The organism is Cyclobacterium plantarum, from assembly GCF_011290685.1.
Taxonomy (GTDB): Bacteria; Bacteroidota; Bacteroidia; order Cytophagales; family Cyclobacteriaceae; genus Cyclobacterium; species Cyclobacterium plantarum.
This window is the reverse complement of the sequence record NZ_JAANYN010000004.1, coordinates 57,672-173,014: the sequence shown is the minus strand read 5'-3', so window position 1 is coordinate 173,014 and position 115,343 is coordinate 57,672. Positions and strand designations below refer to the sequence as shown.

General features: G+C 43.3%; 75 protein-coding genes (2 of these 75 cut by a window edge). 21 read left to right on the top strand and 54 right to left on the bottom strand.

What is annotated here, in order from left to right:
• The 13 genes from G9Q97_RS10915 to G9Q97_RS10855 form a co-directional block, all read right to left on the bottom strand.
• Positions 1-712, bottom strand: partial view of a 7TM diverse intracellular signaling domain-containing protein gene (locus G9Q97_RS10915; protein ID WP_246255604.1) — the 5' portion only. It extends 1,175 nt beyond the left edge of the window; only the first 712 of its 1,887 coding nucleotides appear in the window; its start codon is at positions 710-712; the stop codon falls past the left edge of the window.
• Positions 713-828: 116 nt separating this feature from the next.
• Entirely contained in the window at positions 829-2,256 is a 1,428-nt protein-coding gene (locus G9Q97_RS10910) for a BNR-4 repeat-containing protein (RefSeq protein WP_166146764.1), read from the bottom strand.
• 86 nt (positions 2,257-2,342) lie between these two features.
• A complete protein-coding gene (locus G9Q97_RS10905; RefSeq protein WP_166146762.1) occupies positions 2,343-2,723 on the bottom strand; it encodes a response regulator in 381 nt (126 codons plus the stop codon).
• A gap of 307 nt (positions 2,724-3,030) precedes the next feature.
• A complete protein-coding gene (locus G9Q97_RS10900; RefSeq protein ID WP_166146760.1) occupies positions 3,031-4,446 on the bottom strand; it encodes a mandelate racemase/muconate lactonizing enzyme family protein in 1,416 nt (471 codons plus the stop codon).
• On the bottom strand, positions 4,443-6,785 hold the full coding sequence (locus G9Q97_RS10895; protein WP_166146758.1) for a cytochrome C: 2,343 nt from the start codon (positions 6,783-6,785) through the stop codon (positions 4,443-4,445). The genes G9Q97_RS10900 and G9Q97_RS10895 overlap by 4 nt, the downstream gene beginning before the upstream one ends.
• 34 nt (positions 6,786-6,819) lie before the next feature.
• Positions 6,820-8,268 carry a sulfatase family protein gene (locus G9Q97_RS10890; protein ID WP_166146756.1) on the bottom strand — a complete coding sequence of 483 codons (1,449 nt, stop codon included), beginning with the start codon at positions 8,266-8,268 and terminating at the stop codon, positions 6,820-6,822.
• The gene (locus tag G9Q97_RS10885; protein WP_166146754.1) at positions 8,265-9,851 is read right to left on the bottom strand and encodes a sulfatase family protein; all 1,587 of its coding nucleotides are present in this window, start codon (positions 9,849-9,851) and stop codon (positions 8,265-8,267) included. Before G9Q97_RS10885 ends, G9Q97_RS10890 begins: the two co-directional genes overlap by 4 nt.
• 16 nt (positions 9,852-9,867) lie before the next feature.
• Entirely contained in the window at positions 9,868-11,013 is a 1,146-nt protein-coding gene (locus tag G9Q97_RS10880) for a formylglycine-generating enzyme family protein (RefSeq protein WP_166146752.1), read from the bottom strand.
• A 94-nt stretch (positions 11,014-11,107) separates the two neighbouring features.
• Positions 11,108-13,000: a sulfatase family protein gene (locus G9Q97_RS10875; protein ID WP_166146750.1), complete on the bottom strand. Its 1,893-nt coding sequence runs from the start codon at positions 12,998-13,000 to the stop codon at positions 11,108-11,110.
• A 1-nt stretch (position 13,001) separates the two neighbouring features.
• Positions 13,002-14,717: a hypothetical protein gene (locus G9Q97_RS10870; protein WP_166146748.1), complete on the bottom strand. Its 1,716-nt coding sequence runs from the start codon at positions 14,715-14,717 to the stop codon at positions 13,002-13,004.
• Between the two features lie 112 nt (positions 14,718-14,829).
• Positions 14,830-17,022, bottom strand: a complete 2,193-nt coding sequence (locus G9Q97_RS10865) for a B12-binding domain-containing radical SAM protein (protein ID WP_166146746.1) — start codon at positions 17,020-17,022, stop codon at positions 14,830-14,832.
• Between the two features lie 207 nt (positions 17,023-17,229).
• The gene (locus G9Q97_RS10860) at positions 17,230-19,068 is read right to left on the bottom strand and encodes a CocE/NonD family hydrolase (RefSeq protein WP_166146744.1); all 1,839 of its coding nucleotides are present in this window, start codon (positions 19,066-19,068) and stop codon (positions 17,230-17,232) included.
• Between the two features lie 310 nt (positions 19,069-19,378).
• Entirely contained in the window at positions 19,379-20,920 is a 1,542-nt protein-coding gene (locus G9Q97_RS10855; RefSeq protein WP_166146743.1) for a sulfatase family protein, read from the bottom strand.
• A gap of 159 nt (positions 20,921-21,079) precedes the next feature.
• On the opposite strand from G9Q97_RS10855, the gene G9Q97_RS10850 reads away from it, so the two are divergent.
• The gene (locus G9Q97_RS10850) at positions 21,080-21,499 is read left to right on the top strand and encodes a hypothetical protein (protein ID WP_166146742.1); all 420 of its coding nucleotides are present in this window, start codon (positions 21,080-21,082) and stop codon (positions 21,497-21,499) included.
• Positions 21,500-22,125: 626 nt separating this feature from the next.
• A complete protein-coding gene (locus G9Q97_RS10845; protein WP_166146741.1) occupies positions 22,126-23,358 on the top strand; it encodes an endo-1,4-beta-xylanase in 1,233 nt (410 codons plus the stop codon).
• A 4-nt stretch (positions 23,359-23,362) separates the two neighbouring features.
• Here the strand turns inward: G9Q97_RS10845 and G9Q97_RS10840 are convergent, their stop codons facing one another.
• From G9Q97_RS10840 to G9Q97_RS10780, 13 genes are all read right to left on the bottom strand, one after another.
• Positions 23,363-24,892 carry a sulfatase family protein gene (locus tag G9Q97_RS10840; protein ID WP_166146740.1) on the bottom strand — a complete coding sequence of 510 codons (1,530 nt, stop codon included), beginning with the start codon at positions 24,890-24,892 and terminating at the stop codon, positions 23,363-23,365.
• 7 nt (positions 24,893-24,899) lie between these two features.
• On the bottom strand, positions 24,900-26,408 hold the full coding sequence (locus G9Q97_RS10835) for a sulfatase-like hydrolase/transferase (RefSeq protein ID WP_166146739.1): 1,509 nt from the start codon (positions 26,406-26,408) through the stop codon (positions 24,900-24,902).
• A 96-nt stretch (positions 26,409-26,504) separates the two neighbouring features.
• Positions 26,505-27,950, bottom strand: coding sequence for a sulfatase (locus tag G9Q97_RS10830; RefSeq protein WP_166146737.1), 1,446 nt, complete (start codon positions 27,948-27,950; stop codon positions 26,505-26,507).
• Positions 27,951-28,026: 76 nt separating this feature from the next.
• Positions 28,027-29,613 (bottom strand): RagB/SusD family nutrient uptake outer membrane protein, encoded by a 1,587-nt coding sequence (locus G9Q97_RS10825; RefSeq protein ID WP_166146735.1) that lies wholly within the window; start codon positions 29,611-29,613, stop codon positions 28,027-28,029.
• A 13-nt stretch (positions 29,614-29,626) separates the two neighbouring features.
• Positions 29,627-32,989 (bottom strand): SusC/RagA family TonB-linked outer membrane protein, encoded by a 3,363-nt coding sequence (locus G9Q97_RS10820; RefSeq protein ID WP_166146733.1) that lies wholly within the window; start codon positions 32,987-32,989, stop codon positions 29,627-29,629.
• 99 nt (positions 32,990-33,088) lie between these two features.
• Positions 33,089-34,093 carry a FecR family protein gene (locus G9Q97_RS10815; RefSeq protein ID WP_166146731.1) on the bottom strand — a complete coding sequence of 335 codons (1,005 nt, stop codon included), beginning with the start codon at positions 34,091-34,093 and terminating at the stop codon, positions 33,089-33,091.
• A 105-nt stretch (positions 34,094-34,198) separates the two neighbouring features.
• The gene (locus G9Q97_RS10810) at positions 34,199-34,783 is read right to left on the bottom strand and encodes an RNA polymerase sigma-70 factor (RefSeq protein WP_166146729.1); all 585 of its coding nucleotides are present in this window, start codon (positions 34,781-34,783) and stop codon (positions 34,199-34,201) included.
• Between the two features lie 100 nt (positions 34,784-34,883).
• Positions 34,884-36,356, bottom strand: a complete 1,473-nt coding sequence (locus tag G9Q97_RS10805) for an alkaline phosphatase D family protein (protein ID WP_166146727.1) — start codon at positions 36,354-36,356, stop codon at positions 34,884-34,886.
• 813 nt (positions 36,357-37,169) lie between these two features.
• Entirely contained in the window at positions 37,170-37,613 is a 444-nt protein-coding gene (locus tag G9Q97_RS10800) for a sulfatase/phosphatase domain-containing protein (protein WP_166146725.1), read from the bottom strand.
• A 131-nt stretch (positions 37,614-37,744) separates the two neighbouring features.
• Entirely contained in the window at positions 37,745-39,382 is a 1,638-nt protein-coding gene (locus G9Q97_RS10795) for a RagB/SusD family nutrient uptake outer membrane protein (RefSeq protein WP_166146723.1), read from the bottom strand.
• A gap of 12 nt (positions 39,383-39,394) precedes the next feature.
• Positions 39,395-42,430, bottom strand: coding sequence for a SusC/RagA family TonB-linked outer membrane protein (locus tag G9Q97_RS10790; RefSeq protein ID WP_166146721.1), 3,036 nt, complete (start codon positions 42,428-42,430; stop codon positions 39,395-39,397).
• A 535-nt stretch (positions 42,431-42,965) separates the two neighbouring features.
• Entirely contained in the window at positions 42,966-43,364 is a 399-nt protein-coding gene (locus tag G9Q97_RS10785; protein WP_166146719.1) for a GlcG/HbpS family heme-binding protein, read from the bottom strand.
• Positions 43,365-43,509: 145 nt separating this feature from the next.
• Positions 43,510-46,239 carry an outer membrane beta-barrel protein gene (locus G9Q97_RS10780; protein WP_317168748.1) on the bottom strand — a complete coding sequence of 910 codons (2,730 nt, stop codon included), beginning with the start codon at positions 46,237-46,239 and terminating at the stop codon, positions 43,510-43,512.
• Between the two features lie 557 nt (positions 46,240-46,796).
• Here G9Q97_RS10780 and G9Q97_RS10775 point away from each other — a divergent pair.
• A complete protein-coding gene (locus G9Q97_RS10775) occupies positions 46,797-47,465 on the top strand; it encodes a hypothetical protein (protein WP_166146715.1) in 669 nt (222 codons plus the stop codon).
• A 69-nt stretch (positions 47,466-47,534) separates the two neighbouring features.
• On the opposite strand, the gene G9Q97_RS10770 is transcribed toward G9Q97_RS10775, so the two are convergent.
• The 19 genes from G9Q97_RS10770 to G9Q97_RS10680 form a co-directional block, all read right to left on the bottom strand.
• On the bottom strand, positions 47,535-47,756 hold the full coding sequence (locus tag G9Q97_RS10770) for a hypothetical protein (protein WP_166146713.1): 222 nt from the start codon (positions 47,754-47,756) through the stop codon (positions 47,535-47,537).
• A 112-nt stretch (positions 47,757-47,868) separates the two neighbouring features.
• Positions 47,869-49,221: a sulfatase family protein gene (locus tag G9Q97_RS10765; protein ID WP_166146711.1), complete on the bottom strand. Its 1,353-nt coding sequence runs from the start codon at positions 49,219-49,221 to the stop codon at positions 47,869-47,871.
• A 64-nt stretch (positions 49,222-49,285) separates the two neighbouring features.
• Positions 49,286-51,331: a sulfatase-like hydrolase/transferase gene (locus G9Q97_RS10760; protein ID WP_166146709.1), complete on the bottom strand. Its 2,046-nt coding sequence runs from the start codon at positions 51,329-51,331 to the stop codon at positions 49,286-49,288.
• Positions 51,321-52,712, bottom strand: a complete 1,392-nt coding sequence (locus G9Q97_RS10755) for a sulfatase (protein ID WP_246255603.1) — start codon at positions 52,710-52,712, stop codon at positions 51,321-51,323. The genes G9Q97_RS10760 and G9Q97_RS10755 overlap by 11 nt, the downstream gene beginning before the upstream one ends.
• A 61-nt stretch (positions 52,713-52,773) precedes the next feature.
• Positions 52,774-54,297 carry a RagB/SusD family nutrient uptake outer membrane protein gene (locus G9Q97_RS10750; RefSeq protein ID WP_166146705.1) on the bottom strand — a complete coding sequence of 508 codons (1,524 nt, stop codon included), beginning with the start codon at positions 54,295-54,297 and terminating at the stop codon, positions 52,774-52,776.
• 13 nt (positions 54,298-54,310) lie between these two features.
• Complete coding sequence (locus G9Q97_RS10745) at positions 54,311-57,676, bottom strand: SusC/RagA family TonB-linked outer membrane protein (protein WP_166146703.1); 3,366 nt, start codon at positions 57,674-57,676, stop codon at positions 54,311-54,313.
• Between the two features lie 157 nt (positions 57,677-57,833).
• The gene (locus tag G9Q97_RS10740) at positions 57,834-58,940 is read right to left on the bottom strand and encodes a FecR family protein (protein ID WP_166146701.1); all 1,107 of its coding nucleotides are present in this window, start codon (positions 58,938-58,940) and stop codon (positions 57,834-57,836) included.
• 284 nt (positions 58,941-59,224) lie between these two features.
• Positions 59,225-59,839 carry an RNA polymerase sigma factor gene (locus G9Q97_RS10735; RefSeq protein WP_166146699.1) on the bottom strand — a complete coding sequence of 205 codons (615 nt, stop codon included), beginning with the start codon at positions 59,837-59,839 and terminating at the stop codon, positions 59,225-59,227.
• 93 nt (positions 59,840-59,932) lie between these two features.
• Positions 59,933-61,462 carry an alkaline phosphatase D family protein gene (locus tag G9Q97_RS10730; protein WP_166146697.1) on the bottom strand — a complete coding sequence of 510 codons (1,530 nt, stop codon included), beginning with the start codon at positions 61,460-61,462 and terminating at the stop codon, positions 59,933-59,935.
• Between the two features lie 156 nt (positions 61,463-61,618).
• Positions 61,619-63,076: an alkaline phosphatase D family protein gene (locus G9Q97_RS10725; protein WP_166146695.1), complete on the bottom strand. Its 1,458-nt coding sequence runs from the start codon at positions 63,074-63,076 to the stop codon at positions 61,619-61,621.
• A 684-nt stretch (positions 63,077-63,760) separates the two neighbouring features.
• Positions 63,761-65,452, bottom strand: coding sequence for a RagB/SusD family nutrient uptake outer membrane protein (locus G9Q97_RS10720; protein ID WP_166146693.1), 1,692 nt, complete (start codon positions 65,450-65,452; stop codon positions 63,761-63,763).
• A 22-nt stretch (positions 65,453-65,474) separates the two neighbouring features.
• The gene (locus G9Q97_RS10715) at positions 65,475-68,762 is read right to left on the bottom strand and encodes a SusC/RagA family TonB-linked outer membrane protein (RefSeq protein ID WP_166146691.1); all 3,288 of its coding nucleotides are present in this window, start codon (positions 68,760-68,762) and stop codon (positions 65,475-65,477) included.
• A 119-nt stretch (positions 68,763-68,881) separates the two neighbouring features.
• Positions 68,882-69,853 (bottom strand): FecR family protein, encoded by a 972-nt coding sequence (locus G9Q97_RS10710; RefSeq protein WP_166146689.1) that lies wholly within the window; start codon positions 69,851-69,853, stop codon positions 68,882-68,884.
• A gap of 147 nt (positions 69,854-70,000) precedes the next feature.
• Positions 70,001-70,588 (bottom strand): RNA polymerase sigma-70 factor, encoded by a 588-nt coding sequence (locus G9Q97_RS10705; protein WP_166146687.1) that lies wholly within the window; start codon positions 70,586-70,588, stop codon positions 70,001-70,003.
• Between the two features lie 206 nt (positions 70,589-70,794).
• Positions 70,795-72,048 (bottom strand): porin, encoded by a 1,254-nt coding sequence (locus G9Q97_RS10700; RefSeq protein ID WP_166146685.1) that lies wholly within the window; start codon positions 72,046-72,048, stop codon positions 70,795-70,797.
• 244 nt (positions 72,049-72,292) lie between these two features.
• Entirely contained in the window at positions 72,293-73,117 is an 825-nt protein-coding gene (locus tag G9Q97_RS10695; RefSeq protein WP_166146683.1) for a glycerophosphodiester phosphodiesterase, read from the bottom strand.
• A 31-nt stretch (positions 73,118-73,148) separates the two neighbouring features.
• Entirely contained in the window at positions 73,149-74,309 is a 1,161-nt protein-coding gene (gene uxuA / locus G9Q97_RS10690; RefSeq protein ID WP_166146681.1) for a mannonate dehydratase, read from the bottom strand.
• Between the two features lie 32 nt (positions 74,310-74,341).
• Positions 74,342-75,763, bottom strand: a complete 1,422-nt coding sequence (locus G9Q97_RS10685; protein ID WP_166146679.1) for a Gfo/Idh/MocA family protein — start codon at positions 75,761-75,763, stop codon at positions 74,342-74,344.
• Between the two features lie 108 nt (positions 75,764-75,871).
• Positions 75,872-77,122 (bottom strand): DUF6807 domain-containing protein, encoded by a 1,251-nt coding sequence (locus G9Q97_RS10680; RefSeq protein WP_166146677.1) that lies wholly within the window; start codon positions 77,120-77,122, stop codon positions 75,872-75,874.
• A 359-nt stretch (positions 77,123-77,481) separates the two neighbouring features.
• On the opposite strand from G9Q97_RS10680, the gene G9Q97_RS10675 reads away from it, so the two are divergent.
• Positions 77,482-78,510, top strand: coding sequence for a LacI family DNA-binding transcriptional regulator (locus tag G9Q97_RS10675; RefSeq protein ID WP_166146675.1), 1,029 nt, complete (start codon positions 77,482-77,484; stop codon positions 78,508-78,510).
• A gap of 171 nt (positions 78,511-78,681) precedes the next feature.
• Here G9Q97_RS10675 and G9Q97_RS10670 read toward each other — a convergent pair whose 3' ends face one another.
• Positions 78,682-81,432: a S9 family peptidase gene (locus G9Q97_RS10670; RefSeq protein ID WP_246255602.1), complete on the bottom strand. Its 2,751-nt coding sequence runs from the start codon at positions 81,430-81,432 to the stop codon at positions 78,682-78,684.
• A gap of 376 nt (positions 81,433-81,808) precedes the next feature.
• Here G9Q97_RS10670 and G9Q97_RS10665 point away from each other — a divergent pair, with 376 nt between their 5' ends.
• The 10 genes from G9Q97_RS10665 to G9Q97_RS10620 all read left to right on the top strand — a co-directional run bounded on the left by G9Q97_RS10665 (position 81,809) and on the right by G9Q97_RS10620 (position 92,071).
• Positions 81,809-82,282 carry an Lrp/AsnC ligand binding domain-containing protein gene (locus G9Q97_RS10665; RefSeq protein WP_166146671.1) on the top strand — a complete coding sequence of 158 codons (474 nt, stop codon included), beginning with the start codon at positions 81,809-81,811 and terminating at the stop codon, positions 82,280-82,282.
• A gap of 253 nt (positions 82,283-82,535) precedes the next feature.
• Positions 82,536-83,981, top strand: a complete 1,446-nt coding sequence (sufB, locus tag G9Q97_RS10660; protein ID WP_166146669.1) for a Fe-S cluster assembly protein SufB — start codon at positions 82,536-82,538, stop codon at positions 83,979-83,981.
• Between the two features lie 15 nt (positions 83,982-83,996).
• Complete coding sequence (gene sufC / locus G9Q97_RS10655) at positions 83,997-84,758, top strand: Fe-S cluster assembly ATPase SufC (RefSeq protein ID WP_166146667.1); 762 nt, start codon at positions 83,997-83,999, stop codon at positions 84,756-84,758.
• A gap of 26 nt (positions 84,759-84,784) precedes the next feature.
• Positions 84,785-86,092: a Fe-S cluster assembly protein SufD gene (gene sufD / locus G9Q97_RS10650; RefSeq protein WP_166146665.1), complete on the top strand. Its 1,308-nt coding sequence runs from the start codon at positions 84,785-84,787 to the stop codon at positions 86,090-86,092.
• Positions 86,067-87,320: an aminotransferase class V-fold PLP-dependent enzyme gene (locus G9Q97_RS10645; protein ID WP_166146663.1), complete on the top strand. Its 1,254-nt coding sequence runs from the start codon at positions 86,067-86,069 to the stop codon at positions 87,318-87,320. The genes sufD and G9Q97_RS10645 overlap by 26 nt, the downstream gene beginning before the upstream one ends.
• A complete protein-coding gene (locus G9Q97_RS10640) occupies positions 87,320-87,751 on the top strand; it encodes a SufE family protein (RefSeq protein ID WP_166146661.1) in 432 nt (143 codons plus the stop codon). The genes G9Q97_RS10645 and G9Q97_RS10640 overlap by 1 nt, the downstream gene beginning before the upstream one ends.
• Positions 87,744-88,094: a DUF59 domain-containing protein gene (locus G9Q97_RS10635; RefSeq protein WP_246255601.1), complete on the top strand. Its 351-nt coding sequence runs from the start codon at positions 87,744-87,746 to the stop codon at positions 88,092-88,094. Before G9Q97_RS10640 ends, G9Q97_RS10635 begins: the two co-directional genes overlap by 8 nt.
• A gap of 19 nt (positions 88,095-88,113) precedes the next feature.
• Positions 88,114-88,530: a BrxA/BrxB family bacilliredoxin gene (locus tag G9Q97_RS10630; protein WP_166146659.1), complete on the top strand. Its 417-nt coding sequence runs from the start codon at positions 88,114-88,116 to the stop codon at positions 88,528-88,530.
• A 296-nt stretch (positions 88,531-88,826) separates the two neighbouring features.
• The gene (locus G9Q97_RS10625; RefSeq protein WP_166146657.1) at positions 88,827-90,113 is read left to right on the top strand and encodes a citrate synthase; all 1,287 of its coding nucleotides are present in this window, start codon (positions 88,827-88,829) and stop codon (positions 90,111-90,113) included.
• A gap of 260 nt (positions 90,114-90,373) precedes the next feature.
• Positions 90,374-92,071: a DEAD/DEAH box helicase gene (locus G9Q97_RS10620; RefSeq protein WP_166146655.1), complete on the top strand. Its 1,698-nt coding sequence runs from the start codon at positions 90,374-90,376 to the stop codon at positions 92,069-92,071.
• Positions 92,072-92,424: 353 nt separating this feature from the next.
• Here the strand turns inward: G9Q97_RS10620 and G9Q97_RS10615 are convergent, their stop codons facing one another.
• Together G9Q97_RS10615 and G9Q97_RS10610 are read right to left on the bottom strand one after the other, a co-directional pair.
• Positions 92,425-93,048 (bottom strand): Crp/Fnr family transcriptional regulator, encoded by a 624-nt coding sequence (locus G9Q97_RS10615; protein ID WP_166146653.1) that lies wholly within the window; start codon positions 93,046-93,048, stop codon positions 92,425-92,427.
• 536 nt (positions 93,049-93,584) lie between these two features.
• Complete coding sequence (locus tag G9Q97_RS10610) at positions 93,585-94,514, bottom strand: ketopantoate reductase family protein (RefSeq protein ID WP_166146651.1); 930 nt, start codon at positions 94,512-94,514, stop codon at positions 93,585-93,587.
• A gap of 553 nt (positions 94,515-95,067) precedes the next feature.
• On the opposite strand from G9Q97_RS10610, the gene G9Q97_RS10605 reads away from it, so the two are divergent.
• The 5 genes from G9Q97_RS10605 to G9Q97_RS10585 all read left to right on the top strand — a co-directional run bounded on the left by G9Q97_RS10605 (position 95,068) and on the right by G9Q97_RS10585 (position 99,467).
• Entirely contained in the window at positions 95,068-95,769 is a 702-nt protein-coding gene (locus G9Q97_RS10605; RefSeq protein WP_222851970.1) for a class I SAM-dependent methyltransferase, read from the top strand.
• A gap of 459 nt (positions 95,770-96,228) precedes the next feature.
• Positions 96,229-97,059, top strand: coding sequence for a hypothetical protein (locus G9Q97_RS10600; RefSeq protein ID WP_166146649.1), 831 nt, complete (start codon positions 96,229-96,231; stop codon positions 97,057-97,059).
• A complete protein-coding gene (locus G9Q97_RS10595; RefSeq protein ID WP_166146647.1) occupies positions 97,056-97,466 on the top strand; it encodes a hypothetical protein in 411 nt (136 codons plus the stop codon). Before G9Q97_RS10600 ends, G9Q97_RS10595 begins: the two co-directional genes overlap by 4 nt.
• A gap of 2 nt (positions 97,467-97,468) precedes the next feature.
• Entirely contained in the window at positions 97,469-97,627 is a 159-nt protein-coding gene (locus G9Q97_RS10590; protein WP_166146645.1) for a hypothetical protein, read from the top strand.
• Between the two features lie 370 nt (positions 97,628-97,997).
• Complete coding sequence (locus G9Q97_RS10585; protein ID WP_166146643.1) at positions 97,998-99,467, top strand: Gfo/Idh/MocA family protein; 1,470 nt, start codon at positions 97,998-98,000, stop codon at positions 99,465-99,467.
• Positions 99,468-99,520: 53 nt separating this feature from the next.
• Here G9Q97_RS10585 and G9Q97_RS10580 read toward each other — a convergent pair whose 3' ends face one another.
• The 6 genes from G9Q97_RS10580 to G9Q97_RS10555 form a co-directional block, all read right to left on the bottom strand.
• Entirely contained in the window at positions 99,521-101,113 is a 1,593-nt protein-coding gene (locus G9Q97_RS10580; protein ID WP_166146641.1) for a sensor histidine kinase, read from the bottom strand.
• Complete coding sequence (locus G9Q97_RS10575) at positions 101,097-107,537, bottom strand: PAS domain S-box protein (protein WP_166146640.1); 6,441 nt, start codon at positions 107,535-107,537, stop codon at positions 101,097-101,099. The genes G9Q97_RS10580 and G9Q97_RS10575 overlap by 17 nt, the downstream gene beginning before the upstream one ends.
• Before the next feature lie 464 nt (positions 107,538-108,001).
• A complete protein-coding gene (locus G9Q97_RS10570; protein WP_166146638.1) occupies positions 108,002-109,036 on the bottom strand; it encodes a Gfo/Idh/MocA family protein in 1,035 nt (344 codons plus the stop codon).
• 1 nt (position 109,037) lies between these two features.
• On the bottom strand, positions 109,038-110,057 hold the full coding sequence (locus G9Q97_RS10565) for a Gfo/Idh/MocA family protein (RefSeq protein WP_166146636.1): 1,020 nt from the start codon (positions 110,055-110,057) through the stop codon (positions 109,038-109,040).
• 94 nt (positions 110,058-110,151) lie between these two features.
• A complete protein-coding gene (locus tag G9Q97_RS10560) occupies positions 110,152-111,300 on the bottom strand; it encodes a PKD domain-containing protein (RefSeq protein ID WP_246255597.1) in 1,149 nt (382 codons plus the stop codon).
• Positions 111,300-113,207, bottom strand: coding sequence for a hypothetical protein (locus G9Q97_RS10555; RefSeq protein WP_166146635.1), 1,908 nt, complete (start codon positions 113,205-113,207; stop codon positions 111,300-111,302). The genes G9Q97_RS10560 and G9Q97_RS10555 overlap by 1 nt, the downstream gene beginning before the upstream one ends.
• A 186-nt stretch (positions 113,208-113,393) precedes the next feature.
• Here G9Q97_RS10555 and G9Q97_RS10550 point away from each other — a divergent pair, with 186 nt between their 5' ends.
• Both G9Q97_RS10550 and G9Q97_RS10545 read left to right on the top strand, forming a co-directional pair.
• A complete protein-coding gene (locus G9Q97_RS10550; protein ID WP_166146633.1) occupies positions 113,394-114,419 on the top strand; it encodes a nucleoside hydrolase in 1,026 nt (341 codons plus the stop codon).
• 427 nt (positions 114,420-114,846) lie between these two features.
• A protein-coding gene (locus G9Q97_RS10545) for a heparinase II/III family protein (protein WP_166146631.1) crosses the window boundary here: on the top strand, positions 114,847-115,343 show its 5' end (the start). 3,445 nt of this gene lie beyond the right edge of the window; 497 of the gene's 3,942 nt are visible here — the first part of the coding sequence; it begins with the start codon at positions 114,847-114,849; its stop codon lies off the right edge, out of view.

Below are 115,343 nucleotides of genomic sequence, written 5' to 3'. Positions count from 1 at the left end.
CATAAAATCCCACGCTCAGCAAGTATAAAATATAATAGATATATTTCATTTCCCTTACGGCCAGAAAAATAAGGAAATTGTAAAAGGCAATAATGAGAATCATGCCATAAAACAAACCATAGAGAAAATATTCACTAAGGGCATAATGAATAAACCGGTGAAGTGAGCGAACCGCAATGCGGATATCGGCCTTCTGTGTGGAATTGATCTTAAAGTAAAAATTCTCAATTCTATCCAACTGGTTAGGGATTTCGTGCTGAAAATTTTTATGGTAGAAAAGTCGGTTGTTAAAGGGGAGGTCGTCCCCCATTAATCGCCGTTGATACATTCCGTTTTCATCCGGAAAATAAGCTTCTATCTTATCTATACTTTGATCGTAAAATTCCAGCAACCACTTTTTGTCGCTATCTGGGTTATTGGCTATAGAAAGTTTTACCCAATAAGTATGACTGGTATTGAAATCATTTTTACTGAAATTTGCATCGATTTTAAAATATTGCTGGAACTCCTTTTTGATGATGTCTCCAAATACCAGGGTATCGGATGTATCTTCAAAAAATTCAAGCTGGTCTATGGCATATATTCTCTCATTCCAGTTGTCATCTATGGCTAATGTTGCTTCTCCTGAAATGCGCTGCCCAAATCCAGACTCAGACAGCAGCAAAAAAGCCATCACATGAAACAATTTGATCAGGAAAGGTACTCTACTCAAACGAAACAGGATATACATGTCACATTACCTTTCTAAATTAACCCCATAAGGTCAAAAATCAGTTCCCAGTTTCAACTAATCCTGAAAGGTAAAGTTCAAAATTGTTTTTTCCTTGCTTAAAACCAACTGCTGAACCAACCTGAGCGCCATCTCCTGGGTTTTACCTGCTCTTTTTCCATTTCGTAAGGAAGTACCCAGACCTGGCCTGCACTGTTGCCAAAATAAAGTTGGCTTTTACTGAATTCATTTGGATTTCCATCCGCCCAGAAATAATAAAAAGGATCCTGACCATCAACTACTTTTCTGATGTAGTTATGGTTTCTTTGGCTCCCTCTGGTTAAAGTTTTTGCCTTATCCCAATTGGCTCCTCCATCATTGCTTTTCCACATTTCTACCTCTCCACCGGCTCCCCAATCCTGCGGGCTGTCAGTCGTTGGACCAATTACCATCCAGTCATCTCCTGCCACCCAAAGACTTCCCATATCATAGTTTTGATCCGATTCGGTAATGACATGGTCTTCCCATGAATTGCCGTTCCAATGAACCACATGCCACTTCCTGCTTCCATTTTCAGGACCGGGTTGATGCCCTATTCCTTCCACATACAAAGCAATAGGATTACCTTCAGAATCAAAATTCACATCCTTTAAATACACATTCCTTTTTTGGCTGAAATACTCCTTTACCAGCCCGGAGGAAGTCAAATTCACTACCGGAATTGATACTTTGTTTCCTTGCACATCAGTCCATGTTTCTCCAAAATCAGTGGTTTGAAAGTAATATAGATTGGTTCTGAGGTCTACATTTCCATTGGGATGCCAATTGCAGAAAAAACCAATTTTATTACCGCTTTGACCACTAATCTGATAATGCCCGCTATTGTCGTCCCCATTTCTTTTAATGGCTACCAACTTTTGATCAGTAGACCAATTCATTCCATAGGCACTTGTTTCAAAATACAGCTCCCTTATGCCCGTATATTTGGTGAATAAATTGAGAAACCCCATTTCTGGAATATATTTGGGTTGAGGATAGGTCATTTCTTCCTCGGAAATCAGATCAAAAGCATCAATTTTGTAGGGTTCCTTGCTTTTGTATTTAAAACCCATCCTTTTTCTCCCTCTACCGCTTACAAAAACCCATATATGACCCTCACTATCTAGTGACAGGCTGGGGTTGTCATGGGGATCATCCACCCCCATTTTATCATGAACGATCACAGGTTTGCTCACCATTCCTGTTTCATGATCAAACATGCCTATCATACACAAAAGGTGTTTCTCACTTTCAGACCTGGTGCCCCCGTATACAAAAAAAGTCCGGTTGACCTCCGGCGCATGGATGGCCAGGGGAATATGCTTTGCAGTGTAAGTACCCAGGCCGCCTGAGTATTTGTCTCCATATGTGGAAAATTGACCCAGAGTAAACCAAATACCTTTGTACCCATCAACAGTGGGGAATTTCTCCTGAGCAACCGATGGTTGCCCAAAAGAAAACAAAATAAAAAATAAGTTGGAAAGGATAAATTGGGTATGTCGCTTCATGAGATATTTTTTCAGTGAAGCACAAAAATAAATAAATTGTTGGATAATAATATCAGTTCAGTTGAACCATAAATTGCCGGCCAAACCTATAATTTGAATTTTTCTTTAAATTGACTAAAATCCTGAATACTGAATGGTTTTACCCAAAAATCAACCACTCGTTTATATTTATTAGCTTTGCGCTTGTCTGCAGCCTCAATGGAAGAAGTAATGATGATCACCTCTATTCTTTGAGAAAGGTTCATGGCATCTAAAGTGTCCAAAACATCCCATCCTGATAAACCAGGCATATTGATGTCTAGAAACATAAGATAATCTTCATCAGGTAATGCATTCTCCGCAAGAAAACCTACAAGATCCTCTCCATTGTTGAAAGAGGTCACCTCATGGCTTATCCCGGCCTTTTCCATCAGTTTCTTCTGCAACAAGATAACAATGGGATCATCATCTACCAATAATATTTTCACTTTAAACCATTTAGCTTTAATATCTTTAACTTAAAAAGAGCAATAAATACAATTTAACATGCTGAAAGGGCAATTGAAAGAAAGTAATTATTTGACATGCATATTTATATATTTAAAATACATTTTTTCAAATGTAAAACAAGTAAAAGGATTTAAAAATTAATTGCGCTAATATTTTCCGGAAATTTCTCCAAATCCATTTTATGTTATAAAAAATATTTATATGTTAATAAAAAAAGCCATTAACCGGAAGTTAATGGCTTTGCTAAATACTTTCATAACCTTAAAAGTGGGTAAAGAACTAAAATCAAATCTCAAACATTTTTTGATAATGGGGACTACTCGCCAGAATTCCACCACTTTTTTGGTAAAATTCGGGACCTGTAGGGTACACACCATCTTTGGTTTGTACCCAGGATGCATTTGACATCGGATGATAGCCAAGCATTTGATCCCAGTTTTTATAGTATTGATGTCCGTTTGTTTCCTGAAGACCCAGGTTCATGTCAGGAAAAGGAGCCAGACGGGCAGCCACGTTTTTGTTCCAATCTACCAAAATGGGATTAACAGTAAGGTCGGCACAGAAACAAGGAACCTGCTTCTCATAGGCTGCCTGCACAATTTTCATCGTCATGCTCATTGTTTTGGCAATGGCCTTAACCGCAATGGCCGAATACCCCTGTTCAATCCTTTGCAGGGCATCCTCCACCGTATGAGCACTTTCATCGGCAGCAATGCGTACACCAAGATCCCCTACATAAGTAGGATTATCCTCTCCAAAAGGCTCTTCGATAACCGCTATTTGTTCAAATGCATCAATTTTTTTAGCATGGTCCAAGAACCTTTCCAGGGTTTCCTTCTTTTCGTAGCGCTCATTCACATCAAAATAATAGGGTATTTTTCCGTTTTTGGTATAGGGTGTTTTAAGATGGCCCAGGGTTTTATGTACGGCCGACAAAAATTCAATATCCTTGGCAAGCATTTCCTTCTGGGTTCCTGCCGCTCCTGTCTTCAGTTTCATGATAAAGTGGCCCCGATCCGCTGCTGCCTGTATGTCTTTGATAGATGCACCCACACTAAAAGAAGGAATACTGGCCACCTTGTCATGTTTGTGGGATAATCCTGGCTTATAGGCATCAGGAATCATCTCATCAAAGGTTTTTAATCCATTTTCGGCGCCAAAAAGTAGCCAGGCAGCATTGTCCACAGGTACCAATGCATTTAATGCAAAGGTTTTTTTCAGATCGGGATTATTTGTTATTTTTTTCCCATATGCATATACTTCGGGAAATATATCATCCAATAAGGTCACAGGGTCCACAAAACTATTTCCTTTAATAATCTGCAAGGCTCTTTCAGTCATGGCGTACATCAGGGCATTCCCTCCCGTAGTGGAATGGGACTGAAATACAGCCTTGTCAGACCACAAAGTCCCCTGAGTACCTATACCAATCTTCTCCATCCCGCTCTCAGACCGCATCAGTGCCACGGTCTGCCATGCCTCTGTGATGGCACTACCTTTAAATCGATAAGGGTATAAAGGTTCTCTTTCAAAGTTAGAATCAGTATGGGTAACTTTAATCGCTTTCTTCATTTTAAAATTTTTATCAGGTTTTCCCAGACTTATGAAGGGAGAAATGCCCAGACTTCCGGCGGCCAGGGCTAAACCGGACCGGCTTAAAAATGTACGTCTGCTCCATTCTTGATTGTTGTTCAATTTCATGGGTTTTTGGGGATTTGGTTAAGCGTATACCAGGATTCTGAGGACCATAATGACTCACCTTCACTGCTTTTCAATGCTTCAGCAAGCTTGAAATAAATGACATGTTGCGGCTTTAGACCTGGAATACTCAGATAAAGTTTCTTTCTATCGGAAGACCATTCCATTTTATCGGGGATCAATTCTACCTGATCAAGCTTTGGCCCTCCATAGGATGCTGTAGGTTCATACCTCCACTGCTCCAAATGTATCATCTCTCTATTGAAGTTGTTCAGGGCTACGGGACTTGTGAATTCAATCTCAAAACCATCGGGCTTGGCCCTTATTGCCAACATTTCAAAAGTACTTTTACCATTAAATTTGATTTTTTCCAGCCCGAACTGGTTTTCTTTCCAACTCCAGCCTCCTACCATACCTACTTCTCCTACATACAATGCACCGTCTGGTCCCCATACCAATCGGTTCACCCCTGCAGTGAATCCCTGGGAAAACCTGAATACGGCTCCCTGGTATTGTCCGTTTATTTTCTCCAGAAAATCCCGCTTGATTCCTCCGTGTGTCACATCCCCATGCAGCATCTGGCCTTTATAAGGTCCATCTTTCATCAAAATAGGCTCCGAAGGGGAATTTCCGATTTCCTTATCGGGCAGCCAAATCGCAGGAGGCGCCATGGTAGGCGGATCTTTTTCGGCTGCTGCCGAAAGTCCCCAGGCCATGCCGTTATAGGCTCCTTTTTGAACATGCAACAGCTTGTTGGCAGGCAGCCACTGACCCTGATTGTCCGTTACAAAAAGTTCCGCATCCATTCCAAGACCTATCCCATTTGGCGTTCTCAAGCCATAATCCACCTGTTCGTAGCTGCCATCCCTGCTAATTTTCAATGTCCTGCCCCTGTCGGGTAACTGCCTTTCGTTGGCCATCAGGCGCATGGCCATGGACAAGGTGATGTAAAAGTGATTATCCTTATGCACCAACCCGAATGCAAATTCATGGAAGTCATCTGTCACCCCCCAGGAATCACAAATCACCCGGTATTCATCAATGATGGCATCGCCGTTATGATCAATCAATTGGGTCAATTCATGCTTTTGCAGGACAAATATCTCTCCATCAACTACTTCCAAACCAAGTGGCTCCGCCAGACCCTCGGCTATCCGTTTGACGGATACCGCAGCTGGATCATCCTCCAAAACCCCATCAATCAGGTAAAGTCCTCCTATCGAATCCCAGGTGCTTACCAATAAGCCGCCATCCGGTAAAAAAGCCAAGCCCCCAACTCTGGGTTGAAAGTTTTCACCATGTAGTGTAGTTAAATCATAGCTTGGATGTACCCCCTCCAAAGGCGCACCATGCCCCGGGTTAAGCCTCTCTTCCTCTGCTTTTGAAGAACCGACTTGTCCTACCTGAAGCTGCTGTTCCTCAACGGGTTCCTTTGGTTTGAAAGTGAAAATATAATCCAAAATGGTTTTTATCTCCTTTTCGGCCAGGTCGGGATGTGGGTTCATAGGGGTATCCCCCCAGACACCTACTCCACCCTCTTGTATTTTTTTGGTAAGCAAAGCGTAGGCCTCCTTGCCTTTGGAATATTGGGAAGCAATTTGCTCAAATGAAGGCCCTACCATGGCATTGTATTCCTCATGGCAGGTATAACAGTCGCTATTCTCCATCCATAAAATGCCTAAATGATCATAACTATCTCCAACTGCCGGCGGTTTCTGGACCGGTAACGCTTCAAAATAATCTGTAATATTGCTTCCATCCTGGATAACATGCCGCTTCAGTCCGTTTTCACTGACCAACTCAATGGAGACAGCAGGGGACTGACCATTCAAACGGAAAGATCTTTCAAAACCGGGTTTACCGCTAGCATCCCGCTTAAATTCGGGGCTTTCCTGCAGGGAAATCCGGCTTCCATCTTTGAGCAAAAATTCAAGATTGAGGGTGATTTTATTGTCCAGAAGCAAATAGCTTTTGTATTGCAGGTCAAATGGAATTTCCTGTCCATTTTTCGAAATGACCCATTTCCCCGGCAATTCGTTTTCTTCATAATAAGCGGTTCCCCAACTGCTGGGCTGTATGTTTTTTTTGTTTGTAAATACTGTTCCTTCCATCAAAATCCCCCCTTTCCAAACCTTATAAAGCTGCCCTGTGGACAAATCATAGGCGGCGTAACAAGCTGAATCCAGTGCAAGGCTAAGCATTCGGGGTTTTCTATCCAAAACTGACCGAAAGGCCCAGGGATCCCTGGGCCGCTCGGGAGTTTCCCTGCCTTGGGGCTGACAAGCGGACAGGGCCAGGCCCAGTAAGGCTACGGTAAAAAGATGACAGCTTCTAAACATCATTATTTGAAAATCAACACTAATATACTTTTCGGAATCAGAAAGGCCCCTTCTCTGTTGTATTCAGGGCCTTATCACCGCCTGGCATGGTTCCCCTACTCCTTTCAATATCAAGTGCTTTACCTGTTTCTTTGTTATACCAGTCTGCGGTAAGATTTTGTGGCAGGGAATCATCTGTTTCCTCAACCCATTGATCCAGCACCCTTCTTAAATGATCCAATGCAAATTCAGCCTCTGCTGTGGCTGCCCTGTTTAGCCATAGTCCCGGATCTTCCCTGAGGAAGTAAAGTTCTTCATGCGGTCTGGGAGAAGCAAAAACATCTGCCTGAACCGGATTGAGCATACCTTCATCCCTTTGCCGCTTCAAGTCTGCAAAAGCATCGCTGGCATTGGAATCTGCAGGACCGGGATTACTGGATTGAGGCCGGTTGTTTCGTATAAACAGGAAATCTTTGCTTCTGACCATCCTTTCATGGGCTTCATGGTCATGCCAGTTATGTTCGGCAAATACATAGTTCCTGAAAGGTAAGCCGGGATTTTGCAAAAGGGGTAAGAAACTTTTTCCCTGAAAATTATCTCCTATCGCTACTCCCGCCAAATCCAGAAAGGTGGGTGCCAGATCGATGCTACTGACCAAGCTTTCCGAAACCTGTCCTACTTTAGGTATACCTTTGGGCCATTTGATGATCAAAGGCGATTTGATCCCGGAATCTATTAGCCTGGTCTTGCTTCGGGGAAAAGGCCTGCCATTGTCTGATAGTATTACAATAACGGTATGTTCCAAAACCCCTTGTTCCTCCAGTTCTTTTTCCACCTTTCCGATAAAATCGTCAAAACGGGTAATTTCATCGTAATATTGGGCCAGATCTGCTCTGGTAGCTTCGGCATTTACCAAATGTCTGGGTACATCAACACTGCTTTTGTCATGAGTGCCGGAAAAGTCATTCGTTCCCCAGGGCCGGTGGGCATCCAGTGAAGCCAACCAAAGAAAGAAAGGCTTACCTTTAGGTCTTTCCTGCAGCAATGGAACCCATTGTGCTTCTCCACCATCCCCTATTTGCGGACCCTTATCATAAATGATATCAAAACCTCTCCTCGGGGCAGGGCCCATGTGCCATTTTCCAGATTGGCCCGTAAAGTATCCGGCCTCTTGCAATAATTCAGGAAAAGTAAGGATAGATTCCGGTAGAGGCGTATGCAATTCAGCTGCACCGGCATTGTGCGGGTACCTTCCGGAGATGATGCTGCAGCGGCTGGGACTGCAGGAGCTGGTGGTCAGGTAAAAATTGGAAAACATCAATCCCTCTTCTGCCATCCTGTCAATATTGGGAGATTTGACCTGAGAATTTCCTGTTGCCCCCAGGTCTTCATAGCCAATATCATCCGCTATGATCATGATGATATTGGGTCTTGGGTCTTGTGCCCATGCAACAGAAAAGGCATGGCCAAGCAGGGAAATAAATACCAATAGATATAGCTGCTTCATTCCTCAAAATCTTTTTCGTAGTCCGAATCGTTGACCCAGCCGGTATTAAAGGATTCGCCCTCCATAAATCTGGTGTAAAAATCCCTTTGGCTTTCCTGGGCATATTCATAATCATCAAATATGTCGCCATTGCCAAACATGCGTGGGTCATCCTGCTCCTTTAATTGATTCACCATCTGCTCGGCCAGGTTGTCTTTTATGTTTTGGTATTCAGGGTGCAGGGCCAGGTTATTCAGGCATAAAGGATCCTTCTGCCTGTCGTACAATTCTTCAGCTGCTCTTTTTCCAAAAGACAGGTTCCAAAAATGCTCCTCTCCTTCCACCCTTCTTTGATTAAGGATTACCGTCTTTGTGGGACTACCGTCCGTATTGAGATAGCCTGTTTCCGGATTTCCTGCCGGCCAGCGGTTGGTTTCAAAGTTTTGAATATAGGTGTATTCCTCCGTCACAATTCCCCTGATGGGATAACCCTGATCATCAGGTCTTCCGATATCATGGCGCTCTTTTCCTATCAATACCCTGCTTCTGGAAGGGTCCGTTTTACCTGATGCATCGGTATTAAAAATAGAAACCAGGCTTTTGCCACTCATGATTGCCATGCCCGAACTGTCCGGGTGAATTTCGGCCAATTCCAGGAAAGTTGGTGAAAAATCCGTAAAATTGACAAAATCATCGATTATCCTGCCGGGATTCTGAATGCCCCTGCCCCACATAATGGCCAGGGGCAAGTGGTTGGAAAGCTCATAGGCCTGTCCCTTTACCCGTGGAAAGGGCATGCCATTATCTGCCGTTACAATGACCAGGGTATTGTCCAATTCACCTCTTCTTTCCAATTCTTCCAACATGTCCATCAGGTGCCTGTCAAAATATTCCGTTTCAAAGGCATAATCCAATAAATCATTTCTCACCGAATCATTATCTGGCCAGAATGCGGGAACCTGATCAATCATGTCCAATGACTTACCTCCCAGGGCCACGCCTGAACCAAATTCATAAGCCCTGTGAGGCTCAGTGGATCCATACCAAAAGTAAAAGGGTTCCTCCTCCGGTTTCTCATCGAGAAACGTTTTAAAATTGCCCGCATAATCTACCCGGCTTATTTGATCAGTAGGTGGATCCAATACCAGATCACTAAACCTGGGTCCGGTAAGCCTTCTGGGCTCACCATTTCTTTCTCCTGCATTCCCGGGTGCCCACCCTTTGCCGGTAAATCCCGTGAAATAACCATTCTCTCCCAATACCTCTACATGAGATAAAAATTTGGAAGGGAAAAAAGGCACATGGTTGGCTGCTTCTTCCAATTGCCAGGAATTCCTTCCTGTTAGGATAATCGATCTGGAAGGAGAGCATTTGGCATTGGGCGTATAGGCCCTGGTAAACAACAAACCGTCATTGGCAACCCTGTCAAAACCAGGAGTATTGATCCAATCTGTACCGTATGCACCCATATGCGGATAGGACAAATCATCTGCAATGGCGAAAAGGATATTGGGCCTTTTGGGTTCTTCCTCCCGGGTCTGGCAGGCCAGGGGCAGTATAAAAAGAAATAATAGAAACTTGTTCAGGTTTTTTTTTATTAACATCCTGGTTGGATTTCGATTAGTTGGAGGAAACACAACGGAAACCAGTGTGCTCCAGGCCTGTATCCGGAGAAGACTTCATTTTTGCACTTACCCTGTACCCTTCACAATAGGATACATTGCAAAGAAAAGAGCCCCCTTTTACGATTTTCTTGGGAACAGTAGGTTCCTGGGGATCATAACTATCTTTTGGTCCCTGGGGATTTACAGCTACTTCTTCCTGCAATCTCGAATAATAATCTTCCCGGTACCAATCGTTGGTCCACTCCCAAACATTGCCTGCCATATCATACAGTCCATATGGGTTGGGCTCGAAAGACTTCACAGGTGCCAGGCCCTGGAAACCATCCTCTCCTTTATCGGTAACGGGAAACTCTCCCTGCCAGATATTGGCCATAAAACCACTTTTTTCAACCGGGTCATCTCCCCAGGGAAAGGATTTTTCATTCAGGCCACCACGCGCAGCAAATTCCCATTCTGCTTCAGTTGGCAAACGTTTTCCAGCCCATTTTGCGTAGGCAACGGCATCATCCCAGGCAATATGCACCACGGGATAATCCTCCTTTCCTTCAATGCTACTGCCCGGCCCCTGTGGCTGCTTCCAGCTGGCTCCGGGAGTCCACTCCCACCATTGCGCAGCATTGTTTATTGAAACAGGCCTGTCCGGAGAATTAAAAGTTAAAGATGCAGCCACTAAAACCTCATCAGGTGGTTTGGGCGTACCGGGAGGCAATTGCTTTTTAATTTCTTCCCAGTCAGGCTTTTTCTCTGCTATAGTCACGTATCCCGTTGCATCTACAAATGCAGCAAATTGCGCATTCGTAACTTCCGTTTCGTCCATCCAAAAACCATCCACCTTTACCTTATGGGCAGGCAACTCATCCTTTCTACCCCTCTCGTCTGTAGCTCCTCTGGTAAATTCCCCACCCTCGATCCAGATCATTCCATCGTGGGTAACCGGTGCTTCCCTTTCGGGGATATCATTTGTTGCTGCACTTTTGTCGGTTGAAAACCTGTCAGGAACATTATCGTGGCAGGAGGCCATTTCTGCTGCAAGCTCCTCATCCCCCGTTTTTTCACTATCGGAGGAATTGGAACAGGAAAACAGAAAAGTAGCTGCGATAACCGCAACAGAAAAAAGGCTTATTCTTTGGTGCTTCTTCATTAGTAATTATATTTTACTTTCAATTTAATCAAGTTAGACAAAACGGCCTACAGATCAGTTTAATTTTTGATCAATACGCCATGAAATAGAGGTATCACCAGGTTCCATTCAGATAATCCAACCTGCGCTTTACCTCTGCATTGGTGTTTTTTAATTTTAATTTATCTGGTACGGCCAAACCTTTATATTTGCTGTGATCATTGAAATATACCAGTGAATTCATTCCAATCAAAATGGCTACCGGATCCTCCTCTTTTTGCATCCAGGCCATAAGCGAAGGAATGGGATTCTCTACTTCCAGAATCCCCATCAATTCAATGGCCCTCAATTGGACCATGGCATTTTCTTCTTCTTTCCAATCCGGAAACGCAGCATAGTCTTGTTTGGCATTTCTTCCATGAGTTGCAGCTACCTGGTAAGCCCAGTACTTTTCCAATGCGGAACCCTCTCGAAGGGTTTTAAGCAAATTCCCCCTTACCTTATTCCAGGCTTGCAAAGCCCAATCATTGATCTCAATTATCCTTTTCAAATCCTGATGGAAACCTTTGCCGTAAGCCACCGGATTGTGAAGGGCCTCATTTACAAAGACATTTTCAGGTAAAAATCCCAAATCATTGTTATCCAACAACCAGTTATTTAACTTTTCCCTCAATGCTACAAGTACCTTTTTCCTTTGCGGATCAGCAGCCAGATTGTTGGTTTCAAAAGGGTCATTTTCCAGATTATACAATCGCTCCGCCGGCTTTGGTTCAAAAAAAGCACTTTGAATAGCACCTAATTCTCCGTTCTCAAACAATTGCTTCCATTCAGCAAATGCCAGCATTTTATAGCGGTAGTTATTTTGCAACCCATCCGGGTAAAAAGGCTGGAAACTGCGGATATATTTCCATTTCCCTTGGCGAACCGATCGGACCATTTCGTATTTCTCATCAAAGCGATCGGCATGACCATATGCCTCATCGCTAGATTCCAATCGATTTCGCCTTAATCCATTTCCCAGAAAGGGTTTGCCATCCATGGGTTCAGGAATGTCCAATCCCGCCAGATGGAGCACGGTAGGAGCAAAATCAATAAAACTCACAAAGGCTTCAGGCCGATCTCCTTTATTATAGGGCACCAAGTGCTTCCAGTTTTCCGGAATCCTGACCACCAATGGCACATTCAAGCCTGTTTCAAACAAATACCCCTTACTACCCGGCAATACACCTCCATGGTCACCAAAATAAAAAACAAAGGTATCTTCCAGCAAACCTTCCTGCTCCAGTTCATTGATTTTCCGGCCCACCCAATCATCTATTTCCCTGATTTTATCTCTGTGATAAGCCGTGGTAAACCGAAATAATGGGGTATCCGGAAATTGCGGCATCAACTTCACCTGATCGGGATGATCCTTTGGCTGGTAAGTCCTCATTAGTTCTTCCGGAAAATGCAGGCGGCTTTCATGGGATTCCGTAAAAGTCTCCTGATGGAAAAATGGCTGGCCGGGTTCAGGCCGGTTTTTCCAGGAGGCTGTATTGGAAGAGGCATCCCATACCCCGGCACCTTCTTCAGCATTGTAATCTTTCTTGGCATTGTTGGTGGTATAATAGCCTGCCTTGCGCAGATAGGCTGGAAACATTTCCAGTCCTTCCGGCATGGGTGCCACTTTAATTTTACGGTGCAGGTGCATGCCTGTTCGGGTAGTCAGCGTACCTGTAATCAAGGTGCTTCTGGCCACGGAACAAACAGGGGAATTTGAAAAGGCATGCTGATAGGCCAGGCCATTGGCTGCCATCTTCTGAATATGAGGACTGTTCACTCCTCCGGATGCAAAAACCTTCATAAAATGCTTCGAATTGTCCTCAGAAATCAAAAACACGATATTGGGTCCCTCCCTTTTTATTGAAACGATTTCATTAACTTCACCAGCCGCTAAACCTCTGGAAAGATCCGCAAAGAGGGTACAAAAAATAGCAACAAACTGGAAGGTTTTATTTAATAACAGCATACTAAGAAATTCGAATTTGATGATGAAATGGAGTAAACCCGGTGAGGAAGGCGGTAGGGGCATCCATTTTCGGCAGAGCCCCCCTTATCTGCACCCAACGGTGTTCGTGAATTCCAGGACCAAAGTGAATAGTCGATTCACCTGAAGAATATTTTCCTTTACCTTCCTTTAAATAGACCACATCTTCCAACTGCTCATGTGGGACTGTACCCACAAAGGTACCTCCAGGTCTGAAAATCAATTCCACGGCCACGGGTACATGGTCGGTTCCCTGAATAGCTATATCAAGCAAAAATCCCCCATCGACTTCACTGATGATGACTTTACTGCTCAATTGCTGAACTTCTGATTGCGGTCTTTCAGAGCGGGGCATTTTGGACCAGACTCCATCTCCGGGTATTTTATCTTTTGGAAAAGGTTGGTAATAGGGTCCTTCCAAATAACTCGTCAATACATATTTGCCATTTTCTTCCCTAAATGAATCAGCAGAAAATTGACCCTTTCCAAAAAAAGCACTGGCAAACCTGATTCCCTGCAAGGCCACCTGCTTTTTGTGAAAGGTAAAAAAAACAGTGCTTCCCGCCAGAATAGAGGCATCATAGGCCCCTCTCCTGATCCTGGTAAGCTTGGAATTTTCAAAGGTCCTGGCATAATCAACCGGCAATGGATCTGTAGCCGGTAAATCCTTCCAGAGTTCCGGGTCTTCCAGAAAATAATACAGGAAACCAGTGGTTTTCTCAAATGCCGTATCCTCAATTAATCTGCATGCAGCAGCAAACTGACCATTATCGTCTTTCAATGCCAGGTACCTGTAGGGATAATAATAATTTTCCAGGGTACCAATAATGGAGTTGTCCTGCCTGCCTGAGGCCTCCGTTACAATTTCCCCATTTGGGTGCAGGTAATAAAAATTCATTTCCAGATTTTTCCGCACATGGTCCAGAAGTTCCGGTTTATCAAAGCCCCTGGCAATACTGATCAATACCCTATTGCTGAGCGAGGAATAGATGTAACTGCTTTTCTCCTCATATTGTCCGTCGGAATCCATGTCAATTCCCTCCATGAGCCATCTTTCGGCCCTTTGCAGGTATCCCGGGTCCTTTTTGATTTTGTACAATTCTGCCAGGGCGGCACATACCACCCAGCGGTGGTTGGGGGTGTGAATCCCTCCTACTTTTAACGCCTCACCTGCCTGTATCAAAAACTGATACAGGGGTTTCAGGATTTCTTTTTTTTCAGAAACGGTACTTTTATCCAATAGCCGCCAAACCGGAGACAGCCATTTCACAATAAACCCGGTATCGGGAGTGGAATGGAAATTGGTGGAAAGCAAATCTATTGTTCCATCGGCATGCTGCAAATTCAGTAAAAAACCCGCCGTACGACCCAACTTCTCCACCAGATCCCTATCATTATGAAATTGAGATTCAGTACTTATCAGGGAACAAATACCTGTTTTAAGGAAGCTTGTGGCCGCATGGGGAGAGGGCATGTCCTGAGCATCAAGTACAGCTCCGTAATAAGGGGAAGAAGGCTGGTTTACATATCTCTCGGATATCCTTTTTACTGCCTTGTCATTGTTGGCGATCATTTCTTTCAGCCATTCTGGTTTTTGCGCTTCCCTGGAAAACCCGGAAAAGCCGTCCAATGAGAACGGTATCAATGGTGCCAAAAGTGTGAATTGGCCATTTTTACGGATAAAAGATCTCCTATCCATTAATTTTGGTTTGGTTTTGGGTTTAAATTAAATGTTGAATATACCAAATTTTACTTCCTGTAAAACACCGCCGGTAAAAAATCTAATCCCGGGCTACCCAAATTAAAACTCACTAAACCATCAGCAGGCCGCATTCCCTCATATCGGCATGAAATTCTGCCGTCCAGAATCGCTCGAAGAGGCCTCCCCTCTCTTCAAAACTCTCCTTAAACTGAGCAAAGCTCAACAATTTACTTTCCCGGGCCAGTTTTTCAAGTATAGCTACCAGCCACCTACCCTGACTTTCCTCCAGGGTAAAATCGATGATAGCGGAAGGACTGTGGAAGGTCAATTCCAGAAAGGTTTGTCGTTCCCTTTTCCTGTTTGTTTTTTTGATTTCAGGGGGATTACCCAACCATACCATTTTGGCAGTTTGTTTCTGGGGGAAGTTATCTTCTGCCTCCAGGCAATCGGCGATGTAATGCGCTTCAATACCGGGAGAGGGAATCTCAAAATCAAACCAATCCTGCAGTGGGAAATCAAAACCTACCCCATGCATGTAATTGTAGAGCGAAGTTTTTAATCCCTGACTGAAAATTTGATGATCAATACCCGATTCGTCTTCAAATGCAATATCGTTATTGGCAAAGCTTATCGCCTTTTTATCCGGTATTACCTGGAATGCTTCGGGATGTAAACCCACCGGACTATGGGCTGTCATGGCAAATTGATGCCAAAATCCGGATTGCAGTACTCCGGACTCAAAAAGCTGCCTTACCATTTCCAGGCTGTCAATGGTTTCCTGCACCGTCTGGGTGGGATACCCATACATCAGGTAGGCGTGAACCATGATTCCGGCTTCTGTAAAATTACGTGTCACCTGCGCCACCTGAGCTACCGTAACTCCTTTGTCAATTAACTTTAAAAGCCTGTCGGAAGCCACTTCCAGGCCGCCCGAAACAGCAATACAACCGGATGCTTTCAGTAGCAAACAAAGATCTCTGCTGAAACTTTTCTCAAAACGAATATTGGTCCACCAGGTAACAGTCAATTTTCGCTTCATGATTTCAAGAGCAACCGCCCGCATCAGTGCGGGTGGGGCTGCCTCATCCACAAAATGAAAACCATTGTCTCCGGTTTGCTGCATGAGTTGCTCCATACGGTCCACCAGGATATTGGCTGCGATGGGTTCATAGATTTTGATGTAATCCAGGGAAATATCGCAAAAGGTGCATTTCCCCCAATAGCAGCCATGTGCCATGGTGAGCTTGTTCCACCTGCCATCAGTCCATAAGCTGTGCATGGGATTGGCAATTTCGATGACCGAAATGTATTGATCCAGAAAGAGGTCCGAATAATCCGGGGTACCGAGCTCAGACTGCCGGTAATCTTTTTCATCAGACAGGTTATTGTAAAATACCTTCCCCTGATCCAGCACAAAGGTTCTTTTCAGCCTACCGGTATTTCTTGTTGATCCGATTGGATGTAGGACATGTTCTACCAACAATTCGATGGGCTTTTCTCCATCATCCAGAGATATAAAATCTACAAATTCAAAAACCCTGGTATCTGTCAGGGACCGCAGTTCCGTGTTGGGAAACCCACCACCCATGGCTATTTTAATTTCCTTGAAATGAGCTTTTATATGTGCCCCACAACGAAGGGCACTGTAGAGATTACCTGGAAAAGGGACAGAAAAGCAAATCATTTTTGGCTGGAATTGGCGGATTCTCTGATCCAGTATGGCCAATGAAATCTGATCTATATAAGTTGGCTTCTGTTGTAAATTCAGGTAAAGCTCATCAAAACTGTTGGCACTTTTTCCCAGGCGCTCTGCGTACCGGCTAAAGCCAAAATAGGGATCAATACATTCGATGATAAAATCAGAAAGATCTTCCAGATACAAAGTGGCCAGATGTTTGGCCCGATCCTGCATGCCCATATGACCAAAAGCTTCATCCAAATCATCCAGTTGTTCAAAACGGGATGCTCTGGGTAGAAAATTTTCCGTACAAAGTTGCCTGGCAAAGGTTGGTGCCTTGCCCTGAAGAAAGCGAATCACCCCATCGATGGTGTGGAGATAATGCTCCCTTAAGGCAAAAATTCTCTCCGCATTTTCTGAATCAATTGTTTTTTCTTTCTTTGCCTGGGAAAAAATTCCTTTCAGGCCATTCTTCGAAAAGATGGCAAGAATGACTTCAATCCCCAGATCCATTTGAAAAGAGGAAATGTTTCTGGTATTCAAAAATCCCTTTAGGTAAGCCGTACCCGGGTAAGGTGTGTTAAGCTGGGTAAACGGAGGCGTGATCAGCAATAAATCGTTCAAGGGAATTGGTATCTTCGTGATTAAGGTACAAAGGTAAAGAAAACCCTTCTTTTCTGTACTGGTTTAACCAGGAATATGTATTTGGTTTCGTTTTGCCATTGCACTTGTCGCATTTGTGCTAGCTAAGCAGTCCATGCTGCCGGCAAACCTCCCCCAATTAAAGAAATAGCCTTCAATTAATTTAATTGCATAATCAGGATTCCCGGATTAAAATCCCCGAACAATGGGTAAAATAACGTGACTTGGTCGGGTTCCACCATGGTGGATGGTTTGGCTGGCAATGCGTACCTCCGCATCGCTGCCCAAAGGCTTCCCGGTATTCGGGTTCCGGTCAAATTGGGGAAAATTACTGGAAGTGATATCGATGCGGATGCGGTGTCCCGGTTGAAAGACATTTGCCGTACCCATCATTTCAATGTCGAATTCGTAGACCTGATTGGGTTTCAGGAGGTTTATTTTGTCCAGACCATCTTTGAAGCGGGCCCTGAGAATTCCTTCAGATACCGGATAGGCACTTCCATCCGGGTACACATCGACCAGCTTGATCATCCAATCTGTATCGGGCCCATCGGTTGCCGCATGCAGCTTCATTTTAACCGGACCTGCAACAGCAACTGGTTCTGTTAGATAATCCGAAGTGTATACCAGGACATCGTTTCTGCGTTCAATTACCCGCTGATCTTTGGGCCCTGTGGTGGTAGGAGTTCCACAACAATTGTTCCCTCCATAAGTTATTACCGGATGGTTGGGATCGTACAGGTAGGTATCCGAAGCACTTGTTTCAGGCTTTTCAAAAGTGAGCTTCCCTTCCCCGCGTAAGGTGTTTGCCGGACCATTGCCTGTCAGATAAAGTGCTTTGTATTGCGTTCCGGGGATTGGCCAGTCCTCCTCCTCCCTCCAGGTATTTTCCCCCATATAAAAAATCTTAACTGGCTTTTCTTCATCCAGTCCATTAGCTATTCCCTTCAGGTGAAAATCATAATACCTAAGTTCCTCTTCAAACAAATCTATGAAAGCATGCTCCCCGAACTCCAAATCACCGAATTTGGTACCGGGTCCATGCCCCCAGGGTCCCACCAACAATTTTGTACCCTCACGGGCAGCTGCCGTTCCTCCATGGTTTTTCATGCCCGTATATCCATTCAGGGTGCCCATCAGGAAAATATCAAACCAACCGCCGGTATTGTAAGCAGGGACCATCACCTTATCAAAGCGTTCTTCATCACTAATAGATTGCCAGTACTCATCGTAACTTTCATGCTCAAGCCAGTCACGGTAATGTTGCACTTTATATCCCGCACTCTCCAGGTCTCCATTTTTAAGCGGGAGGTGCATCAAAATGTTTTCATACCTTAATTCCTCCGGAGTATAACTTGCTGTGTGCCAGTATTGAGGCAACATGATGCGGTTTGGCATGCGCACCACACCCCAACCATAGTTAAAGCTAAGGCGAAAAGCGCCCCCCATGGTGATCCAGTTGGCATATAGGTTGGTAGAGGCGACCGAAGGGAAAATAGCATCCAGGCTGGGGGGACCCTGACTGGCCGCAGCCCATTGGTTATGCCCCAGGTAAGAACCGCCCTGCATGGCTATTTTGCCATTGGAAAAATCTTGTTCAGCAATCCATTCAATGGTATCGTGTCCGTCATTCGCTTCGTCCCGAAAAGGATCCCATTTACCTTCGCTTTCGTACCGTCCCCTCACATCCTGAACAATACCGATGTACCCACGCTGGGCAAATTTTATCATCCGCTCATGATGAACGTTATCCCGCTGTAATCCATAAGGTGTACGGGTGACGATCACCGGGTATTTACCTGGGTTTGCAGGACGATATATATCAGCATACAGTACAGTACCATCTCGCATGGGGACAGGGACTTGCCGGACAATCCGAATCTCATTTTGAACTGGATCCGGATCATGGGCTAGCATTGGCGTACTTCCATTCAAAGCAAACGAATAAATGAATCCCAAAACAAGAAAGAAAGCCTGTTTACGGTAACACCATATTTCAGAAAGGGGGAGAATTTTTTGGAATCGCATAATGTATCTTTTTAAATAGCTATATGAGCTTTGGATCGGGAATTTTCATTTTCTATCCTGAAAATAAATAGTATCGGGTTCATCAGGAGAACGATATGTCAACAGCATCCATATGGTATTTAATTTCGCAAACCTAAATCAATATTTTTCCGGGTATATTATTATTGGTATAACATCATGTATAATTGGCAAAAAATGGATTTAATTAAAATTTCTATAAATCCATTTTTGAAAAGAGGCTTCAAATGATAATCCAGATACCTGTGTAAACAGAACTTTTTCTATCTACTTTTTTCTGCCAGCCTATGGCTCATTCATAAGCCCACCCCACCTGGGCCCAAACCTCCGGACCATCATTTTTTTGAACGGGACCGGGAGTGCTCCGGCCATTTTTGATCAGTCGGATCATTTCTTCTTTCATCTCCTTTACGCGTCCCGGATATGCTTCCACCAGGTTATTTTGCTCGGATGGATCTGCGGAAAGATCAAACAACTGCCAGTCCGGCAAGCCCTCCAATCCATCTCTGCTAAGAGGCTCGGTCCACCCGCCGGAGCCGGGCCAAAAGATCAGTTTCCATTGGTCCCTGCGGAGTGCAAAGCGACCTTCAATGGAGTGGTGGACGATGGAAGGTCTTGCTGCTTTTGCATTGGGCTGCGCCAGCAAGGGGAAAAAGCTAAAACTATCCTCACCGGCATTATCTGGCAGCCGTCTATTCAGCATTTCAGCCACCGTGGCCATCAAATCAGTGGTACAGATCAGCTGTCCGGAAGTTTGGCCCGGGGAGACCCTATCAGGCCAGTGAACGATAAAGGGCACCCGGTGTCCACCTTCGTAAATATCGGCCTTGTGCCCACGAAATCCCCCACTGGGATCATGGCCTACACGCTCCAATTCCGGGTAATCCGCTCTTGGTGAGCAGCCATTATCTGAGGTAAAAATAAACAGGGTATTGTCCAATATCCCTTGCTCTTCCAAAGCTTCTGCAATGCGGCCCACCACATCATCTACCTGCAGCATAAAGTCCCCGTACATATTGGTATTGCTTTTGCCCATAAACTCCGTCGTCGGTAAAATGGGCGTATGCGGTGCCGGAAGCGCAAAATAGAGAAAAAAGGGATCTGAAGTAGCAGATTGCCGACGGATATAATCCACCGCTTTGTCGGTCAGGTGTGGCAAGACTTGCACATGTTCGAAATCCGCACCCGTTGGGCCGTCTCTCCAAAAGCCTTTTTCATCCACATTGACAGTCCTCCTGTCCGGAAGGGCTGTTACCCGGTCATTTTCAATGTACACATAAGGTGGAATGTCCAGGGAGCTGCTAAACCCATAAGCATAGGAAAAACCAACCTGATTGGGGCCGTTTTTAATCGGCTGGCTGTAGTCCACTTCCAGGATCCGGTTCAGATTATCGATGTTTTCATATTCCCGTTTGAAAGACCAGTCCCATCCCAGATGCCATTTACCAACAAATGCCGTATGGTATCCGGAGTTTTGCAGGTATTTACCGACTGTCAGGCGATCCGTTGAGATTAGGGGAGCAGAATACCCGCCCAAAACCCCATTTTTTAATGTAGACCTCCAATTGTAACGCCCCGTCAGGATACCGTAGCGCGTTGGGGTACATACTGCCGCACTGGTGTGGGCATCCGTAAACCTCAGGCCGTTTTCAGCCAATTTGTCCAGGTTTATTGTATGGATACGGGATTCGGGATTGTAGCAGGATGCATCACCAATACCCATATCATCTGCCAGAATGTAAACAATATTTGGTTTTGTCTGATTTTGGGCTTTACCGGAAATACCAGGAGAAATCAGTAAAATCAACAGGATCAGATGTAATTTGGGAAGCATTATCCGGGTCTTATAGTTTTTGAAAAGATGTGAAAATAGCACATCCAAAATACTTGTTTACTTTTCCCAAAGCAAGCGGTTGTTGAATAACTTTTCCAAAGTTTTAGAACTTTGGAAAAGTTAAATGCACCGTTTCAATAGTTTTATTATTTTTAGGGTATGGAAAACAAGAAACCTAACGAAAAGCAGATCGAAGAAATAGCCGATTTACTGGACTGTGGGATGCTGTGCTTCTATCACCGGTCGACAGGAACCATCGAATCCCATCCTGACCCGGATGATCCCTTTTTCGATCCCGAACCCTGGGAGGACCTTATGGAAAAAATCGAAGCAGACTGGACCAATTATGACCGGTTTGAAAAAATGGAATCCCGGGAGGCCTATCAGGTAATGGAAAAATTTGCCTTCTCATTGGATGATGCTGTTTTCAGGGAAGAAATATTACAGGAATTGTCAAAGCGAAAACCTTTTCAGCACTTTAAGATGCTGATCGACGATTCGGAATACCGTCAGGATTGGTTTGATTTTAAGAAAAAAGCCTATATTGAATTTGTGAAAGAACAAATTGATGGGATGTAGAGAAGATTTAAGGTATTCGTAAGGTCAAGACCTGTCAGGTTTTGGAAACCTGACAGGTCTTCACGGACACCAACTAGAAAATGAAAATGATTCGGCATTAAACAATAGGCATAAGTATCTACTACTTTTTCGAGGTATTTATTATACTGTTGTAAAAAAAACCGGTAATTCTCCTTGTCTCTGAAAAGGTTTTCCGCTCCGTTTGCGTGGTTAAAGATATGGTAGGATTGGCCCGGTTCCATTGTTGTTTGCAAATTAGCTTTCCCAAAGTTTTGAAACTTTGGGAAAGCTTGAACTATTGAAACTACTTTTTTTTGTTAAAATTTAAGAATTTAAGAATGAATTTTTGACCAAATCCAATTGAAAAACCATTTTTTTGGCAATTACCACTTCAGCATCCTTTTATTTTGTTTCTTCAATTTGAGCAATCTCATTTTTAAGAAATTCAACCTTTATCGGAAAAGCGGAGTCCTCAAAGCACAAGTCTTTCTACTAACTTTGCCAAAGTTGTAAACTTTGGCAAAGTTAATGCCTTCCTGATAAGACCGGACAGGTTATGAACTTTTACCTGTTTTAAAAAATCCGTAAATTCCGTCCAGAAATCAAACCTATAAACCCAATCCACCATGATCCGAATAGCTGTATGTTTCTTTTTCCTTGTGTCCAGCCTAAACCTTACTGCCCAATCCATTGAGCAGGATATTGAGCAGTACCGAAAAGGTCAACTCATCATCGAATCCAGTCCGGGGGCAGAAGTTTCGGTAAAGCAGCTTTCCCATGAATTCTGGTTTGGGGCGGCCATCGCCAATGGGCTGGGATCGGGAAGCATGGATCCGGAAGACCTTCGCCAATATAAAGCCCGTTTCCTGGAAAACTTCAATAGCGCCGTCACTGAAAACGCCCTCAAATGGGCCAATATGGAAGCAGAAAAAGGAAAGGTAAACCACCAAACAGTGGAAGGAATCCTGCAATGGACGGAAGAAAACGATATTCCCCTGCGGGGACATAATTTGTTCTGGGGAATAGACAAGTTTGTACAGCCCTGGGTGAAGGAGCTGAGCGATGCCGAGCTGGAAGCCACGATCAGAGACAGGGCCATTTCCATCGCCAGCCGTTACAAAGGTCGCTTTGTGGAATACGACCTGAACAATGAGATGATTCATGGCAATTATTACGAAGACCGGCTGGGGCCGGATATTACAGCAAAAATGGTGGAATGGGTATTGGAAGGAGATCCTGATGCCAAAATGTACCTCAACGATTATGATATCCTCACGGGAAACCGACTGGGAGATTATATGGCTCAAATCAGGAAGCTGCTGGCGCAAGGCGTGCCCATTGCTGGTATTGGGGTACAAGGCCACCTGCATGGTAGCACCTTCGACAGATTGGCCCTGAAAGCCAGCCTGGACTCACTGGCCCAATTTGGCCTGCCTATTCGGATCACGGAGTTTAACATGCCTGGTCAGCGTTCCAAATTTTATAAAGACAGCCAACTCGCCATGACTTCTGAAGAGGAGGCCCAAAATGCCAGGGAATTGGTGGATTATTACCGCATTTGTTTTGCGCACCCGGCAGTAGAAGGAATCCTGATGTGGGGATTCTGGGAAGGTGTCAATTGGATTCCCTCCTCTTCCCTTTATACCCGGGATTGGAAAGCCAAACCGGCTGCTGAAGCCTATCAGGAGTTGATTTTCAATACCTGGTGGACTGAAAACAGTGGCTTCACTGATAATACCGGACATTATGCTGTTCCTGCTTTTTATGGGACCTATCGGATAACTGTCGATGGGAAATCCAAAATAATTTCCCACACCAAAGACCCGGGAGAAACAAAAGCGGAATTTCCCAAGCGTTGATGTATCACTGGTAATCAGATTCGGTCAGGCTTTCCAATACTGATTGTTGCCAGCTTCTCAGTTGGTCCTCCATATTTCCGGCAATTTCTGCCTGGGTGTCAATCAAATTCTTTTCTTCAGCAGGATCGGAGCGGATATCAAACAATTCCCTTTTGGCATCCTCTCCCGTTCCCCCGTGAATCACCAACTTGTATTGGTTGTCCAACAAAGCTCTTGGGCCAGAAAAATCTTCTTCCCGAATATCCGTTTGGTGGAAGTTTTTAAAATTTCTAGTTGCGATACCCCCCATCAATTTAACCAATGGAGTCGTTCCCTTTTGAAGCTCCGGATCGATATAATCTTCCAGTCCTTCACCAGCATTTCTTGGCCGACCATTCCAGAATGCAATGGGTGCTGGCCTTTGAGGCATCCTGTTTTCCATCATGGGCAACAAACTGATACCATCAATGGGCAGCTCAGGCAAATCTGCTCCAATAATATCCAACAATGTGGGCATTACATCAGAGGAAACGGCATTGGCATCACTTACTATGGGTTGTTTGATTTTGGCCGGCCATTCTAAAACCGCAGGAACCCGTATACCTCCCTCATACACATCTCCTTTTTGCCCACGGAAAGGCACGGTAGCATTGGCTTCCTGAGGAGTGCCATTGTCTCCAAAATACCAAAGCAGGGTATTGCTTCTTTGCCCCTTTTCTTCCAGGTAATCTCTTAACTGTCCGATGGATCTGTCCATGGCTGTGATTTCCGCAAACCGCTCTTGTAAAACGTTCCGTTGCAGGCGCTCTACCCTGGACCCGGTTTCATTAGAGGTGAGGTTGACCATGCGGTCTCCAAAATTTTCCGGCAGATCCTCATACAAAGCCAGGTCCTCAGGCGTTCCACTGTAGGGTTCGTGAGGAGATCCATACCAGATCACCACAAAGAAAGGTTCGTTTTTCTCCATGGCCTTATCCATGAATTTTTGGGCTTCACGGACCAGAATCTCAGAACTTTCTCCCTCAAATATTACCGGCTCTGCGCCATTGACCGAAAGCGGAGGATCCATTTCAAAAAAATTGTCATGGGAGATGTATTCTTCAAAACCAAGAGCTGCCGGATTGGTAGGTGAACCGGTTTTTACCGGCCCCAGGTGCCATTTTCCATAGTGCGCTGTGGTATAACCGGCATCCTTCATCAGACTGGCAATGCTGATTTCTTCCGGCCGGATGGAATATCCCGGAGTGAATGTACCATACCGGTTGGGGTGTCTGCCAGTAATGATACTTCCACGTGTGGGGGAGCAAACCGGGGAAGCAGAATAAAAGCGATTCATTCTCAGGCCGGCAGCAGCCATCTCATCCAGCACGGGTGTCTGCAGGTAAGGGTGACCATTATAACCCGTCTCATCCCAGCCATGATCATCCCCCAAAAGTAGGACCACATTGGGCAAGGCAGGATTGGTTTGTTCCTGGCTCCTTTGCTGGCAGGAAATCAGCACTGACAAGAGCAAAATAAAATATAAATAGAGCGGGTTTTGGGTGATTTTTTTCATCAAATGGTTATTTAATCTGGGATTGAAAATTAAGTTTCTTTTCTTCTCTTTCCAAATAGCTGTTGATCTCCGCTTCGATCAACCGATGAGGCTCTGCCATTTTCCGCACCAAAGCGGGTTGTGATTCGGCCAAATTAACCTTTTCTGCCGGATCTTCACGGAGATTAAACAACATCCATGGATCTTCAGGCTTCTCCCTTAAAATTTTATACTCTCCCCAAATAAGAGCCGCATGAGACTGGTATTTAAAAAACAGGGAGGCATGGGGAGAATGAATAGTTTCTCCTGTTAGCACCGGAAGGGGGTTTTTACCATCAATAAACCTATCCTGTGGCAATTCCGCACCTGCCAGATTTGCCACAGCTACAAAAAGATCCGGGGACCAAAGCCGGGTGCTTATGGTGGAATTGGCCTTGATTTTACCGGGCCACCTGGCTATGGCTGGCACATGAATGCCTCCCTCCCATAGCGTAACGCCGGCCCCATTGAAGGGGGCGTTGGACTGAATATCCAGATAGGGATAAAAAGCGCCGTTGTCTGAATAGAAGAAAACAAAAGTATTGTCGGCAATGCCCAATTCATCCAAACTCTCCATTAACCTGCCGATGGCCCTATCAATGGCAGTAACTACAGCATTGAATCTCTTTTTGGGGTCTTTTTCATCCGGACTCAGACCATAGGCATCAAAGGCATAGTCTGGAGCCTTCCAAATATTTGGCTCTCCGGGATCAATGTTCCTGTCTCCCGGATGGTGAGGCGCATCAAAGGGAAGATAAACCATCCAGGGAGTTTCCTGGGAAGATTTTTCCCGGATATAGTCAATGGCTGCATCAGCAAATAAATCCGTACTGTATTCCCCATGCCGGTTGACGGCTGTGGTATTGTGGTACAAATCCTTTCTGCCTGCATATACATGCGTGAAATGATCGGCATTTCCTGAAGCAATCCCAAGAAACTCATCAAAGCCCCTTTCAGTAGGCCTGGATCCAGGTGCAAAGCCAATATTCCATTTTCCAAATGCCGCAGTAGCATATCCATGAGGGCTTTTTTTCACCACCTGAGGTAAAATGATTTCCGACTGTGGGAGGCCTATCCCATAATTGCCTTCCAGACCTACCAGTTGTTCATGGAGTTTGTTGCGCTGAGGAATCCTTCCGGTTAACAAGGCTGCACGTGAGGCGGTACAGGTGGGAGAAGCCGTGTAGAAATTCTTCAACCTGGCACCCTGATCGGCCAGCTTATCGAGGTTTGGCGTAAGTATGGGAGAGGAATTGTTAAAGGGTTTGAGATCTCCGTACCCAACGTTGTCTACCGTGATAATCAGTATATTTGGTGGCGGGTCCGCGGTGGCGCCAATGCTTTCCGACGACGCAGCTACTATGCAGCCAGGCAGCAATACCAAAGGTGACATCAACCCGAATAGCATGCGGAATATTCTTTTTTTTGGTTTATAAAATCCTAACATCTCATTTTTATTCAGGTCAGATAGCGGTTCTTTTTCGGCTGGTCCCGGCATATTTAAGGGACCAAGATGTGACAAAAAAACCATTGAGTCAACTCCACATAAATTACAGGTAATCTATCATTTAACAAATTCCATTTCATGTTTTTATTAACCTTTTTCCGGAAGATCGTTTTCCCGAAGTTCCTGAAGCTTTTGCCGGAGGATTTCCTGCATCTCTTCTACCCTGTGCTGATAAGCCGGAAAATGAGCCAGGTTGGTGTATTGTTTGGGATCTATTTCCATATCAAACAATTCCATCCCTTCCTCACCATTCTCTCCGTATTGGATAAAGGCCCATTTCTCATTTCGTATCAGAAAAGTATGGGTTCCCCTCCAAACGTTGACCGAGAAAGCAAAGTCTCTGGTTTGATGGGTTGGATCTTCCAATATTGGGGCAAAACTGATACCCTGGATCTCATCTACCGGTTTGATTCCCGTTAGTTCGGCGATGGTAGGATACAAATCAATCAATTCGACAAAAGAATCAGAAACCTGTGCTTGCATTCCCGGAACTTTCACGATCAAAGGCACCCTGGAGGATTCTTCCTTCAAACTGACTTTCATCCAGAAATCGTGTTCGCCCAGGTGAAACCCATGGTCTGATGTGAAGACCACTATGGTATTGTCATCCAGTCCCTCTTCCTCCAGGGTTTGCAATATTTTACCGACCTGCGCATCCATATAAGAAACAGAGGCATAATAGGCTCCAATCGCCTTTTTCTGTTGCTCTTCCGTCATTTTAGCATTCAGCGTGGTGACATAGTTGATACCTTTTTCCGGAATATCATCCCAATCTCCCAGCACCTTAGGTGGCAATACTACTTGCTCATAAGGATAGCGGTCAAAGTAATTTTTAGGAGCGACGAAAGGCACATGAGGCCTCACCAGGCCTACGGCCAGAAAGAAAGGCTCATCCTTGAATTTTCGGATCAGCTCGGACGCTTTTTGAGCGGTCTTCCCATCGGAATGCACCAGGTCATCTCCATCTGCTTTGACAATGGTCATCACATTTCCACCCTTTCTGGGCAATAAACCATAGGGGTTGTTTTGAACCAGTTCCGCCGCTCCTTCGGCCGTCCATTCCGGTCCCTGACTGTTGTACCTTTCGTTCCAGGAAGCTTCGTCATCCGTACCGTTCGAGCCCTTTTCGATATCACCAGGCACTCCCATATGGAAGATTTTACTCACACGGGCGGTGTGCCATCCTTTTTCCTTAAAAAGTTGGGGCCACATTTTTTTATCAGGCCCGATATTTTCTCTCCCACTGACATAGCCAAAAGTCCCGGTGGCATGCGGGTAGTAGCCCGACATCATGGAAGCCCTGGAAGGACCACAGACAGGATACTGACAGTAGGCCTGTGTAAACCGGGTACCTTCACTGGCCAATCGGTCAATATTGGGCGTATAACCGGCACTATTTTCATAGGAAGAAACAGCGGTAGTAGTAAGGTCATCGGAAATGATAAACAAAATATTGGGTTTTTCGCCGGACTGGGCAAAGCTGGAAATCCAGCCAATCAGCAACAATCCGAGAAGTAAATGCTTTTTGTTCATGGGTTAGTTTTTTAGGAATAATGAAGTACAAAAAAGACAAAAAATCCCCCCGAAAAAAACCGGAGGGATTTTTTTATCAATAGCCTGCATTCTGTGTCAAATTGGTATTTAACTCCCGTTCCCGCTGGGGAATGGGCCACAGGTAATCCCTGGCTGGATCAAAGGACCTGTCAAAGCCGTCAAGCCGGATTTGCTTCCATTCATCATCTTCTTCATAAAAGCGTCCCATAGGCACACCCGGCATAACTTGTTCTGCCAGCTGCCACCTGCGGATATCAAACAAGCGAAAACCTTCAAAGGCCAGTTCCACTGATCTTTCAGCCCGGACAAACGCTCTCAATTCATTGGCAGTGGGCGCCATTTCGGTGGTAACCGGGGGTAGATTCACACTTTCACGCTGCCTCACTTCATTAATGGCATCATAGACAGTCTGGTCGATTTCTCCAAGCTCGATCTTTGCTTCTGCGTAGGTCAGCAATATCTCTGCATAGCGCATCAGGATAATGTTTAACCCGGAATTAGAAGGGTTGGTATAATCTTCTTCGTCTACGTATTTCCGGATATTGTACCCGGTGGCAGTAGAATAAACCGTTATCTGTACCGCATCAGATCCATCCGTCCCGGGGGTAGAACCATAAATGCCACCATCAGGAAGAGGAGTGCGTTCAGAAATGAAGACTGATTGGTACAATCTGGGGTCTCTGTTTTCCATTGGTTGCTGTGGGTCGTATCCGCTTTGAGGATCAGTGATCGGAAGGCCATTCGCCATGGGATATAGGTCGATCATGCTCTGGGTGGGAACGTAAAGGCTACCTGTACTACCTGGTATCTGACTCCAGGGTGCTGCAGTGGCATAAATGTTATGTGAATTGACATCTGCAGCAAATTCTCTGGCCAAAATAACTTCCTGGTTGTTTTCTCCTTCGTATTGAAACATTTCGAAATAATCCGGATACAAGGCATACTCCTGACTATCCATAATGGTTTTGGCCGTAGAAGCAGCCTCGGCATACCTGCCTGCATAGAGCATGGCCCTGGCCCGAAGACCCAAAGCAGCTCCCTTTCCAATTCTGCTACCATTCTGGTAGGGAAGCCAGTCGGCAGCCTGATTTAATTCAGTAGAGACAAAATCCCAGATTTCATTTACCGGATCTCGGGTGACTGATCTTCCTGTCTCTATATCAAGCCCTGTGGTAATTAAAGGAACATCCCCAAAAAGCATTGCCAATTTGATATAATGATACGCACGAAGTGTCATTACCTCGCCCTTTAGTCTATTGATGGCATCCTGATCATCTTCGGCTACCTGATCTATGTTATCCATAAAATCATTGGCTCTTCGTATCGCTTGATAAGCATCCTGCCATTCATTAAAATACCTTCCTGAGGCTATGGTACCGAATCCTCGCTGAAGTTCTACATTGGCATTGAATGGGTGGTTGGTCAGTAAATGATCGGTCAACCCATCATAGGAGAATATACCGGTTCCGTCCAGCGTAGGATACACCGCATTGGCTGCAAATTCGGCATCACCTAATGTTTGCCAGAATATTTCTTTTGAAATTCTATCGTTGGGTATGGTTTCCAGCAAATCAGGTTGGCAAGCCATCCAAGGGATAGTCAAAATGGAAATCCATATTTTTATATTACTTAATTTTTTCATCGTTGTCTTATTTTTAGAATCGAACATTGGCACCTAATGAATACATGCTTACCTGAGGGTAATATTGTCCTCTTCCGGAAGGAATTTCCGGGTCCAGATCCCAGCGGTTTAGTTCAGAAAAAGTCAACAGATTGGTTGCCCCTACATATAACCGGATTCTCTCAACCGCAAGTCTATCTATTATGACAGCAGGCAAACTATACCCAAGTACAATATTCTTCAGACGCAGGTAGGAGGCATCTATCAGTTGTGTATCGGAAGTTTGAAAGTTTCTGGGATCTCCCTTGATGGGACGCGGAAACTCTGCATTGGGATTCTCAGGTGTCCAATAATTGTCTGTGTAAATGGCGTGGGTAAAGGTCTCATAAGTAGCAATTTGCTGAAATGCACCATCCAATCTGGTTTTATGTCCTGAGGCCCCTTGAAATTGAAGAAATAAATCGAAGTTTCCGTAGGTGAAATTTCCGTTCATTCCAAAATCAAACCTTGGGAAAGACAAACCGAGGTATTGGTGGTCTTCCTCATTGATGATGCCATCATCGTTCATATCCAGGTATTTGACATCTCCGGGAGCTGTATTTGGACGCAAATTTGGGTAATTATCTGCTTCTTCCTGGGTTTGGAACACCCCATCAGTAAGGTATCCCCAATGGGAATTGATGGGTAATCCTTCTTCGATGATAAAACGAGGAGCCGTGGTACCTCCAGAAATATAGGGACCGGAGTTAACCAGGTCCAGCACTTCATTGGTATTGTCGCTGAAATTAAGGCCCAGGTCATAAGTAAGCTTTTGCCCTCCCCGCAGGTTTAGTCCGATTTCATAACCTTCATTTTTAACCTTGCCCGCATTTTGAACCGGCGCACCAAGGCCTATTAGGGCAGGTATGGGTAATTGCAACAGTATCCCATCTGTAAGTTTATTGTAATAATCGAAAGTTACAGACAGCCTGTCATCAAAAAGCCCCATATCAAAACCAATATTGGTTTGGTAGGTAGTTTCCCAGGTAAGGTTTTGATTGGCCAGGTTGGACTGGGCAAAGCCTTGCACCGGCGACTCATTGAAGGAGTAATTAATGGCACTCAATGTCTCAAAATAGGTATATAGACCTACTGCCTGGTTTCCTGTTGCTCCCCTGGATCCCCTTAACTTAAATTCGTTTACGGTCTCCTTCAGGTCCAGCCAGAAATTTTCTTCGGATAGCCTCCATCCTGCCGAGAAAGAGGGAAAGAAACTGTAGCGATTATCTGCACTAAATCTCGACGATCCGTCATACCTGCCATTGAGTTCAAGAAAATATTTGTTGCTGAAGTTATAGTTAAAACGGGCAAAGTAAGATCTCAAGCCCCATTCGGCATCAAATCCATTGGCGTCCCGGTTTTCGTTCGAACCTTGACTGAGCGATTGAACGTCATTGTTATAGAATTCCTGCCGGAAGCCACTCATTTGATTGGATTGATTCTGAATGGTAGAATACCCCAGCAATCCCGTAAACGTATGACTTTCAATCGTTTTGGTATAATTCAGCAAAGTGTTAAGGGTGTATTCATTCAGATAACTTCTGAATTCAGTCAACCGGTTAATTTGTCTTTGGGCAACCCGTCCGTTTAGGGGGTCCCTATTGTAGTACCGATCGGAAAATGTTTTAATTTGACGGTTGTCATTTCTCAGGGCATATTGGGTGGAAAAGTTAAGCCCTGGTAAGATCTCATAATCAAATTTGATACTTCCTGTTAGATAGTCGTTGATTGTCCTGCTTTCTCCGGTTAGCTCTGCAAAAATAAGGGGGTTGTTTACCTGCGGCCCCAGGCCATACTCTCCTGTTTCATAGCGCGGCCAGGAGAATTTACTGGCATGAAGAATATATTGAAAGACCCTTGATTCCCCATCACCGGAGGCAGATAGACCTGCAGGCTGTATAGAGTTTTTAGTCCGGTAGTTCAAATCACCAGAAAACCTGATTTTCTCCGATGCTTTAAAGTCCAGGTTCATCCGGAATTCATTCAGTTCGTCACTAAAGTTAGGAGCGATACCTTCAATTTCCTGGTGCCTGAGACTAAACCGACCATTAAATTCTTCACTTCCCCCACTTACAGCAAGGGTATGGTTTTGCTGTGGAGCCACATCTAACATGCCCAAATGATCTCTTCTGAAATAGGGGTATGGCAAAGGATATTCAGGACTTGGGGCATTGGCAACGTATTCCTGAATGTAGGCATCAGTATAGGGAATCGGCCTTCCGGCATTGGCATGTGCCACATTTTCCAACCTGAGGTAACTACCTACATCCATGTGTTCGGGACGGTTGGTCACGTCTTGAAGGGCGTAATAGCCATCGTAAGATACGTTGATTTTACCGGCCTTACCCCTTTTGGTAGTTACCAGAATAACCCCATTTGCTGCCCTTGAACCGTAGATAGCAGCTGAGGAAGCATCCTTCAGGACCGTCACTGATTCAATATCGTTGGGATTGATATCGTTGATCCTTTGTTCGATTCCATCTACTATTATCAGCGGATTATTGTTTCCCAGCGTGGTAATTCCCCTGATCCGGATGTTTACATTGTTATTGCCCGGTCTTCCGCCCTGATCAACCACGGTCACGCCCGGTGCAAAGCCCTGCAGGGATTGTTGAAAGTCCGCAACCGGTCTTCTTTCCAATACCTCTCCGGAAACAGCTGCAAGGGAATTGGTAACGGATAACTTTTCCTGAACACCATATCCCACCACTACCACTTCATCCAATGACTTTTGGTCTTCTTCCAGGGTAATTTCCAATTGGGTTTGGTTTCCAGGGGTAATGCGCTGGGATTGGTAACCAATAAAAGAAATCAGGATCACAGCACCATCAGGAACATCCAATTGAAAGGAACCATCTATGTCGGTAACGGTTCCGGTGGACATTCCCTCAATCACCACTGTTGCTCCGGGAATGGGTTCTCCATTTACATCCTTTACGACTCCTTTCACCGGGTCATACAAGTCATGGGCCGGATCACTTATTTCTTCTTCATCTTTCATCGATCCAACATAAATGGTTTTGTTTACCTGCTTGAATTTAAGGCGGGTAACTTTAGCCACCGCTGCAAGTACATTATAAACGGATTGATTGCCAGTTTGCAATTTTAATGTGGACGCAGCATCAAATAAATCATCAGCAAAAATAACATGGAAATCAGTTTGGTCCTCGAGTTCCTTAATGATATCTCCAAGGGGCCAATCTGCCTTGTTAATCCGTATAAATGTTTCATCGATGGGTTTGATTTGAGCTTCGGTATCATTGGCCAGCAAAGTGGTCAAAAACAAAGACTGAAGCACCAATCCATACAGGAGTTGACGTGATACCATCTTTATTAGGTAAAGTATGTTTCTTTTCATAATTTTAATCGTTTTTATTGTTTATACACATAAGAGCAGGCAGGGTAAACCAGGACATTTGGCGATGGAAAGGTTTATCCTGCATTATTTTATCATAGGCTATTGGGAATAAATGGTGACAACATTATTTTCTAATTCATGGGTGAAGTCCAGGGTAAAACCCAGACCTGTAAGCAAATTATCTAGATTATCGTTGGTAAAAGTACCTGATACAGTCCTGTCTAAATCCAGGTGACCCCGGGTCTTAATGGATACCCCATACCAATTTTCAAGGGACTCCATTATGTTTTTCATATTTTCATTTTTAAAATGTATCAATCCGTCCTTCCATAAAAAAGGATCCTGGCTTTCAATCGTGGCCAGTTGGAGTTTTTCCGGATTTCCCTGTCTGTATGCTGCCAGTTGGCCTGGGTCCAATACCAGGATCCCCTCTTTCTCTTTATTGATTTTAACACTGACTTTACCTTCCAAAAGAGCCACATCAGTATTTTTTCCCTGGGATCTAATATTGAATTTTGTACCCAATACTTCAGTGGTCAATTCACCTGAATGTACCCTGAAAGGGCGGTTTGAATCGTGGCTTACTTCAAAAAAGGCCTCCCCTTCCAGAAACACTTCCCTTGAATCCCGGGCAAATTTTTCGGGAAAACGAATTTTCGAGTTGGCATTTACACAAATTTTACTTGCGTCAGGCAGCTCCAATGCCAATTTCTGTCCTGGCAAAACACTTCTTTCTATCCATTGGACCGTACTATTCATTTCTTCAGGATGGCCTTGATGCTCATTCATTACCTGAAAGCCCAAAAATGCAAGCCCTATAAGTAAAATCCAGGCAGCCGCTGATCGAATCAATGCCAGGTTAAAAATAGATTCATGCTGAAAGGCAGGCTGCTTGTTTTTTTGGATCCTGGAATTAATTTTAGCCAGGAGGCGCTCATTGCGTTCCACGTCTCTTGGGGCATGTTTCTTTTGGTACCAGACCTCCTCGAGCATTTCTTCCATTTGATGGTCAGAGCCTGGTTGTTCCAGCCAGGCTTGTACCTGCTTTATTTCGGAAGGATTTGCCCGCCCGGCTATATATCTTCTAATGATAGATTTATCCAATGTATTCGTCCTTTAATAAGAATACACCAGTTTCGAAATTTATACTTAAAGGAATTTCAGAAAAGAACCAAAACCCCAACTAAAAAAAGGGTAAGAAACCCAATATTACCAAATTATATATGTTAATATGAAGAAAAAAATAGATCTATCTAAATTTTTACTATTAAAAAACTTTTTTCCCAAATAAAGATGGTGTTCTATGGTCCTGATAGAAAGTTTTAATTTATTCGCAATTTCCTTATTGGACAATCCCTCTACCCTGCTGAGCATGAATACCCGCTGTTGAACTTCCGGCATTTCGCCAATCCTGTTCATCGCCTGTAGCTTGCTTTCCTGGAAGCATATCCTTTGGAGCGTGTCTTGCTGATCCATTTGAGATTCGGCAGGAATGGCTGAAAGGTCACAGTGCCTTTTGATGTTGCGGAGGCGATTCAAAATCTCATTCTTTACCGATCTGAAAAGATAGGCAGCAATACTCTTTGCCGGATCCAATTGTTGCCTTTTTTCCCAAATATTAACAAAAATGATTTGTACAACTTCCTCCGCTTCATCCGGATTCCCAATAAAAGCATCAGCAAAACCCAACATTTTATCCACGTACCGCCGATAAAGTTCTTCAAAGGCGGATTGGTCTCCCTGCCGGATCAGGAGCACTATTTCAGATTCTTTACGTTTGGAATGATTTGTCATTTAATCCATGTCCTTACTAACAGAATTAAATTAAGCAAAAATTTATCATATTTTCCAGCACCAGGTAAAACTTCATCCAGGATTTTAGAATTTTCCGTAATTACCCTTCAAACCGCTCCTCATTCACGACCTTTCCCAATACATCCCTGTGCTCAAATAAAATTTCCGGTGTTTGGGCATTGCGATGAACACGAATGCTTAAAAAGCCCCCCTTCAGCCGTAGAAACCGGTGCTCCGGCCGTACATCTCCTTCCTTCCAGCCTTGGGAATGGCAGTCACTTACCGGACCCGAACCAAATTCCATGAGGCCGGTTTCCTTGTCCTGCGAAACGTATTGCCAATGCCTGTCCCCATTGACCACATACATGTTGGGCTGTCCTGAAAGAAAATTCCTCAACCACTCGCCCTCGTGCCGAAAACTTTCATTGGCATGGTTGTCTGTTTTATTTTCCCGGTCGGGTCCCACTACCGGAGTGGCGGTAAAAAGGATTTTAAAAGTGGCATCTGAGGCTTCCACACTTTCCTGAAACCATTCTTTCTGCTCATCTCCCCAAATGGTCTTCTCCGGACCATCTTCCAGGGTGTTTTCAGAGCGGTATTCCCTTCCTTCTACCAGCCATACCTGCAAGTCTTTGCCCCAACGAAGCGTCCGGTAAGGCTTTCCTTCAATGGGCACATTTTCATACCAAAGTTTCAGTCCATCATCAAAGGTAAGATCACCATAAGGCCCTTTTCCCCGGTACATGTCATCTTTGAGCAAATCGTGGTCATCCTTGACCATATATACCGGAACCTCCTTGTAAAAATCCCTAAGGGACAACCAGCCATCCATGGCATGCCATTTGTGCCTGGCTTTCTCCAGATTTTTGGCCAGGGGTCCGGGCTTATCATAATAGATATAATCTCCTGTATGTATAAAAAAATCTGGCTCCAGACGTCGCATGCTATCGTACGTCTGAAATCCCCTTCGCTCATCATCAAAACTCCAGAAATACTGGCAAGTGGAGGTGGTGAAAAATACAGGAGCTGGTTCTGTATCGGAAGGAGGTGTTTTGAAACTACCGATTTCTTTCCTGATCGTATTATTGTCTACTGCCTTCGCCTCCCATTCTACCTGATAGGCTGTATTTGGCTGAAGGCCCTTTACGGGAATTTTTACTGTAAAATCATCAGCCGCCTTTGCAGCCTGCCAGGAAGAATTGTAAACTGACCGGCCACTTTTGGTGGAAACCTTTGCCCTCACCAGGCCTGGGCATCCCGAGACCGCTCCATCCATTTCTGAAACCGGCTGTTCTTCATCAAAATCTATGGGATGACGGAATACTTTTTCCTGCCGCTGATGGCGTACCGGCTGCGGAAATTCCTGCCCGCAAAGCCGGGTCCACAACATGGCGGATTCCTTACCCACTTCAGCAATTTTGAACCCATTGGTGAAATAAACACCTGCATTGGTCTTTGAAATCAGTTCGAGTAACTGGTGAATGGGTCGGGCGATTATTTTCGGAATGGCTATCAGGGATAATAGACTCAATCCAGATTTCCTGAAAAAGTTTCTCCTGTTCGCTTGGTTCATGGGTAATTTGGTTTTTTATGGGTGTTATTATGACTTACTCAGAAAATCGGATCATATGACAGCTTCAACCAAGATCCGATAGGATTTAAGTGTTTCCTTAGATGAAGCGTAAGGTCATCCCATAGTATTCTTTGTCCGGGCGTATACCTGATTTGCTGGTGTCGATGGTTAAATTTAAACAAAAATTCCCTGACCTGTATGGTTTATAGCTTAATTGGCCAAACCAAACTTTTGCAATATTTGATTTCTATTGTCTAGCAATTAAAAAAATTACAGCCATTTAATTTCAAATGAAGCCAAAATTCCTTTCTGACCTGGACAATAGTAATTCACTTGTCTAATTAATACCTGATCTTATTCATGGTAATTAATCAAGAACTATTTTGTTAAATATTTGGTTTTTTGCTGGTCAATAGATTATCACTTAGTCTTGTAAATTGGCCCTTTTTTCCTCATTCTTTTTGTCTTGAAACAAAAAGAAACAAACCCGCCTCCCGGAGGGCAGGAAATTCAAGACAAAAAAATCCTTCTCCCCGCCATCCTGCCGCGCCCCCGGTTTTTTGTCAGCCCTACGCTCTTTTTATACATCAATAAGATTTTCGTTTTGATTGTCATTCTTTTAATTCAAATATTTTGAATTAGATCCGTCTTGCAAATTAACAAGGAATCTGTGGATTTAACTTTCACTGATGATTCTGAAAAACATATCCTTAAGGAAGTAGGTCATTTGGGCTATTTTCTAATATGATGATTTCATTTATTGATGATGATCATTCAAAGCCTACTTCATTATTTACCTTTTAGCTTTGAATATCAATACCTGACACCTACCTCTTCCGCCCAAAAAGTGTAATCCTTGACCATTTCCTCAAGTATTTTTGGGTTTTGTTTGCCAATTTCGTTGAGTTCAGTTGGGTCTTCAGCCAGATCAAATAATTCCCAGTCAAATTCCGGTGCTTTGGAAATGATTTTCCACTTTCCTTTCCGCATGGCCTGGTGGCCAAAGTGCTCCCAATACAATTCCCGGTTTTGCTCCATTCGCTCACCTTTAAAAACAGGTACAAGACTCTTTCCTCTCATCGGTTTGAGTTGGTTTCCCTGATAGCGTTCCGGATACGCTGTATTGCCTAATTCCAGACAGGTAGCCATGATAATGACAATATTAGGTCTGTTATCTTCTTTGGTTTCACTTTTTGGTTGACAGCTCCATGCCAGGACCAGAAAACCAAAAAATAAACCTATTGGATTTCTTTTCATTGAAATTTGTGGAGATGATTGGTTGTAAAGGTATTTTGTAATTAGCCCTTGCTTCAATATTGACATCTCATACAATCTAAAATGAAGAGGCCCCGGATACTGTGCCGGGGTCCTCCATTTTTAATTGATTATCAATAACCGGGATTTTGCGGAAATTCTCCCGGATTGCTTACCCGGTCAATTTGTGTCTGGGGAATAGGCCTTACCAGGTGCATTTCCTGGATATTGGGAGCTGCATCCAGATTGTGTTGCCTTACCCTTTCCAACAGGGTTCCGGTTCGCTTCAGGTCATACCATCTGTGCTTTTCTCCAATCAATTCCCTGGCCCTTTCTTCCAGGATAAAATCCAGGTCAATCTCTCCCGGACTGACTTGCATTTCCTCTTCCATGCCCGGCAAGGCCGCACGTGTACGTAAAACATTGATGTATTCGGCTGCTGCCGCGTTGTCATTCTGCCTCCAGGCAGCTTCACAGGCAATCAGGTACATTTCTGCCAGCCTCATCACGGGAAAATCTCTTCTTCCGGCAGTTTCATTGATACTGGGCCGCAGCGGATCGAGAAATTTCAAAAGAGAAGGATAATTTCTGCGTTGATTGGTTCCGATTTCCTGATAGGCACTTACATTTCCTATCCAATTGCCCTTATAGTCAATGATCCAGTAGGGTGCTGCCTGTTTGACCTCATCGGGTACCGGTTCCATAACGATATGGATGGCTGTATCACCGGGATTTACCTGTTGGCCATTGATCTCTCCGGAGATATTGGCGTACCAAACGGTCTTAAAAGAACCATTCCAGCGTGCATCCATTTCCCGGTCGTACAGGCTAAACAAGTAATTGGTGGGTAGAAACCGTTGAAAAGGCCGTCCATTTTCTGTATCCCTGACCATGGCGGGATTAAAGGTATAATCGAAAATAAAATACAAGTGTCCTGAATTCCCTGGTCCATTGAGCAAGGGGTCATCAGTAAATTGAACAGTCCAGATAAACTCGCTATTGTCTTCATTATTGATATCCCACAAATCAATATAAGGGGTCACCAATTCAAAATCGTAATTATTGATCACATTGGCGGCCAGCTGTTCTGCTTCTGCCCAATTACCCCGGGTCAATTGCACCCTTGCCAGCAATCCCTCTGCCGCAGCCTTATAGGCCCTACCAGGTTCGGATGCACTTTCGGGTAAGTTGGCCACTGCAAATTCAAGGTCCGGAAGAATACCAGTTTCATAAATGGTATTTTCGGGAGTACGATTTGCCTCCGTCTGTACCCCTGAAGTTTCCTCAAGAGAAAAATGCACATCTCCCCACTGCTGTACCAGGTGGAAATAGTACAATCCCCGTAGAAACCGTGCTTCCGCTTCTATTTCTGCCTTCCTCTGATTAGAAATACCGGTGACATCCTCAACCCTGTTTACTACCGTGTTGCATTGATTTACTCCTACATAAAGGTTGTTCCATATATTGGTGACCGTGCCACTGGTGCCCAGGAAATTTGGAGAGTAATTATTGATATGCGGGTTATTGGCGATCCCACCAAATCCATTGGTAAAAATATCCGTACCGGTTACCGTCAGGAAAAAGCCATTCTGCTGACCGTAAAAACTCCTTAAAGTTGTATAGGAGGCTTTTAGTCCATCTTCAATTCCACCGGGAGTGAGATAATAGCCCTCAGCTGTTGCCAAACTAACCGGGTCCTCTACCAAAATCTCCTCACAGGCGCTAAGCCCAAGCAAAAACGCTATCCCAAATATTCTAAATATATTTTTCATGGTATCGACAATTTAAAATTTCAGATTCAAACCAAAAATGTACGTAGCCGTGGTGAGCGGACTTCCTCCTCCAACGATGCCATTTGACGTTTCAGGATCCACCGTTGAATAAGGTGAAAAAATAAACGCATTGTTAACCGTTGAGTAAATCCTGGCGGAGCTCAAACCCAATTTACTGATCCAATCCGGGTTAAAATTATATCCCAGTGCAATATTCCGGATCTTGATATAGGATCCGTCAAAGTAACGCACTGCATCCGAATACAGGGGCGCATCCCCTGCATTGGGCATCGGAATGGCATTGGTTGGATTGTTGGGAGTCCAATAATCCAGATTGATGGAATTGTACCTTCCCTGCCAGTTGTTGCCGCCCAGGTTGTGGTAATCACTCCTCAGCATTTGACCCATTCTGGCATGTACCAGTATGGAAAGATCGAAGCCTTTAAAAGATATCCTGTTTGTCAGGCCTCCTGACCAACTGGGGACAGTAGAGCCCAATACCTTTCGGTCATCCGCATTGATGTTGCCATCAGGTTCTTTGGTCAGTTCCCCGTCTGCATCTCTGCCATTTACGTCATTGATCCGGATGTCGCCAGGCTCCTGACCAAAATCTGCTGCCAGGTCTGCTTCATCAGATTGCCAGATACCACCTTGCTCAAAGCTGTAGAACACATTGACAGGCTCTCCGATAAACCATTGGTTGCCCACATCATCACTTTGACCATCAAACAACTCAATAATTTGCTCCCTGTTGGAAAATACGTTCATATTGATATCCCACCTGAAGCCACTTGGACGGTTGAGCAGATTGGCATTGGTTGACAATTCCCAACCAGAGTTTCGGGTACTTCCAATATTTTGCAATACCGAATTGTAGCCGGATGTAATGGGCAACAGGCGGTTTAACAGTAAGTCGCTGGTGTTGGTTACATAATATTCTAATGAACCATTGATCCGGTCATCAAGAAATCCATAATCAAGACCTACATTCACTGTTTTTGATATTTCCCATCTCAAATCAGGATTGGGAATCAGGTTGTTACCATATCCAAATCCAGCATTTGATCCAAAAATATAAGTAGTTCGCTCCAATCCACCCAAAGTCTGAAATGGATCAATGGCTGTATTGCCCACCTCACCATAGCCAGCACGAAGCTTGAGAAAAGAAACATTACCTCCTTGCAAAAATTCCTCTTCCGTGAGAATATAGCCAGCGGAGAATGCAGGAAAAAATGCCCATTTATTTCCTTCCGCCAATCGGGAAGATCCGTCTGCACGACCCGTAAGGGTAAACAAAAACTTATCATCAAAACGGTAATTGGCCCGGCCCATATAGGACATCAATCCCCAGTCTCCCAGGGAACTACCAATCCCGGTGATAGTAGATGAGCTGCCCAAATCGTAAAACAGGGACTTCTCAATGGGAATATCCTGTCCTGAAAGAGATGATTCTTCAAACCGGCTGGCCTGGATGGAAAATAGCCCTACCAAATTCAAAGCGTGCTTCCCAAACGTTCGGTCATAGGAGAGAATGTTTTCCTGCGTATAGGCAAAGTCCATGGCGTTTTCTACGGATCCCTGATTAATATTCCCCTCCAGTAAGCCGGTATACCTTCCTCTTCTTGCAAGGTTAAAGTCAGGTCCGTAATTTACCCGCAGTTTCAAATGGTCATTGAACTGGTATTCGGCGAAAATATTGGCGAATATCCGGTGCCTGCGGGTTTCATCCACATATTGATAAGGCTGGTAATTGAGCAATGGGTTGGCCAGCAATCCTTCCCGGGGATTGGGAAAGGCCAGAAAATTACCTTCTTCGTCTGTTGGCCCCACCAGGGGAGAATAGCCCAGGGAATTGTTGTAGGGCGCATTGGACATCTGGTTTCTTTCACTGATACTTACCGTACCACTCAGCCCTAACCGAAGTTTGTCCGTCAATTGTGACTCCAGGTTGACCCTCACTGCAGTCCGCTCAAAATTGGTTCCCGGAATGTAGCCATCTTCATTGAAAAAAGATCCGGAAACATAATAATTGATCTTATCAGTGCCACCGCTTACAGACACCTGGTGGTCCTGCTGACTTCCAGACTGGATCGCCAAATCCAGCCAGTTAGTAAATCTGCCTGCCTGCAGGTTTTGGATTTCCAGCGGGGCCAAAAAATTACTATCAAAACTGGAATCATCCCCGTCATATCCTCTGGCAATACGGGAATATGCAGCAAATTGCCTGCCATCCATTAGGTTGAGATCCTGAATGGGTTGCTTGACCCCATAATAGCCATCATAGCTGATGACCGCTTTTCCTGTTTTGCCCCTTTTGGTGGTGATCAAAACGACACCGTTGGCTCCCCGTGAACCATAAATGGCCACCGCACTGGCATCTTTCAATACTTCCATGGATTCAATATCATTGGGATTGAAATCACTGATGTTGGCACTGGTGGGAATACCATCAATGACATATAAGGGATCATTGGAGGCATTTATGGATCGATTGCCCCTGATTCGGATCTGTACCGGGGCCCCGGGGGAGCCGTTGGCACGGACGATATCCACTCCTGCCAGCCTTCCCTGGGATTGTTCCAGAAAATTACCAGCGGGAGTTTCCTGCAGGTCTTTACTGGTCACCGAGGAAATCGCACCTGTGAGGTCACTTTTTCGCTGGGTACCGTAACCTACGACTACCACCTCTTCCAAATCGGATTGGTCCTCCTGTAGTACAATATCCAGATTGGATTGATTGGCAATGGTTATCCGCTGGGATTGGTAGCCAATAAATGAGATCTGAAGAACGTCTCCCTCATCGGCCTCAATGGAAAACCTGCCCTCAATGTCCGTCACTGTACCGGTAGTAGACCCTTCTATAACCACCGTTGCGCCAGGGACCGGCAAGCCATCTGTATCCACCACCGTTCCGGTGATAGTGATGAATAATTGTGATTCTTCTGGTTGAACCGACCTCTCGGGATTGGCATGCGTAAGCAAAGTTGTAAACATGAAGAACCCCAGGATGACAACCATAACATAGTTAAATGGAGTAATTTTTTTCATGGGTTTGTTGTTATATTTAATTTGACAAATAGATATAATGACTTATTGATCAGGCTATAACACCTTGTTAGGGGATAAATTTGGCATATCAATCAAATCAAAATGAAGTCATTTTTACTCTTGGAAGACCGCATTTTTTTGGGTGATTTTTCTGTGGATTAATATAGGAATTCTTTTTTTAATCTTATAACCTTTAGAAAAAATATAATTATTTTAAAAAATAACTAAATTTATAAATGAACCTTGAATTCCCAAATACTGTGAATTGTTTTAAGTATATTTATTTCAGCGCAACGCAAAAGGCCTGCAAAAGAGAAAGAACTGATTTTTTGAGTAAATCGTAAAAAGATGATTCCGGTTTGTAGTGAGAAATTAATTTGGAGTCATTTTATCAGCCTACCGGAATCTCATTCCAGCATTCTTGCCAGGAATTCCACAATACCCGGCAACAAAAAAATGCCTTCAGCAGGAACTTTTTATGGCAGCCTACTGAAGGCAATAATAATTTATTTAAGTTTACGGTTGTATCTTGACGTTAAAGTGCTCCGGCTCCTGCCTTTGCCACTTGATGGTCATCTTCTACAGAACTTCCTGAAACGCCAATAGCTCCTACGATAGTACCCTCAGCATTTCTCAAAACCACGCCTCCAGGAAAGGTAATCAAGCCTTGATTGGAGTGTTCTATATTGTATAAAGGAGCTCCGGGCTGAACCAATGGGCTTAGCTGATCCGTATCCATAGTAAAGAAAACCGCTGTTTTTGCCTTTTTGATACTGATATCAACCGATCCTAACCAGGCTCCGTCCATACGTGCAAATGCAGTGAGGTTGGCACCTGTATCTACTACACAGATATCCATTTTGGTCTCAATAGCAGCCGCTTCCTTTTTGGCTGCCGCTATAACTTTTTCAGCTTGTGCAAGTGTAATGTTCATCGTTTATAGGGTTTAAATTTGAAAATAATTATTGTTTGCTACTGCCCAAACCCGCAGGTCTGGATTTAGCCAGCATTGTGAAAGCAAATTTGGCCAGATATTTTTTATGGATAGGAGGTGAAAGAACATGTAATTAAGCCCATACTTAATTTGCCATTCCCCCGGACCTAGATCCTGTTCCCCCAAAGCTCCTGAGATTATATGTCAATGTAAGCATAAAAAACTGTTGCACCACCTGGGTTCGCTCATCTTCGATATACACATCGGTCACATTCCGGTCTATGCTTGTATTTTGATTCAATAAATCAAATACGGTCATTTTCAACTCAAATTTCTCGGTTGGCGGAAATCTGTATCCCAGATCAGCATTCATTAACCAAACGGACTGGTCAAAATCCTCACCCAGGCCCTGGTACCATTGATTGTTCACATTGGTACTGACAAAGAAGCCCCCTGCAAAATTCCAGTACAAGTCCAGGCGGGTGCTTTGGGTGTAATAATTGTTATCCAGATTTTCTTGTAAACTACTGCGTACGATATTGTAATTTCCCCTTGTGGACAAATTGAAATCCAAATGTTCTCCCAAATTACTGCTGATACCTATTCCCGGACCTACATACATGTTTCTGTTGTAATTGGTTTGGTCATTGATTAAACCCGGCCGGTTACTGATCCCCGCCCTGGCGCTCAAATTCAGGTTACTCTGCATAAAATTTAAAGGGAAGCCAAAAGAAAAATAGCTTCTTAAATCCCAGTAATTGTCCAGGTTTTCAGGTCTGTTCAATTGTCCGCCCTGCCTCAGCAATACATCACCCTGTATCAAGGTGTCCCGGCTGGCGATATAAGTGGCATTACCCAGGTAGTCACTGGTCATGCTACCTCCCAAATACATGAAAAAGGACTTATTGGTTTCCGGATTGATTTTCCGGATTCGTGTAGACATTCTGTGCTCGTATTCCTGATCCAGATTCGGGTTACCTGTTGAAATTTGGATAGGGTTACTATTGTCAATTACATCCTGGAGTTGCCTTACCGATGGGGCATCGGTGTCCCCACGATAGTAGATACGGATATTGGTATTTTCATTGGGATCGTAGACAAATACCATCCGAGGCACTATATTACCGAAGGTACGCTTTGTATTTTCAAATCCTGGAAAGAGCCGATCGCTATCCAGTACGGATACCTGATAATCCAAAGATGAATATATCCGAATCTTATCTTTGTTATAGCTGTACCCCAAGCCAGCTTCATGCTGCATGTAGGTGTTCTCAAACTCATTTGTCAGCGTAGAGTCCAATACAAAACGAGTAGATTCCATTTCACGCTGTGATACTTCCTGTAAGGTATTTCCTATATCATTCCCTACTTCATATTCTAGCCTTAATTGCGAATGTTCGCCGATGGGCTCTGTATACTCAAGTTCAAGTTCATAGTTCAGCGAATTGGATTGGCCCAGCGAATTCTGAATTAAACTATCCCGGTTGCCGGTTTGAAAGTCCCGGTTAGTGGATACCAATCTGGAATCCTGATTGGAGTTATTAGTTCGCGTTTCTATTTGCGCAGAAAGTGTACGACCTTCTTTATCAAACTTGTACCGGTAGGTGAAATCACTGGAAAATTGGAACGACTCATTGTTGCCTGAAGTGGTGTTTTCGGTCTCATTTATAGGAGTTGCAGGGTTAAATAAATTCTGCGCTGAAAGCAAACTATAGGTACTTTCTTTTTCATATCGGACCCGTGGACGCCAGATGATGGCATGCTTCTCAGATATGTCATAATCTAACCTAAGGTCAAGGCGGTGATTTTGGCTATTGTTTTCACTATTTCGGATTTCATCATAAAGTTGCAAACTGTCGCTTGGAAGGATGTATTCCCGGGAGGAATTTCGATTCAGGAAATTCTGGCTTTCATTAAAAAAATAACTTCCGGTAATTTTAGCTCTCCCCTCATCAAACTTATCTGTGAAATTCAGCCCGATGGCATTGGTATGCGTAATGCCAGGTCTTTCTCTGGTGGTAAGCGGGTTACCTCCTCTTCCCCTACCTCCTCGTCGGTTATCACTTCCGCCAAAGGCACCGGAAAGGTCATCTGCAGAAAAATTCTGCTGGTTGATGTTGTTGCTTAAGCCGAGGGCGGTTATGCGTTGGGCTTCACTGAAAAAATTTACGCTTCCTCCGACAAGGTAATTGTCATCTGTTCCATATCCGGCAAACATTCGCCCAAATTTGCCACCTCTTTTTTCTTTTTTTGTGATGATATTGATGGTTTTAATGGTCTCTCCATCATCAAAACCGGTCAATTGGGCCTGGTCACTCAGTTGGTCCAAAAATTCAATCCGATCTATGATTTCCACAGGTAAGTTCTGTAAAGCCATGGCTGGATCATCACCAAAAAAGGGTTCTCCATCGACCAACACTCTCCCAACAGTCTCGCCTTGAACTTCTACTGTCCCGCCCTGCATGATCACTCCAGGCATTTTCCGGATGAGTTCCCCTGCACTTGCCTGCGATCTGGTTTTAAAAGATGAAGCATTCATTGAAACCGTATCTCCCTTCATCTCACCAGATATGGCCTGACCTTCAATTTCGTAGGTTTCCAGCAGACTTCCTTCCTCTACCAATTCAAATGTGCCCAGATTACTTCCTGATACATTCTCAATGGTTTTTTCAAGATCCTCATATCCCACAAAACTGATACTGATCTGAATGGTATTTGCGGAAGGCCTGCTAAATTCAAAGCGCCCCCTATCATCGGTAAACGTATTGCTTAGCGTATCCCCTGCTGCACTTTTTATAAAGACGTAAGCTCCGGGTAGGGTTTCCTTGCTATCCTTGTCCTGCACCTTCCCTCTAATGGTAGTCTGAGCTAACACAGCTTGAACTGAAAATAAAAATATTACAAATAAATATACAAATCTAATCATGTTGGTTTAGGTAATATTATATAGAAAATTGTTTTTTTCAATAAATACTATCTTAAAAATACGAAAAATTGTATACAATTAAATTTTTATTCTATTAATGGGGTATTTCGTTAATAGGTGGGAAAGATGTAGTTTTTCAGGAAGGGAAGGGTAAGTATTTATCTACAACCCGGGGGTTTAAACCTCTGATTTCAACTGCCGGACAGGGTTGGTCCTTTCTGGATAAACCAGACACTAAGGCTTGGCTCAAAGCAAGAAGTACCTGAAAATGTATCCTATTGGCTTATTAAATTTTTAAATACTTTTTTAATTATTTGAAATACATTTTTTTGGTTTTAAAATAAATATAACTAACTTAGTGTTTTCAAATAAGTGGATATTGGATTGTTTGAATTGTTTAAGGTTAAATTTTTAAAACAATATTTTATGAATCAGCTTAAACCGCCAACCTGAAAAATTATTGGCTTTGTCTTTTTTCTTATTCTTAACTATTTAATCGGTAAAAAATGAAAAATTTTATCAAAAACAGCTTGACTTACCTTTTTATCATTTCGGCTAGCCCGGCCTTTAGCCAAATCAATCTTGAAGGGTTCAGCTTTGGTGCCCATGGTTCATACATCATGGTCGGAGGAGGAACGGATATCAACAACATGGGAGGAGGTATGAAACTTTCCTATGCTCTGGAAGAAAATATGGTGGCCTACCTGGGTTACAATCATTATCTGCCCTCCAATCACGACACCTATGTTTACGGATACCGTACCAACGAAGAAATAAGCCCGAGGGAAATTCGAATTGATGCCGTTGAACAAATTTCTCTTCAACAGTTTGTCATTGGCGCAAAATATTACCTAATGGGTGACTATGAGGCCATAGGGGGACTGTATGGCCTGGCTGAAATGGGCTATTTGAGGGCTCCAACCCGCACTCACTTTTCGCATTATGATCAGGAAAATTATAAGCCCAGACATGCGGATGGATTTGCAGCCAGCTACTCCAGTTATAATATCAATATAGGTTTGGGAGGTGAAGTCGATCTGCTGTTCGGCTACCTGTTCGCAGAAGCAAAATTGAACCTCCCAGCCAACCAGGCTGGCAACCGGGCGGTAATTTCAGAAATTCCAACTTCCGTCAGTTTCAACGGAGGGATCAGATTTCCTTTATATTTCTTTTGAATTTTAAATTTACTTAAGTTGTTCAAGTCATTATAGTTTTTATCCTGACCAGTAAAGGCTACTGACTTATCAGTGATTGCTTTTATTCTTTGGTTTGTAAAGTAATTTAAAAACCACGGCAATGACGATAAATGAAAGAATAATATAAACGATGAACCTAAAAGGAGAAGGGTTTAAGGGGTATTCGTCTCCTGACGCTTCTCCTACCTGGGCCATTACATACCGAAATTGAACCAACAAGAAAAATAGTAAGGTCATGGTGTATGTAAAAATGCCAAATAGCCTTTTCATAATTTTATCTTTTGGTGAACAGGTATAATCAGGAACAAAAATCCATCCAACAATCAAAAAGGCAGGAAAAACCTCCTGCCTTTTTGATTTATTTGGCTAATTTTTACCCTTTCTAATTGGGACCTGAACCACCGGGCCACCATTTATCAAGGCTTGCCAACAGCTTTTTAACCACCTTTGGATGGGAATCGGCCAGATTCTTCGTTTCCATGGGGTCTTTCAAAATATCATAGAGAAGCACTTCCTGATTGTCGCCATTTGCGGCACCCGGATCTATCAGCTTCCAGGAACCACTGATCACCATTCGGCTTTCCAGGGTTTGCTCCGGCTTTTCCACTGCCACCATATCATGGGAGAAGTCCATACTGTAAATCTGTTTTCTTTTGGATAAGGCCTTTTTATCCAACACATTGATGCCCTGCATGTTTGGAAGCGGGTCCAGGCCAACCGCCTCCAGGGTGGTCACTGCCATATCGATGCTGCTTGTCAAGTTTTGGGTATCCATACGGGGGGTGATTTTTCCGGGCCATTTGTAAATAATGGGTGTACGAATACCCATATCCTGTGGATCTTGCTTGGACCCGGGAGCATACCGGTTGGGGCGCTCAGGATCCTGAATCCAGCCGTTGTCGGTAACGAAGACTACCAGTGTATTGTCGGTCAAGCCTTCCTCTTCCACCTTATCAAGAAGTTGTCCCACGGTAATGTCCAGCCATTCACACATGGCCCAATAGGCGGCCACTGCCTGGGTAGGGGCTTTGGGCAGGTATTTTTGCAAAAGAGAATCCGGCGGCGTATGAGGGGAATGTGGCAGAAAAGGGGCATACCAGATAAAAAACGGGTCTTTATCCGCAATGGCCTGATCCATAAAATCGAATATGGGTGTCATCCCTTCTCTTCCTATCTTCAAACCCTCATCACCGTGTCTGCCTCCCCTTTTGGGATCGCCATGTGTCATACCATCGGTAAATCCTCCTTCCTTCCAGTGTCCACCCCACCATTTTCCAGACTGAAAGGAAACATAACCCAGTTTTTGTAACAGCTGAGGGACGGTGGGATGCTTTTGAAATTCATCCAGGTAGTCTTTGTAAAGCCTCGAGCGTGCCGTTTGCCAATCGGTTTGGTAGCGTGGTTTTTCGAATGTAAATTCCGGATCATTTCCGGTAATTCCATGTTGATGGGGATACAGTCCGGTAATAATAGAAGCCAAAGAAGGGCTGCAAAGGGGGGCAGTCACATACCCACGGGTGAAGGTGAGCCCCTCGGCTGCAAGTTCATCGATGCGAGGTGTCTCTATGTGCGGGTGTCCCATAAACCCGTAATCGGTCCAGGATTGGTCATCAGACAAGATGTATATGATATTGGGCTTTTCTGATTGTCCGAAAGCAACACAGACTGAGATAAAAAAGAAAAAAAATGAAACTGTTATGCGCTTACAGTTTTTATTTAAGAGAATTAACTTCATGAATAGGTGGTTTTTGAGTTGAATTGACTTTTCAGGATACACGAAATATAAAACATTTTGTCTTTTAATCCTGATAAAAAACAGGTAAATATTCATTTTGAATACCTGTTCCAGACCATTTAAGTTCCAGCTCCGGCTTTTCGCTAAAATCAACAATTTTTGTAACCAATTTAACCGGATGAAATCCTTTTTCCAGAACTACTTTGGTCATACCTTTCCCTTTGGCCAAATTGGGGTGGTCATCGTCTATTAGTAGGGCTTCATGGATATGCATCACCAAGCCCTGGTTGGTTTGATAGCTAAATTCATATTCCCCGCTATTCTCCACTTTTAAAAATCCCTCATAAACCAAGACGTTGTTTTCTTTTTCTCCTTGAATGGCTTCAATCCCGGATAAAACCATCGTCTCTTTCGATGGATCCAATCCCCTGTGAATAAAAGGGACCCAGGGAGAATCAATTTTGTATTTGGACAGTTTTACCCCTGCTGTCAGCTTCCCTTCAGGTACCAGGGCGGGAATCGGCTCTCCGTCATAGGGCCTTTCAGCAGACGCATTGTACCTTCTCCAGCGCAAAACGGTGTTTTTCATTTCTTTTTGGAGCTTTACAAATTCCCCATTTGTTCCGGCAAGGTCCCGGGTTTCTCCCGGGTCGTTTTTGGTATCAAAAATGCTGAAATCGTCCTGATGCGATAAAATATTGTACCGGATACCTTTGTACCCATCCAGATACAGCACCTGCATTTCGCCCCGCTTTTTCCCCCTTTTGGATTCAAGGAATGATTCGTAGCTTTTCGTGTTATTGTTTACCTGGTACTCAATGTACACCTTTCCATCATGCTCGCTCTCATTTCCGGAAAGGATGGGCCAAAGTGACCTTCCATCGGTATTTGCCGGCGCCGGCAATCCACTGATTTCCGCAAATGTTGGCAACCAGTCATGAAATCCGGAAGGGGAATCATTTCTTTTCCCTTCCGGAATTTTGCCCGGCCATCTGACCAGGGTCGGTACACGAATACCACCTTCCCAGGTATCTCTTTTAGTGCCATCCAGATTTCCAAAACTTTCAAAAAAAACGGGATCATAATCTCCGTAACCGTAAGACTCATGATGAGGACCATTATCGGAAGTAAACACGATCAGGGTTTCCTCGTCAATTTCCAAATCCTGCAACAAGTGAACAAGGTCTCCGATAGCATTATCAATCCGGCGAACCATACTGGCAAAGCGCCGCTGTACCTCTGGCCAGTCATCATTTCGGTAGTCTGGATGTATAAAACTATTCACCTCACCCCGGGCTGTATTGATGTAATTTCCTTTTTCGCCTATCAATTGCACTCCGCCATCTATACCTCCCCCTGAGGGATAAGGCATACCGGGGATTTCCAGGCCCGCATGTGGAGTATCGTAGGCCAGGTACATAAAAAACGGTTGCTCGGGATCACTTTTTTTATGGTCTTGTATGTATTTTTTTGCCTTTGCTGTAAAAAGGTCGGTGGTATAGCACCCCTTTAAATGGGCTGAAATCTCTTCATTCCCATCGTATAATTCCATAGGCCCCCTATTGGCCACATCATGGGCGGGATAGTGATTATGGCCATCTCTGTGCCGCACATAACCAAAAAAATAATCAAACCCTCTTTTGGTAGGGTATGCTTCCCAGGTGGAAGGACTATCTCCTTCTAATCCCTGCAGTCCATATTTACCTATTAATGCTGTGGCATATCCTGCTTCTTTAAGAACGGTGGCCAGGTTATGGTTGGCTGGGAGGGCTTTGTCAAATTGATTGTTCCGGACCTCGGCATGGCCCTGATGCAAGCCAAGCAATAATGTTGCCCTGGATGGTGCACATACCGGTGCAGGCACATAATGGCGGGTCAAAATCATCCCCTCGGCGGCCACCTTATCCAGGTTTGGTGTGCTATGAAAGGGCTTCCCTTCAGCTTTGCGTTGGTTCTGGTACAATACACCCAGATCGCCATATCCCAAATCATCGGTAAGGATAAAAATGATATTTGGTTTTTTATCTGCCTGGCTGGACCCGAAAATGCGGTTAGGCAGAATCAGGCTACCCAATACCAGGAGGGAAAGTACTATCAGTTTACTTTTCATTCAGTTTTTGTTTTATGAGATTCATTTCAAATGCTTTATCATAAAGTGGATTTGCCTGACCCGGAACAGGTGCATTGACTTCCAGCCTCCAGGACTCGAGCAAATCAATCATTTGGTTTCTGATTTCTACCTGACTTTGGGCCAGGTTGTGTTTTTCCCCGGGATCTTCCTCCAGATTATAGAGTTCGTAATCCCCATCTTCGAAATAATGATGGAGCTTCCATTTACCTTTCCTGATGACAGATCCCGGCCGCGTCCTGAACAAAGGATCCCTGCCCCCATCTTCTTTTGGATTATAGGCTTGCAAGTATATGGGAAAATGCCAATATATTGCTCGCTCCGCCATAGGTTGCTTGCGGAAAACGGGGTTAAGGTCAATTCCTTCCAGTTGTTCAGCAGCTGGTACTTCCGCGCTGATGATACTTTTTAGGGTTGGAAAAAAGTCCAGGTTCGTCACCGGAAAATCCGTTTTACTTCCGGCCTGAATGTTACCTGGCCAGCGCATCACCAAGGGGACACGGATCCCCCCCTCATAGTAGGATCCTTTTCCTGCCCTCAAGGGAGTTTGATAAGAAATATCTCTTATGCCTCCATTATCAGAGGTGAAAATCACCAGCGTATTGTCTGCCAGATTTAGCTCATCCACAACGGCCATCAACTTACCTACATTCTGATCCACCGAGGCCACCATGGCAGCATAATCTGGCCGATCCTGCCCTTTTGTTCCCTGCTTTCCGGCAAAGGTTTCAATCAACTCCGGTTTACCCATAATGGGTGTGTGCACGGAGTAGAAAGGCAGGTACAAAAAAAAGGGTTTTTCCTTATTTGCTCTTACAAAGTGAATGGCTTCTTCGGTCAATCTGTCGGTCAGGTATTCTCCGTCTGGTCCATTTTCGATAAAGTCAATCTTGTAGGGACTGAAGTAGCCACCGCTCCCCGGGTTGCCACGATGGCTTCCTCCCACATTTACGTGAAAGCCATGCTGCAGGGGATCTTCGTTGATGTGCCATTTTCCGAAAGTACCATTTGTATAGCCATTATCCTTAAGCATTGCGGCCAGGGTATACAGGGAGTCGGGAAGAAAATCGCGGTTTGGTGTAGGTATGATTTTACGCGTTTTTGAATTTCCCCTTTCCGAATTATCTACGGTGTAGACACCATGACTGGGGGTATTCCTACCACTCATCATGCAGGCTCGACTAGGAGCACAATTGGCAGCAGCGGCATAGGCCTGGTAAAAAACCATGCCCTGCCCTGCCAATCTGTCTATATTAGGGGTTTCGTAATAGGCACTGCCCATAAACCCCAGGTCTTTCCACCCCAGGTCATCTACATTGATCAGGATGATATTGGGTTTTTGTGGATTTACACCAGCACTCAATATTGGTGTTACCAGCAATATAAGACAGTAACATAGTAAACACGTAGGCGTTATGATATTCCTAATTCCCATAACCATTATTAGTGGGATCAGAATCCAGGAGGGCTGGATTTAAGATGATCTCCTCCTCTGGAATGGGAAGTTTGACATGGTGAGGCTGAATATTGCTACCAGGGTCATAGGTTCGGTAAACTGAATTTTTTACTGTCTCTAAAAGAATACCCCATCGGATCAAGTCATACCGACGATGCCCTTCACCTGCCAGCTCCCACTTTCGTTCCGTACGGATAGCACTCCTTAATTCTTGCTGGGTTAAACCGCTATACGGTTGTGCCGGATCATAGGCCCTTTCCCTAACCGCATTAATATACTGATAGGCATTATCAGGACCATTCAATTCATTTTCCGCTTCTGCAAGCATAAGGTAAACATCCGCCAATCTGAACACCAATGTAGCTTCACCATGGTTACCTCTCGGAGAATTGACAAAATCAAAATTGGTGAATTTCGTCAGGTATTGGAATGTCAACTCAAACCCGAGATACTCACTTAGGATATTGTGTGGCCTTCTTAGATCATTTTCAGGAAATTCGTTGATAAAACTTAATATGGGGACCGTTAGACCGTATCCGTTGAATTCCTCATTTCTAGCTGCCAAAGCCTCGGATAGCGGGCCTCTATCTGCGGGATTTTTGGGCTCATCCCTTAATCGGGGATTAAACCCGTCCGTACGGTCCTGTGCATTTCCAGGCACATCTTTTTGAAAATCAATGGCCCATATAATTTCCTCATTGAAAGGATTATTCACATCAAAGACATCTCCGTAATTGGCTAGTAATTGATGAGGGGAATTATTGATAATGCTTAAGCACTCTTCTCTGGCATTTGTCCAATCCTCTTGCCATAGGTAAATCTTGGCAAGCAGAGTTTTGGCCGCCCATACCGTGGGTCGCCCAAAATCACTTTCTCCATAGGTCTCCGGAAGCAAATTTTCTGTTTCTATTCTCGTCAAATCGCTGATGAGATTACTTCTGATTTCATTGACAGGAGTCCTACCTAGGTTGGCGGCATCTGCAATGGGTATTTCTTCATCATAATAGGGTACATCACCCCATAAATTACTGAGATGATAGTACCCATAACTTCTTAGGTATAAAGCTTCGCCTATGGATTGATTCTTGACAGCAGCACTAATATTTGGGCTGTTCTCAATATTAGTAATTACCGAATTGGCATCCCCAATCATCCTGTATATCAACTGCCATAATTGCCGGGCATTTGAATAGTTACTTTGGGTCAGGGTATAATTCTGCATGGGTTCATTACCTCCAAATTGACGGCTGGACTCCAATACATCTGCTCCCAATTGAGTGAAGGTATGGATACCTTGCCAATTGCCATAAAATCCATTTTGCCTCAAATTCAGATAGATTCCGTTGACTGCTAATACTGCCTCTTCATCTGATTGGTAAAACGTGCTTGGGTCGATAATACCACGAACTTCCTCCTCCAGGAAACTTTCACAGCCGAGAGACAGCACTGACAAAATTAACAAGCAAAAATTTTTATAATTTAATATTTTCATGATCAATAAGGTTTTAGAAGTTTGCATTCAATCCGAAAGTTAGGGTTCTGGCATTTGGGTATTCGGCCCGAATAATACCCCTTACCACGCTTCCATAGGTATTACCAGATTGCGGACCAATTCTGCTTGCTTCCGGATCGTAACCTCTGAAATTAGAAATCAGAAAGATATTTGCACCACTCGCATAAACATTTAGATTTTTTATGAATTTATTATTTTTCAATGGCACAGTATAGTTAAGCATAACATTCCTCAGCCTCAAATGAGACCCACTTTCCACCAACTCACTGTTTGAAGGGATATCAGAAATACTGACTGTTCCACCTGCCCTTGGAATGTAGGGGTGGGGATCATCTACAGTCCATCGGTCTCTTGCCATTCCGTAGATATTTTGGTCACTTCTTCCAAAAAAGCCTCTTTGCGCAAACTCATTGTAGACATCATTTCCGAATGTACCTTGAAGAAAAATATCCAGGGAGAAATTCTTCCACTGTATACTATTATTGATTCCACCAAAGAACAGCGGCTCCGGATTTCCAATAATTTCAAAGTCATCATTGAAACTGATAAAGCCGTCTCCGTTAGTATCCTTAAATCTGGGGCCGCCAACCACAGCTCTTAACCCACTATACCTAAACTGGTCTAGTTCCTCCTGACTTTGCCATGTTCCCAGATATTCAAGACCAGTAAATACACCGACAGGTTCACCGACAATTAATTTTGCGGCCTGACCACCCTGATCAAGGAAATGAATATTGATCTCATTTACTCCCCCCAAATCCAGGACCCGGCTTCTATTCCCGGATATCGTAAAATCCGTAGACCACCTGAAGTCATTCCTATCCATATTTACGGACCTGATCATCAGTTCAATACCCTGATTTTGTAAGGAACCAATATTTTCAAGCCGTTGGCTAAACCCGGTTTGACGGGGAATCTCTCTATTTAAAAGTAGGTCAACGGTTTTTTTGTAATAATAATCAATTTCCAGACTCAATCGATTATCAAAGAAACCTGCTTCGAGGCCAATATCGAATTGGGAGGTTGTCTCCCACCTCAGATCCGGGTTGGCGGGCCTGTCTCGTCTTACGCCAATACCCTGGTTTCCATTAAATATTACTGTGCCAGGGTTTAACACAGCTAATGTGCTGTAGGAGTCAATAGCTTGACTTCCAGATCTTCCAAAGCTTGTCCGCAATTTTAATTCGTCAAAGACATTGAGATTCCGGATAAATTCTTCATCTCCTAATCTCCATGCAAAGGCCCCAGATGGGAAAAAAGCATATTGATTATTTGCTCCCGAAAATCTGGATGAACCATCCACTCTCCCCGCCAAGGTAAAAAGATATTTGTCAGAAATTGTATAATTGGTTCGTCCGATCCAGGACACAATCTGGAAGGGATCGTTGTAATTTGAAGTGATCCTGAAGGTTTCAGGATTTCCTAATTGTAATACATCAAAGGAAACACCGTCATTGGGCAAACCATCCGTTTGGGCAGTAAATCCCTCTGTTGCAGAAGTTTGCCAGGTAAATCCACCCAAAACATTAATCCTATGGTTTGCAGACAACTGCTTGTCGAAAGTAATTGTATTCTCCTGTAAGATCTGATTATTGAAACTATTCGTGATCCTACCGAAACCGCCCCTCTGAGCAGCAGCCCTTGATGGTACACTGCCAGATTCAAAGACATTTTGTTTTCGCCAGTTTAATTGCGGACCGATGGTAGACCGAATGGTAATTGATTCAATAGGCTTGTATTCGATGTAAAAATTTCCGAGTAAATTATTGATCATGGTTTGGTTGCTTTGCATCCTAAGCAAAGCTTCCGGATTGTCGAAGGGCCCCCCTTGTACGTAATCTTCATCCCACAGTGTTCCGTCTTCTTTGAAAACCGGAAAAGTAGTCAATGCTCGCCTGGCCTCCCAGAGACTCACCAAATCGTTGTCATTTTTTACGAAAGATGTATTGATCCTTGTTCCCAATGTCAGGTTATCTGTCAGCTTGAAATCCAGATTTGCTCTAAAACTGTATCTTTCAATTCCAGACTCTCTAATTATCCCCCGCTGATTCATGTAATTTCCAGAAATAAAATAATTTACCCTTTCTGAATTGCCCCGTACCGATAAATCCAAATTGTTAATCGGAGCTGTTCTGGTGATCTGTTCCTGCCAATCGGTGTTACCAATCAAGCTTTCGTCTACAAATGGGTTGGCTTCTCCACTGAATTCAGCATACTCAAATCCGTATGCGGCACGCTCAGGGCCATCTAAGAAGTCAATTTTTCGTGCTAGGTTCTGGAATCCGGTATAGGCGTTCAATGATACTGTCGGTTTACCACCAGCAACGCCTTTACCAGTTTTGGTAGTTATCAAAATAACGCCGTTGGCACCTCGTGTTCCGTATAACGAAATAGCCGACCCGTCTTTTAATATATCTATGGATTCGATGTCGTTGACATTAATGTTATTCAAATTGAAATTGGTACCCGCTATAAAGCCATCTATTACATAAAGGGGTTCGTTGTCACCTTGCACCGAATTTCCTCCACGGATGCGTATCGAGGCCTGGGCACCCGGACTGCCACTCACAGAAGTTACATTTACCCCAGCAGCTCTTCCCTGGAGCAATTGATCTACTCTTGGAGCTGGTAAATTAGCAAGGTCCTTGGCCTCTACTTTCGAAACAGAACCTGTTAAATCAGTTTTCTGAACTGAGCCATATCCCAATACCACAACTTCATCCAGGGAAGACTGGTCCTCTGCCAGAGAAATATTAATCGTGCTTTGTGTGGTAATCTCGACGGATTGGGAGGTATATCCGATGTACGAAAATACCAATATGGACCCTTCCGCAACATCAATTGAAAAATTACCGTCAAGGTCTGTTACAGTCCCTGTGCTGGTTCCCCTGACAGTAATACTAGCCCCCGGAAGTGGCTCACCATTATTATCTGTAACTGTACCTGAAACATTAATGTCAGCTGCGTACACTTCTTTTGATACAGCGGCAATTTTTTTTGTTTTCTTTACATGAATATTATAGTCTACCTGCTTAAAAGTAAGGTTGGTTTGATTTGCCAGGCTCAACAACACATCATAAAGCGAGCTGTTGTTCGACCTAACCCCTACGTTAGGAATATCTCTAAGCTCTTTGTTGGTAAACACAAAATTGTATCCAGTGTTATTTTCAAGTTCCCGAAAAATATGCTCAATTTTCACATCTTCCAGGAAGAGGGACACTGTTACTTCTTCAATATTTTTGACTTGGGCATTTCCATTCCATGCCATGAGAAAACTCATGGTAAGGCACTGGAAGAGAAACGCAATGGAGAATAACTTGGTCATGTGTGTTACATGCTTAAGTATGGATTTTTTCATATCTTTGATTGGTTTGTTTAGGCGATGCCAATTGGTTAAGCAAACATTTGCCGACTCAGGGATTGCCGTCTCTGTAATCGGGTAACATGCCACGGATGCAGCAACATCCGTGGCTCTTTTTATTTGGAAAAGACTTTTTACATAGGCAGTTTGAACTTTAAGATGACATATCAAATTTTAAAGTGACCCGGTCCTCATCCAACTTGAATCTAAACCGGGCAGAATAACTCAATCCTTCCAGTACGCCTTCAAGCGTCTGATCTACAAATTTCCCTGATAGGAGTACGCCTCTTTCGGGACGATTAAGTACCTCTATTTGAACTCCGTACCAGTTTTCCAACACCCTAATGGCTTCCCCTATGGGCGTCTGTTCAAAAAGAATGGTCTTTCTGGTCCATGCCAATACCTTCTCCTCCTCTATCTGGTGCTTACTATGGGCCTGCTCACCTATGCTAACATTCAATCCCTCGCCCGGCTTTAGGATAATTTCCTGAGATTTCTCAAAACCCAACGCCACGTTCACCTTTCCAGTGAGCAAGGCCACATCAAGTGGCTCATCGTGATACGCGGTGATATTAAAGGAAGTGCCTAAGGCTTTGGTAGAAACCGGTCCTGTCTTTACGACAAAGGGTCTCAAGCTATCTTTGGCCACTTCAAAAAAAGCCTCGCCAATTAAAAACAGCTCCCGCTTGTCCGCTTCAAAATTCTTAACGTACCGCAACGTACTTCCCGAATTGAGAATCACCCTGGAGCCATCCTGTAGCCTAAGCGTTGACTTTACACCCGGAGGGACTGAATGCTCTTCATAAACCAGTGGGACTTCCACAAATTCTTCTTCAGGATATTCAAGTAGAAAATTGCATAAAATCCCCAGTGAAAATGCGAAAACAAGTATACCGGCCACCCGATAAAACTGATAGCTGGCCTTATAACCTGTTCTTGTTTGTCTGTCTGCAAATCGCCTAAGGGTACTTTCCGAACTTATAGAGACGGTCCTTCTTTCCGCCTGCTCTTTTTCTGGTTCATTAATGAACGTATCTATTTCGGTCCATATGCCCTCTATGCGTGATTCACTAATTTCACCAAGGTTTCTCGATAAATTTATCAGCGCCCTCCGGGCCAACTTCATGTTTTCATATTTTTCCGGGTGTTTTTCCAAAAAAACTTCCCAGTAGGCTCTGGTTTCCTCGTCGGGTGCCAGGACCCATTTTTTAAACTCTGGGTCCAGCATAAAATCTTCAACTGTGTATTCGGTCTTACTCATAAAAGAAACCTTTCACTTATCTTAAGCCCGGAAACACCAGAAGTTATCCTCCGAAAAGAATAAAAATTTATTTTTTAACGATGAGTTAAACAACAATTCATCTGAAAGGAAACTTCTAACACCATCTATTTTTGATATTTTCTGGAATAGGGGTTATCGGGATGTAAACCGATCTAAACAGAACAAACCAGAAACGGATTAAAGCTGTTGAATATTAGATTCATTAAATTTTTTATGGCCATCAGGGATCAACCTATGAGAAAAAAATAATTCCAACGTCTAATTCACCAAAGAGGTAGGGTGATCAGGTAAGCCGCTACTGATATAATGGACTTTCTAAGTGTGGAGAGTGCTTTCCAAGCTAATGTGTAAACCGACCGAAGGTTGATACCCATCAATTTGGAAGTCTCCTCATAAGAAAGATTCTCAAAAAACAAATACTGAATAACTTCATTTTGCCGAATGGGAAGTTTTTTCAAGATGCTAGCTAACTTCTTTTGTACGGCTTCTTCCCGTTGCGCATTTACAATTTTTACTTCTACGCTCTCAAGCCGACTGGGAAAGTTTGCTGCAGCTTGCCTCTGCTTTTCGTTCCCCTTAAACGCCTTCTTTTTCTCTTTGTTTATTCGATTAGAGAGCGACCTGAACAAATACAACTTTACATTGTCTGTAGGTTTGATATTATTCTTATACTTCCACAGGTCAATAAAAAGCTCTTGAATGCAATCCTCCACGAATTCCGCATCCCCTGTTATGGAGGTGCCTAGTTGAAAAAGCACCTTGACATACTTTCTATATAGTTGTTCAAAAGCATGCTTATCTCCGGATTTCAGCCCGAGCCAAAGCTCTTCAGGACTGGTTTCCTGAGGTAGTGTATTTAACTTAGGAACAATTTGCATGCTATGATATTTGGGTTTATCCGCTTGAAGTTCTCTATTTTAACTTAAAAAGCAAATTATTTAAGCATTTTCATTTAAATATCTATAAACTGATCATGGTGTCAATTCACTTTTTTTGATGGTTCTTTGAAATATATGGCCACCATCTTCCCCTACCAGGCGGAATACAACAGCTGGATCTTCACTGGAAGGAAGAAAAGTAAATTCCCCAAAGGCAAACTCTCCATCAATGCCATACAACTGGGTATTCCAGCTCGGATTTTTGGCCGGAGGACCAACTCTTGCTCCTAAACTTGCGGCCTCAAATTCAAAAAATCCAAAATCGGATTTTCTGGGAATAGTAAACCCACGAGCTCCGTGCCTATCTCCTGAAATGAGCAGCACCCCGCTAATACCATTATCTTCAATAAAGTCAAAAATCTCCTCTCTTCCATCGGGATCATTAACGCCCCAGGAATCTTTGCCATTGGACACATAATCGCTCCACATGGTACCACAGGATAGGATGATAAAAGGTCCTTTACAGTCCAATAATTGCTCCTTCAACCAGTCCATCTGACTTTTACCCAAAAATGATCCTTTTTGACCTGTCCTGTAAAACCGGTTATCCGTCATGATAATATCAAAAGGGCCAATTCTTTCCCGGGTAAAGATCCCCTGACTTTTGGATTCCTCTCCATAGGAAGAGTTTACCCAGGAATGTTGAAATACTTTCCTTACTCCATCCCGGTCTATATCAGAATAACCTTCAGGTATTCCTGCTTTGTCATTGTCGAAATAATCATGATCATCCCAGGAAGCATAAACAGGAACTTTTGAAGCAAAGTCCTGCCAAGCCGGTAAAAAATCTCTGAGCAGGTAGTCGGCCCGGTGCAAACCCAGATGATCATTTCGGTCCTGTACCGCAATATCTCCCAACAATAACATGGCATGGTTTCCCCTATCCCTGATTTGTTCCAATAATTTGTGATTGCCCAAACCCCAACGATGGGGGCAGGAGCCAAAAGCAATTTTTACTTCTTCACTATTGCCCAATTCTGGTAGGGTTGTGATCACTTGTTCAACATCCGAAGGAATAACTTCACCATTGACAATGATTTTGTAGGGGTACCTGGAAGAAGGCTTCAAACCATCAACTTTTATTACGGCAGATAAATCCGTTTCAAAAGTAGCATATACGGGGCCAAAGATGAATCTTTCCTCTCCATGCTTTATTTCTACTTCGACCTTCGAAGGCTCCAAAGTTCTAACCCATACAGCTGCCTTTTCGGCTTTAATCTGGCCCAGCATAGGGCCTGCCAGGAGTTTACGCCCCTGCTGTTGCACCAGGTTTTTAAATGAATTGGAGGCCAGTAAATCGGCATAGGAACCATATTTGTTGGATGACAAAATTTGATAGGCCGATTCATACAGTGCTTGATCTGCATCGGGAGTGGTTTTCCAATATTTCAATATTTCCCTGCTATCCGTACTTTTATTCATGGGATGTCCTTGTTCTCCAAAATTCTGTGCAAGAGATGGAAAGGACAAGAGCAATAACAGGAACCAGGTGAAGCACAGGTCTATTGTTAAAATGGTTTTTCTGATCAAGGTCTTTTGGGTTTTTAAATGTCTGGTATTCATTACGCTTGGTAAAGTTAAAATATAACAAATGACGTAAATTCGAATCTGGCCATCCTCTTGGCTTGAGGTTTTTGCCTTGATCCAAAGAAATTGCTGATGCTGTTTTTTCTGGTTTCTTTTAACAAGGATCCTGATCAGGTTCAAATGTATTAATCCCTATGCTTCAAATTCTTCCTGATGCATTTCATTACCATTTACATCATAATGTCTGAAATCAATTTTTGGAATATCATTTTGACGGAAAACCTTAATGCCTAAAAATCCTCCCTTTACCCTCAAAAATTGGTGTTCGGGTCGTTTGTCCTCCTGTGCCCATCCCCCTGACTGTGCATCAGATACAGGCCCTGCACCAAATTCCCTCAGTCCGGTCTCCTGATCTATCGAAAAATACTGCCAATGCCTGTCCCCATTGACCACAAAGACTCCATTCATTTCCGCCAAAAACTGCCGCAACCAATTTCCTTCCTCGCTGAACAACTGATTGGCATGGTTGTCCATTTTTTTCTCTCTATCGGGCCCTACCACTGGTGTAGGCGAAAATAGTATTTTAAAGCTGGCATCAGACGCTTTCATGGTACTTGTAAACCACTGCTTCTGCTCATCCCCCCAAATAGTTCTACCACCTCCTGCAATGATTTCCCTGGGACTCCGAAATTCTCTGCCTTCCACCAACCAAACCTGTAAATCCTTACCCCACCTGAAGGTTCGGTACGGTTTACCTTTTAAAGGTACATTTTCCCGCCATACTTGAAGCCCCTGCTCTAAAGTAAACTCCCCCAAAGGATTGGAATCCGGAAACACATCATCTTTTAACAGGTCATGATCATCCTTTAGCATATAAATGGGTACATGCTGATAAAATTCCTTTAAAGACGGCCAGCCATCCATCGCATGCCATTTGTGCCGGGCCTTTTCCAGGTTATCCACCATGGGACCGATACGGTCGTAGTACACATAATCTCCGGTATGAATAAAAAAATCAGGTTTTAATTGACGCATGGCATCATAGGTTTTAAAGCCCCGGTCTTTGTCATCATGATTCCAGAAGTACTGGCAGGTGGAGGTGGTGAGCAAAAGTTCCGAAGGACTAGCTTCACTTCCTGCAGTCCTAAAGGATCCGGATTGGTGGGCCGTGACTTTACCTTTTTCTGCTTTACCTTCCAATCTCACCTTATATTCGGTAGCGGGTTCCAAACCTGTAAAGGGAAAACTGACCGTAAAATCCCCTTCACCACTTGCCTGTTGCCAGTCAGACACCTGCTTGTCTCTCTGGTTTTCCACAATTGCCCGTACCCATCCGGGTGAACCGGTCACTCCACCATCCATTTCCCTGACTGGCATTTGTTCATTAAAATCAATGGGGTATTCGTTATTCTGACTTTTGTGCTTTTCTTTCGGATGGATGAGTGGATTGGGTTGTTCATTGGCGCATAATCGGGTCCAAATGATGGCTTCATTTTGGGAAACTTCCATTACTTTAAATCCATTGGTGAAATATACCCGGTAATTCCCCAATTTGAAAGGGGCTCTGGCCCGGATCGTATTTACAGGTGTGATCAAACCGCCCGTCAGCCAACCGATTTTTGTTAAAAATGAGCGTCTGTTTTCCGCCATAATTTCCAGGTATTTGATTGTTGATATCTATCTTATTTACGCCAAAATCCCTATAATTACTATTGCAAGAAATAATAAATTTCTTTTGCCTTGCCGAAGTCGATCGGTAAAGTCAATCGATTTTGTTAAAGATAAATAATTTAAATTTTTATCTTTACCCCTCTCCCAGAACCGTTTATACGGGCGTTATCACCCTGTACATACTTGTCAATCGGGTTTTCTTCTGGCTTAGGGCAAAAGCTATTCTTTGAGATAGGTTGTGGCTATTGCCGTATACCTCGCCACATCGCTCTTTCTAAAGGAACAAACAGCAGCATGTCGTCAGCATGCCAGACAATTCGTATACCTAAGCTCTTCATATATTGGTCAAACCTGCCAAGATAACTGTTGGTCAGCGAGGGAGATATGATTCCGTCTTGTAGACAGCTTTTCATATTTGGTTCGAACTACCCCGACTGTCTGTCATAATTGATTCACTCTCGTTGTGTTCATGGAATTTACTAAGCCTTCATTCACATCCTGCCATTGCCAGCAACGCATTGGCTTCGTATAGCCTAGGTTTCGGTCAGCTGGCGCAGCTTTCTCTCGAGCTGCCGGATAGGTTTGCATACAGGGCAAACAAAAAGGCAGACGGTAATCCGTCTGCCTTTTTGTTTGTGGTCTATCCCATGGGATCTTGCTTTCTTAGTAGCCTGGGTTCTGCACCAGGTATCCTTCGGCTGCTGAAGCGCCGTCGATTGCAGACTGCGGAATCGGGAATATCCGCTTCTGTACGTCGCTGTCCGTTTTCTCGGTCCAGGTATCTTCATACTTACCGAAACGGATCATATCCGTACGCCGCTGATGCTCCCAGTAAAATTCAAAGCCACGCTCGCGGAAAAGGAGATCCAGGTCCATCGATGTGAGGGGTGGCGGCGTAACTGAAGGTCTAGCGGTCCGGGAAGCCCGCACCAGGTTGACATCCGACAAGGCTCCACCTGTATCGCCCATACGCAGTTTAGCTTCGGCGCGCATCAGGTAGCAATCGGCCAGACGCAGGATCACCAGGTCGGCTTCTCCTTTGTTTCGGCCATCATCTGAAGACTTGCTCCACTGATATTTTTCAACCCTGAAACCGGTATTATAGTCGCTGCCCTCCGCAGTGAAGTTGATCTCCTCGGTAAAATCTACAAAAGCATTTTCTTCCGCGCGCCGCCAATCGCGCAACGGCCCTATCTTGTACCTGCCATCAGCTGTCTGGATGAATGGCAACCTTCTTCCCGTATTTTGCAATCCATATTGTAATCCACGATAAATACCGCGATTGACCTCAAAATCGTCCGCGGCGATGGCAGAATCGGCCGGGATGACCATTCTTTCCCAATAGAACCGGGCATCAGCCTCGGCAGGATCCGTATCGCCGTAGGCCTGCTCCCAGGACTGGTACCAGTCAGGCGTTATTCCCGGCCCATCTGTACCATTGCCTCTCGGAAACAGCGGATTACCGTAAAAATTGTCCGACATGGAGAAATAGGACATCCGGTTGTGTCCATTCAGATCCGGTCGCTGATCGACTGCAAATACCAGCTCCGGATTGTCATGATTATCATTATTAAAATTGGCGAAGAACTCCGCGGACAGGCTGTATTGGCCATCGTTAATGACCATGTTACTGTAATCAATAACCTTAATCATATCAGCTTCAGTGAAGTTAAAGCTGGCAGCATACGGATCGCGCCACACCGCAGCATTCAGATGCAAGCGGGCCAACAAGCCATACACACCGCCCTTGGTGAGTCTTCCGGGGCCAACATCTGTTCTCAGATCTGGTACAACTGATTCAAATTCAGTCCGGATATATTCTACCGCATCGTTTCCACGGAGAATTTCAGACAGTGCCCCTGCATCATCCTTCTTGAATGTGATGCCCCAAAGATCGAGAACAATCATATTGTAAAAAGCCCTGAGGGCTCTTACCTCCGCGAGGAACACCCTGGCTTCAGGGTCGGATTCCACCAGGGGCGTCAGTATGTTGATTGCCGTGACCGTCCTGGAAATCATCACGGTGAGGTAATCCCAGCATTGCTGGATATTGCTGTGTACAGGACCCCAGGTATGCTGGTGCAATTCGAGGTAGATGCCGTTGTCGCCCCAGTCCCTTCCACCACGATACGGCAAGATCGCCTCATCGGTGGTTATTTCCTGCACGGCAAAATACCTTGTATGCCTGTAGAACTCCGGCAACATACCGTAGGCCGGCGCTACAACCCCTCGCACGAGATCACTTTCCTGCCCCCCACCACTTAGAGATTCATCCAGGATCTGCTCCTGAAGGTCCGTACAACTGCCAATTAACACCGCAATTGTAAATACGATTAGTTTTATAGTATTTTTCATGGTACTATTCACTTTTGGTTAATTAAAAAGATACGTTGAGCGACATAACAAATGTCCTGGCCCGCGGATAACCGTTCAGGTCGATCCCGGCCGACTGAATCCCATCCACCGAGCGATCCTGATTCACTTCCGGATCAAACCCCGTGTATTCTGTGATGAGGAATAGATTCTGTCCAGTCAACGATAAGCGCAATTCTTTCGCCCAACTTGCGATACCGAGGGCATCGGTATTGAAATTGTACCCCAAGGTCATATTGTTCAGGCGAAAGAAGGAACCATTTTCCAGATACCTTGTAGAAACGGACGAAGAATTGATGGTACTCTCTTCGGGAAACTCCACAGCTTTATCGGTCGTATTGAGGGAGTTAGCTAATTTTGCCTTGTAGAATTTATTCATCGCCGTATTGTTGTAAACCATATTGCCTGATACGCCGTTGAAATTCATGCCGAGGTCAAAATTCTTGTAATTGAAATTCAGGAAGAAATTATAGGTCATATCCGGCAAGGCGCTGCCTACAACCATTCGCCCGCCGTCTTCAGAATCCTCAAATATCGATAAGCCATCCGAGCCTATACCAATGAACCTTTGCATGTAAAAAGTACCGATCGGATGACCATTGATCAAACCGTTTATTGTGGCACCTGTAAGTCCCGATCCCTCCGCACTACCTGTTGTTACGATCGTGAAGGGCGAGTCCTGCACCTCATTGTTGATGAACGTAGCATTACCCCCAATGCTGTAAGTTAATCCACCCTCAGTGCGTTTTTGATAATTCAGTGCAATCTCCAGACCCTTGTTGATTATCCGCATATCCTCGACATTGGTCCAGTAATCCGTGGCAGGCTGAATTGGGTCTGGTGGCTTCACTTCTAATAAGATATTATTGGAGACCTTATTGAAATAATCTACTGTTCCTGAGAGTGCGCCTTCGAACAACTCAAAATCAACGCCCACATTCGTTTGCGTAGAAACCTCCCACTGCAGGTCGGGATTTGCCAGTCGAACAAAGGCCGTTCCGGCTGTGTAGGGTGGCTCCTGCCCACCCAGGGGGTAGCTATCCTGGTTCGATATCCGCGTAGTGTACGATGCCTTCGTGATCTTGTTGGGAATTTCCTGATTACCGGTCTGCCCCCAACCAACCCGGAGTTTCAACTCGCTAAACGGTGACGACTGCAAAAATGCCTCCTCGGACAATCGCCAACCGGCTGCAAATGAGGGGAATGTCCCGTACTTATTGTTCGCCCCGAATTTGGAGGATCCATCTGCACGAATTGTTGCCGTAACCATGTATTTGTCCCGGAAATCGTAATTGGCTCTTCCGAAAAACGACTGCAGCTCATTGATATTGGCCGATCCACCCGGGGGGTTGTCCACCAGGTTCAACCGCTGCCCAAGACCGGGATTATAGCGTGGTTCTATACCATTGTCGCTGAAAAGATCCACGCTCCAGAATCTCGACCTGTTGTAGATTCTTTGGTAGGAGTGTCCGGCCATTACGGTAAAGCCATGGTCGGTTCCAATACCGAAATTGTAGGTCAAATAATTTTCGATCAGTGTGTTTTCACCATCTGAGAACCCCTGCTCCAAACGCCCTTCTTCAAATGGGTCCATGTTGGGCATGTTTTGATTATCAGAAGCACTTGATCGGGTGTCATATCCTAAATTTACTTTGTACACCAGACCTTCCATTATTTCAAGGGAAGGTGAAATACTTAAAAGCGTGCGCCTCGTTTCTCTGAAGTTCGTATACAATTCTGCGGTATATAGCGGATTCATCAGGTCCGGATATCTAACCGGATCGCCATTGGCGTCGCGAGCGGGATAGGTGGGGTTGAATTCCAGCATTTCAGAAACCAGGCGACCTTGTGGTGCATTTTCACCTTTTTCAATGCTTGAACCAAGATTGAAATCTATACTTAACCGACCATCCCATAATTTTTGTGTGGCCCCGATCCTTCCGCTGTATCTTTTGAACCCGGTATTGAGGACAATACCCTGCTGATCGAGATACCCGAGCGATGCCCGATAATTAAAATTCTGGCTTCCTCCCTGAAAAACCATGTTATGGTCGTTGGTAAACGCAGTCCGCGTCAGTTCATCCTGCCAATAGGTATTGCCACCCCTATCTTCCAATATACCTTCCACTGCATTGACCTGTTGACGAAACTCGTCCGCAGAAAAGACGGGTATCTCTCTCGCCATGTTGGATACACCGAAATTGCTATTCACGGAAACTTTAGAGACACCTGCCGAGCCTTTCTTTGTGGTGATAATTACGACACCATTGGCACCACGGGCACCATATATGGCAGTTGCGGAAGCGTCTTTCAACACGTCGATCGACTCGATATCTTCAGGATTTAAAAAATTCAAAGGACTGTCTGCACCTCCCGTACCCGCAAGTCCCAGGGGAAAACCGTCAACTACAAACAAGGGGCCGGTACCCTGCCTGATGCTACCCTGTCCGCGGATGACGATCCGCTGCCCACTGCCGGGGGCGCCGCTGGAAGAAGTTACATTGACACCAGCTACTTTGCCCTGCAAAAGCTGTCCAGGGGAGTTCATAATACCTTTGTTGAAGTCATCGCTTTTCACGGATGCAACCGACCCGGTAATGTCCTTTTTCTCCTGGGTGCCGTAACCAACCACCACAATTTCCTCGAGCGAGGTAACATCGGGCATCAAAATTACATTTAATATACTTTGATCACCAATTTCAATGCGCTTCGATTGGTAACCAATGAAAGAAAACACTACCGTAGCTCCGTCAGGTACATTTAATCTGTAATTTCCATTCAGGTCGGTAACGGTCCCAACAGATGTCCCCGGAATGGAGATCGTTGCACCTGGAATGGGATCGCCATTTTGGTCAGTTACTGTTCCGGATATTTCGATATCCAGCCATTTTCTGTTATCAACCCGCATTCGGCTTGTCTCAGAAGATACCATCCTAACCTCACTCTTTACCACATAAATCTGTTCGTTTACCCGCTTGAAATCATAATCGACCTGTTCGGTGATTTTTTTAAGCATGGTTTTAAGGTCTGTAGATAAATTGAGGGTAATTCGGGACCTGTCCCTTTCCACCTCCTGGTTGTAGGCAAACACAAAATCGGTCTGCCGCTCCAGATCTGCCAACACGTTGACCAGTTTCTGGTTTTTGCTTTGTAATTGGACATGATAGTCCTCCATGCTCTGACTGGAACCTGTTTCTGCCATAATTACCTGAATAACAAGTAATTGTAACAGAAAATACTTTAAGGTTTGTTTGGAGTAAAGCACAATTAGCCTTAGTAAATTATTTTTCATAATTTTAATTGTTTATTGTTAAACAAGGTGGTTTCACCACCAATTCCGGTCCGGGACTGTTGCAGCAGTTCCGGATTTTTTTGAATGTAATTTGCGCTTATCACATAGGCTGTTAATTTTTAAATTTTACATTTTTTATAGGTTATTTTCAGTGCCCTTTCACCGGTGTTTTCCACTTCAAATTCCGCCAGATTTTTCAGTCCGTACAATACGGCAAACAAGTTCCCATTGGCATAGGTCGCCTTGATCTGACATTGATCCATTCCCTTTCCTACCAACTCGACCTTGTAATTGTATATGGAAGCAAGCCGCTGTATCACTTCATCAAAGGGTTCCATATCAAAGGATATGGATTTTGCTTTCCAATCCAGAAAGGAATCTGAATCCATTTCCTCCACAATAAAGCTTTCGACATCAGGATTGGCTGTGGCCATTTGCCTGGGGAGTAGCTCCAGCCCAGGCTCCTTAATGTCCGAATCCTGATGAAAAACAGCTACCTTTCCACTTTGCACCGCCACCCTTACTGCCGAATCCTGATGTGCCCTGACATTAAATGCCGTTCCTAACACTACCGTTTTTATCCCCTGGCTATTCACTCCAAAGGATGCTCCATTCTGTTTTACCACCTGAAAAAAAGCCTCACCAAGCAGCTCGACTTCCCTCTTTCCATTGATAAATCTTTTGGGAAATCTCAGGGTGGTATTGGTATTTAAATAGGCTATGCTGCCATCCGGAAGCGTGATGGTAGCCTTTTGCCGTTCATTGGTGGTCCTTTCCTCCCATTCAATGCCAGGTTTGGTATCCTGCACCTGGTAGATCAGGAAGGCCAGGCCCATAAATAACAAAAGTGATGCAGCCCATTTTATTTTTCCCCAACCGAAATGTGGGGAAGCATTTCGGGTATTAAGGCGTTCATAGATTGCCGATTTTATTCTGTATTTGATTTCTGTTTCTTCGCGAGTTTCCATTTCCCAGTCCAACTCCCGGTGCTGAAGCTGGTCCATAATTCGGAGCAGTTTTGCTTCTTCTATTTGATCCAGCTCACCCTTGTTTCTTTTTCTAAGCAGCCTGAGGAATTCTCTTTTCTCCATATCATATAGCTTCTAAAGGAAAGTACCCTTAATCTGGAAAACACTTACATGCAAGGCGAAAAAAAAAATATAAAATGGAGAAACAGCCAATTTTAGCTAAGACAGAAAAGATATAAAAAGAATTAAATGGTATAAATATTAATTAATTCAAAATATAAGTAAAATAAGACCATCCGAAATCAGACACAACCATACATATATTTGGCCAAGATTTTTTTTAATGGATTTTAACGCTTTATATAAATGGGCTTCCACCGTTCTCACTGAGATATTCATCAGCATGGCGATTTCCTGGTTGGACAATTCTGCATCCCGACTCAACCGAAATACCTCTTTGCACTTTTCAGGAAGCGCATGAACACTCCTTTTCAATATATTATCTACCTCTTCATATTTCACAAAATGATCTGCTCCAAGTTGGTCGGGAAGATGTAAAAAAATAGTTTCCAAATCTGATGTTTGCTTCAGGTTCCGGATCATATTCAACACCTGAAATTTGACTGCCCGGAACAAATAAGCCTCCAGATGAACTATTTCTTTACTTTGGGCGCTTTCCCATAAACTTAAAAAAACTTCCTGAACAATATCTTCGCAAGCCAACTGGTCTTCCAGAATCTTGAAGGCATACCTATATAATCGCTTCCAATACCTTTCGTAAATGGTATCAAAGGCTTTTCTGTCTTGCTGACACAAGGCCTCACATAGGGCTTTATCGGTTATTTTGGTTGGGGACATGCTTGTCAAAGAACATCAATTTAGAGTTTTTTTGCGAATCAAAAAATGGTAAAGTTTAAAAATAACGGATCATCACCATTTTCTTCAAATCCCAAAAGTTTTTGTAGCGCAAAAAAGGATCCCCCTCCTGAATGGCCGATAATACCGGGAAATGCAGTGAAGCAAAGGTTACCAGTAAGATGTACCCTAAGCCGTAAATCGGGATTTTAAATACCTAATTCCACCTGAAACCGCCAAATGAAATTATTCCTTGCAGGGTTTGGCCTTTCACCGTAAGTTCCTAATAACTCATAGGTAAAATCGCTCTGGAGCTTTAATCTGTGACCCCGAAGGTATCTTGTAAGTCCAACTGTAATGTGCTGTAAATCGGGTTCATAAAGCCTGACCTGCCCTCTTGGATTCAGGCGGGTGTATCTTCCGGCAAACTCCAGGTCATTGGGCAAGAGATAACTGGCCTGAAAATTTTGGCCCAGGCCATTGTAAACATACCTTACATCATTTTCATCATTGAAGGTCAGCGGATTTTCAGAGGTACGGTACAAAAATTCACTGGCGAAGGCAAAGCCCCTGTATTTAAACAACCAATCACTCATATAGGTAGTCATATCAGTAGGTTGATACAATAAAACTCCGATTTGACCGCCCGTCCTTAGGGTATTGTAATTTTGATTCAGAGTCATCCCAATGGATAATTTAGGCGTTTTCTCACGCATCAAATCACCCTCAAAGTAATCCCCAAAGGCTTCGAAAAGGCCGAAGGGCAACAGTTCAATTCTTCCCGTATAAGATAACTCCGAAACTTCCTGGAAAAAATTCCTTCCCTTCCCGGTACTGATCGCTCCCAAAAGCACATAATGAAATTTATTTTTCAATTGGCGGGCATATTTCGCCTGGATTCCGAAGTCCCTGTCCACATTGAGCGTAGCGTTGACGATGCTACGGTCCACAAATTGTAAATCTCCTGAGCTGTTTACTCTTTGACGGTTTCCAGGAAGCTTGGTCTGTCCCAGTCCCAAAGTAAGGTTTTTATTGACCTTGTAAAAAATCATGGCATCCCTGAGGATATTTGGAAATTGGGTTCTTTCCCAGTCCATGTCTTCAGGAGTGAAGGATAGCTGAATCACATAGGTTACCCTGGGATGGTAAACAAAGCCGTCAAAGCGAAGCCTGAGTCGCCGCACTTTCCCTTCAATATTTGCTGGGTCGCCATCATTAAAATTAAAAACCGCCCTGTTTTGAATCCTAAACCGAATATTCAAGGCAAAAACACTGTCTGGTGAAATTAGCCCAAGTCCTTTCCCAAAAGTAAAATAGGGCACCTGAGTAAACTGGGTAGGTGCATCGATCATTGCCTGTAAGCTGTCTGAAGATAAGGTATCCTGCGCTTTGAGGGGCTGACAGGTCCATGAAAAAATAAAACAAAGTACAAACAGCTGTAAAGATAAAAGGGATCGGATCATGGTTGATGAAAATGGTTGACCGCAAAAATAGGAATTAAACCCATTACCGGAATTGCCGTAATTAATTTTGGATCAAAAAAGCAGGTTATCTGTGGAAAATCCATCAGACATATTCATATCTGGATTCCGGAAAAATCCCCCATTGCCCGATTGGCATCTTGTAGATATGTCCATCTATCTACTGAATGCTGTGATCTTTCCCGAAAAAATTCAAATGTTTTACATAAACTAAAATTGCCTTCAATCAATAGATAGGTTTTATTCTCTTTATTCCAAATTTTTCGGCCTGCTCCATTGCTGCGGCAATGTCGTTTACAAGGGGGAAATCTACTCCCCAATCAAAAAGAGTCTTGAAAACTCCCACATCATCGGAACCAAAGTAATTTACTTTGATTCCTTTTTCATGTAACATCCGAACATAATCCTTGAACTCAGGAAAGATCTCTCCCCTGAGCTGAATGAAATTTGCTCCCATATTTATCGTAGCAGCTACATAATCCATACCTCCGCTTAACCTTTCCATATTACAGATCAATATCGACTCTGATGCCTTTCGGGCACCAAGACGCGATTGTTCCTGTACGGCAAGGAATGCCTGATGAGTCCTGCCCTTTTCTTCAAGCAGGCGGGCAACGCTATATCCCAGGGATTGTCCCCCTCTTATGTGAATGTTTAACCAGATATTCCTGGGCATGAGCTGCAGCACTTCCTCCAGTAATGGGATTTGGGTACCGGCAAATCGACTGTCCTTCCAACTCCCAGCATCCAGATTTCTTAGTTCGGACAAGGTCAAGTCAGCTACGGCTCCAGTTCCGTTGGTGGTGCGATCTACCGTAGCATCATGCATCAGCACCAATGCCGAGTCCCTACTAAACTGCACGTCCAGCTCGATCATATGGGCTCCCACTCGTAAGGCTTCCAGAAAAGCGGGAATGGTATTTTCAGGATGTGTGGCCATGGCACCTCTATGGGCGCAAAATCCTTTATCTGGCATTTCGATACTTTGTGCCAGCAATGCACCAGTACTTAGCACAAGAAGAAAAGTGTAAAATATTAATTTGTAAATCATTTCAGATGGCGCCGTTGGGAATTTGGCTTTTTTAAAGGTACTTTTCCAAAGCCAATTCCAGCCCCCTCAATTCGGCCAGACCTTTCAGCCTGCCAATACCCGAATAACCCGGAATAGTTTGTTTTTGCAAATCATCCAGCATTTGATGCCCATGATCGGGTCGAAATGGAATAGGTTTATCTCTCTTTCGGTTTGTGCTTACCAAAATTTTCATGACGCGATACATGTCCACATCTCCATCCAGGTGGTCTGATTCATGGAAATTGCCCAGGGAATCCTTTTTGACATTCCTCAAATGAACGAAATGAATGCGATCGGCCATGGCTGCAGTAATCGCAGGCAAATCATTTTCTTTTCCCGCGCCGAGTGATCCTGTGCAAAGACAAATTCCATTGAACGAATCCTTGATGGATTCGGTAATAAATTTCAGGTCTTCCAATCCGGTAGCAATACGGGGCAAACCCAAAATGGAATAGGGTGGGTCATCGGGGTGCAGGGTCATGGTAATACCGCCTTTTTCACAGGTACTTTGTATACTTCGTAAAAAGTAAAGTAGGTTTTCACGCAAGCCCGCCTTTCCAATGGTCTGGTATAAGGAAATACTGGCGGTAAGCCCTTCTAAGGTCATGCTTTTCTCCGTAGGCACTCCCATAAGGATAATGTCGGACAGTTCCTGCTTCCTTTCAGGAGACATAGCGATCCAACTTTGCTGCGCCTTTTCCAGGAGGGAAGTGGGATATTCTGCCTCGACTCTATTTCTTTTTAAGACAAACAGGTCAAAAGCAGCCAGATCTGCCCAATCGAAAGACAAGGCTTTGGCTCCGGATGGAAGTTCTCTGGCAAGATCGGTTCTTGTCCAATCCAACACCGGCATAAAATTGTAGCAAACCAGACCTATTCCTGCCTGTGCCAGGTGATCCAATGTTTTTCGGTAATTTTCCAGGTATTGCTCACAATCCTTTGCCCTGGTTTTTATGGATTCATGCACCGGGACAGATTCTACTACGGACCAAACCAGTCCGGCTGCTTCAATTATTTTTTTTCTTTCCAGAATTTCATCCAGAGGCCAGACTTCCCCGTGTGGAATATGATGCAGGGCAGACACCACATCAGAGGCGCCGGCCTGGCGAATATCCTGCAAGGAAACAGGATCATTCGGCCCAAACCAGCGCCAGCTTTGAATCAAAGACATACTTGTTTTTTATCTTTGTTAGTATTTAATATTTAAAGAACGTATTGCGTACCATAAGGATGCCTGTTGGGACGAGAAAGCATGGCGTTTGCCTCATCGTCATTTTTGAATTTTTCCCGGACAGGGTCCCAATACAATTTCCTGGGCAGTTTCATGGCGATATGGGACAGCAGACAGGCACTACAAGAACGATGGGCCACCTCCACTGGTGCAATGGTTTGTTCTCTGGAAACAATACAATCCAGCCAGTTTTTGTGCTGTTCTTCACTGGCATAAAGGTGAATCTCTTCCGGTCCAATTTCTGAAGTAAGTATTTTCTGATCGCTGGCTTTAAATGCCTCGCTGGCTTTCCCTCCGGGTACCGGATCACTATCCGTTACCCCAACGTTGCCCCGGGCGACGAAGATCCAGCCCTCGGTACCTTCAAACCTTACCCCATTGGGATAGTCCCCACTGACTTCCATGATCACATCATTGTCGTACTTGGCCGTTACTTTAAAATCTCCGTGTACAGTCCAAAGCCCTTCGGTAGGGAAAGAAGCTGTAGCCTCAAGCTCTACAGGACCTGAATACTCCTTACCCATACCCCAATGGGCGATGTCCAGATGATGGGCTCCCCATCCGGTGATCATTCCGGCACCAAACTGCTCGCACCTGAGCCATCCTGGCCTGGATCGGATATCAGACTGTGAATGCACCCTGTCTAAGGTATAAGGTACCCAGGGCGTAGAACCCAGCCACATGTCATAATTCAGGTTAGCCGGAACCGGCATTTCAACCGGGTTTCCGCCTGCCGGATCTCCGGGCAATCCAACTAAAATCCTCTCTATTTTACCTATCCTTCCGTTTCTTACCAGTTCACAAGCTCTTTTAAACTGTGGCCATGGATTCATGGAGCGCTGCTGGCTACCTATCTGGAAAATGGCACCGGTCCTGTGGATGGTATCGCTCATCATTCTGCCTTCCTCAATGGTTAGCGAAGTGGGCTTTTGGAGGTAAATGTCTTTACCCGCCAGGGCAGCCTCCATCGCTGGCTGAGCATGCCAGTGATCAGGAGTACTTATAATGACCGCATCCACATCTTTGTGGTTGATCATTTCTTTGTAATCTTCAAAGACTTTTACATCAACGTAATTGTTGTTGCCGGTTTTGTCTGCATAATATTTTTCTATCCAGTTTTTGCCCTGTCCCGCACGATCCCGGTCAACGTCAGCCACAGCGATTACCCTGGCAATGTCATTTTTCATGGTCTCAGGCAAATCATGTGTCATCGCTATCCGGCCAAAACCTACCTGACCTATATTGATCTTATTACTGGGAGCATTTTTTCCGAAAACGGATGCCGGCACAATAGTTGGAAATCCTGTAACGGCCAGGGAAGCTGCCAATGCTCCTTTGGTACTGGACTTCATAAAATTTCTTCTGGAAAGATTGGATTGTTTTTCTTTTTTCATGGAAACACACGTTTTGGTTATCCTGTTTATTGATTGCTTTTTTTGACTTTTGATTTATATTTGATCCTACTTTTTGACCAAATCATAATCTGGAAACCCCAGACTTTTTTACTCTTTATGAATGGTGATTTTGGGTTCATGTGCAAATTGCTGCCAGGCAGCTTCTGCTTCTTCCGGACTTATTTTTTTGGAAGAAACCAAAAACCTGTAAGTCAGCAAATACGTTTTTCCGGGATGAAGATCCCAATCCATATTTTTGGTTGGTGCAAAATTGGCATACATGTCTCCCCGGTCATAAATATCTTCCGGCCATATCCGTAAGGGTTCGGGATGGTTATAATTGGCCGGGTAAGACATCATCACCACTGCCGCATAATCCTCATCGATTTCTCCCTGTACGATGCACCACCTTGCCAGGCTGCCATCGGCAGACTTTCTATCCAAACCTTCGGAAGTGATCACTTCGCTATTGGTTCTGTCCCATTTTTCCGTAGCCCTCCATCCAAGGCTTCCATACCGGTATTCCTTCAAAATAACAGGGTGATCAGTGGCAGGATTAAGCAGTATACTTATATCAGCCAGGTAGTAATCCTCCTCTTCATCCAGGGCAAAAATTCTGGTTCCCTGAACCTCTCTCATGGCTATCTCCGGTTCAGTCCTGTTTTGTAACACCAGGTGTTCATGCAAAACCTTATAGCCGGCAAAAACCGCTCCCTCTGTCCTGCTAACGAAATTGGCAAACCGCACCGTCCCTTGTTTCTCCTTTAGGTTCCAGAAATCAATGGTCTCTCCCTTAAATTCAGCTCTTGTCCAGGGATTCCAAAGGCCATAATGATGGTAATGGTCTGGTGGTTGGATCCTGGTCAGTGACTTACCGGTGGGTGACCACATGGGATGAACAAAACCACTACGGGCATAAGCCGGGTCAGCGCCTTCGGGTGGGTAGGCGATGGCATGATTGTATTGCCACAAATCCTTTCCGCTCTTTTTAATGATCAAGGCTTTATCGGTTTGATCTATGCTCAAGCTGCCACTATCCAGGGTATTTTGTTTCTTATGGATCTCAAAAGACCTTTTTCTCTCCCCACTCTTCATGGGCTTCACCAACCAGTAAAGGGTCCTGCCCTGAATGTGATCAATCTGAAAGGGGACCTCCCGACGGTCTTCACCTGCTACCTCCATCAGCGTCAACATAGAATCCGATAGGTGTGTAATAGGATCTAGGGGAATGGACACCGGATAAGCAAAAGTAGACACAGCAGGCAGTTCTATTTCCAGGGTGGCGATTTTTTGAGCCATGCCCATAATTGGAAACGAAATAAATAGGAATAGAACAATGGGCTGTTTAAATTTATTCATATATTTAATGGAATGAGATTTTTCATTTTCTAACAAACGTAAACATATCAATATATTTAATTTGTTACAACCGATTTCATATAATTTTATGCCTCCAATTAACCATTTATTAATGTTAATTGCTCTGGTCAAAAAAAATATGGTTAAACTCCTGCCAAATAAAAGGAAAGTTCTCCTCCAAAAATCAACCGAAAGGTCAGGAATTGAATTTGAATTTTGTTAATATTAGGTGTTTTATTCTTTTTTAAGCTGAATTTTAGGTTTAAATAATTTATTCCAAATATTAAATGTATTGAAATCGGTTGCATACTTCTAAAATTATATCTATTATTAATTGCTCTAAGGACTAAAGTGAATTGATGAAAAAAGAAATCACCATTTATGATATTGCAGCAGATGTAGGTTTGTCTCCTACTACCGTAAGCCGGGCATTGAGCAATCACCCGAGAGTGAAGGAAGTTACCAGGAATAAAATTCTCCATGCGGCAAAAAATATGGGTTATCAATCCAATATTTTTGCCTCCAGTCTTCGTAAAAGAAGGTCAAAAAGCATTGGGGTTATTGTGCCCAGGCTCAACAGTGCTTTTCAATCTTCCGTTCTGGCCGGAATGGAAAAAATTGCGACTCAAGCCGGGTATAACCTGATTATCAGTCAATCCATGGAATCCCTGGAAAAAGAGATTTCCAATACAAAAATAATGTTCAACAGCCGTGTTGATGGCCTGCTTGTTTCAAAAGCCGGAACCACTGATAATATTGAACATTTTCAACCGTTTTTTCAAAAAGATATTCCTGTTTTGTTTTTTGACCGGGTTCCGGAAAACAACCATTGTACGGGTGTCGTCATTAACAATACCCAAGCCATTTACGATGCAACGGCGCACCTTATCAAAGAAGGTTGTAAAAGAATCGTCCATGTATTGGGCAACTTGCAAATCAATGTTTATGCAGATCGCTTGAAAGGGTATAAATACGCCCTGATGGATCACGGCTTCGTCTTCAATGCAGACAATGTATTTACCAACGAGCTGGACGAGGATTCAGGAGAACGCATCGTAGAAAAAATATTAAAGCTGAATCCCAGGCCGGACGGGCTGTTGGTTTCTAACGACACCAGCGCCGCCAGCTGCCTGATAGCTTTAAAGAAAAGAGGCATTAAGGTTCCTGAAGATTTGGCTATTGTGGGATTCAATAATGATTTGATTTCCCGCATGGTGGAACCCAACATATCCACCATAAATTATCCAAGTTATCATATGGGAGAAGTGGCCATGAAAAACCTGATCAACCACCTGGATGATGAAAATCAGGAAATCCTTCAAAAAACAAATACCATTACACTTAGATCTGCACTGATCATCAGGGATTCATCTAAAAGGAGGCACTGAGTTTTTGAAAAAACAGTCTTTCACGAATTAAGGGGCCTGACCATTGTACAAAAATCCCGGGTCCGTTATTGACCTTATATATTGGAATCAATGTCAAAAAAAGGTTAAAGGACAGCTCCTCGCAAATTTGATTCTCATGTGAAAGAAATCATTTGGTTTTTCCAAAAGCAACTACTCACTGATTAATTCATATTTCAGGGTTTTCCCTTTTTCTACAGCCGGAATCCCTTCTTCCATCCATAAAGGTGCAGGGGATCCCTTCAGGTAGTGGTCAAAGAACTGTGACAAGCGAATGCTCAAATCTTTTTTATTTTTCCTTTCCTTTAAATTATGGTCTTCATCGTTGTAAACCAGCAGCCAGGAAGGCACATTGTTACGTTTTAAACCCATGAAAAATTCTATACCCTGGTACCAGGGAACAGCCCCATCAGCATCATTGTGCATGATCAGAGTAGGCGTTTGGATCCTGTCGGCATAAAAAATCGGGGAGTTTTCGAGATACTGCATGGGTTTCTCCCAGAGCGTCCCTCCAATTCTGGACTGGGTTTGCTCATATTGAAACATGCGGCTCATACCGGTGCCCCATCTTATACCGCCGTAGGCCGAGGTCATATTGGCCACAGGAGCTCCTGCACCGGCCGCTTTAAACATATTTGTTTTTGTAATGATATAAGCTACCTGATATCCTCCCCAACTCTGGCCCTGGATACCGATGTTTGCCGGATCCACAAAACCCTTTGCCAGCATGGTCTGCACTCCGGGTACCACACAATCATAGGCACTCGGACCAGGTAATCCTATCTTATACTGTATGTCCGGGACGAACACCAGGTAGCCATTACTTACAAAAAACGGGATATTGATGACCGAAGCCGAAGGTGCTGGAGAACGGTATCGGTGAAGGGAAGTGGAGCTTCTTTCGTAAAAGTATACCATCATGGGATATTTTTTATCCGGGTCGAAATCTTCTGGTTTGAAAAGTAACCCATTCATCATGTTTCCATCATTCACCCGGTATTCAACCAATTCCACATCTCCCCACAGGATATTTTTTTGCTGGGTATTGATATGGGTCAGTTGCTTGCTTTTCTTGAACTTTTCACCTGCCAGGTACATATCAGGAGATTCTTGAAATGTTGATTTTTGGTAAATAAATTGGTTCAGGTCTTTGGCCTTTTTTAATCCATAATGGGCTGCATGACCATAAATCAGTTTTTCAGGTGAATTTTTTCCCCTGGGATCGGCCAGGAAAAAACCACTGTCCATTGTTTCCATATCCATACCGCTGAGGAACAAATCTTCCCCAAGGTCCACATAATGCTTATCGGGATCCAGGTCCAGCAGCCGGTATTGGATTTGATTTTCCTCACCATGCCCATTGCTGAGGTTAATGGGTGGTTCCACTCCTTTTGGATCTACCATCCATATATCAAATTTTCCATAAACCAAAAAATACTGATCATTTGCCGACCATCCTCCATGACCATTGCTACCAGGCAACGAAGGGCTATCGTGTAAATCATCGTAGAAAACATCCTCTAATCCTGCAGTCAGGAAAACCTTTTCCCTATTTTCCAGGCCATAAGCCACCCAGGCACTGTCCGGATTACTGTACCAAAAAGCATATTTTCCGGAGGGAGAGATTCTGGGGTTACCAATGATTTCCTTTTCCAATAATTCAGCTTTGCCAGTCTCCATGGATACCCGACGCAGGTCTTTTCCAATCTGAATATCCCAACTGTAATTTCTCCTGTAGGGACTGTCATCCAGAGCAATCGCCCAATCTCCTGTTTTGTCCCAGTTGAAATGCAAATTTCCGATTTCAGCATTGGCAAGAGAAACAACATGTCCGGCATCAACAAGGTAAACAGCGGCAAAACTCTCCTTATTCTTTTCTTCCAGTTTTTTAAGCTGCATGGGCTGTATTTCTTCATCCTGCCATCCCCAAATGTCAAGACTTACTCTTTCTTCATCCAGAATTGTAGTATCCGATTCATAGGTGTATTCCCTGGTTTTTTTTTGCCAGCCAAAAAATAAGCGCTTTCCGTCTTCGGAAAATTTCAATGGATAATGTTCACTTATATCTCCTTTTTTCCAATCTGTGTTAGGGACTACCATTTTCAGCCCCGTATCACTTTCACTGTAAAATACATCGAAGGACGCATTTTTATCCGAAGGAGCCTGCCTGCTTCCCAAAAAGGCAAATTGAGCGGCATCTTCCGAAAAAACCATGTTTTTATATTGCTTCAAACTGTCGGATAATGTAAATTCCTGTTCTGTTTTCAGGTTCAAAAGCTTGAGATGAAGGTACATATTTTCATCTTCCGCAAAATTTTGCACATAAAATAGTTTGGTACCATTAGTTGCAAAACCATAGGCGGAAACATTTTCGATGTATCTGGATGAGGAACCATCAAAGCTTTCGATATGCAAATTGAATTTTTTTTCATCTTCCTTTTCCTTCTCCGCATCATTATTTTCCGACTCAATCATTTCATGGGAGACCTCGTATGCGTACCATGTTTTATTCTTTGATGGCGTCTTGTAATTCTCTACGTGAGGAATTTTCCTTAATTCCAATTTTTTAAGATCAACCAACAACAAGGTGTCCTTTGGAAATTTATCTTTTTCAATCCTTAGAAGTTTCATTTTCCGAAGGGAATCCTTTTCGGGAGAAAGAAGCCCTATCGCCCAGCGGCTGTCTTCAGAAAATTCCATTTGTTTCAGCCGGGGAATTTCAAATGTATTGGAAGAAGAGGAAGAAGGGATCAACCTACCCCTGCCATCAGCTTCTTGAAGGCTTATTTCCACTCCCACCCATTTTCCATCATTTGAAATAATACTTCGGGAGATAGATTCCCAGACATCATAATCCCTGTGCTCCAAGGGCCTCTTGCTGTCCTGGCCAAATCCCACATGCATAATTGAAAAAAAGGTTATAAAGAACAGACAATAGAATGGTTTGGTCTTGAATGAAGTCATAGGAATCATTTTTATTAATTTTATTTAAGTGTTTATCGGAATAAATATGCTACCCGTTATTTTGATTAAAAAAGCTGGTTTTATTTCAAAAGAAATTTAATTTTAAACCTAAAATAATACAATCCAGGCAGCAAAGAAAGTTTAATTTTTTAAACGGAACAGCCAAAACGTTTATTTTCATGCATTTTAAAATTAAGCCTATTTGATGAGCAAATTGCCGAAATTATACAAAATAGAAAAAAGCTTGCAAATTCTTTGACAATTCAATAATTAAAACAGATCTTTATTTTCAATTTAACAATTAACTCTAAGAATAATGGACAAAATTTTAGATATTGATAATATCGACCTTAAAATCATTTCCTTGCTTAACGAAGATGCCAAAACACCTTTTACAGAAATTGCAAAAAAGGTATTTGTTTCATCGGGTACAGTACATGTCCGGATGAGAAAATTAGAGGATTTGGGGATTGTCAAAAGCGCAACCCTTAACATCGATTTCTCAAAACTGGGTTATGATATCTCTGCGTTTTTAGGTATCTACCTGGAAAAAAGTTCTCTTTACGATAATGTTATCGAAAGATTGAAAGAAATAGCAGAAGTGATCAATGCGTACTACACCACTGGAAACTACAGTATTTTCGCCAAAATCATTTGCAAAGACACCAACCATTTGCGAGATGTTCTCAACAAGATCCAATTGGTGGATGGGATAGACCGTACGGAAACACTAATCGTACTTGAAGAAAGTATCAACAGGCCGATTCAACTTTTGGAGGGTAAAAAATAAAACAATAGTTAATTATTAAGATTAAATCTAAATAAAAAATTTATTTGTTTTTAGGAATAATTAATATCACTTTTCAATTACGGTGACTCGATATTTTGGCGTTTTGACATATACATAATTTATTCATTTTTAATCATTTACATACAAAAAATGTAAATTTTTACTTTAATTTGCTGGCATTTCGAACAATAAAAAATAGATTAATGTTGTATATTTGTCCATCAAAATATAATTAGTCTAAATAACTCTTTTTATGAGCAAAGACAATCAAATTTTAGAAGAATTTACCTCAAAGGAATATGAACACGGCTGGTCAGTAAATTATGAAGCCGATGAGGCTCCGGTGGGTTTAAATGAAGACACCATCAGGTGGATTTCTTCCAAAAAAGAAGAGCCGCAATGGTTATTGGATTGGAGATTAAAAGCATTCAGACATTGGGAGAAAATGAAAGAGCCAACCTGGCCCAATGTGTCTTATCCTAAAATTGATTATCAAAAATTAAGGTATTATTCAGCCCCAAAGCAAAAAAGCAAGCCCAAGAACATTGACGAAGTTGATCCTGAGCTGCTTAAAATATATGAAAGGCTGGGTATTTCTTTGAATGAACAAAAAAGGTTGCAGGGAATAGCGGTAGATGCCGTTCTGGACTCCGTATCGGTTGGTACAACTTTTAAAGATACTTTATCTAAATTGGGTGTCATTTTTTGTTCTTTCAGTGAGGCTGTAAAGGAACATCCTGAATTGGTCAAAAAATACCTGGGTTCAGTGGTTCCGGCTACTGACAATTACTTTGCTGCGCTCAATTCGGCCGTATTTTCAGATGGTTCTTTTTGCTACATTCCCAAAGGGGTCCGCTGTCCAATGGAATTGTCTACCTATTTCAGAATCAATGCAGCCAATACAGGGCAGTTTGAAAGAACCCTAATCATTGCTGAGGACAAATCATATGTCTCCTATCTGGAGGGATGTACAGCTCCTCAACGAGACGAAAATCAATTGCACGCAGCTGTAGTGGAGATTTACGCTGCAGAAAATGCCGAGGTAAAATATTCAACCGTTCAAAATTGGTTTCCCGGTGACAAAAATGGTAAAGGTGGGATTTATAATTTTGTGACAAAAAGAGGCATTTGTGCTGGAGATCATGCTAAAATCTCCTGGACACAGGTGGAGACGGGTTCAGCAGTAACCTGGAAATATCCCTCTTGTATTCTGAAAGGGGATCATTCCATAGGTGAGTTCTATTCCGTAGCGGTTACCAACAATTATCAACAGGCGGATACGGGAACAAAAATGATTCATATAGGAAAAAACACTAAATCAAGAATAGTTTCCAAGGGAATTTCTGCAGGAAAATCCCAAAACTCCTACAGGGGTCAGGTCCAAATTATGAAAAGGGCTGTTAATGCAAGAAACTTCTCCCAATGCGATTCGCTTCTCATGGGAAATAATTGTGGCGCCCACACCTTCCCCTATATAGATATCCATAATTCCACGGCTCAGGTAGAACATGAAGCAACTACTTCAAAAATCGGTGAGGATCAGATCTTTTATTGTAATCAGAGGGGTATAGACTCTGAAGATGCTGTGGCTTTGATCGTTAACGGTTATGCCAAAGAGGTATTGAATCAATTGCCCATGGAATTTGCAGTGGAAGCTCAAAAACTACTCGCACTTACTCTGGAAGGAAGTGTAGGATAAAAAAACAAGAATAAAATGTTATCAGTAAAAAATTTACATGCCTCAGTAGAAGGCACAGCCATACTTAATGGTATCAATTTGGAAATAAAGCCAGGAGAGGTTCATGCCATCATGGGACCCAATGGCTCCGGGAAATCAACCCTTGCCTCTGTACTTGCTGGTCGCGAGGAGTATGAAGTAACCGCAGGAGAAGTGACCTTCAAGGGAAAAGACTTGTTGGAGCTGAGTCCGGAAGACAGGGCCAGAGAAGGCGTATTTCTGGCTTTCCAATATCCCGTGGAAATTCCCGGGGTTAGCTCAACTAACTTTCTGCGCACGGCCGTAAATCAAGTGAGGGAGTACAGGGGTCAGGAGCCTCTGGACGCTGTAAAATTTCTTTCACTTATGAAGGAAAAAATGAAGCTGGTGGAGATTGATCAGAAACTGCTTAGCCGGGCCTTGAATGAAGGGTTTTCGGGAGGTGAAAAAAAGAAAAACGAAATTTTTCAAATGGCAGTTCTGGAACCCACTCTTTCTATCCTGGATGAAACGGATTCCGGATTGGATATTGATGCATTGAAGGTGGTAGCCCATGGAGTAAACCAGTTAAAGTCCAAAGACAATGCAACCATCGTTGTCACTCACTACCAGCGTCTTCTCGATTATATAGTTCCTGACTATGTGCATGTCCTTTTTAATGGGCAAATAGTAAAATCGGGTACCAAAGAATTGGCCCTGGAGCTTGAAGAAAAAGGTTACGACTGGATCAAGGACGAGGTCTCTGGTACTGCTGTCTAAACTATTACAAGATTTTAATTTTCAACATGACATTGTCCCTCAAAAAAGACCATAAATTATTAGATCTGTTTCTCAAATCAGAATCGGTAAAAACCGATTTGCCCGCTTTTTCAGATTTAAAGGCTGAATCCAGGCTGGTTTTGGAGAAAGCTGGATTTCCTGTTGCCAAATCTGAGGAATACAAATATACCAACATCAGCAAAAAAATCGCTGACACCATAGAAAATCCCAATGCCCCATCCCCGATTTCTGGGCTTGAAAAGGTGGAGACACAGCAGGAGCTTATACAATCAATCGACGGGTACCGGATTATCTTTAACAATGGCATTCCGGACTTCAATCTTTCAGATGCAGCAGATGGTTTGTTCGACGTTGATTATTTTACTGACCTGGACCCATCTGAGGTAAAGGAAATCGGGAAAATAGAAAAAAGCGAAAAAGATCCCTTCAGTGCTTTGAACAGCCTGTCTTTTACTCAAGGAATTAAGATAAACATTCCTGAGGGTAGCGTGATAAAAAAGCCACTGCTATTGATCAATTATGTAAAGGCAGATGAAAATGGATCCTGCATTCATCCCAGGGTTTTTATCAAAGCCGGAAAAAATTCCCAGGCAACCATAATAGAACTGAGCATTTATTTAAATGAGGAAACAGTTTTCGTCAATTCCGTTTCAGAATGGGATGTTGCTCAAAATGCCCATATCCGGCATTATAAACTCCAGGATGGACACAAACATACCCTTGAAGTACACAATACCGGAGCAAACGTTCATCGGGACGCCAACCTTACTTCGGTTGTAATGAGCCTTGAGGCAGGAATGATCCGAAACAATTTGAGCCTAAACCTGAATGCCAGCAATTGTGAAGGTAACATGTATGGTCTATACCTGTTAAATGGAAAGACACATGTAGATAATCATACCAATGTGGACCATACCCAACCACATTGCCAGTCAAATGAGCTTTATAAGGGTATATTGACAGATCATTCCAGAGGTGTTTTTAACGGGAAAATATTTGTCAGGCAAATCGCCCAAAAGACAAATGCCTTTCAACAAAACAACAATATTCTTCTATCCGAAGATGCTACCGTTAACACCAAGCCCCAGCTTGAAATTTGGGCAGATGATGTAAAGTGCTCCCATGGTTGTACCACTGGTCAGTTGGATGAAGAAGCCTTGTTCTATTTGAGGGCAAGGGGCATAGGCAAGGAATCAGCAAGAGCTTTGTTGTTATATGCTTTTGCGGGCGAAGTGCTGGATAAGATCAGCGTAGCGCCTTTTAAAAAATATTGTGAAAAATTAGTGCATGAGCGACTTGGTGGAAGTTATTGATAGCCGAAAAAAAATCGATGTAAACAAGATCCGTGAGGACTTCCCGGTGCTTCATCAGAAAGTCAATGGGAAACCTTTGGCATATTTTGATAATGCTGCCACTACTCAGAAACCTGTACAGGTGATCGATGCCCTGAAGGCTTATTATGAAAAAGACAATTCCAACATACACAGAGGGGCACATACCCTGGCCTCCCGGGCCACAGAGCATTTCGAAAGCACCAGGAATCAAATCAGGGAATTTATCAACGCCCCTTCCTCTGAAGAGGTAATCTTTACCAAAGGCACCACGGAGAGCATCAATCTGGTGGCCAATACATATGGCCGAAAATTTATTCAGGAAGGCGATGAAATCATTATTTCTACCATGGAACACCACTCCAATATTGTTCCCTGGCAAATGCTCTGCGAGAATAACAAAGCCGTATTAAGGGTTATTCCCATTTTTAAAAATGGAGAATTGGATTTTGAGGCTTACAAAAAATTATTGTCCCCAAAAACCAAATTGGTAGCCGTTGTGCATGCCTCAAATGCACTGGGCACGGTGAACCCGATTAAAGATATGATCCGGCTGGCCCATGAATATGGTGCAAAATTCTTGGTTGATGGGGCACAAAGCACCGCTCATTTGCCCGTTGATGTGCAGGATTTGGATTGTGACTTCCTCGCTTTTTCCGCCCACAAATTGTATGGACCAACAGGTGTAGGTGTTTTATATGGAAAGCGGGAATTGCTTGAAAAAATGCCACCCTATCAGGGGGGAGGGGAAATGATTAAAGAAGTTAGGTTTGAAAATACCACCTACAACGACATCCCTTATAAGTTTGAGGCAGGAACACCAAATATTGCAGATGTAATTGCTTTCGATCAGGCCCTCACTTTCATTAAAGATTGTGGCAAGGATAAAATCCATGCACATGAATCCCAACTATTGGCTTATGCGTTCGATAAATGTGCCACTATAAAAGGATTTGAACCTATTGGCACTGCCGATGAAAAGGTGAGCGTCATGAGTTTTAACATTAAAAATACCCATCCTTTTGATGTGGGCATGATGCTGGATGCCTCTGGAATAGCAGTGCGGACAGGGCATCACTGTACCCAACCATTGATGGATTGGTATGGTATCGAAGGAACTGTTAGGGCATCTTTTGCTGTTTACAATACCGTTGAAGAAATTGACCGGCTGTACAATAGTCTGGTTAGAATAGCCAAAAGAAAAAATTAATGGAAGATATCAATGCCATACAGGATGAAATCATCGGAGAGTTTGAAATCTTGGGTGATGACAAAGAATCTACCATCTATTACATCATGGAATTGGGAGACCAACTTCCAGACTTCCCCGAAACAGAAAGGAAGGAAGATAATATTATCAAAGGTTGCCAATCAAAGGTATGGCTGATCACAAATTTGCAGGACGGGAAAATTCAATTTCTTGCAGATTCGAATACAGCCATCACAAAAGGGCTGATTAGTTTACTGATCAGGGTTCTCTCCGGGAGAAAAGCAAAAGAAATAATGAATGCTGATCTCTATTTTATCGAAAGAATAGGCATGGGCAATATCATAGGATCCCAGAGATCGAATGGACTTGCTGCCATGATCAAGCAAATGAAAATGTTTGCACTTGCTTACCAATCAAAAATTGATGCATAAAGACAGCATAAAAACAGACATGGAAAATTCAGACCAACAAGAGGAAATCAAACGAAAGGTTGTCAATGCCATAAAGGACGTTTATGACCCTGAAATTCCGGTGGATGTTTATGAATTGGGTTTGATTTATGAAATCACCGTTTATCCGGTCAATAATGTATACATCCTCATGACATTGACCTCTCCGAATTGTCCGGCGGCTGAATCCATACCTTCAGAGGTAAAAGCCAGGGTTTCGGAAATCGAAGGGGTTAATAATGTTGAAGTTGAATTGACTTTTGATCCACCCTACTCCCAGGACATGATGTCGGAAGTAGCCAAATTGGAATTAGGTTTCTTGTAATAAAATAAAATTAAAAAATATGTATCCAGAAGAATTGATTGCACCCATGCGTGCGGAACTTACAGATGTAGGCTTTAAAGAATTCAGGACTTCACAAGATGTTGAAGATCACCTCAAAGAACATAAAGGAACAACCTTTGTAGTGGTAAATTCCGTTTGCGGATGTGCTGCAGGAGCTGCCAGGCCAGGAGTGAGGTATGCATTGGATAAATCGTCCAAGAAACCGTCGACACTGGCAACCGTATTTGCCGGGAATGACACAGATGCTGTAGCCAAATTCAGGGAATTGGTAATGCCATATCCACCATCCTCCCCCGCCATGGCTCTTTTTAAAGATGGGGATCTGGTTCATTTTATAGAAAGACACCATATTGAAGGGAGAAATGCCCAGATGATCGGAGACCATTTAATCGAGGTATTTGAACACTTTTGTTAAGTAAAAGCCCTTAAGGGCTTTTTTTTTAACATTAAGCTGTAAAATGTTTGATCAAACTATACATGATTTATGGCTTTAGGCCAGCAATTGAGGTAATTTTCTTAAATTCCCTCATCTATCCGTATTACAGCCGCTTAATTAATATTTAACAGGTAAATTGCTTATTCTTTAATGCGTTTTTAAACGGATTCAAACAATAATTGCAAAGAAATTGATCAATTTTTATTAAATTTGATCCAAATATTATTTTGAATTGATCAGATTTGGAATTTTAAAATACATTTAATTAAATCAATATGTCCGATAATGCTAAACTCTCCTTTAAAGGAAAAGAATATGAACTCCCCGTTATTGAAGGTACTGAAAATGAACAGGCTGTAGACATTGCCAAACTTCGGGGGCAATCTGGTATGATCACCATCGATCCTGGATATAAAAATACCGGATCGACCAAAAGTGCCATAACATTTTTAGATGGAGAGCAGGGTATCCTAAGATACAGGGGTTACAATATTGAAGACCTGGCCGAAAATTCCAACTTTCTGGAAGTTTCCTATTTGTTGATCAATGGGGAATTACCTACTGCATCTCAGTATGAAACTTTTTCAAACAGAATCACCAAGCATACGCTTGTTCATGAGGATATTAAAAAAATTCTTGACGGGTTCCCTTCCGTTGCCCACCCCATGGGTGTGTTGTCATCACTGATTTGTTCCCTTACTGCCTTTTACCCCAACTCTTTGGATCCCAATAATACAGATGAAGAGATTCAACTGAGCATTGTCAGGCTAATGGCTAAAATGCCCACCTTTGCCGCATGGGCCTATAAAAATAAAATGGGGCATCCAGTAAATTATCCAGACAATAACCTGGATTATTGTGGCAATTTTATGAAAATGATGTTTGCCCTACCCTCCGAGAAATATGAAATAGACCCGGTAATTTCCAAAGCTTTGGATCAATTGCTAATCTTACACGCAGATCATGAACAAAATTGTTCCACTTCCACCGTAAGAATTGTAGGCTCTTCTCAGGCCAGCATCTATGCCTCTATTTCCGCAGGAATCAATGCACTTTGGGGTCCCTTACATGGAGGTGCCAACCAATCAGTGATCGAAATGCTGGAATCCATAAAAGCAGATGGAGGGGATTCTAAAAAATACCTGGAAAAAGCAAAAGATAAAAATGACCCATTCCGCTTGATGGGATTTGGTCACAGGGTTTATAAAAACTTTGATCCAAGAGCCCGAATCATCAAAAAAGCAGCTGATGATGTATTGAGTAAGCTGGGCATCTCCGATCCCGTTCTGGAAATCGCAAAAGAACTGGAAACGGCAGCATTAAATGACCCTTATTTTGTGGATAGAAAATTGTACCCCAATGTAGATTTCTATTCTGGTATCATTTACAGGGCTTTGGGAATTCCTACCGATATGTTTACCGTCATGTTTGCTCTGGGAAGGCTCCCAGGATGGATTGCTCAATGGAAAGAAATGAGGGAAAACAACGAACCTATCGGAAGACCCCGTCAGGTTTATGTAGGATCTACAGAAAGACCCTATGTCGCCATGGACAAGCGCTAATCGGTTAAGAAAACAATACACAAATTAAAAAAAGGGCTTTGCGGCCCTTTTTTTATTCAGAATATAATTAATAATTTACGGTGCTTTATAGGGATATGTTTTAAATTTTAGCAGCAAATAATTGTTTATCAGAATATTTTTTTATAATTTTGCACTTTATAATTAGATAAAATTTTTCTCCTACGCCGTGGGGTTCCTTATTGTTGATCGACACTGGGATATTTAGGAATACCGTGGCTTTGAGAAGTAAGGAACATTTCATGGAAAAAGAATTATTATTTTCAGACCTTGGGATTTCAGAAGAAATCCTAAGGGCAGTGGAAGATATGGGCTATACCCAACCTTCCCCTATTCAATCGCAGACCATCCCTCTATTGCTTCAAGGTGCTGATGTCATCGGACAGGCACAAACCGGAACAGGGAAAACAGCGGCATTTGGTATCCCTATCATTGATGGTATAGATGACTCCCTGAATAAACCTCAGGCACTTATACTTTGCCCAACCAGGGAACTGGCGGTACAGGTAGAGGGTGAGATCGTCAAACTTTCCAAATACAAGAAAAAAATCTCTTCAACCTGTATTTATGGTGGTGAACCTATCGACCGACAAATCCGAAGCCTGAAAAAAGGAGTTCAGATTGTGGTGGGTACACCAGGCCGAATCATGGATCACATGAGCAGAGGTACATTGAACCTCAGCCAGGTAAGTGTAATCGTGCTGGATGAAGCAGATGAAATGCTGGATATGGGTTTTCGGGAGGATATAGAAACCATCCTGAGCTCAATGCCCGAGGAAAGGCAAACCGTATTTTTCTCCGCTACCATGCCCAAACCCATACTGGAGCTAACCCGGAAATACCAGACGGATCCCGAAATCATCAAGGTACTCCGGAAGGAACTCACGGTAGAAAACATATCACAGTTTTATTATGAAGTTCGTTCCGGATTGAAAACTGATCTGATCAGCAGGTTGATCAACCTTCACCAGTACAAACTGAGTGTTATTTTCTGTAATACCAAAAGGGTTACTGATGAGGTTACTGAAGAACTTAACGCCAAAGGTGTGCCTGCTGAAGCATTGCATGGAGACCTCTCCCAGGCACAAAGGACCAAGGTGATGAATAAATTCAGAAAAGGACATTGTTCCGTATTGGTAGCCACAGACGTAGCTGCAAGAGGGATCGATGTTGAAAATGTAGAAGCTGTTTTTAATTTTGACCTACCTTTGGATGAAGAAAATTATGTGCACCGTATAGGACGAACAGGAAGAGCCGGTAAAACAGGTACTGCCATTAGTTTTGTGTCGGGAAGAAGAGATTCCCGCAAAATCGATGATCTTGAAAGGTTTATAAAAACCTCAATTGACAAGGCTGCCCCACCTTCTGTGGATCAATTGATTCAAATGAAGAAGGACCAACTGATCAAGGACATCCACAGGCAACTTGCCAAGCCAGATGAAAATCAGGTTTATGAAGAAGCTATAGGGAACCTTTTGGCTGAGGGATTGACCCTTGAGCAGGTAGCTATTGGGTTGGTAAAGCTTCAGCTGGGTGAGGCTGTGGATAAATTTAAAGAAATGAATTTTACCCCTGAAAGGGACAGAAGTTCGGGAAAAGACGACCGCAGACCAAGAAGGGAACGTTCAGAAAGAGACCGAAGCAGCAGAAGTCCCCGTTCCAGCGACAGAGGAGGTAGAAAAAACAAAAAAGAAAGAGAGCCTAATATGGCACGCTTATTCCTTAATCTTGGCAAAAAGGACCGTATCCGACCCAATGATATTGTTGGCGCGATAGCAGGCGAAACAGGAGTATCAGGGAAAAATATAGGTGAAATAGATATTTATGATAGTTTTTCCTTTGTTGATATCCCCAAAAAGGATGTGACTCATGTGATAAGTGTCATGAATACCAACACCATCAAAGGAAAACAGGTGAATTTTGAAATTTCCAAACCCTGATTCAATTTTGATGAAAATTAAATGAATCATTGGAGCCATCCTTAATTTAGGGATGGCTTTTTTATTTTATATCCGCCAAAGGTTTACGGATGATCCTTCCAGCTCAATCATGAATCCAACCATTCCTGATAACCATATCATAAACCTGTTGGTCTGCCCCTCCCCCACAGCCAAAAATTAGGATAGACCCCAAAAACAATAGTGATCTTAAATAAGTATGAGTGCGCACATCGAGTTAATCATTTCGCCCCAAATATACCCCTCGAAATGAAAAAAAAATTAGGACATTGTGTTTTTTTAATTAAAATTTAAACACTTTTAATAAATAAAAATGAATTTCTATCCATTTCACCTTATTTTTTACTCAATTCATTTCGGATCCGGCTCAGGGATTCAGGTTTGATGTTTAGGTAAGATGCCAGGTATTTTAAGGGCACGCGTTCCAGGTATACCGGGTATTTTTCCAAAAGACGGGTATACCGGTCTTTTGCTGATTCTGTCAATAAAGACAATTCCCTTCTTTCTCGCCATAAATAATACTGCTCCACCGCAGTCCTTCCGAATTTGTTACTGATAGGAAATTGTTCATAAAGTTGTTGCAAAAAATCGTAATGCAGGGAAGCCAGCACACAGTCATCCAGGGCATGGATATAAAACATGCCGGGGGATTGTTGAATAAAGCTGGAATAGGAGCAATTGAATTCATACTGAAAGGAAAAGTCAAAACTGATTTCTTCGCCACGGACCAAAACATAATGCCGGGTGATGCCCGAAAGCAAAATGGACAGATAGTTTTCAGTTTGGCCTTCTTTTAATATAAAGTCTCCTTTTTGGTATTTTCTGATCCGAAAACCCTGCTTAAACACCTCCCAATGCTTGTCCTCCATAGGCAGGTAGGCTGAAAGCACATTTCTGGCCTGGTTTAGTTGTTGTTCAATGTTTTGATTATCCATGCCTGCCATCATACGTCGAATCATTTGCTCGATGCTTATTTTTAGTTCCTGGTTTCATTCAATAGGGTTTTGGGTACTGCAATAACTCAATATGGTTAATTCTGTGCTTAAACTAAAACAGATGGGCAAATAATAAACCTGGATAGATCCATTTGTGGATAATTGATTCTTGGATACCTTTCCAGGATCTATGTAGAGATTGGATAGGCCATTGTTATGAGGGTTCGTAATTGGTTTATTGGTTTGATTTTAATTAACATACGTCAATTTTCAGCATCTTTTGGCATTTTACCTTTGGTGTATCATCAAATAAATACAACATGTCAAGCCACAACAATTTACAAGGCCTATCAACATTGCTCGATTTCGTACGCTTCACTTTCCTTGCCTCAGCAATAATTATCATCTGCCTTCAGTTCTACATAATTTTCAAATCCGAAGACCCGGATTGGTTGGACCACCTTCTGGAAATGGCATCGACCTGGTACATGTTTATGCTATTTTGCATGATCAGCTGGTACAAAAAAAAGAAATTTCCGGCCACCTGAATCCCAAAACACCTATACATCAATTCCTAACCTCCGATTGATTAAATTATCTAAATCGATATAGGTTAGTGGTTCAAGGCCTCTCTCCAGTGATCTCTGAATAACAAAATCCACCAAAAATTCCTTTTCACCCTTACTGCCAATGTCAATATCCAACTGAAAGGAGGATTTGGAAGCCTCAGGAAAATCCCGGATAAAGCCCAGGAAATGGTCGATATCCGCTGCACCAAGGGCAAATCCTTCCGATTGGGCCAATAGTGCCAATTCTTCCATCAACTGTATCCAAATATGGGTCATCTTTGGATCTTTTATCACCTCCCCAAAGCTAAGGTCATGCGCAGCTGTAATAGTGCCCAGGGTGGAAATGAACAAATACTTCTTCCAGATTTGGTGCAAAGCATCAGCCCTCCCCTCCATCGGGATGCCTGCCTGGTTCATATACTCGTAGAACCATTTATGGTTACTGCCTTCAGGGATAGAGGTGATTATTTTTCCAGGCCCACCAAGGTGTTTGACGTGACCCGGTTTAATTAAATTGGAAATCAAGTATATACAAGCATCCAAAACATTAGCTTCCGGGGCAACACCCTTAACCAGCTCAGCCGCATTGACCATGTTTTGTAAGGGTACCACCAAGGTTTGCTTGTCCATAATATCCGCATATGCTTTGGTAGCCAATTCAAGGGAATAGGATTTTGTGGCGATAATGACCACATCATATGCTCCTTTGGACCTATTATACAAATGCTGTGGATGGACCATATCCATTTTTCCCCCGGATTCAAAAATCAAGCCCTGTTTCCGGATATTTTTATAGGCATCATTCCTGGCGAAAAAAGTAACCTGAACAGGCAAAGCATTAGAACTTAGGAGGAGTTTAGCTCCAATAAATCCGCCTACCCCTCCTATTCCTACAATGGCAATCCTTTTTATAGCCTTCATATTTTTTTAATACTTTCACCTCCCCTTTTGGTAAAGGCCAAATTTGACATAACTCCGGCATTTTTACAAATCAACTACCAAAAACAACCCCATATTTTATCTTCCCCATTTGACTGGTTCTGACCGGTTATGGATATAGGGTTTGGCTAAAGCCAATGAGGCCGACAGGCACTTTAATGCCTACAGCTATTAGGCAATTGATAAACCAAAATCCTGTTTCTAAAATACCAAATAGATCAATTACATTAGCTACTTTAAAAGGAATGGTGCATTAGTCTATTCCTGAATAATTTTAATTTCAGAGGTTTATGGATTAAGGGGTTGACAAAAGCCAATGAGGCCGACAGACTCCTTATTACCTACAGCTATTGGGCAATTGATGAAGGAAAATCTTTTTTGTAAAATAGGGCCGAAAAATTATTCAGGAATACCACTTCAAAAGGAATGGGCTAAAGTCAAAGGATATTTAACTCTCCAGTTTGATTTAAAAACACCATAAAATTATTATTTTGAGGGGATTTATTCTTTACCCCACCAATAATTCAATAGACCCATGGCAGAGATCGCAAAAAATTGGCTATACCAGGAATTCCAACAAACAGGAAAGGATTATGCTTCATTGGAAGAGGTAAACGTTTATGACCCTTCCCATGATGATTTCAGGAACATCAATGAGGAATACCAACTGATTGATGATTGGCTGGAACCCAATAAAAACTGCCAATGGGCGGACATTGGTTGTGGGACAGGAAACTTCTCCATTTATTTCGCAAAAAAATGTAAAAAACTTTATGCCATGGATATTTCGGAGCCTATGCTTGATCTTGCCAAAAAGAAAGCAAAAGCGCAATTGGTTACCAATATTGAATTTCAACACAGCGGATATTTGAATCTGAAATTACCTGATGGGAGTCTGGACGCCGTGATGAGTTCCCTTTCCTTGCATCATTTGCCGGATTACTGGAAGGCAAAGGCTTTAGAAAAAATCTACCAGGTCCTTAAACCTGGAGGAAGACTCTACATTTACGATATAGTAATTCCTGATGTTCATGGGGATGAAGCTATACAGGGCTTTATTGACCGGCAAGCTGAGCGGGGTGGAGACTTTTTAAGAGAAGACACCCTCATTCACTTTAAAGAGGAATACTCCACTTACGACTGGATCATGAAGGGCCTAATTGCCAAACAGGGCTTTTCCCTCATCGGGGAAATTACCGAAGATGGAGTATTGAAAAGGTATCTTTGCCAGAAATAAAACCAAATCCCTGTCTGGAGACTACTTTTCATTTCTGTATTGACTTTCCGGAAAAAAGTACCGGTCATTATTTTTAGCCTTCATATGATGTAAATCCGGACCTAATACCATGAACGCTGAAATAGGATCACCTGCATTCGCAGGTCCCCACCCGGGTTGGTCATTCTCATCGGGATCTCCGCGCACCAAAAAATAAACAAATAATATTGCAATCCACTGGAAACTTCGCAATCAGGTTGACAAGTCAAAAAATCATCCTATTGCCCTTTTAAAATACAATTGATTCCAGCCTCCCATAAATTCTTTCAAAGCGACATTTTACTCGTACAAAGCCCTTAGGAAAGGGTTGAGACAGCCTTTCACCAATAATTATACCCAGGCATATGATTTCAAAAGCAATCCTTATCCGTTTAGTATATATCAAAATACAGGAAATTTAGGTATCTTTATCGCATGCAAATGATGAAAGGATGGGCCCTTTGCCTGCTGATCTGTCCGTTCTTGGCCTGTACCAGTTTGAAGCCCATCCAACTATTTTCCGAGGAGGCATTAAAGGGATTGCAACAATTCTATGAGTTGGATTATAGTTTTACGAAAAGTTGCCTGGACGATTGTCGGTTTACCAAAATTAGTCAGTATGAAATCGAGAGAAGTATCAATTGCAGCTGTTCGGAATATGAGCGTGCGGATACGCTTGTGAGAGATTTGTACCATGCTTTGACAGATTATTATGATGGATTACACCGTTTATCCTCAGGAGAGCTGATAAGATACCAGCTGGATGGAACAGCAGCTGTGTTGGAAGGAGCCAATTGGAACCAACTTGAACCAGAACAGTTGAATGCCTACCAAAAGCTTTCAGAAATTGGTTTGAATGCTGTTGCAGGAAAATACAGAAGAAATAAAGTAACCCAATACATGCATGAAGCTGATCCTCACATCATGTTGATCAGTGAAAAGCTGCTATTTATTTTAAAAGAAAACCTATTGGGTATGCTTGAAATACAGGAAGAAAGCTGGTACATGTATTACAAGACTCAGGTAATCGATCCGGGTTTAAATTCAATGGAAAAAGAAGTGGTTACTGAAAAGTATTATCAGTTGCTGGATCAAGGAACCAGAATTAGGGAAAAAACGCTGGTACTGATCCGCATTCTGGAAACCCTTTCATCACAGCATCGGGCCTTATCAGGCATGAAGTTAAATGGTGATTTTTTTGAGGACGGAGTACGTTCAATGACCAACAGATTAAATGATTTACATTATGCACTTGAGCAACTGAAGCAATGAAAGAAAGATTGGATAGCACATTTTTAAGTGAATTGGCGGATGACTTTTTAGAAATAGCCAAAAAATTCAATGATTTCCGCTTTGAAAAAATAAGCCAACAGGAAATCAGCCAGGATACATTTATAGAAATGGGGAAGAATGCCCGTGTACTTATGGATTCGGCCCGGGAAATGAAATTGCTTTCCACCCTTATTGTGGAAAAAGAAACTTCGGAAGCCCTTGTTCAACTAAAAGTGATCAATCTGGAGATCAAAGAAACCATTACTTCACTCAAGCAGATCCAGGTTGCTTTTGATCTGATTGGCGGCTTGGGTGCTTTGGCAATGGCTATTGTGGAAAAAGACCCGGCCACCATTTCCGATAAAGTCAATAACTTAATGACTTTATTTAAAAAAAAAGCAGGTTAACCATGGGTGAGAAAAATTCATCAAATAATAAAGACTCTGGCGATCGGATAGAAAATGCTTCTCCTGTTTGCTTTTCCGAACATCCGGAGATCATGAAGGACTACCGCCTTCCAGATCCAGAAGAAATCAAGTTTTCAAATCCTAAAAACAAGGCCAAATAAAGCATTTTGAAACTTTAACAAGTAAAAATCCAGAACATATTATTCCCACTTTGCAAACGGCGAGTTTTCGGAAATGAGTTTTGGGTTGATGCTTAGATGGCTCGCCTTACCAGGGAAATTCAATTTTGCTCCAAAAAGGTTTGGCACCTGCAATTTGCTTTATTTTGTAAAAGCAAATTGAATTCAGGTTCATTCAATTTTAGCAAGTCGCTGTTTGACAACAAAACCAGAAGCGTTTTCGGAAGTGCGGGTAAGATGATATAACCTTTCATGTACCAAAATGAGCATGACCTGTATTAAACCGATAATTCCTGAAATGTTTCATCAATTATTTTTATTTTAGGCCGATCAATTAATAAGAAGACTTAAAATGAAGAAAAACAACACGCCCGAGGAAGGTAGTTCCAGGAGGAATTTTCTTAAAACATCCGCGACAGCAGTTGCCGGATTTTACATTGTACCCCGCCATGTACTTGGAGGACCGGGATTTAAGGCTCCCAGTGACAAACTCCGGATAGCAGGAATAGGTGCCGGAGGAAAGGGATACAGTGATATCAGGAGTTTTTATGAAAGTGGAAATGCAGATATCGTTGCTTTATGCGATGTAGACCCTGAAAGGGCTTCCCGTAGTATAGAAGCTTACCCCAAAGCTAAGTTTTACAAGGATTTCCGGGAGATGCTGGAAAAAGAAGGTAATAATATTGATGCTGTTTCCGTATCTACCCCGGACCACAACCATGCCGTACAGGCCCTTACTGCCATGAAAATGGGCAAGCATGTGTATGTGCAGAAGCCCCTTACCCATACCATTCAGGAGGCCAGGATGCTTACTGAAGCAGCTGAAAAATACAAACTCGTCACCCAAATGGGAAACCAGGGTTCTTCAGGAGATGGCGTACGGCAAATGCGTGAGTGGTATGCAGCCGGATTGATCGGTGAAGCCACTAAGGTACAATGCTGGACCAACAGACCGGTTTGGCCTCAGGGTGTTCCATGGCCAGGTGAATCAGGAAAAAAAGCCCCAAAAAACCTGGATTGGGATCTGTGGTTAGGTACTGCAGAAGAAAAAGGTTACGTGGAAAACCTGCATCCCTTCAATTGGAGAGGCTGGTGGGAGTTCGGAACCGGTGCGTTGGGTGACATGGCCTGCCACATCATGGAACCTGCTTTCCGGACTTTAGATCTGGGCTATCCCACAGAGGCGGAATGTAGCGTAGGATCAGTATATACAGGCGAATTCACCCAGGGTTATTTCCCAAAAAGTTGCCCGCCATCCTCTCACATCACCCTGAGATTCAAGAAGCCGGGAGGTGAGGATTTGGAGTTCCATTGGATGGATGGTGGCATCAAACCCAGCAGACCGGAGGAATTAGGGCCAAATGAACAAATGGGAGATGGCGGAAACGGTGTCATCATTGAAGGTACCAGGGGTAAAATGATGTGTTCCACTTATGGTATAGACCCCAAATTGCTGCCTACTTCCATCAATGAAAGCGTTAATGTGGCCCCAACCCTCCCTAGAGTTGAGGGTGCTATTGGCGGCCATTATGCCCAATGGGTCAATGCTTGTATTGCAGGTCATGGCTCCAAGGAATACCAGGAACTCAGTTCTCCCTTTTCCATTGCAGGTCCTTTGACAGAATCGGTCTTGATGGGCAACCTGGCGATCAGAAGCTATGATTACAGGGTAGAAAAGCCAAATGGTAATGGTTACGACTATCCGGCAAGAGATATCAAATTGCTCTGGGATGGTAAAAACATGAAAATAACCAATTTCGAACCAGCCAACCAATTTGTGAGCAAGACCTACCGGGAAGGCTTTCAATTGCCAACTGTTTGATTGTTAATAAAATCTAATAAGCCGCTGAAGGAAAGTTTTCTTCAGTGGCTTTTTTATTTGGGTAGTGTAAAGTAAAAAGTAGTGCCCAAACCAATTTCTGAAGTCAGCCAGATTCTTCCACCCATATGTTCCACTGTTTTTTTGACTATGGCAAGCCCGATCCCTGTACCTTCGTAGGCTGAATTGGAATGCAGCCTGTTAAAAATCAGAAATATTTTATCATGGTAGGACTTATCGATGCCGATTCCATTATCAGCAACAGAAACCAACCATTCATTTTCCCGGGAATCCATTTTTATCTCTATGGTTGGAGACGCATCCTTTTTACTATACTTCAAGGCATTTCCAACAAGATTTTGAAACAATTGGACAAGCAAATACCGCTCTCCTTTCACTTCATTCAAATCTTGATAAACGATTTCTGCCTTACGCGCTTGAATCTGCTTTCGGTAAAGATGCAGTACTTCCTTAAGAATGGATTCCAAATGAATCGAAGAAACCTCCTCAGCCCCCCTTCCAACCCTTGAATAGGTAAGCAAGTCCAATATAATCTGCTTCATTCTATTGGCACCATCCACAGCAAAATGGATATATTGCAATCCTTTCGCATCCAATTGCTCCCCATACCTGCGACCTAGTAAGTTAATAAACCCACTGATCATCCTTAATGGCTCTTGAAGGTCATGAGATGCAACATAGGCAAATTGTTCCAACTCCTGATTGGACAGGGCCAAATCATGAGCCTTTTTTTCCAGCACCTGATTCAGGTTTTGCTGCTCTTTGATTTTCTCTGCTACAAGCTTCTTAAGTTTTACGGGTTCAATAGTCTTCTGATATACAAACAGCCCCATCATACCGGCGAAAACCAGACCAAAAACCGAAAATAAAAAAGTGTTTCTCAGATAGGTTGGATACATTAGCTTTACAAAAAGATACCAATCTCCTTCTTCAAAGAAGGCTTTGTGCACAACTCCCGTTTCAAAATCCGGTTCCTGATCAAAATCAAATAAGGGATAGGCAGCTTCACCATCTATTTTGGCCAATTGGTAAATATAATTTTGACTTTGACCGTCAGGTTCAAGTTGCAAAGATTTTCTGAGTGTCTCCAATCGGATGATCACGGCAGCAAATCCCCAAAAAAGACCTTCTTTAAATAAAGGTAACCTACCCACCATACCCATTCCGCCTTGCCTAAGTTCAAATGGGCCTTCAAAATATAATTTTTTTCTTTCAATCGCTTTCTCAGCAGCTTGTCGGTGAATCTTATCCTCAAAAATATTAAATCCAATTACTGCTTCATTTCCCTCAAGGGGATATGTCTTGATGATGGTTTCAGCTTCTACCAGTTGAAGTGCATCCAGCGTAGGGTTCTGGCTCAATACCTTTCGGCTTAATGACTCAAAATCACTCTCTATCAAGTCCTTCTCCACCAAAAAAGCTAACAGTTCAGTAGAACTAACGCTGTTGGCCAGAGAAATAGCCAGCAGGTTCTGGACCTTGGAGGCTTCTTCCTTCACCAGCAGTATTTCGTTGGATCTTTCTATGGTATATACCCACCTGGAAAGTAAGAGTACAAGCAAGCTTAAAAACAAAAATACCAATCCACCTAAATGCAGGGGGCTAAACTCTCTAAACCTTTTCCTCATGGTTATTTTCTACTTTTGGCAAAGTAAAATAAAAAGTACTCCCCTTCCCTTCTTCCGACTCGACCCAAATTTTCCCACCGAGGTTTTCAATGATTTTTTTCACAATGGCCAGTCCCATTCCGGTACCCCCATACTTTTCTTTGTTGTGCAGGCTTTGGAAAATGATAAATATTTTTTCATGGAATTGGGGGTCGATTCCTATCCCATTATCCGATACGGAAAACAGCCAGCTATCATTTTCAGATTTTGCGGAAATATTGATCAAAGGAGGGACATCAGGTGAACTGTACCTCAGGGCATTTCCAACCAAATTACTAAACAATTGAGTCATGGGGGACTTGAAGGTAATCAAGACGGGTAATTTATGGTATTCGATCCTGGCCTTCTTTTCAGAAATCGCTTTTCGGTGAAGCAGGCATACTTCGTCCAAAATATCATCCAGCTGGATGATTTTCAACCCTTCTTCATTTTTTCCCACCCTGGAATATTCCAACAAATCGAGAATGATCTGACGCATGCGCTTTGCACCTCCAACGGCAAAATTAATATATTGATGGGCCTTTTCATCCAGCACATTTCCATACTTCCTTTCCAACAGCCCAATAAAGCTGCTTACCATCCGGAGCGGTTCCTGCAAATCATGTGAGGCCACGTAGGCAAACTGCTCCAATTCCTTATTGGAAACCTCCAATTCTTTGGCCCGTTGTTCGAGTTGCTGGTTCAGGGCCTGCAGAGACTCTTCATATTCTTTGCGGTAGGAGATATCCGTCATGGCACCCACCACGCGGCTTACCTTGCCCTCCTTATTTCTAATAAAAACCGCCCGATCCATCACAAATGCATAATATCCATCCGCCATCAGAAAACGGTATTCTTCAAACCAGTTGGTCAGGGAGGTACTTTGCATGTATTCACTTATTTTGCGTCCCACCCTATCCCTGTCTTCTGGATGAATCAAACTAAACAAAAAATCAAAATCGGGCTTGATTTTTTCCAAATCATAGCCAAACAAGGTACTGAACCCCTTTCCCCAAATTAATCGGCTGTTTTCTACATCGAAATCCCAAATGGCATCATTGGTGGCCTCGGAGATTTTTTCGAATCGCTCATTGGACTGCCTGATCTGTTCTGCAGCCTGCTTTCTTTCTGTAACATCACGGAAAAAGACGCTGATACCTTCTTCTGATGGACTGGCATTTACCTCCAACCATAGATTTAAAGGGGGATAATATTCTTCAAAAGTTATCGGACGCTGATTCTTGATGGCATTGACATATTGATCGTAAAATCTCGTTTCACCAGTAGAGGGAAACTTCGCCCACAAACTTAAACCCAATATTTCTTTCCTTTTAATGCCCAGTAATTTTTCAGCATTTTTATTCCAGTACATTACTCTCCAATCTTTGTCTAGGGAGAAAAATGCTTCTCCTATGCTTTCTAATAAGGTGTTTTTCTCATCATAGGCCTTTTGAAGGGACAGCTGGCTATTCCTTCGCTGAATGGCAGCAGATAAATTGGAACTGATATTCTGCAAAAAGGAGATTTCACTATCAGTCCATTCCCGCTCCGTGGTACAATCGTCAAAACCAATAAAACCAAAAAACTTCTTGTCCATCATGATGGGCAGGACCAAACAGGATTTGTTTCCCTGCTCTTGCAAAACCTCCTTAAACCTTGTCCCATCAGGCAGCTCAGAAGTGATGACCTGGTAGGTTTGCCCTTTTTCCAATGGTACAAAAATTTCCGAAAATTCCCCTACATCGATATTCTGCAAAATTGGATTGTCAATCTGCGGATCTACACGATCACCTGTCCACTCAAAGCGCTGACTACATAATTTCTTTCCACTCTCCGGATCTAAATGATTTTCGAAGTAATACACCCTATCCACATGGACCACGCTTCCTGCAATCGCAAACACCTTATCCAGGGCCTGGTACCAATCCTCTGATTGTAAAAATGTACCAATAACTTTCGTAATGGCAGAAAGCAACTCATTTCTTCTTTCCAATTGCTGTTCCAGCATTTTGCGGTTATGGATATCCTGAAAACTACCGTAAAGCCGGATACATTCACCCTCTCTGAACTCGGCCTCCCCGATACTTCTTACCCAACACTCATTTCCCGAAGCATCTATCAGCGGCAATTCATAATCCCAGCCAGTACCCGACTCAATGCCCTTTTTGACCGTTTGAGCCACAAATTCCCTTACGTCTTCCCTGTAAAAGCCTATTGCAGAAGCTACATCAAGATGTTCATGCTCCCCAATTCCGTAAATTTCCCTGCTTATTTTAGATAAATAAAGTTCATTATTCAGAACATCAATTTCCCAGCTGCCCACCCTCGCCAGTTGGGTAGCATTATCCAGAAGGTTTTGTAAATCCTTCATCCCGGTGATATCGTACCCATAAGAAAAAACCAGCCCTTCTTCACCAAAAGGTTCTGAAGAGTTCCAGGAAATCCACCGGATTGCTCCTGATTTGGTCAGGTAGCGGTTCACAAAATTGCGTGCCTTTTGTTCTCTTGCAAACATTTCCGGCAATTCATTTTTGGTTTTCGCAATGTCCTCCGGATGTATGAAATCCATAAATGGTCTGGAGACCAATTCTTCCGGAGAATAGCCCAATAATTTACAAAAAGCAGGATTGACCTTAACAAAATAACCATCAGGAGCCGTAATGGCCAGGATTTCCGGAGCACTTTCGAACAGCAACATCATTTCGTCTTCCTGCTGCTTCCTCAATATCTCGGCTCCCAAAAATGCCCCTAGGGATTGAAACAGGTGGCTATTGGTCAAAATATCATTGTCCCTATCCTCTGCAAAAAACAACAATACACCCATCACTTCTTCTTTCTGGAGGAGCGGTATGCCAACAGCTGTTTTCAGTTTACCCTTACTAAGCAAACTTTTGCGGTAAAACCCCTGCACCGCTGACAAATCTTCAAAAACCTGGGGTTTTCCGTTCTTCCAGACGAGGCCTGGAAGTCCCTCTCCATATAGAAAACTTTCTTTGCTCCCTGCTAATTGGAAAAGCCTTTCAGTTTTCCAATATCTTTGTACCAGATTTACCTGTTTGCCTTTGATACCTGCCCACCAGATTTCCGCACCTACCATGGCTCCATATTGGCTAAGGTATTCCAGAACCTTTCCAAGGGTTTCTGTTAGGTTGGCTTCAGTTTTGAAAAATCCGGAAATTTCATGCTCTAATTCCTGCTGAAGGGAAACTTTCTTTATTTCGGATACATCCCGTAATACGCCTATCATGCGTAAGGGTTTGCCCTCATCATTCCTAATCATGTACCCTATCTCTTCGGTATAGATATAAGTACCGTTTTTATGGCAAAAACGAAACTCTTTGTACCAACGGTTTTGATCTGGATTAGCTAAAAACTGTTCCCATTCTTCTTTATTGTTCTCAGCATCAATGGGATGCATAAATCCGGCCCAATCGGCAATTGTGGCTATTTCTTCTCCTCTTTCAAAACCAAATATCCTGTAAAAACCATCCCCCCATTCAAAGCGATCATTGATCACATCCCAGTCGTAAATGGCATCATTGGTGGCTCTGTTCACCAACTCATACCGTTCATTGCTTTTCTTAAGGGCCCTTTCAAAAGCCACCCGCTCACTGATATCAATACCCATGCACTGGATTTCAGAAGGATTTCCCTGACCATCCACCATGCAGATAAAATCCCAAAGTGTAGTGACTGTACCACCGCCTTTTTTGGGCTTATCTATTTCAATCTTGAATACTTCTTCCGGCTTGTCTATGCATTTTTCCACCACCGCTATCACCCGCTGATGATCATAATCACAAATGGAGGGCATGCAGCTCTTGCCGATGATTTTACCATCAGGGTATATCCATCCAAAATCTTCAATAAATTTTTTATTGACATAGGAATAATTCCCCTCCAGATCGGTTCGGATCACAAAATTGGTCTGAGACTCATAAAAGCCCCGATACCGGGCCTCACTGGTTTTCAGCTTCTCCTGGGTCTCCATCAAACGTGTAATTTCCACGCTGTTGATTACCACACCCTGGACTGCCTCATCCTCCACCAGATTCGTAGCCACACTCTGGAGCCAGCACCAGCCGCCACCCTTGATTTTAAAACGAAAAGGGGACGATTTGATCCTTTTCCTTTTTGCCATATTCTGGTATTCCAGCTCAATTCTTCCCAAATCATCCGGATGGAAAAATTCGCTGGCCCTTCTGCCAATTAGTTCCTTTTCCGAAAAGCCAACAATCGATTGGAAATTGGGACTTACATATAAATATTCCCCATCAAGATTCAAAATAGCAGTCAAATCTGATCCCTCCTGAACCAGTGCCCTGAACCGCTTTTCACTTAAAGCCAATTCTTTTTCGACCTGTTTTTTATGGGTAATATCCACCATTAAACCTCTTAAGGCCACCGGCTTTCCATTTTCCTTGACCAGAGTTACCAGATCATTGATCCAGACATCCCTACCATCCGCCGCCTTCATCCGGTATTCAAAACTGTGGTCCCTCCCTGCCTTGGTTTGGGTTGCACAATAGTTTAAGGCATGAAACCTGTCATCGGGATGGATGTGTTTTTGCCAAAATTCCGGGTCTGACTTCCACTCCTCGGGGCTATAACCTAAAATGGTTTCGACCTGTTGGCTGATAAAGTTGAATTCCAGGGTTTCCACATCAGCTTCCCAAACTATTCCGTCTATGGTCTGGATCAGATCCGCAATTTTACTGTTCGATTGCTTTAATTGCCTGCTGGCTTCCTTCTGATCAATCGCTGTAACTAAATTATGCGTAATGGTTTCCAATAATTGCCGCTCCTCCCTTAAAAAAGAATTTTCCTTCATTTTGAATTGTGGGGAAGGTTTAAAAGTTATGGTAATATGCAGCGGATTGCCTTCTTTGGTGTTAAAATGTTGTTGAATAAGGTCCTTTGAGGCTTCAAAACCTGGGCTTTCAAATATTTTCCCCCCATATTCGATTTGGGCTCCCGTCCGTTCGGGATACTGCCATCCTGAAGGTAGGACTTCAGCCGTTCTACTCAACAACCGGTCAATATCTTGTTCCTGGTTGCAAGATCTGGTTATTTGATACAGGCAATGTTGCTCTTTGATCCTTTCATTTAGGGAAACCAAGGTATCATCCAGTTTGATCTGAGCCCTTTTCTTTTCAGTAATATCCAAAATAACAGCATCCCAAACCGTACTGCCATCCTCCATTCTCTTGGGCATTCCGGTACCCTTATGCCAACGTTCAGACCCATCAGGATGATGGTAACGCCATTCATGAGTCCAGAATGACAGGTTTTTAGCTGATTCCTTAATCGATGCCTTATGCTCCATAAGGTCTTCTTTATGATACCTGGCCCATACCTCTTGGTTATTTTCCATGGCCCTTATCGGAGGTATTCCCCACAACAGATTTGCCCCATTGCTTACCAATTGCAATTCATCGCTTCCATCTGGATAAAGCTTGTACCGGTACACGACACCAGGAATGTTGTCGTTCAGGGTTTTGAATTGTATTTCGGTATTTTTTCTTTCGGTAATGTCCGTATGTGTTCCGGACATGAGTAATGGTTTCCCATCTTCCGACCACTTCACTACCCTTCCCCGGTCATTGATCCAGACTTCGTGGCCGGCTTTATGGATCATCCGGATCTCAATATCATAAAATTCGGTTTTTCTGTCAAAGCAATCTTTCAGTGCGGCGTCCGAATGGGCCAGGTCCTCAGGATGTACCAACTTGTACCAGGTGTCCATGTTGACCGGCTGCAATTCTTCCAAAGTATACCCCACAATTTCCGCCCACCTGTTGTTAATTTTGACTTCATTGGTCTTCACATTCCACTCAAAAGTACCCACCCTGGTGGCCTCAATGATATTATTGAGCCTGTTCTTTTCTTCCTGCAGGATTTCTCTGGTTTTCTCCAATTCCCAATGATTCTTCCTCAATTCTACCAATTTGATGACCTGATCGGCCAGGGCGGAGAGGGAAGCCTTTTGGTTGCCATTGATCTTTCTGGGCTTGGTATCTATTACACACAAAGCACCCAGGGAATTCCCATTTGGTGTGATTAAGGGTACTCCTGCATAAAAAACGATATGTGGTTCCCCTTTGACCAGAGGATTATCCCTGAACCGGGGATCTTTTCGGGCATCCGTAACAATAAATATGTCCTCTTTACTTTTCACCGCATGCAGGCATATGGACTGGTCCAGTGGTGTTTCAGTCAATTCCAATCCGTGATGGGCTTTGAAAAACTGCCGGTCTGAATCCAAAAAGGTGATCAGGGAAATCGGAGTTTGGCAAATCTGAGAAGCTATGGCAACCACATCATTGTATTCCTTTTCAGGAAGTGTGTCTAAAAGTTTAAAATCTTTTAATGAAAGCCAGCTTCCTAAATTACTCTTTCTTTCCATAGCAAATAAAAATTCATTATGAATTTACTCTTCCCTTATGCAACCGCCAATAAACCCAAAACTTTTCTGGAAAAAGACATTTGATTTTTCAAGTGTAAAAGCAGATGTATATCATTTTCAAAATAATAAAGATCTAGTAGAAAAACATAAAAATACCGAAAGACTTTATGACCCTTCCATTACTTCAAGAATCGACTGAACTTTGGGTTTGTTTTTTATGCAAAATATTTTTTTGTTGTCGCCAAGTAAAATCCTCTCGGAATTATTTTAAAAACGAATTCTAACCTTTTTGATTTTGTCAATTTCACATAAATATAAAAAACAAGTTTGGTTAAGCTTCCTTCACAGGTGGTAAACTAATTTTTAATTACAAACATCAGCTCTAATTGGAAAAAAATTGCCCTATTCTTATAAAACAGTGCAATATAATAAAAAACAAATATCCTTTTTTATTTATTAACATTTCAAACCAAATTGAATGGCCTATTGGTGCTGGAGGAATCGTAAATTCCCAATATCAAGGCAAGTGATCTTCTTGCATCTTTTCCTGTCACCATAGGATGGCGATCATCATTGATGGCTGCCACCATGTCTTCTACCTGGCCCTGGTGCAATTTAAAATCAATGGCCATTGGGTCTGAAGCCCCGCTCCCGCCCGGATTGCCGCCATCTTTTTGATTTCCTTCTTCTCCCTTTACATTCCAGGTGACAATTTTCCCCGCTTCCAGGATGATGTTTCCTTTATCCCCATAAATCTCAAGGCGCTCCGGATTTCCGGGATAAAGGGATGTTCCTCCCGTTATGGTTCCCAAAGCACCATTTTTGAAATTGACAAGCGCCGCACCCAGGTCCTCCCCTTCGATTCGATGGACCATGGTTTTTACTTGCCCATAAACCGTTTCGGCGTCTCCCATGATGTCCAGCAACAAATCAATGGTATGAACACCCTGATTGATCAGTGCAGCACCCCCATCACCCTCTTTCGTTCCTTTCCAACTGCTTGTTGAATAATAAGCCGGATCCCGGTACCAATTGATGGCAGCGGTCCCTAAAAGTAATCTCCCTATTTTTCCTGCCCGGACAGCCTCTTTTAGTTTCAGGTAACCCGGCTTTAACCTGTTTTGAAAAATCACACCCAATTTCACTCCAGCTTCCTCGCATGCCTGGATCAATTGGTCAGCCCGGTCCAGACTCACCTCTATGGGTTTTTCCAACAAGATGTGTTTGCCCGCTTTTGCTGCAGCAAGGGCAGGTTCCAGATGCTGCCCACTATGGGTACAAATACACACCACTTCAATTTCTTTGCGGGCTAAAAATGCGTTCAGTTCGTGGTCTGCCGGAACCTTGAATTTTTCAGCAGCCAATTTGGCTCTTTCTGCACTGGAACTGCACACCGCAACCAAATGACTATCTTTGCAGGCTTCTATAGCTGCAGCATGCATCCCGGCTATGGCGCCTGTCCCAATAATTCCAAATCCCAATGGTTTGTTCTGACTCATCTTATGTATGCTTTTGATTTTTAAAATTGCTGATCATTTCCTCCATCACCCAGTTGGTTCTTGCTGCAGACTTTCCCCTGCTGGGACAAATATCCTGCTTGCCCAAAAGCTCATCGACTATGCTTTTGATCAAATAATACTGGATATGCTCAGGCATTTCAAATTCAAATACCTGCTCCACTTCCCCGTCTCTTCGCAAGCTGACATTCGTCCCCCAAAAACAGGGAAAGCTTATTTCTCCTGCTGATCCAATAATTTTTATTTCATCCTTTTTGGAGGATTCGCCTGTTGTAAAGCACCAACTTCCCGTTCCCAATACCCCGTTTTTGAATTTGAAGTTGCCCAAAACAATATCTTCTGCGGGATAATCGCCTGCCTGATTCAAAGCCTGTCCGTTTACCTCCTCAATGGGGCCAAAAAGAAAATCCAGAAAGTCCAACTGGTGGGAACCCAAATCATAAAAGTAACCTCCACCGGCCACATCAGGATGAATGCGCCAGTTATCTTTTGGGTCCTGTTTTACATCAGGATGCCTGGGCTGATTTATCGTAATCCCCACATACCTGGGTACCCCTATTGCTCCTTCATCCACCAGGGATTTTACTTTCAAAAAGTTGGGCAAAGTCCTTCTGTAATAGGCCACAAAAAGTGGCACCTGTGCATTTTCACAGGCCTCAATCATCTGAAGGCATTCCTTATAGGTCCTTGCCATGGGTTTTTCCACATAAACAGGCTTTCCTGCAGCAGCCGCTTTTTGGGCCAGCTCCAGATGCGCATTTGGAGGAGTGGCAATGTAAATGGCATTGACTTCAGGATCATTGATCAGTTTATCTGCATCATCATACCATTTGGGAACACCATGCCTTTTTGCATAATCAGCTGCCTTATCGCCGTTTCTACGCATGACGGCCACTAGTTTGGAGCCCTTTACCTTCTGCATGGCTGGAGCACTCTTTTTCTCGCATACATCCCCAACGCCAAGTACACCCCACCTTAACTCTTTATCCTCAAATTTATTCATAAGGTTAAACTTAGGAAAAAGTTTTTAAAAGTTGGTACTCAATCAGGCCGTAGATTTCAAATCGCCGGCCAATTCGACCTGAACATGTATTGTTTCAGGGGACCATTACCTCCCAAAAACGGGTTTTCTTGTCTTTTCCAGCCGGACCGGATACTTCTAAAGTAACATTATAATGTACTCCGGATTCCGGGTATTGATACACGGGGTGCTGCTCCGTGGAATAAGCACCGTTTCCAAAATCCCAGTACCATGCTTCAACCGCTCCAAGGGATTCATCCCTGAAAGCTACCGTTCTGTCTTTATGCTCCATCAAACCAAAAGACCAATCAGCCTTTATTTGCGGTTTTTGGTCTTTTTCCAGGGGCATCAACCTGAACGCACACAGGTAGGAGGCGTCTGATACCATTCTTGTGTCGTGCGATAAATTGAAATGGCCATCCCTCTCTCCTCCATCAAAATCCAATACCGACCAGGATAAACCGATTACCTTGTTTTCATAAAGCTGAGATACCAGGGCATGATCCGGTCCTTCGAATGGTGCCTGGTCAAAGGGGGTAATCCAAAATTCCAGCGTTAATTTTCCTGAGGCCCCATGTTCCAAATCAAAATCATAAGCATGATGTGCAAAAGGGAAAGCAGCAATCCAGGGTTGGGCTCCCCAAATCAAGGTCCAGCTGCCGTTAACCGGAGGAGTAAAAATATGGTAATTTTGGGCATGATAGCCACTGAATGCCAAATGGTTTTGGATATGTACCGGATGATTTCCCCATTTTCTGGCCTCCGGAAGGAGCGGATTATAAATAAAAGGCCCGCCGGACATGTCTCCGTCTACCACAATTTCGAAAATGTCATTTAAATATCCTTTGGGATTAAACCGTTCGAAATCCCAAAAATCGTCATAGGCCTCATATAAAAAATATAACCGGTTCAAACCACTGACCCATCCTACTTTCACCCGAACATTGATGTCGGTAGTGTCAATCTCAGCCCCATGCCCATCTTCCGTATCTTTTAGGTAAGAAGTGCCATAAGTGTAGGAATCGGGTACCCTTTCCCAATCACCTGCTTTGCCATCAATCTGAGGCATGTTTTCCGGGGAAAACTGATAAATTTTAAAAACCATCCCTTCCCGGGCAGTAGCATATGGCACGGGAGTGGTTTCCTGAGACCACACCGATGAAGCAGAAAAGAGTAACAGGTTTACAATCAAACCAAAACTCAACCGATTTCCGGGATCAATCATTATTCATATTCTTTTTCGTAAATGGGAATCTCCTCACCATGCCAGGGGAAAGCATAACTGGGAGGATTTTTAAATCGGGACATTTCTATTTCCAGCTTCACTACTGATCCGGGGCTTATTTCTGCCTGGAAGAATTTATGGTCTACGGTATCGAACTGGTAAGGATATTTTTCGATTTGATTTACTCTATGGATCTGGTGTTCTCCAAACATACCAGCCTGGACAATTACCTTTCTCGTTTCCGTGGGATGAAGGTTAACCAAAGTAAGTGATACTCCTGCCCTTGTTATTTGCTCTACAAGGGCAGCCATATTGGGGGGGATGCCGGATCTTTGCCTTTCAGGATCAAAATACCGGACCGAGGTATGCAACAAGCCTCCATGATAAATATGGTTGGGCGCACCCAGCATGGTTTGAACCAGGCCCTCCAATATAACCGGATTGAGGTTCAGCCAATGGTGCACATCCTGTTGATCAGGGGTGGATGTGTCATTTCTTATTTTTCCCAGTCGATCTTGCATTTCCTGATAGGTAGCCTTTAAGATGTCTACCGGATAATCTGGAACATTTCCTTCTAAATAACCCATCCAGGTTGCCGTGTTTCGCTCCTCTCCCTTTCCTTTAACGTATTTCAGCTGCTTCATTTCTTCGGGATCCAACAGCTCCTTTACCCTTTCCCAATCTTTCTTTTTTCTGGACATGTACCAGATATGTGTGGGATACATGGCCTGCAAGGGCCTGTAATCGTACCAGCCCCTTTGGTCATAACGGTGGGGCAAAAGCTTTTTCCCATTTTCTACCCTTGCCTCCCTGCTAATGGCATCAATAACGGAGTTGGGCAATTCCAAGTAACTGTCATTTCCTGATATCAGGTAGGCATTGGAAGCACCTATGGTAGTGGCCTCCAATTTATTCCTTACCCCATGTGGCCATTTCCAACCATAATAACCACCCCACCAATTGCCATCCATGTGCTCGCCAATCTCACCGGATAAGCCCACATTGTCCGGAATAATGCCTCCATTTTTTTCCACCCTGCCCATCCAGGCTTTTACATAATCAAGTACCCAGTCCTTGTATTTTTCCTCTCCGGTATACATGAAGGCATTCAACATCAAACTCGTGGATGCCAGGTTCAGGGGAACATCCCCTTTCATCATCCGTTCGTTCAAAGCTTCCAGGATATAGGCAAATTTCTCGTCATTGTTCCAGTCTTTACCAGAGCTGACATTTGGGATATCATCGTAAGGCAGCGGGTAGTTGGATAGAATGGGTCTATGGGTCACCCAGTCTTCCGCAGTATTAACCATTCTGGGCCCCAAACTGCCATTAAGGGGGGAACGGATGATTTTGAGATCACTGTCAAAATTGGAGTTTTCCGTACCGTCGTCAAAATACATTTCAGCAAATTTCAAGGCTCTTTGCCTCATTTTCTTATCTGTGGGATCCGCCAAACCAAAAAAGTAAAAATTGGTGTATGCCTCCCCGTGATGCATCCAATCGTAGCCGGCATCAAATTCATCTACGATCTGACCATATTCGGTGAATTGCCGGGTTACCCCTTCCCATAGTTTTCTTGAAAGAGGATCTATTTCATCAGGGCCTCCCAGGGCATAATACAGGGGGAAATTGTAAAAACTTTCATAGCCATCATCCGATCCGTCCATTCCGGGCCATTCATCCCTCCATATCAAGGTTCCATCCGGATGGGTGTATTTTTTTACGAATTCCATGGCTGCCGGATAGAGCGCATCCATTAATTGCCTTTGCAGCAAGGCCCATTCCGGAGGCGGAGCAGGCGAGTGGTAAGGTACCGATTTAATGGAATCCATTTCTACCTGGGAAAAACCAGGATAAAACAGCGAATAAAGAAAAAGTACCAGGCCGGGCTTCAGTAATTTTTTCATCAAAGGATATTTTGGAACGGGAATATAACAAAAGATGCCATCAAATTGAAATGATAAAAAAGGCTTTAATGCTTAATTCTCAAAAAGTTCAGGTTCATTTTCCATAATATTAAGTTGCATTGTAACCAGGTTGTTTTTACCTTTTAGGTATTTAAAAAAAGAAATCCAAATCCACTCTATCCATTTATGAAAATCTCCCGGCAAACTTTCTTCCATTTTTTCCAGAATTCTGGTCAGTTCCTGTTGCTATGTCTCCTTGTGCTTTTACCACTTTCTCCCAGTTTTTCTCAAGATTACCCTACTTTACCGGAAGCATTTCGGTTGAATCAATTGCAAGCCCCGGAAGGTAAGGTGGAAGTAGTGATAGACACGGATACCTATAACGAGATTGATGATCAATTTGCAGTAGTCTATGCCCTGCTATCCCCGGAAGCCATAAACGTATCTGCCATTTATGCAGCACCTTATCTGAACAATCGTTCTGTTAGCCCAAAAGACGGTATGGAAAAAAGCTTTGAAGAAATTGAACGCCTTCTGGACAAATTGGGAATGGAACGTAATGATTTTGTTTATCGGGGTTCGGAGGCGTTTTTGGAAAGCCCGGAAAAGCCCCTTGAAAGTCCCGCTGCCAAAGACCTGGTGGAAAGAGCCATGCAAGCAGATGGACCACTGTACGTGCTAACTTTAGGAGCACCTACCAATGTGTCCTCTGCCATCCTGATGGAACCTGAAATCATTCATAAAATTGTAGTAGTCTGGTTGGGCGGAAAGGGGCTCAATTGGAAAACTGCCACCGAATTTAACCTGATGCAGGACCCCATCGCTTCCCAGGTACTTTTTGACTCCGGGGTGCCCTTGATTCAGATTCCTACCCAACCGGTCACTTCCCATTTACTGACTACCGTTGCCGAAGTAGAAACTTACCTGAGTGGTCAGGGTGCTATAGGCGATTACCTGGTGGAAATTTTTAACGAATACCAACCCGCTGATGGATTTGGCTGGTCCAAGGTAATATGGGATATTTCTGCCATTGGCTATGTCATTGATCCTGGCTGGTTTAGTACGGAAATCAGGAGCAGTCCAATTCTCACCGATCGGCTTACCTACAGTTTTGACCATACCCGGCACCTCTACAGGGTGGCCACCTACCTAAACCGGGACCGAATTTTCGGAGATATGTTCAAAAAAATCCAACAATATAAGGACCAATAGGTGGTTTCAGCAAATCCAGGCAGTTCTATTCACCCAAATATGGTGGGAACCAGGTAGCTGATGGCCGGGATAGCAGAAGTACCCTTTATTGGAATCCAAGTGTCAAAACGGATGAAGCGGGTAAAGCCACTGTAAGCTTTTATACTTCTGATGGAAGTAGTTTATATCAGGTGGTTGCGGAAGGAATCACAGAGAAGGGTAAAACTGCCCGTTCAACTTTGAATTTGGGGGTCTATTGACTATTCATTGATATTTTTTATTGTTTCAAATCAGGAATTCTCTCTTTCTATACCCTGTTAATTCTTGACAATTTCTGATTGGAATTTCCTGATTTGCGGGTATACCAAACAGTAATGGCTTTTTTAGCAATTCTAAGCTGAACTGTTTATTTTAGGCTTTTGATCTGCCAATAAACCCAAACCCATAGATGAAAATAAAAACCGCACAGTTTATATTTTTTCTGTTCCTTCACGCCATACCCTTGTTTTCCCAAAACAGCCTTGAAGAGCCTCCCCTGGTATTTCCGCGGCAATTTGTCCACCCGGGTATGCTCCAAAGCCAAGCCGATCTGGACCACATGAAGGACAAAATAAATTCGGGAGAACAGCAGTGGGTGGCTGCCTACCAACGCTTGCAAGAAGAGACTTCCCTGGATTTTGAAGCAGAAGCCTTTACGCATGTGGTAAGAGGATCTTATGGCAGGCAGGGTCAGGGCCATCGCGAATTGTCAGCCAGTGCTATTGAAGCTTACAGACATGCTTTGCTTTGGTACATTTCCGGGGATAAAGCGCATGCAGAGCAAGCCATTTCCATACTCGCTGCCTGGTCAGAAAAGTTGTGGGACTTTGATGACAATGACGCCAAGTTGATTGCTGCATTGACCGGACAGCATTTTCTGAACGCCGCTGAAATACTCAGGTATTC

Bases quoted from the DNA above. Each gene is read 5' to 3' on its own strand.
- G9Q97_RS10555 (WP_166146635.1), bottom strand. From the start codon at position 113,207: ATGAAAAAATTACTGAAGCCCGGCCTGGTACTTTTTCTTTATTCGCTG.
- G9Q97_RS10570 (WP_166146638.1), bottom strand. From the start codon at position 109,036: ATGAGTCAGAACAAACCATTGGGATTTGGAATTATTGGGACAGGCGCC.
- G9Q97_RS10725 (WP_166146695.1), bottom strand. From the start codon at position 63,076: ATGGCGGAAAACAGACGCTCATTTTTAACAAAAATCGGTTGGCTGACG.
- G9Q97_RS10750 (WP_166146705.1), bottom strand. From the start codon at position 54,297: ATGAAAATATTAAATTATAAAAATTTTTGCTTGTTAATTTTGTCAGTG.
- G9Q97_RS10605 (WP_222851970.1), top strand. From the start codon at position 95,068: ATGGCAGAGATCGCAAAAAATTGGCTATACCAGGAATTCCAACAAACA.
- G9Q97_RS10615 (WP_166146653.1), bottom strand. From the start codon at position 93,048: ATGATTCGACGTATGATGGCAGGCATGGATAATCAAAACATTGAACAA.
- G9Q97_RS10795 (WP_166146723.1), bottom strand. From the start codon at position 39,382: ATGAAAAATATATTTAGAATATTTGGGATAGCGTTTTTGCTTGGGCTT.
- G9Q97_RS10745 (WP_166146703.1), bottom strand. From the start codon at position 57,676: ATGAAAAAATCCATACTTAAGCATGTAACACACATGACCAAGTTATTC.
- sufB (WP_166146669.1), top strand. From the start codon at position 82,536: ATGAGCAAAGACAATCAAATTTTAGAAGAATTTACCTCAAAGGAATAT.
- G9Q97_RS10720 (WP_166146693.1), bottom strand. From the start codon at position 65,452: ATGAAAAATACTATAAAACTAATCGTATTTACAATTGCGGTGTTAATT.
- G9Q97_RS10685 (WP_166146679.1), bottom strand. From the start codon at position 75,763: ATGAAAAAAGAAAAACAATCCAATCTTTCCAGAAGAAATTTTATGAAG.
- G9Q97_RS10890 (WP_166146756.1), bottom strand. From the start codon at position 8,268: ATGAAGCAGCTATATCTATTGGTATTTATTTCCCTGCTTGGCCATGCC.
- G9Q97_RS10565 (WP_166146636.1), bottom strand. From the start codon at position 110,057: ATGAATAAATTTGAGGATAAAGAGTTAAGGTGGGGTGTACTTGGCGTT.
- G9Q97_RS10845 (WP_166146741.1), top strand. From the start codon at position 22,126: ATGATCCGAATAGCTGTATGTTTCTTTTTCCTTGTGTCCAGCCTAAAC.
- G9Q97_RS10665 (WP_166146671.1), top strand. From the start codon at position 81,809: ATGGACAAAATTTTAGATATTGATAATATCGACCTTAAAATCATTTCC.
- G9Q97_RS10550 (WP_166146633.1), top strand. From the start codon at position 113,394: ATGAAAATCTCCCGGCAAACTTTCTTCCATTTTTTCCAGAATTCTGGT.
- G9Q97_RS10900 (WP_166146760.1), bottom strand. From the start codon at position 4,446: ATGAAATTGAACAACAATCAAGAATGGAGCAGACGTACATTTTTAAGC.
- G9Q97_RS10610 (WP_166146651.1), bottom strand. From the start codon at position 94,514: ATGAAGGCTATAAAAAGGATTGCCATTGTAGGAATAGGAGGGGTAGGC.
- G9Q97_RS10870 (WP_166146748.1), bottom strand. From the start codon at position 14,717: ATGGATAGGAGATCTTTTATCCGTAAAAATGGCCAATTCACACTTTTG.
- G9Q97_RS10800 (WP_166146725.1), bottom strand. From the start codon at position 37,613: ATGAAAAGAAATCCAATAGGTTTATTTTTTGGTTTTCTGGTCCTGGCA.
- G9Q97_RS10820 (WP_166146733.1), bottom strand. From the start codon at position 32,989: ATGAAAAGAAACATACTTTACCTAATAAAGATGGTATCACGTCAACTC.
- G9Q97_RS10590 (WP_166146645.1), top strand. From the start codon at position 97,469: ATGGGTGAGAAAAATTCATCAAATAATAAAGACTCTGGCGATCGGATA.
- G9Q97_RS10575 (WP_166146640.1), bottom strand. From the start codon at position 107,537: ATGGAAAGAAAGAGTAATTTAGGAAGCTGGCTTTCATTAAAAGATTTT.
- G9Q97_RS10875 (WP_166146750.1), bottom strand. From the start codon at position 13,000: ATGCTGTTATTAAATAAAACCTTCCAGTTTGTTGCTATTTTTTGTACC.
- G9Q97_RS10680 (WP_166146677.1), bottom strand. From the start codon at position 77,122: ATGAATAAATTTAAACAGCCCATTGTTCTATTCCTATTTATTTCGTTT.
- G9Q97_RS10730 (WP_166146697.1), bottom strand. From the start codon at position 61,462: ATGAATACCAGACATTTAAAAACCCAAAAGACCTTGATCAGAAAAACC.
- G9Q97_RS10910 (WP_166146764.1), bottom strand. From the start codon at position 2,256: ATGAAGCGACATACCCAATTTATCCTTTCCAACTTATTTTTTATTTTG.
- G9Q97_RS10710 (WP_166146689.1), bottom strand. From the start codon at position 69,853: ATGGAGAAAAGAGAATTCCTCAGGCTGCTTAGAAAAAGAAACAAGGGT.
- G9Q97_RS10810 (WP_166146729.1), bottom strand. From the start codon at position 34,783: ATGACAAATCATTCCAAACGTAAAGAATCTGAAATAGTGCTCCTGATC.
- G9Q97_RS10595 (WP_166146647.1), top strand. From the start codon at position 97,056: ATGAAAGAAAGATTGGATAGCACATTTTTAAGTGAATTGGCGGATGAC.
- G9Q97_RS10600 (WP_166146649.1), top strand. From the start codon at position 96,229: ATGATGAAAGGATGGGCCCTTTGCCTGCTGATCTGTCCGTTCTTGGCC.
- G9Q97_RS10775 (WP_166146715.1), top strand. From the start codon at position 46,797: ATGAAAAATTTTATCAAAAACAGCTTGACTTACCTTTTTATCATTTCG.
- G9Q97_RS10700 (WP_166146685.1), bottom strand. From the start codon at position 72,048: ATGATCCGATCCCTTTTATCTTTACAGCTGTTTGTACTTTGTTTTATT.
- G9Q97_RS10860 (WP_166146744.1), bottom strand. From the start codon at position 19,068: ATGCGATTCCAAAAAATTCTCCCCCTTTCTGAAATATGGTGTTACCGT.
- G9Q97_RS10640 (WP_166146661.1), top strand. From the start codon at position 87,320: ATGGAAGATATCAATGCCATACAGGATGAAATCATCGGAGAGTTTGAA.
- G9Q97_RS10805 (WP_166146727.1), bottom strand. From the start codon at position 36,356: ATGAACCAAGCGAACAGGAGAAACTTTTTCAGGAAATCTGGATTGAGT.
- G9Q97_RS10825 (WP_166146735.1), bottom strand. From the start codon at position 29,613: ATGAAAAAATTAAGTAATATAAAAATATGGATTTCCATTTTGACTATC.
- G9Q97_RS10760 (WP_166146709.1), bottom strand. From the start codon at position 51,331: ATGAAAAGTAAACTGATAGTACTTTCCCTCCTGGTATTGGGTAGCCTG.
- G9Q97_RS10585 (WP_166146643.1), top strand. From the start codon at position 97,998: ATGAAGAAAAACAACACGCCCGAGGAAGGTAGTTCCAGGAGGAATTTT.
- G9Q97_RS10695 (WP_166146683.1), bottom strand. From the start codon at position 73,117: ATGATTTACAAATTAATATTTTACACTTTTCTTCTTGTGCTAAGTACT.
- G9Q97_RS10560 (WP_246255597.1), bottom strand. From the start codon at position 111,300: ATGATTGATCCCGGAAATCGGTTGAGTTTTGGTTTGATTGTAAACCTG.
- G9Q97_RS10635 (WP_246255601.1), top strand. From the start codon at position 87,744: ATGCATAAAGACAGCATAAAAACAGACATGGAAAATTCAGACCAACAA.
- G9Q97_RS10715 (WP_166146691.1), bottom strand. From the start codon at position 68,762: ATGAAAAATAATTTACTAAGGCTAATTGTGCTTTACTCCAAACAAACC.
- sufD (WP_166146665.1), top strand. From the start codon at position 84,785: ATGACATTGTCCCTCAAAAAAGACCATAAATTATTAGATCTGTTTCTC.
- G9Q97_RS10830 (WP_166146737.1), bottom strand. From the start codon at position 27,950: ATGAACAAAAAGCATTTACTTCTCGGATTGTTGCTGATTGGCTGGATT.
- G9Q97_RS10885 (WP_166146754.1), bottom strand. From the start codon at position 9,851: ATGTTAATAAAAAAAAACCTGAACAAGTTTCTATTATTTCTTTTTATA.
- G9Q97_RS10765 (WP_166146711.1), bottom strand. From the start codon at position 49,221: ATGAAGTTAATTCTCTTAAATAAAAACTGTAAGCGCATAACAGTTTCA.
- uxuA (WP_166146681.1), bottom strand. From the start codon at position 74,309: ATGTCTTTGATTCAAAGCTGGCGCTGGTTTGGGCCGAATGATCCTGTT.
- sufC (WP_166146667.1), top strand. From the start codon at position 83,997: ATGTTATCAGTAAAAAATTTACATGCCTCAGTAGAAGGCACAGCCATA.
- G9Q97_RS10835 (WP_166146739.1), bottom strand. From the start codon at position 26,408: ATGCCGGGACCAGCCGAAAAAGAACCGCTATCTGACCTGAATAAAAAT.
- G9Q97_RS10675 (WP_166146675.1), top strand. From the start codon at position 77,482: ATGAAAAAAGAAATCACCATTTATGATATTGCAGCAGATGTAGGTTTG.
- G9Q97_RS10620 (WP_166146655.1), top strand. From the start codon at position 90,374: ATGGAAAAAGAATTATTATTTTCAGACCTTGGGATTTCAGAAGAAATC.
- G9Q97_RS10840 (WP_166146740.1), bottom strand. From the start codon at position 24,892: ATGAAAAAAATCACCCAAAACCCGCTCTATTTATATTTTATTTTGCTC.
- G9Q97_RS10580 (WP_166146641.1), bottom strand. From the start codon at position 101,113: ATGAGGAAAAGGTTTAGAGAGTTTAGCCCCCTGCATTTAGGTGGATTG.
- G9Q97_RS10645 (WP_166146663.1), top strand. From the start codon at position 86,067: ATGAGCGACTTGGTGGAAGTTATTGATAGCCGAAAAAAAATCGATGTA.
- G9Q97_RS10790 (WP_166146721.1), bottom strand. From the start codon at position 42,430: ATGAAAAAAATTACTCCATTTAACTATGTTATGGTTGTCATCCTGGGG.
- G9Q97_RS10850 (WP_166146742.1), top strand. From the start codon at position 21,080: ATGGAAAACAAGAAACCTAACGAAAAGCAGATCGAAGAAATAGCCGAT.
- G9Q97_RS10740 (WP_166146701.1), bottom strand. From the start codon at position 58,940: ATGAGTAAGACCGAATACACAGTTGAAGATTTTATGCTGGACCCAGAG.
- G9Q97_RS10855 (WP_166146743.1), bottom strand. From the start codon at position 20,920: ATGCTTCCCAAATTACATCTGATCCTGTTGATTTTACTGATTTCTCCT.
- G9Q97_RS10785 (WP_166146719.1), bottom strand. From the start codon at position 43,364: ATGAACATTACACTTGCACAAGCTGAAAAAGTTATAGCGGCAGCCAAA.
- G9Q97_RS10880 (WP_166146752.1), bottom strand. From the start codon at position 11,013: ATGAAGAAGCACCAAAGAATAAGCCTTTTTTCTGTTGCGGTTATCGCA.
- G9Q97_RS10770 (WP_166146713.1), bottom strand. From the start codon at position 47,756: ATGAAAAGGCTATTTGGCATTTTTACATACACCATGACCTTACTATTT.
- G9Q97_RS10895 (WP_166146758.1), bottom strand. From the start codon at position 6,785: ATGATGTTTAGAAGCTGTCATCTTTTTACCGTAGCCTTACTGGGCCTG.
- G9Q97_RS10705 (WP_166146687.1), bottom strand. From the start codon at position 70,588: ATGTCCCCAACCAAAATAACCGATAAAGCCCTATGTGAGGCCTTGTGT.
- G9Q97_RS10670 (WP_246255602.1), bottom strand. From the start codon at position 81,432: ATGCATGTGGGATTTGGCCAGGACAGCAAGAGGCCCTTGGAGCACAGG.
- G9Q97_RS10735 (WP_166146699.1), bottom strand. From the start codon at position 59,839: ATGCAAATTGTTCCTAAGTTAAATACACTACCTCAGGAAACCAGTCCT.
- G9Q97_RS10625 (WP_166146657.1), top strand. From the start codon at position 88,827: ATGTCCGATAATGCTAAACTCTCCTTTAAAGGAAAAGAATATGAACTC.
- G9Q97_RS10630 (WP_166146659.1), top strand. From the start codon at position 88,114: ATGTATCCAGAAGAATTGATTGCACCCATGCGTGCGGAACTTACAGAT.